Source organism: Acinetobacter sp. ANC_7654 (assembly GCF_056779855.1).
The window spans coordinates 1-115,343 of the sequence record NZ_JBWYIR010000006.1; the positions used below are offsets into that span (position 1 = coordinate 1).

94 protein-coding genes, 9 tRNA genes and 5 pseudogenes (1 of these 108 running past the window's edge) are annotated in these 115,343 nt (G+C 37.8%); 43 read left to right on the forward strand and 65 right to left on the reverse strand.

The window, feature by feature from the left end:
• The 4 genes from AC1M86_RS07945 to AC1M86_RS07960 form a co-directional block, all read right to left on the reverse strand.
• A partial coding sequence (locus AC1M86_RS07945; protein ID WP_481607700.1) for an Ig-like domain-containing protein occupies positions 1 to 2,080 on the reverse strand: 2,080 nt, incomplete at its 3' end.
• Positions 2,081 to 2,657: 577 nt separating this feature from the next.
• The gene (locus AC1M86_RS07950) at positions 2,658 to 4,157 is read right to left on the reverse strand and encodes a cation:proton antiporter (protein ID WP_179998547.1); all 1,500 of its coding nucleotides are present in this window, start codon (positions 4,155 to 4,157) and stop codon (positions 2,658 to 2,660) included.
• A gap of 204 nt (positions 4,158 to 4,361) precedes the next feature.
• The gene (gene ypfJ, locus AC1M86_RS07955; RefSeq protein WP_092767025.1) at positions 4,362 to 5,261 is read right to left on the reverse strand and encodes a KPN_02809 family neutral zinc metallopeptidase; all 900 of its coding nucleotides are present in this window, start codon (positions 5,259 to 5,261) and stop codon (positions 4,362 to 4,364) included.
• Between the two features lie 55 nt (positions 5,262 to 5,316).
• Positions 5,317 to 6,240, reverse strand: coding sequence for a DUF808 domain-containing protein (locus AC1M86_RS07960; protein ID WP_481607701.1), 924 nt, complete (start codon positions 6,238 to 6,240; stop codon positions 5,317 to 5,319).
• A 202-nt stretch (positions 6,241 to 6,442) separates the two neighbouring features.
• Here AC1M86_RS07960 and trpS point away from each other — a divergent pair, with 202 nt between their 5' ends.
• The 4 genes from trpS (at position 6,443) to AC1M86_RS07980 (ending at position 11,117) form a co-directional block, all read left to right on the forward strand.
• Complete coding sequence (gene trpS, locus AC1M86_RS07965; protein ID WP_092767023.1) at positions 6,443 to 7,456, forward strand: tryptophan--tRNA ligase; 1,014 nt, start codon at positions 6,443 to 6,445, stop codon at positions 7,454 to 7,456.
• A gap of 387 nt (positions 7,457 to 7,843) precedes the next feature.
• Positions 7,844 to 8,482 carry a YqiJ family protein gene (locus AC1M86_RS07970; protein ID WP_481607702.1) on the forward strand — a complete coding sequence of 213 codons (639 nt, stop codon included), beginning with the start codon at positions 7,844 to 7,846 and terminating at the stop codon, positions 8,480 to 8,482.
• 18 nt (positions 8,483 to 8,500) lie between these two features.
• Entirely contained in the window at positions 8,501 to 10,210 is a 1,710-nt protein-coding gene (locus tag AC1M86_RS07975) for a flotillin family protein (RefSeq protein WP_481607703.1), read from the forward strand.
• Positions 10,211 to 10,379: 169 nt separating this feature from the next.
• Positions 10,380 to 11,117, forward strand: a complete 738-nt coding sequence (locus AC1M86_RS07980; protein ID WP_481607704.1) for a sulfite exporter TauE/SafE family protein — start codon at positions 10,380 to 10,382, stop codon at positions 11,115 to 11,117.
• 31 nt (positions 11,118 to 11,148) lie between these two features.
• Here AC1M86_RS07980 and AC1M86_RS07985 read toward each other — a convergent pair whose 3' ends face one another.
• Entirely contained in the window at positions 11,149 to 11,736 is a 588-nt protein-coding gene (locus AC1M86_RS07985; protein WP_180028109.1) for a 1-acyl-sn-glycerol-3-phosphate acyltransferase, read from the reverse strand.
• 195 nt (positions 11,737 to 11,931) lie between these two features.
• Positions 11,932 to 13,533, reverse strand: coding sequence for an isocitrate lyase (locus AC1M86_RS07990; RefSeq protein ID WP_035267987.1), 1,602 nt, complete (start codon positions 13,531 to 13,533; stop codon positions 11,932 to 11,934).
• A gap of 681 nt (positions 13,534 to 14,214) precedes the next feature.
• Between AC1M86_RS07990 and AC1M86_RS07995 the strand changes: the two genes are divergently transcribed.
• The 3 genes from AC1M86_RS07995 (at position 14,215) to AC1M86_RS08005 (ending at position 18,345) form a co-directional block, all read left to right on the forward strand.
• The gene (locus AC1M86_RS07995; protein WP_035268043.1) at positions 14,215 to 15,207 is read left to right on the forward strand and encodes a LysR family transcriptional regulator; all 993 of its coding nucleotides are present in this window, start codon (positions 14,215 to 14,217) and stop codon (positions 15,205 to 15,207) included.
• A gap of 141 nt (positions 15,208 to 15,348) precedes the next feature.
• Complete coding sequence (gene paeA, locus AC1M86_RS08000; protein ID WP_035267989.1) at positions 15,349 to 16,671, forward strand: polyamine export protein PaeA; 1,323 nt, start codon at positions 15,349 to 15,351, stop codon at positions 16,669 to 16,671.
• Positions 16,672 to 17,007: 336 nt separating this feature from the next.
• Positions 17,008 to 18,345 carry a CitMHS family transporter gene (locus AC1M86_RS08005; RefSeq protein ID WP_092767019.1) on the forward strand — a complete coding sequence of 446 codons (1,338 nt, stop codon included), beginning with the start codon at positions 17,008 to 17,010 and terminating at the stop codon, positions 18,343 to 18,345.
• Between the two features lie 58 nt (positions 18,346 to 18,403).
• Here the strand turns inward: AC1M86_RS08005 and AC1M86_RS08010 are convergent, their stop codons facing one another.
• The 12 genes and pseudogenes from AC1M86_RS08010 to AC1M86_RS08065 all read right to left on the reverse strand — a co-directional run bounded on the left by AC1M86_RS08010 (position 18,404) and on the right by AC1M86_RS08065 (position 31,339).
• Positions 18,404 to 19,945 carry a TolC family protein gene (locus AC1M86_RS08010; protein WP_481607705.1) on the reverse strand — a complete coding sequence of 514 codons (1,542 nt, stop codon included), beginning with the start codon at positions 19,943 to 19,945 and terminating at the stop codon, positions 18,404 to 18,406.
• Positions 19,942 to 22,074, reverse strand: coding sequence for a peptidase domain-containing ABC transporter (locus AC1M86_RS08015; RefSeq protein ID WP_481607706.1), 2,133 nt, complete (start codon positions 22,072 to 22,074; stop codon positions 19,942 to 19,944). The genes AC1M86_RS08010 and AC1M86_RS08015 overlap by 4 nt, the downstream gene beginning before the upstream one ends.
• Positions 22,075 to 22,085: 11 nt before the next feature.
• Positions 22,086 to 23,354: an HlyD family secretion protein gene (locus tag AC1M86_RS08020; RefSeq protein WP_481607707.1), complete on the reverse strand. Its 1,269-nt coding sequence runs from the start codon at positions 23,352 to 23,354 to the stop codon at positions 22,086 to 22,088.
• A gap of 235 nt (positions 23,355 to 23,589) precedes the next feature.
• Positions 23,590 to 25,377 (reverse strand): cholesterol oxidase substrate-binding domain-containing protein, encoded by a 1,788-nt coding sequence (locus AC1M86_RS08025; RefSeq protein WP_481607708.1) that lies wholly within the window; start codon positions 25,375 to 25,377, stop codon positions 23,590 to 23,592.
• A 94-nt stretch (positions 25,378 to 25,471) separates the two neighbouring features.
• Positions 25,472 to 25,810 carry a hypothetical protein gene (locus AC1M86_RS08030; protein WP_035268003.1) on the reverse strand — a complete coding sequence of 113 codons (339 nt, stop codon included), beginning with the start codon at positions 25,808 to 25,810 and terminating at the stop codon, positions 25,472 to 25,474.
• Between the two features lie 137 nt (positions 25,811 to 25,947).
• Positions 25,948 to 26,694: a twin-arginine translocase subunit TatC gene (tatC, locus tag AC1M86_RS08035; protein ID WP_051586588.1), complete on the reverse strand. Its 747-nt coding sequence runs from the start codon at positions 26,692 to 26,694 to the stop codon at positions 25,948 to 25,950.
• The gene (gene tatB / locus AC1M86_RS08040) at positions 26,687 to 27,085 is read right to left on the reverse strand and encodes a Sec-independent protein translocase protein TatB (protein ID WP_051586589.1); all 399 of its coding nucleotides are present in this window, start codon (positions 27,083 to 27,085) and stop codon (positions 26,687 to 26,689) included. Before tatB ends, tatC begins: the two co-directional genes overlap by 8 nt.
• Positions 27,086 to 27,139: 54 nt before the next feature.
• Positions 27,140 to 27,289 (reverse strand): annotated as a pseudogene (tatA, locus tag AC1M86_RS08045) (twin-arginine translocase TatA/TatE family subunit); the annotation flags it as partial.
• A 246-nt stretch (positions 27,290 to 27,535) separates the two neighbouring features.
• Positions 27,536 to 28,048, reverse strand: coding sequence for a hypothetical protein (locus AC1M86_RS08050; protein WP_179998562.1), 513 nt, complete (start codon positions 28,046 to 28,048; stop codon positions 27,536 to 27,538).
• A gap of 125 nt (positions 28,049 to 28,173) precedes the next feature.
• Complete coding sequence (locus AC1M86_RS08055; RefSeq protein ID WP_481590505.1) at positions 28,174 to 29,082, reverse strand: AEC family transporter; 909 nt, start codon at positions 29,080 to 29,082, stop codon at positions 28,174 to 28,176.
• 140 nt (positions 29,083 to 29,222) lie between these two features.
• Positions 29,223 to 29,942, reverse strand: coding sequence for an HAD family hydrolase (locus AC1M86_RS08060; protein WP_481589115.1), 720 nt, complete (start codon positions 29,940 to 29,942; stop codon positions 29,223 to 29,225).
• Between the two features lie 110 nt (positions 29,943 to 30,052).
• Complete coding sequence (locus AC1M86_RS08065) at positions 30,053 to 31,339, reverse strand: MFS transporter (RefSeq protein ID WP_481607709.1); 1,287 nt, start codon at positions 31,337 to 31,339, stop codon at positions 30,053 to 30,055.
• Positions 31,340 to 31,476: 137 nt separating this feature from the next.
• Here AC1M86_RS08065 and AC1M86_RS08070 point away from each other — a divergent pair, with 137 nt between their 5' ends.
• The 5 genes from AC1M86_RS08070 to putP all read left to right on the forward strand — a co-directional run bounded on the left by AC1M86_RS08070 (position 31,477) and on the right by putP (position 36,196).
• Complete coding sequence (locus AC1M86_RS08070) at positions 31,477 to 32,094, forward strand: lysophospholipid acyltransferase family protein (RefSeq protein WP_481590503.1); 618 nt, start codon at positions 31,477 to 31,479, stop codon at positions 32,092 to 32,094.
• Between the two features lie 74 nt (positions 32,095 to 32,168).
• The gene (locus AC1M86_RS08075; protein ID WP_481595096.1) at positions 32,169 to 33,098 is read left to right on the forward strand and encodes a patatin-like phospholipase family protein; all 930 of its coding nucleotides are present in this window, start codon (positions 32,169 to 32,171) and stop codon (positions 33,096 to 33,098) included.
• An 86-nt stretch (positions 33,099 to 33,184) separates the two neighbouring features.
• Entirely contained in the window at positions 33,185 to 33,658 is a 474-nt protein-coding gene (locus AC1M86_RS08080; protein WP_481607710.1) for an NfeD family protein, read from the forward strand.
• A gap of 24 nt (positions 33,659 to 33,682) precedes the next feature.
• Complete coding sequence (locus tag AC1M86_RS08085; protein ID WP_035268029.1) at positions 33,683 to 34,537, forward strand: SPFH domain-containing protein; 855 nt, start codon at positions 33,683 to 33,685, stop codon at positions 34,535 to 34,537.
• A 168-nt stretch (positions 34,538 to 34,705) separates the two neighbouring features.
• Positions 34,706 to 36,196 (forward strand): sodium/proline symporter PutP, encoded by a 1,491-nt coding sequence (gene putP / locus AC1M86_RS08090; protein WP_481607711.1) that lies wholly within the window; start codon positions 34,706 to 34,708, stop codon positions 36,194 to 36,196.
• Positions 36,197 to 36,230: 34 nt separating this feature from the next.
• On the opposite strand, the gene AC1M86_RS08095 is transcribed toward putP, so the two are convergent.
• The 3 genes from AC1M86_RS08095 to prpF all read right to left on the reverse strand — a co-directional run bounded on the left by AC1M86_RS08095 (position 36,231) and on the right by prpF (position 39,662).
• The gene (locus tag AC1M86_RS08095; protein ID WP_481607712.1) at positions 36,231 to 37,142 is read right to left on the reverse strand and encodes a polyprenyl synthetase family protein; all 912 of its coding nucleotides are present in this window, start codon (positions 37,140 to 37,142) and stop codon (positions 36,231 to 36,233) included.
• 135 nt (positions 37,143 to 37,277) lie between these two features.
• A complete protein-coding gene (locus AC1M86_RS08100; RefSeq protein WP_481607713.1) occupies positions 37,278 to 38,240 on the reverse strand; it encodes a GGDEF domain-containing protein in 963 nt (320 codons plus the stop codon).
• A 234-nt stretch (positions 38,241 to 38,474) separates the two neighbouring features.
• Positions 38,475 to 39,662 (reverse strand): 2-methylaconitate cis-trans isomerase PrpF, encoded by a 1,188-nt coding sequence (gene prpF / locus AC1M86_RS08105; RefSeq protein ID WP_092767005.1) that lies wholly within the window; start codon positions 39,660 to 39,662, stop codon positions 38,475 to 38,477.
• Between the two features lie 324 nt (positions 39,663 to 39,986).
• Here prpF and AC1M86_RS08110 point away from each other — a divergent pair, with 324 nt between their 5' ends.
• The 5 genes from AC1M86_RS08110 (at position 39,987) to AC1M86_RS08130 (ending at position 46,114) form a co-directional block, all read left to right on the forward strand.
• A complete protein-coding gene (locus AC1M86_RS08110; protein WP_092767004.1) occupies positions 39,987 to 41,336 on the forward strand; it encodes an amino acid permease in 1,350 nt (449 codons plus the stop codon).
• 69 nt (positions 41,337 to 41,405) lie between these two features.
• A tRNA-Arg gene (locus tag AC1M86_RS08115) sits at positions 41,406 to 41,481 on the forward strand.
• 219 nt (positions 41,482 to 41,700) lie between these two features.
• A complete protein-coding gene (locus AC1M86_RS08120; protein ID WP_179998572.1) occupies positions 41,701 to 42,987 on the forward strand; it encodes an OmpP1/FadL family transporter in 1,287 nt (428 codons plus the stop codon).
• Between the two features lie 337 nt (positions 42,988 to 43,324).
• Positions 43,325 to 44,632, forward strand: a complete 1,308-nt coding sequence (locus tag AC1M86_RS08125; RefSeq protein WP_481596301.1) for an OmpP1/FadL family transporter — start codon at positions 43,325 to 43,327, stop codon at positions 44,630 to 44,632.
• Positions 44,633 to 44,926: 294 nt separating this feature from the next.
• On the forward strand, positions 44,927 to 46,114 hold the full coding sequence (locus AC1M86_RS08130) for an OmpP1/FadL family transporter (RefSeq protein WP_481607714.1): 1,188 nt from the start codon (positions 44,927 to 44,929) through the stop codon (positions 46,112 to 46,114).
• 51 nt (positions 46,115 to 46,165) lie between these two features.
• Here the strand turns inward: AC1M86_RS08130 and thrH are convergent, their stop codons facing one another.
• Positions 46,166 to 46,783 (reverse strand): bifunctional phosphoserine phosphatase/homoserine phosphotransferase ThrH, encoded by a 618-nt coding sequence (gene thrH / locus AC1M86_RS08135; RefSeq protein WP_035269809.1) that lies wholly within the window; start codon positions 46,781 to 46,783, stop codon positions 46,166 to 46,168.
• Positions 46,784 to 46,981: 198 nt separating this feature from the next.
• On the opposite strand from thrH, the gene AC1M86_RS08140 reads away from it, so the two are divergent.
• Both AC1M86_RS08140 and AC1M86_RS08145 read left to right on the forward strand, forming a co-directional pair.
• Positions 46,982 to 47,716 carry a phosphoadenylyl-sulfate reductase gene (locus AC1M86_RS08140; protein ID WP_035269807.1) on the forward strand — a complete coding sequence of 245 codons (735 nt, stop codon included), beginning with the start codon at positions 46,982 to 46,984 and terminating at the stop codon, positions 47,714 to 47,716.
• A gap of 166 nt (positions 47,717 to 47,882) precedes the next feature.
• Positions 47,883 to 49,337, forward strand: a complete 1,455-nt coding sequence (locus tag AC1M86_RS08145; RefSeq protein WP_481607715.1) for a WS/DGAT/MGAT family O-acyltransferase — start codon at positions 47,883 to 47,885, stop codon at positions 49,335 to 49,337.
• Positions 49,338 to 49,389: 52 nt separating this feature from the next.
• On the opposite strand, the gene AC1M86_RS08150 is transcribed toward AC1M86_RS08145, so the two are convergent.
• The 6 genes from AC1M86_RS08150 to AC1M86_RS08175 all read right to left on the reverse strand — a co-directional run bounded on the left by AC1M86_RS08150 (position 49,390) and on the right by AC1M86_RS08175 (position 54,169).
• Complete coding sequence (locus AC1M86_RS08150; protein WP_171076802.1) at positions 49,390 to 49,557, reverse strand: PA1571 family protein; 168 nt, start codon at positions 49,555 to 49,557, stop codon at positions 49,390 to 49,392.
• 136 nt (positions 49,558 to 49,693) lie between these two features.
• A complete protein-coding gene (gene rng, locus AC1M86_RS08155) occupies positions 49,694 to 51,148 on the reverse strand; it encodes a ribonuclease G (protein WP_035269804.1) in 1,455 nt (484 codons plus the stop codon).
• A 51-nt stretch (positions 51,149 to 51,199) separates the two neighbouring features.
• Positions 51,200 to 51,766: a Maf family nucleotide pyrophosphatase gene (locus tag AC1M86_RS08160; protein ID WP_481607716.1), complete on the reverse strand. Its 567-nt coding sequence runs from the start codon at positions 51,764 to 51,766 to the stop codon at positions 51,200 to 51,202.
• Complete coding sequence (gene mreD / locus AC1M86_RS08165) at positions 51,754 to 52,248, reverse strand: rod shape-determining protein MreD (protein WP_092766998.1); 495 nt, start codon at positions 52,246 to 52,248, stop codon at positions 51,754 to 51,756. The genes AC1M86_RS08160 and mreD overlap by 13 nt, the downstream gene beginning before the upstream one ends.
• Positions 52,235 to 53,092: a rod shape-determining protein MreC gene (gene mreC / locus AC1M86_RS08170; RefSeq protein ID WP_035269796.1), complete on the reverse strand. Its 858-nt coding sequence runs from the start codon at positions 53,090 to 53,092 to the stop codon at positions 52,235 to 52,237. The genes mreD and mreC overlap by 14 nt, the downstream gene beginning before the upstream one ends.
• A gap of 30 nt (positions 53,093 to 53,122) precedes the next feature.
• Positions 53,123 to 54,169 (reverse strand): rod shape-determining protein, encoded by a 1,047-nt coding sequence (locus AC1M86_RS08175; RefSeq protein ID WP_035269793.1) that lies wholly within the window; start codon positions 54,167 to 54,169, stop codon positions 53,123 to 53,125.
• Positions 54,170 to 54,302: 133 nt separating this feature from the next.
• Here AC1M86_RS08175 and gatC point away from each other — a divergent pair, with 133 nt between their 5' ends.
• The 3 genes from gatC to gatB are packed head-to-tail and all read left to right on the forward strand — an operon-like array spanning position 54,303 to position 57,616.
• Positions 54,303 to 54,617, forward strand: coding sequence for an Asp-tRNA(Asn)/Glu-tRNA(Gln) amidotransferase subunit GatC (gatC, locus tag AC1M86_RS08180; RefSeq protein WP_035269791.1), 315 nt, complete (start codon positions 54,303 to 54,305; stop codon positions 54,615 to 54,617).
• A gap of 45 nt (positions 54,618 to 54,662) precedes the next feature.
• On the forward strand, positions 54,663 to 56,141 hold the full coding sequence (gatA, locus tag AC1M86_RS08185) for an Asp-tRNA(Asn)/Glu-tRNA(Gln) amidotransferase subunit GatA (RefSeq protein WP_481587257.1): 1,479 nt from the start codon (positions 54,663 to 54,665) through the stop codon (positions 56,139 to 56,141).
• Positions 56,141 to 57,616, forward strand: coding sequence for an Asp-tRNA(Asn)/Glu-tRNA(Gln) amidotransferase subunit GatB (gatB, locus tag AC1M86_RS08190; protein ID WP_481607717.1), 1,476 nt, complete (start codon positions 56,141 to 56,143; stop codon positions 57,614 to 57,616). Before gatA ends, gatB begins: the two co-directional genes overlap by 1 nt.
• 48 nt (positions 57,617 to 57,664) lie before the next feature.
• Here the strand turns inward: gatB and AC1M86_RS08195 are convergent, their stop codons facing one another.
• Entirely contained in the window at positions 57,665 to 58,600 is a 936-nt protein-coding gene (locus AC1M86_RS08195) for an STM4504/CBY_0614 family protein (protein ID WP_481607718.1), read from the reverse strand.
• Between the two features lie 532 nt (positions 58,601 to 59,132).
• On the opposite strand from AC1M86_RS08195, the gene AC1M86_RS08200 reads away from it, so the two are divergent.
• Positions 59,133 to 60,032, forward strand: a complete 900-nt coding sequence (locus tag AC1M86_RS08200; protein WP_481607719.1) for an NADP-dependent oxidoreductase — start codon at positions 59,133 to 59,135, stop codon at positions 60,030 to 60,032.
• A 137-nt stretch (positions 60,033 to 60,169) separates the two neighbouring features.
• On the opposite strand, the gene AC1M86_RS08205 is transcribed toward AC1M86_RS08200, so the two are convergent.
• Positions 60,170 to 60,655, reverse strand: coding sequence for a hypothetical protein (locus AC1M86_RS08205; RefSeq protein ID WP_257227585.1), 486 nt, complete (start codon positions 60,653 to 60,655; stop codon positions 60,170 to 60,172).
• Between the two features lie 307 nt (positions 60,656 to 60,962).
• On the opposite strand from AC1M86_RS08205, the gene salA reads away from it, so the two are divergent.
• From salA to AC1M86_RS08220, 3 genes are all read left to right on the forward strand, one after another.
• A complete protein-coding gene (gene salA, locus AC1M86_RS08210) occupies positions 60,963 to 62,270 on the forward strand; it encodes a salicylate 1-monooxygenase (protein ID WP_481607720.1) in 1,308 nt (435 codons plus the stop codon).
• Positions 62,271 to 62,328: 58 nt separating this feature from the next.
• Positions 62,329 to 63,693, forward strand: a complete 1,365-nt coding sequence (locus tag AC1M86_RS08215; protein WP_051586596.1) for an MFS transporter — start codon at positions 62,329 to 62,331, stop codon at positions 63,691 to 63,693.
• A gap of 123 nt (positions 63,694 to 63,816) precedes the next feature.
• Positions 63,817 to 64,707 (forward strand): LysR family transcriptional regulator, encoded by an 891-nt coding sequence (locus AC1M86_RS08220; protein ID WP_228143106.1) that lies wholly within the window; start codon positions 63,817 to 63,819, stop codon positions 64,705 to 64,707.
• A gap of 71 nt (positions 64,708 to 64,778) precedes the next feature.
• Here the strand turns inward: AC1M86_RS08220 and AC1M86_RS08225 are convergent.
• Both AC1M86_RS08225 and AC1M86_RS08230 read right to left on the reverse strand, forming a co-directional pair.
• A pseudogene (locus tag AC1M86_RS08225) lies at positions 64,779 to 64,895 on the reverse strand (SbmA/BacA-like family transporter); the annotation flags it as partial.
• A gap of 95 nt (positions 64,896 to 64,990) precedes the next feature.
• Entirely contained in the window at positions 64,991 to 66,664 is a 1,674-nt protein-coding gene (locus tag AC1M86_RS08230; protein ID WP_481607721.1) for an ATP-binding cassette domain-containing protein, read from the reverse strand.
• Positions 66,665 to 67,060: 396 nt separating this feature from the next.
• Between AC1M86_RS08230 and AC1M86_RS08235 the strand changes: the two genes are divergently transcribed.
• From AC1M86_RS08235 to AC1M86_RS08245, 3 genes and pseudogenes are all read left to right on the forward strand, one after another.
• Positions 67,061 to 68,434 carry an asparagine synthase-related protein gene (locus tag AC1M86_RS08235; RefSeq protein ID WP_481607722.1) on the forward strand — a complete coding sequence of 458 codons (1,374 nt, stop codon included), beginning with the start codon at positions 67,061 to 67,063 and terminating at the stop codon, positions 68,432 to 68,434.
• Positions 68,431 to 69,099 carry a lasso peptide biosynthesis B2 protein gene (locus AC1M86_RS08240; protein ID WP_481607723.1) on the forward strand — a complete coding sequence of 223 codons (669 nt, stop codon included), beginning with the start codon at positions 68,431 to 68,433 and terminating at the stop codon, positions 69,097 to 69,099. The genes AC1M86_RS08235 and AC1M86_RS08240 overlap by 4 nt, the downstream gene beginning before the upstream one ends.
• 127 nt (positions 69,100 to 69,226) lie before the next feature.
• A pseudogene (locus AC1M86_RS08245) lies at positions 69,227 to 69,972 on the forward strand (transposase family protein).
• Positions 69,973 to 70,021: 49 nt separating this feature from the next.
• On the opposite strand, the gene sbmA reads toward AC1M86_RS08245, so the two are convergent.
• From sbmA to AC1M86_RS08265, 4 genes are all read right to left on the reverse strand, one after another.
• Positions 70,022 to 71,221: a peptide antibiotic transporter SbmA gene (gene sbmA / locus AC1M86_RS08250; protein ID WP_481607724.1), complete on the reverse strand. Its 1,200-nt coding sequence runs from the start codon at positions 71,219 to 71,221 to the stop codon at positions 70,022 to 70,024.
• A gap of 165 nt (positions 71,222 to 71,386) precedes the next feature.
• Positions 71,387 to 71,725, reverse strand: coding sequence for an FKBP-type peptidyl-prolyl cis-trans isomerase (locus tag AC1M86_RS08255; protein ID WP_481607725.1), 339 nt, complete (start codon positions 71,723 to 71,725; stop codon positions 71,387 to 71,389).
• A 38-nt stretch (positions 71,726 to 71,763) separates the two neighbouring features.
• Complete coding sequence (locus tag AC1M86_RS08260) at positions 71,764 to 72,294, reverse strand: YaeQ family protein (RefSeq protein WP_481607726.1); 531 nt, start codon at positions 72,292 to 72,294, stop codon at positions 71,764 to 71,766.
• A 102-nt stretch (positions 72,295 to 72,396) separates the two neighbouring features.
• Entirely contained in the window at positions 72,397 to 73,398 is a 1,002-nt protein-coding gene (locus AC1M86_RS08265; RefSeq protein ID WP_481607727.1) for a CobW family GTP-binding protein, read from the reverse strand.
• Positions 73,399 to 73,979: 581 nt separating this feature from the next.
• Here AC1M86_RS08265 and AC1M86_RS08270 point away from each other — a divergent pair.
• The gene (locus tag AC1M86_RS08270; protein WP_481607728.1) at positions 73,980 to 74,210 is read left to right on the forward strand and encodes a hypothetical protein; all 231 of its coding nucleotides are present in this window, start codon (positions 73,980 to 73,982) and stop codon (positions 74,208 to 74,210) included.
• 227 nt (positions 74,211 to 74,437) lie between these two features.
• Positions 74,438 to 74,788 carry a hypothetical protein gene (locus AC1M86_RS08275; RefSeq protein ID WP_228143104.1) on the forward strand — a complete coding sequence of 117 codons (351 nt, stop codon included), beginning with the start codon at positions 74,438 to 74,440 and terminating at the stop codon, positions 74,786 to 74,788.
• Between the two features lie 31 nt (positions 74,789 to 74,819).
• Here AC1M86_RS08275 and AC1M86_RS08280 read toward each other — a convergent pair whose 3' ends face one another.
• From AC1M86_RS08280 to AC1M86_RS08300, 5 genes are all read right to left on the reverse strand, one after another.
• A complete protein-coding gene (locus AC1M86_RS08280) occupies positions 74,820 to 75,335 on the reverse strand; it encodes an acyl-CoA thioesterase (protein WP_035268353.1) in 516 nt (171 codons plus the stop codon).
• A gap of 170 nt (positions 75,336 to 75,505) precedes the next feature.
• Positions 75,506 to 75,685 (reverse strand): hypothetical protein, encoded by a 180-nt coding sequence (locus AC1M86_RS08285; protein ID WP_035268348.1) that lies wholly within the window; start codon positions 75,683 to 75,685, stop codon positions 75,506 to 75,508.
• A gap of 153 nt (positions 75,686 to 75,838) precedes the next feature.
• Positions 75,839 to 76,834, reverse strand: a complete 996-nt coding sequence (locus AC1M86_RS08290) for a patatin-like phospholipase family protein (RefSeq protein ID WP_481596312.1) — start codon at positions 76,832 to 76,834, stop codon at positions 75,839 to 75,841.
• A gap of 131 nt (positions 76,835 to 76,965) precedes the next feature.
• The gene (gene gltS, locus AC1M86_RS08295) at positions 76,966 to 78,213 is read right to left on the reverse strand and encodes a sodium/glutamate symporter (RefSeq protein ID WP_481596313.1); all 1,248 of its coding nucleotides are present in this window, start codon (positions 78,211 to 78,213) and stop codon (positions 76,966 to 76,968) included.
• A gap of 510 nt (positions 78,214 to 78,723) precedes the next feature.
• Positions 78,724 to 79,977, reverse strand: a complete 1,254-nt coding sequence (locus tag AC1M86_RS08300; protein ID WP_481607729.1) for a DcaP family trimeric outer membrane transporter — start codon at positions 79,975 to 79,977, stop codon at positions 78,724 to 78,726.
• 376 nt (positions 79,978 to 80,353) lie between these two features.
• Here AC1M86_RS08300 and AC1M86_RS08305 point away from each other — a divergent pair, with 376 nt between their 5' ends.
• The 5 genes from AC1M86_RS08305 (at position 80,354) to AC1M86_RS08325 (ending at position 87,663) form a co-directional block, all read left to right on the forward strand.
• Positions 80,354 to 81,061 (forward strand): nitroreductase, encoded by a 708-nt coding sequence (locus AC1M86_RS08305; protein ID WP_481607730.1) that lies wholly within the window; start codon positions 80,354 to 80,356, stop codon positions 81,059 to 81,061.
• A gap of 147 nt (positions 81,062 to 81,208) precedes the next feature.
• Complete coding sequence (yccS, locus tag AC1M86_RS08310) at positions 81,209 to 83,383, forward strand: YccS family putative transporter (RefSeq protein ID WP_481607731.1); 2,175 nt, start codon at positions 81,209 to 81,211, stop codon at positions 83,381 to 83,383.
• 101 nt (positions 83,384 to 83,484) lie between these two features.
• Positions 83,485 to 84,045, forward strand: a complete 561-nt coding sequence (locus tag AC1M86_RS08315; protein WP_035268336.1) for a YcxB family protein — start codon at positions 83,485 to 83,487, stop codon at positions 84,043 to 84,045.
• Between the two features lie 155 nt (positions 84,046 to 84,200).
• Positions 84,201 to 86,780 carry a PepSY domain-containing protein gene (locus tag AC1M86_RS08320; RefSeq protein WP_481607732.1) on the forward strand — a complete coding sequence of 860 codons (2,580 nt, stop codon included), beginning with the start codon at positions 84,201 to 84,203 and terminating at the stop codon, positions 86,778 to 86,780.
• 142 nt (positions 86,781 to 86,922) lie between these two features.
• The gene (locus tag AC1M86_RS08325; RefSeq protein WP_481607733.1) at positions 86,923 to 87,663 is read left to right on the forward strand and encodes a YdcF family protein; all 741 of its coding nucleotides are present in this window, start codon (positions 86,923 to 86,925) and stop codon (positions 87,661 to 87,663) included.
• A 5-nt stretch (positions 87,664 to 87,668) separates the two neighbouring features.
• On the opposite strand, the gene AC1M86_RS08330 is transcribed toward AC1M86_RS08325, so the two are convergent.
• The 11 genes from AC1M86_RS08330 to AC1M86_RS08380 all read right to left on the reverse strand — a co-directional run bounded on the left by AC1M86_RS08330 (position 87,669) and on the right by AC1M86_RS08380 (position 90,244).
• Positions 87,669 to 88,139: a DUF2750 domain-containing protein gene (locus AC1M86_RS08330; protein WP_035268330.1), complete on the reverse strand. Its 471-nt coding sequence runs from the start codon at positions 88,137 to 88,139 to the stop codon at positions 87,669 to 87,671.
• 76 nt (positions 88,140 to 88,215) lie between these two features.
• A tRNA-Val gene (locus tag AC1M86_RS08335) sits at positions 88,216 to 88,291 on the reverse strand.
• 92 nt (positions 88,292 to 88,383) lie between these two features.
• Positions 88,384 to 88,460 (reverse strand) — tRNA-Asp (locus tag AC1M86_RS08340).
• 51 nt (positions 88,461 to 88,511) lie between these two features.
• Positions 88,512 to 88,587: transfer RNA gene (locus AC1M86_RS08345), tRNA-Val, on the reverse strand.
• Positions 88,588 to 88,610: 23 nt separating this feature from the next.
• A tRNA-Asp gene (locus AC1M86_RS08350) sits at positions 88,611 to 88,687 on the reverse strand.
• A 13-nt stretch (positions 88,688 to 88,700) separates the two neighbouring features.
• A tRNA-Val gene (locus AC1M86_RS08355) sits at positions 88,701 to 88,776 on the reverse strand.
• A 22-nt stretch (positions 88,777 to 88,798) separates the two neighbouring features.
• Positions 88,799 to 88,875, reverse strand: a tRNA-Asp gene (locus AC1M86_RS08360).
• A gap of 49 nt (positions 88,876 to 88,924) precedes the next feature.
• Positions 88,925 to 89,001, reverse strand: a tRNA-Asp gene (locus AC1M86_RS08365).
• 22 nt (positions 89,002 to 89,023) lie between these two features.
• A tRNA-Val gene (locus tag AC1M86_RS08370) sits at positions 89,024 to 89,099 on the reverse strand.
• 212 nt (positions 89,100 to 89,311) lie between these two features.
• Positions 89,312 to 89,839 carry a cell wall-recycling L,D-carboxypeptidase ElsL gene (elsL, locus tag AC1M86_RS08375; protein WP_035269058.1) on the reverse strand — a complete coding sequence of 176 codons (528 nt, stop codon included), beginning with the start codon at positions 89,837 to 89,839 and terminating at the stop codon, positions 89,312 to 89,314.
• A gap of 36 nt (positions 89,840 to 89,875) precedes the next feature.
• Positions 89,876 to 90,244, reverse strand: coding sequence for a YbaN family protein (locus AC1M86_RS08380; RefSeq protein ID WP_035269059.1), 369 nt, complete (start codon positions 90,242 to 90,244; stop codon positions 89,876 to 89,878).
• A gap of 99 nt (positions 90,245 to 90,343) precedes the next feature.
• Between AC1M86_RS08380 and AC1M86_RS08385 the strand changes: the two genes are divergently transcribed.
• From AC1M86_RS08385 to dapE, 3 genes are all read left to right on the forward strand, one after another.
• A complete protein-coding gene (locus tag AC1M86_RS08385) occupies positions 90,344 to 91,189 on the forward strand; it encodes a DUF1853 family protein (protein WP_092766977.1) in 846 nt (281 codons plus the stop codon).
• A gap of 126 nt (positions 91,190 to 91,315) precedes the next feature.
• Complete coding sequence (locus tag AC1M86_RS08390; protein ID WP_092766976.1) at positions 91,316 to 91,468, forward strand: entericidin A/B family lipoprotein; 153 nt, start codon at positions 91,316 to 91,318, stop codon at positions 91,466 to 91,468.
• Positions 91,469 to 91,606: 138 nt separating this feature from the next.
• Positions 91,607 to 92,740: a succinyl-diaminopimelate desuccinylase gene (gene dapE / locus AC1M86_RS08395; RefSeq protein ID WP_481607734.1), complete on the forward strand. Its 1,134-nt coding sequence runs from the start codon at positions 91,607 to 91,609 to the stop codon at positions 92,738 to 92,740.
• A 72-nt stretch (positions 92,741 to 92,812) separates the two neighbouring features.
• On the opposite strand, the gene AC1M86_RS08400 is transcribed toward dapE, so the two are convergent.
• The 5 genes and pseudogenes from AC1M86_RS08400 to pilG form a co-directional block, all read right to left on the reverse strand.
• On the reverse strand, positions 92,813 to 96,871 hold the full coding sequence (locus AC1M86_RS08400; protein WP_481607735.1) for a hybrid sensor histidine kinase/response regulator: 4,059 nt from the start codon (positions 96,869 to 96,871) through the stop codon (positions 92,813 to 92,815).
• Between the two features lie 7 nt (positions 96,872 to 96,878).
• A pseudogene (locus tag AC1M86_RS08405) lies at positions 96,879 to 98,003 on the reverse strand (methyl-accepting chemotaxis protein); the annotation flags it as partial.
• Between the two features lie 529 nt (positions 98,004 to 98,532).
• On the reverse strand, positions 98,533 to 99,087 hold the full coding sequence (locus AC1M86_RS08410; RefSeq protein ID WP_481607736.1) for a chemotaxis protein CheW: 555 nt from the start codon (positions 99,085 to 99,087) through the stop codon (positions 98,533 to 98,535).
• Entirely contained in the window at positions 99,084 to 99,458 is a 375-nt protein-coding gene (locus tag AC1M86_RS08415; RefSeq protein ID WP_035269071.1) for a response regulator, read from the reverse strand. Before AC1M86_RS08415 ends, AC1M86_RS08410 begins: the two co-directional genes overlap by 4 nt.
• An 18-nt stretch (positions 99,459 to 99,476) precedes the next feature.
• A complete protein-coding gene (gene pilG, locus AC1M86_RS08420) occupies positions 99,477 to 99,863 on the reverse strand; it encodes a twitching motility response regulator PilG (RefSeq protein WP_035269072.1) in 387 nt (128 codons plus the stop codon).
• A gap of 276 nt (positions 99,864 to 100,139) precedes the next feature.
• Here pilG and AC1M86_RS08425 point away from each other — a divergent pair, with 276 nt between their 5' ends.
• The 4 genes from AC1M86_RS08425 (at position 100,140) to AC1M86_RS08440 (ending at position 106,870) form a co-directional block, all read left to right on the forward strand.
• Positions 100,140 to 100,784 (forward strand): hypothetical protein, encoded by a 645-nt coding sequence (locus tag AC1M86_RS08425; protein WP_481607737.1) that lies wholly within the window; start codon positions 100,140 to 100,142, stop codon positions 100,782 to 100,784.
• 34 nt (positions 100,785 to 100,818) lie between these two features.
• On the forward strand, positions 100,819 to 101,940 hold the full coding sequence (locus tag AC1M86_RS08430) for an efflux RND transporter periplasmic adaptor subunit (protein WP_481607738.1): 1,122 nt from the start codon (positions 100,819 to 100,821) through the stop codon (positions 101,938 to 101,940).
• A gap of 15 nt (positions 101,941 to 101,955) precedes the next feature.
• Positions 101,956 to 105,060 carry an efflux RND transporter permease subunit gene (locus AC1M86_RS08435; RefSeq protein WP_481607739.1) on the forward strand — a complete coding sequence of 1,035 codons (3,105 nt, stop codon included), beginning with the start codon at positions 101,956 to 101,958 and terminating at the stop codon, positions 105,058 to 105,060.
• 94 nt (positions 105,061 to 105,154) lie between these two features.
• Entirely contained in the window at positions 105,155 to 106,870 is a 1,716-nt protein-coding gene (locus AC1M86_RS08440) for a proline--tRNA ligase (RefSeq protein WP_481607740.1), read from the forward strand.
• Positions 106,871 to 106,906: 36 nt separating this feature from the next.
• On the opposite strand, the gene AC1M86_RS08445 is transcribed toward AC1M86_RS08440, so the two are convergent.
• The 8 genes and pseudogenes from AC1M86_RS08445 to apbC form a co-directional block, all read right to left on the reverse strand.
• Complete coding sequence (locus tag AC1M86_RS08445) at positions 106,907 to 107,866, reverse strand: DUF6160 family protein (RefSeq protein ID WP_481607741.1); 960 nt, start codon at positions 107,864 to 107,866, stop codon at positions 106,907 to 106,909.
• A 32-nt stretch (positions 107,867 to 107,898) separates the two neighbouring features.
• Positions 107,899 to 110,367, reverse strand: a complete 2,469-nt coding sequence (locus tag AC1M86_RS08450) for a DUF6160 family protein (RefSeq protein ID WP_481607742.1) — start codon at positions 110,365 to 110,367, stop codon at positions 107,899 to 107,901.
• A gap of 25 nt (positions 110,368 to 110,392) precedes the next feature.
• Positions 110,393 to 111,082: a hypothetical protein gene (locus AC1M86_RS08455; protein ID WP_481607743.1), complete on the reverse strand. Its 690-nt coding sequence runs from the start codon at positions 111,080 to 111,082 to the stop codon at positions 110,393 to 110,395.
• A gap of 106 nt (positions 111,083 to 111,188) precedes the next feature.
• Positions 111,189 to 112,598: pseudogene (locus AC1M86_RS08460) on the reverse strand (hypothetical protein); the annotation flags it as partial.
• 218 nt (positions 112,599 to 112,816) lie between these two features.
• A complete protein-coding gene (dcd, locus tag AC1M86_RS08465; protein WP_004694514.1) occupies positions 112,817 to 113,386 on the reverse strand; it encodes a dCTP deaminase in 570 nt (189 codons plus the stop codon).
• Positions 113,387 to 113,500: 114 nt separating this feature from the next.
• Positions 113,501 to 114,094, reverse strand: a complete 594-nt coding sequence (locus tag AC1M86_RS08470; protein WP_180028060.1) for a LysE family translocator — start codon at positions 114,092 to 114,094, stop codon at positions 113,501 to 113,503.
• Positions 114,095 to 114,366: 272 nt separating this feature from the next.
• The gene (locus AC1M86_RS08475) at positions 114,367 to 114,522 is read right to left on the reverse strand and encodes a hypothetical protein (protein WP_155756999.1); all 156 of its coding nucleotides are present in this window, start codon (positions 114,520 to 114,522) and stop codon (positions 114,367 to 114,369) included.
• A gap of 143 nt (positions 114,523 to 114,665) precedes the next feature.
• Positions 114,666 to 115,343: the 3' portion of an iron-sulfur cluster carrier protein ApbC gene (gene apbC, locus AC1M86_RS08480; protein WP_481607744.1), read on the reverse strand. 606 nt of this gene lie beyond the right edge of the window; the window shows 678 of its 1,284 coding nt (coding positions 607-1,284); its start codon lies beyond the right edge, outside the window; the stop codon is at positions 114,666 to 114,668.

The window sequence follows — 115,343 nt, forward strand, 5'->3', positions numbered from 1 at the left end:
GTTCAGTTGTACCTGTGATTTCTGGTGTTGTATCGTTTGTATCCGCAATTGGATCAATCGTTACATCGGTATCAGATGGTGCAGTTGTATCAACTTTAAATGAGCCATTAGATGTCGCTTCACCAACGTTACCAGCTTTATCTTTCGCTTCAGCTTTAACTGTATATTCACCTTCTGGTAGTGCTTCAGTCGGTGTATACGACCAGTTACCTTCAGGATCTACAGTCGCATCACCTGTTGCTACAGGGTTGCCATCTTTGTCTAAGATTTCAACTTTTACTGTTGCGCCTGGTTCAGTCTTACCATTAATTTCAGGAGTTGTATCACTAGTATCTTCTAGAGGATCGATTGTAATTTCCGGATCGATTGTATCAACTTCAACCGTAGTTTTAGCAGGTTGACTTACATTTCCTACCGCATCACGAGCTGAAGCCTCGACACTATATGTACCATCTGGTAACGCTTTAGATGGCTTATATGTCCAGCTACCATCGGCTGCAACATTCACAACTGCAGATTGAACAACCTTGCCAGCCGCATCCTTGATTTCAACACGTACTTGTGTTGCACCATCTTCAGTTTTACCTTTAAAGGTAGGCGCATCAATGTTCGTAAGTGGTAACTCTTCAATCGTTACTTTAGGTGGAGTAATATCCACAGTAAAGCTTGAAGTAGCGACTTTACTATTACCAGCCGCGTCATATGCTGTTGCTTCTAGTTTATAGTCACCTTCAGCTAATGTTACAGGTGATTTAAACTGCCATTTACCGTTGGTCACTGTAGCAGGACCTTCTGCGATAATCTTACCTGAACTATCGCGAATCACTACTTTTACGCTCTCACTATCTTTAGTGGTTCCCGTAAATGTAGGAGTTTGATTTTTAGTTGTAGTCACTGGATTATTCTCCGATTCCGAAAGAGTATTTGCGATTGCAGCGATTGCAAAAGTTGATTGATTCGTTGCTGTATCCCAACCCTCAGGTTCAGGATCAGTAGGGATTGGATCGATGTCTATGTCTGGAGGAGTTAAGTCAACATTGAATTCCTGTTTTTCTTCTTCACCTTTATTTCCTGATTTATCAATAGGCGTTACGATAACTTCGTATTTACCTTCATCAAGGTTTTTCTCAGGTGTATATTCCCATTTGCCATCTTTATCAACAGGAACAGTTTCTTTATCAACCACGTTCCCATCTTTATCTTTAATTTCTATTTCAACATTAGATTCTGGCTCACCTTCACCTGATAATTTAGGTGTTTCTGAGTTTGTTTCACCCTTATTTCCAATTTCATCAATAGTGATGTCTGATGGTGGGACAGTATCAAGCGTGATTGTCTTAATCGGTGATTTATCACTTTCTTGACCACTTACAGTTTGTGTGACAGAAAGCTCATAGATACCATCTTTTAAATCTTGATCAGGTGTAAAACTCCAATCACCATTAGACAATGCAACCGTCTCACCAATTAGTTCATCGCCATTATAGATTTTGATGATTGCACCAGGTTGAGCTCCAGAACCTTTGATTTCTGGACGAGCATCATTTGTTACACCACCATCAGCAACTTCACCGATATGCTCTGGCACATCATCAATGACGATTGGTGCATTTAATAATGCACTTGGCTTTGGCTGAGGCGTAGGATTAGAGTCAGAACCATTATCTGCGACTGCTGCAATTGCACCAGCTGCACCAGCACCAATTAACCAAGGGAGAATACCACCGATAAAATCATCGGAATAAAGAAGAGGTTCGATTTCTTCGATTGGGTAATACAGAATTGTTTCTGCAATTGAGCCATCTTCATTGGTAAATTTAACCCAATAAAGTTGACCACTTTCATCTTGGAATACGAGGCTGTTATCAGCAAATGAAGGATTGAAATAGTTTTCAATCACAATCACTTCACCATTACGCAAATTGATTAGAGCATTATTATTATCACGAGTGATTGAAGCTACATCATCTTTAGATACTTGAACGACAACTACAGAGTTTTCGTTAAGCCCCACTTGACTAGAGTTGACATTCTCTAATACCTGATGACTCTCTTTAGATATTACGGAGATATTAGCCATGGTAAATTCTCACTTATAAATTTTATTTTTATCGATCTTTCTACATCTAAGATACAAAAAAGATAGACACTATTATCTATAAGTGAGATTTATATCACATTTTTAAGATTTAATGCGAATAGATTTTGCGTCTTTTATCAGCTTTTTGTAACCGCTCATCCACAATCAAAATATATCTTTTATTTACAAATACTTATGACATAAGAATTAATATTTTTACTTACTTTTAGGATATTTCAGGTCACCAAATTTCAAAGGCTTACTTATCATAATTTCTGCTATATTTAGCTTAACTACATACGGTAACTTGCTCACCTAACATTTTAATGTTAGTAAACTAGTATACTTTTCATTTTATATTGAAAATTAATACTTACTTTTTAGTAAGTTAAGAAATAAAATTTGCTTTAAATATGATGTAATTTTCACATTTTAATTTTATATTTCATCGATAAAATTCTGCGTAACTGAATAAAATATTTAAACAATATCACTGTTATCTTCTGCATTGATCATGCTTAATTCATAAAAAAAAGAGCAAGCACTATCATGCTTGCTTCAATTAAATATAATTTTTTTAGAAATTTTCTGGATTTTCTAACTTCTTCACCTCTTCAGCTTTAGCGGGATGATGGACGATTGCCACACCATCATCAGAAGTCCGATCTAATATCACTTCAGGATTATAAATCGTAATAATCTCATTACCTTTACTATCTTCACCAACAATATATTTAAATCCTTTACGATTAAGCTTATTACATAATCGCTGATATATTCCCTTTAAGCCCTCTTTTTCCTCATTAGGGTTGTAATAGAAAGCATTCATGACTGCTGGCAAACCTAAACCACATACTACGCCCGATAATAAAACAACAATAAAAGTATAACCAATCAAGATACTACTGTATTGCCTTAACTCTGGGACATTAGCAACCGCAAGAATTAGAGCCAATGAAATCCCCCCTCTTACTCCCCCCCATGATAAAATTGCTAGGCTACCGTTATAGCTTTTCTTACGAAACGATGGGAAGAATGCAAAAGCCAGAAAGTTCGCAGCAAAACGTGAAATATGTAAAATTACAAATGCGATAATACCGCCAAGTATCATGCTGGCATTAAGATCAAGAATAAACAGCTCTAAACCAATTAAAGTAAATAAAAAAGAATTAATGATACCTTCAACTGTATGCCAAAAGTGATTTACTTCTTGGATTTCACGATTTTGTAAAATTTCTTTCCATTTATTACCAACAATAAGTCCACCAATCACACATGCGATTGGTGCTGATGCATGAGCAAATAAAGCAACCAAATATGAACCACAAGCCAGTAAAGCTGTCGTTAGGATTAATGATTCCATTTCATGCTTCCCGCGAAGCAATCGTAAAATCCCCCAACCAAATACCAAACCAATAATTACAGCTACCACAATTTCATAAAGGAGTGTTTGTAGTGTCAGCAACAGACTAAAATGCTCGCCTTCAAGCACATTCAACAATGTCATAAATACAGCGATACACATTGCATCATTGAACAGTGATTCACCCTCCAATTTCACCATTAAATGATGTGGTGCACGTACAGAACTGAGTACCCCTTTGATTCCGATTGGATCTGTAGCCCCTAAAGCAGAACCGAGTAATAAAAGTACGAGTATTGGTACAGGGTTACCAATCAAATATTGAAATCCAAATAATAATCCACCAAACAATGCTGCACACAAAACCAGAGCAATAGTGGCAAGAATACTAATTGGCTTCCAATACACTTTTAGATCAGACACTTTAAATTTCAATGCCGACGATGTAAGAATGAAGCAAATAACACCATTTACGAGAAAATCATAAAAATCAATATGACGGACTGCTTCTTCAATATTTGCCAAATTAATGGTGATAAAACGATTATCCCCTAATAAATTGGCAGCCCATTGCAGAATAAAGACAAAAATTGCTGAAACAATTGGCACCCCTATCGCTTGGGGAAAACCTAGAATTCGTTTATTGAATATGGTTGTGGCAATTGAGAGGGCAAAAACCACTGTAAATACTTGGAGAAAAAAAAAGTTGCCCATTTTGCACTCTATGATATGTTTTATTTAAATGAGATCATTTAAATTTTAAATGAAAAAACTATAGCCATTTATTTATTTTATATAAAGAATGTTTACTCGCAATCCCTTTTTTTTAAAGATGTGTAGCCTTCCTAATAAATTATTCCATTAGCAGGCTACATGTATTAACTTTGCAAAAAAATCAATCGATTCTGCTTGGTAGATTTAGATTGAGGTATTGAATGTATCACATTGGTTCACATCACCTGTTTTCATGCCACGATCGAACCAATACATTCTTTGTTGGCTTGTGCCGTGGGTAAAGCTATCAGGAACCACATGTCCTCTAGCCTTTTTCTGAAGATAATCATCACCAATCTTATGCGCCGCATCCATTGCCTCTTCAACATCACCTTGCTCCAAGAATTGAGTTCGTTGATGTGTATCTTTTGCCCACACACCAGCTAGACAATCAGCTTGCAATTCCAAACGGACTGATAATTGGTTCCCTTGAGCTTCAGTAGCTCGTTGTCTAGCTTGTTGGACTTGAGTTGAAATACCTAAAAGATTTTGAATATGATGTCCGACTTCATGCGCAATCACATAAGCTTGTGCAAAGTCACCAGCAGCATTTTGTGTAGATAATTCTGATTGATTTCGTTCACCCGATATACCCATTTGCTGACGCATATCTTTAAAAAAATCAGTATCAATATAGATTTTTTGGTCTGCAGGACAATAAAATGGCCCCATCGCTGACTGGGCTGTACCACAGCCTGAATTGACTACACCACTAAACATCACTAGTTTCGGTGCTTGGTATTGCATTCCCTGTTTTTGAAAAACGGTGGTCCATGTATCTTCAGTATCAGCGAGTACCGTACCAACAAATGCCGCTGTTTCTTGTTGCTCGGGTGTTGGGTTTTCAATCCCTATCGCTTGTTGCTGATTGTTAGAAGTCACTTGTTTAGTTGCCTGATAGGCTTGTTGTGGATCAACCCCAAAAAATTTCCAAGCAACAAATGCAACAACTAAACCGAGAATACTAATTCCACCAGCTTTAGCCCCACCGCCTCCACGGCGATCTTCTAAATTACTACTTACTCTCCGGCCTTTCCAACGCATAATCTCAGCCCTTTTTAATCATATAACTTCATATAATACGTTATTTCATCAAACTCTAAACTTTTCTAGCGTTCCATAGTTTTTGTATTCCTGAAACAACGACCAAAACGATAAGTCCTGCAATAAAACCTATGACAAAGTTTAAGAGCGTCGGGGTTAAAGCACCGATGATACTGCCTATATTTGGAATATGTTCAATATAATCGACGGAATCTTCAGTAAAATGATGAAATAATGGGATGGTATGATTAATAATACCACCACCAACCAAGAACATCGCGATTGTTCCGACAATGGTTAGTGTCTTCATAAGTTTAGGCGCAAAAGCAAGTAAGCCCTGACCAATTCTCTGTTTCAATGTAGACGTTTGTTTGACGAGATAAAATCCCAAATCATCAATTTTAACAATCATAGCAACTAAACCATAAACACCAATCGTCATTAAAATTGCGATGACTGACAAGACTGCAACCTTTATTCCAAAAGTAGCTGCTGCAACTGTACCCAATGAAATCACGATAATTTCAGCAGATAAAATAAAGTCTGTTCGTATCGCGCCTTTGATTTTATCTTTCTCAAAAGTTGCTAGATCTACATTTAAGTTTTCGAGTTCTTTTTCGGCCTGTTCAGATGTTTTAGCTTTTTTATGGTGTAATGAGTGAATTACTTTTTCTACACCTTCATAACATAAAAATAATCCACCTAACATCAATAAAGGATTTATAAGCCAAGGTGCAATCACACTAATTAATAATGCTAATGGAACCAAAATTAATTTATTAACAAATGAGCCTTTTGCAACAGACCAAACGACAGGCAATTCACGGTCGGCTTTCACACCACTAACTTGTTGAGCATTGAGTGCCAAGTCATCACCCAATACACCGGCCGTTTTTTTTGCAGCCATTTTACTCATCAGCGCAACATCATCAAGAATGGTGGCTATATCATCTAATAGCACCAATAAACTATTTGCCATTATTGTTATCCTTCTTTGTTTTTTGGAATTTTATTCTTCTATTTCAATTTATTCTGTATCAACATTATTAATACTATCTCAAATAAGGCGTTTTTAATTCGATTCTTTCGATGCTTTATGCTGACATAAAAAAAAATAATGCCGTACAATATTGCGAAATTTTAAAAATTCAGCCCTAGTGTTGATGACTTTGGTATAGAAAATGAGTAATCAAGATAATCGCCCTGTTATTTTGACAGGTGACCGTCCAACTGGACAACTTCATTTAGGCCACTTTGTCGGTTCTTTACGTTCACGAGTAGGTTTGCAAGATTCCCATCACCAACATCTATTATTGGCTGATGCACAAGCTTTTACAGACAATGCTGATAACTTCGAAAAAGTTAGACGTAATATTATTGAAGTTGCAACTGACTATCTCGCTGTTGGGATCGACCCGACAAAAACAACAATTTGCGTTCAATCAAGCTTGCCAGCTTTGAATGAGCTGACCATGCTTTATTTAAACTTTGTCACAGTTTCAAGACTAGAACGAAATCCTACGATTAAGTCTGAAATACAAATGCGTGGGTTCGAGCGTGACATCCCAGCTGGATTCTTATGCTATCCAGTTGCTCAAGCAGCTGATATCACTGCTTTTAAAGCATCGATTGTGCCCGTAGGTGAAGACCAAATTCCAATGATTGAACAAACAAATGAAATTGTTCGTCGTTTAAATCGTCAGATTGGGCAAGAGCTTTTGCCTGAATGTAAAGCTTTGCTATCGAATGTTGGTCGATTACCAGGATTTGATGGTAAAGCTAAAATGTCTAAATCATTGGGCAATACAATTGTTTTAGATGCTTCTGATAAAGACATTAAAAAAGCTGTAAATGCTATGTATACAGATCCTAACCATCTTCGTATTGAAGATCCAGGTCAGGTGGAAGGTAATGTTGTATTTACTTATTTAGATGCTTTTGATCCAAATCCAGAAGAAGTAGCAGAGCTTAAAGATCACTATCGTCGTGGTGGTTTAGGTGATGGTACAGTCAAAAAACGCCTTGAAGGTGTTTTAAAAGAGTTGATCACGCCTATTCGTGAACGTCGTATGGAGCTTGCTAAGGATCCTGATTATATTATGGATATCTTAAAAACTGGTACAGACAAGTGTCGTGATATTACGCAAGCAACATTGGATGAAGTCAAAGCTGGATTAGGTGTTTTTAAATTTTAATCCCCAAAAAATAAGCACACTTAAAGCCGCATCACATTGCGGCTTTTTTTATGGCTATTTATTAACCTAATTAAAATTAACCTTCAATTAAACTTATTAACGTAATCTTACACGTTTTAACCCGACTACCAATGAGTTGCTAAATGAAATTGAATATCATTTAATTACTGTTATGAATACCCCCAAAATTCATAACATTTCTCCTTAACCGAAACTGTGTAAGCAGATTCGTTGTTCTGCGCAGTGATCACCCCAATCACTGCGTATTTTTTTATGTTGAATCCATTCAAAATGAAATCAATATTATATAATTGATAATTAGGTCACTTTATTTTATTATTTTGATTAAAATTTGTTAAAAATTCTAATATCTATAAGAGACTACCCATGTGGGACATGTTTATAAATCCGTCGAACCTATTCTTCAGTATTAGTATCTGCTTGATGTTTTTTATAGGCATTCTTGAAGTCTTTCTATTAATAACAGGTCTCAGTAGTCAAGGATTTTTAGAGCAATTTCTACCTAGTTCATTAGATTCTTCTCCTGAAATGATCGTTGACCATCAATCTAGTATTTGGATGCAATTTTTAGATTGGCTTTATCTTGGACGTATTCCTGTATTAATTTGGCTGATCATCTTTCTCACGACCTTTTCAATTGTTGGCTTCTTAGCCCAATCTATCATCCATCATGTATTTGGATCATTTTTAACAGTCTGGCTCATTACTCCACTGGTTCTTGTGGTCTGTATGCCATTCGTACGTCTATTCTCAAAATGGATAGCAAAGATCATCCCTAAAGATGAAACCACAGCAATTCATAGCGACGATTTAATTGGACTTCGAGCAGAAATCGTTTTAGGCACTGCTCGACTGCACTATCCTGCGCAAGCAAAACTCAAAGATCGCTTTGGTCAAACACATTACATTTTAGTCGAACCTGAAGCTGACGAAATATTCGTACAAGGTCAGCAAGTCTTACTTACACAACGTAGTCTCAAAGGCTTTCAAGCCATTTCACAATAAATCAACTTAGAGAAAAAAATGTTTAGTTCAAGTTTTTATCAAATTATTATAATTGCAGGACTTATTCTCATTGCGCTGGTTGTCATCGGAACCATTATTGCAAGACTATATAAACGCTCAAGCAAGGAAGTTTCATTTGTCAGAACTGGTTTTGGTGGGGAAAAAGTTATATTGGGAGGTGGTGCAATTGTACTTCCTGTTTTACATGAAGTCATTCCTGTCAATATGAATACCCTTCGCTTAGAAGTTAAACGTGCAGCTGATCAAGCCTTGATTACGCGTGATCGAATGCGTGTAGATGTGATGGCTGAGTTCTATGTTCGTGTTAAGCCAACAGCTGAATCGATTGCTACCGCGGCACAAACTTTGGGTCAAAAAACCATGTCACCAAATGAATTAAAAGATTTGGTTGAAGGTAAATTTGTAGATTCCCTGCGTGCAGTAGCAGCAGAAATGGCTATGGAAGAGTTACATGAAAAACGTGTCGACTTCGTTCAGAAAGTTCAACAAGTTGTTTCAGAAGATCTGTTCAAAAATGGTTTAGAACTCGAAACTGTATCTTTAACAGGTCTTGATCAGACCAGCTTTAAATTTTTTAATCCACAAAATGCATTTGATGCAGAAGGTTTAACAAAATTAACAGAAACTATTGAAGATCGTCGAAAAAAACGTAACGATATTGAACAAGATGCTGACTTAGCCATTAAAGCGAAAAATTTAGAAGCTGAACAAGCACGCCTTCAAATCCTGCGTGAAGAAGAATACGCAAAGATGCAACAAGAGCGTGAAATTTCGATTCGAAAAGCTGAACAACTTGCTGAAATTGCAACACAAGAAGCTGCCAAAAAGCGTGAGGCAGAAGAAGCCCAAATCGCTGCAGAACGTGAAATTGAATTAAAACGTATTTCAGCTGCACGTGATGTCGAAAATCAAAATATTCAAAAAGCACAAATTATTGAACAAGCGCAAGTAGAACAAAAGAAAACCATTGAACTTGCGGAACAAGATCGCGCAATCGCGATTGCCGAGAAATCTCGTGCTGAATCTGAAGCCAAAGCACTTGCTGACCAAGCCCGTGCGCAAGCAGTGAAAGCCGAGGAAGAAGTTGTGACTGTTCGTGAAACACAGCGAGCTGAGCGTATTAAAGCGGTTGAACTTGTTGCTGCAAAACAGGCTGCAGAAACTGATGCTATTTCAATTACTGTGGCTGCCGAGGCATCAAAACAAGCTGCTGTAGATGAGGCTGAAGCTGTGCGTACTGCGGCTGAAGCAGAAGCAGAAAAAGTTCGCCTAAAAGCTAAAGGTGAAGCTGATGCTAAAATTTTATTGGCTCAAGCTTTAGAAAAACAATACCAAGTCGATGCTGAAGGGACACGCGCAGTCAATGAAGCAAATAATATCTTGTCGAGTGAACAAGTTGAGATGCAAATTCGTTTGGCACTTTTGAAGTATTTGCCTGAAATCATCCGTGAAAGTGTTAAACCAATGGAAAATATTGATGATATCAAGATATTACAAGTGAATGGTCTTGCTGGCATTACTGGCGCCACAACTTCAGCTGATCAATCAGATCAATCACAATCCGTTGCACTTTCAGATCAAGTGGTGAATAGCGCACTCAGATATCGTTCGCAAGCCCCTCTTATTGACAGCTTAATGAGTGAACTCGGTATTCAGGGTGGAGACATCAACGGTCTAACACAAAACCTAAAACCTAAAACCAATTAATAATAAAAGCCCTGATTTTCAGGGCTTTTATTCGCTTTACTGCTAGCTATTGCTGTTCTTATTATTTTTAAGATAACAAATATTATTTTAGGATTGATCAGTTTTCCTTATCCGACGATCTCATGCATTTTTCTTTTACTCCTGCTTTAGCAATTGATGCAGTCACCTTATGACGTTATGTATCTTTATTCTAGGCGCAATTTTTGCTGGATTTATTCAAGGTCTCACAGGTTTTGCCTTCGCTCTTATTGCGATGTCTTTTTGGGTATGGATTCTACCGCCTCAGATCACCGCCCCCTTGGTCGTTTGTGCATCACTATGGTGTCATATCATTTCAATGTATAAAGAACCAAGAACCTTTATAAAGCCCTCTATCGTTTGGGTCTATATTATCGCTGGCTTAATTGGGGTACCTTTGGGTACTTTTTTGCTTCATTATATCAATGCAGACACGTTCAAATTACTACTTGGGATATTTTTATTAATTTGGTGTCCACTCATGTTTTTTAATCCGCAACTACATTGCTTAAAAGATACCGAACTCAGGATGGACGGCTTGATTGGTTTTTTGGGTGGAATTTTAGGTGGGCTCGGTGGATTCTGTGGTGCAATTCCCTCAGCTTGGGTGATGCTAAAACAACTTCCTAAACATGAGCAACGCAACATTCTTCGACATTTTAATTTCGCCATTCAACTGTTTACTTTGCTCATCTATTTATTTAACCAGACCATTAACGTAAATCACTTGTCCTATTTGTGGATTTTGATCTTCACGGTCAGCCTACCAGCGATCATTGGAGCAAAAATTTTTTATCAAATATCTGAGCAAAAATTTAAGTCGATTGTCTTAACTTTATTGTTTTTTTCAGGCTTTATTTTAACCTTAAACGCAATTTTCTTGTATTAAAAAAGGCAGATTGTTCTGCCTTCTCCATATATTAACTGTTGTGTGAATATCGTTGGTCAACACTAAATTTTTCGGGGAATTTAGCTGAAATCTTTGAATAAAATTCCATAATTTCTGCCATATCCACTTCTATATCTCCAGTAGGATAAATAATTTTACCTACACCGCATTTTTTTTGACTGTAATCCATATATGCTAAAGCGATTGGGACATTCGCTGTAATTGCCACATGGTAAAAACCCGTTTTCCATTTTTCTTGTTTTGACCTTGTTCCCTCGGGCGTCACCAACATGACCAATTTTGGATGATCTTTAAAAAGATCTGCCATTAATTGCACCATGCTTGGTCTTTCCTCTCCCTCTTTCTTTGGTCGGCGATTAATTCCGATCCCTCCCATAGCCCGGACAAAAGGACCAAATGGAAACTTCATATAGCTGTCTTTAATTGTAATTCTGACATTTACACCTAAAGCTTTGAGCGCTAATCGCGCGTATAAAGCATCCCAGTTACTGGTGTGTGGTGCAGCAATCATGACACATTGGTCTAAATCTAAGGGCCAATGGTTATCAATTTCCCAACCTAATGCATTTAAACTCTGTTCAGCAAATTTTTCAAACATATAAATATACAAATGTAAATTTTCGGGATTGTAACAGCTTTGGCATTACTTTTATTCAAAATATGTATTAGGTTTTACTACCGCTGTTTTTCTATCTATACATCAATTAAATTGGCTCATGTATTTAGTTAAATAATTTCATTAACAATAAAAAAACCCTGCTTACGCAGGGTTTTTTTGAATTAGTTCAGTGCCTTATGCAGAGAATTGGTTCATTGTATTTTTCGCATCGTCACCCGCTTTAAGCGCGTTGTCGCCAGCGAAGATTTCTTTATGGTCATCACCGATGTCTGAACCAGCCATTGCTTGATGTTTAACACAAGCGATACCACCACGGATTTCTTTACGTTGTACACCAGCAACATAAGCCAACATACCTTCAGAACCGAAGTAACCTTCTGCAAGCTCATGTGTAGAAAGCGCAGCAGTGTGGTAAGTCGGAAGTGTAATCAAGTGATGGAATACACCTGCTTCACGAGAAGCATCAGCTTGGAACGTACGGATCTTAGCATCAGCATCAGCAGCTAATTCAGTATTGTCATACTCAGCGCTCATTAACTTAGCACGGTCGTAAGCAGATACGTCTTTACCTTCAGCAACCCAACGGTCGTAAGCTTGTTGACGGAAGTTTAACGTCCAGTTGAATGATGGTGAGTTGTTATAAACAAGTTTTGCATTTGGCACAACTTCACGTACACGGTTCACCATGTGAGCGATTTCTTCAACGTTTGGCGTTGCAGTTTCGATCCAAAGAAGGTCAGCACCGTTCTGTAAACTTGTTACACAGTCAAGTACAACACGGTCAATTTGAGTACCTTCACGGAATTGATATAGACCAGAAGCTAAACGCTTAGGACGGTGTAATTTACCATCACGTTTGATTAGGATTTCGTCTTCTTGCGCTTCTGAAATATCAATTTCAGTAGTGTCTAAGTAGCTGATGTATTGAGAAGCGATATCGCCTGGCTCTTTAACCACTGGGATTTTTTGAGTCAAGTCAGCGCCTTCAGAGTCAGTACGTGCAACGATGATACCGTCGTCAAGACCCATTTCTAAGAATGCATAGCGAAGTGCATGGATTTTCGCAATGAAGTCTTCGTGTGGAACAGTTACTTTACCTGCTTGGTGACCACATTGTTTCGCGTCAGAAACTTGGTTTTCGATTTGAAGTGCACATGCACCCGCTTCGATCATTTTCTTTGCAAGTAAGTAAGTTGCTTCTTCGTTACCGAAACCAGCATCGATGTCGGCAATAATTGGCACAACGTGAGTTTGGAAGTTGTCGATTTGTGAAGTGATTTCAGCAGCTTTAGCAGTATCACCCGCTTCTTGCGCTTTTTTAAGTGCACGGAATAAGTCGTTTAATTCTTTTGCGTCTGCTTGACGTAAGAATGTGTAGATTTCTTCGATCAATGCAGGAACTGAAGTTTTTTCGTGCATAGATTGGTCAGGAAGTGGACCAAACTCAGAACGAAGTGCAGCAACCATCCAACCAGAAAGGTAGATGTAACGGCGTTCAGTAGTGCCGAAGTATTTTTTGTTCGCAATCATTTTTTGTTGTGCGATGAAACCATGCCAGCAACCCAAAGATTGAGTATATTTGCTAGAATCAGCATCATAAGCAGCCATATCACGACGCATAATCGCAGCTGTGTATTTCGCAATATCTAAACCAGTTTTGAAACGGTTTTGAAGTTGCATACGTGCAGCATCTTCAGGACTGATGTCTGCCCAAGTGTTGCCGAATTTTGCTTTTAATTCGCGGATTGCATCAATCGCTGTTTGGTATGTAGTCATGATATTTTACCCTGTATATAATTTTAGGATTTATCAATCGAAGGACTAAATCTACTCGGTATTAATTGTTCAGATTTAGAGCGCTTCGTTGCTATGGACTTAGCTTAGATTGACTCTAGAAATTAATCCAATATTTTCGTTTAATTCTCAGTATTTATTTAAAAAATATGTAGATTAAAGTCGTAATATAAATGAAATACCATTCAATAAATTATTGATTTTAATAAAATTTATAAAATAAGTATTTGTACACTTTTAACACAATTTGAGTAATTCTTATTCATTAGACTTAAGTATCAAGCTCACAATTACGTTTATTTTTTCTTCAAACATCTTTAGATTTTACCCTTCAATTGACTTTTTTGACAGAGCATCATTAATAAACTGTTAGTTTTAAATGAATATTTTTTAAACTGTGAACCATATTGATGGAATCAACAATAAAGCATTTAAATTGAGATAAACCTAAAAACAATTTAGAACATAGCATGGTAATTTCAAAAACAACTAAAGCCCTATTTCTTAAATAAATGTATAGGTACTGCCTTATGACAAAAATAACGTAAATTTGATGAATATATGTTAAATTCTGCTGAAAAAATCAGCATAAAAACACACAAACCTAAGCGCTTATGGCATAATTCTCCACGATTTCAAAAATTTATTTTCGGTATTTTTTTTATGAATCTTGAGCGGGTTGATCTCAATCTCTTAATTTACTTAGATGTTCTTTTGCGAGAGAAGAATGTTACACGTGCAGCAGAACAATTGGGTGTTACTCAGCCTGCAATGAGTAATATTTTACGTCGTCTTCGTAACTTATTTAATGATCCGCTTTTAATTCGCTCTTCTGAAGGAATGACTCCTACAGAAAGGGCTTTAGAACTACAGCCTCGTATTCGTGATGCCCTTTCTGATCTATCTATGATCTTAGAACCACGAACAGAATTTAGACCTTATACGTCAAATCGTGTTTTCCGCATCATGACTTCAGATTATGCTGAAGCGACACTTGTGCCTCGCTTAGTTAAGGCTCTGCGTTCAGAAGCACCAAATGTTGTTTTAGATTTTCTAACACCGAGTGATGTATCTTATCGTGATATGGAACAAGGTAAAGTTGATCTTGCCATCAACCGTTTCAACGAAATACCACAAAGTTTTCATCAGGTTCTGGTGTGGCGTGACAGCTTTTCATGCTTACTGAATAATAAGCATCCTGCCGTAAATAATTTGAATCTAAAAAGTTATCTAGATGCGCAACATATCTGGGTTTCTAAAACTGGGATGGGGGTAGGATTTGGTGTTAACCCAGAGAAACAAGCCGGTTTAGGTTGGATTGATCAAGCTTTAGAGCGTATTGGTCAAAAACGCAAAATTTCGGTATTTACACGTCATTATCAAATGCCAGGTTTATTAGCGTCTAATGTTGATCTCATTGCGACATTACCGACGAAAATCGCTCGCCTACAAGCTAAAAGTCAAAACTTGATGCTCAAAGACCCTCCATTTTACATTCCTGAATTTGAACTCAAAATGGCGTGGTGCCCTCTATTACATCATCATCCTGCTCATCGTTGGTTACGTCAGTTGATTTTATATGTTGCTCGTCAAATGACTGAGGAAGAAAATCGTGAATTTCTTTCAAATAACAATACCCACTTCTCACAATTTTGATTGAGTAGAGCTGATTTAAATCAATACTTTAAAATTTTTTACTCAATAACTATGATATTGAGGTAGTGTAAAAATTCACTACCTCTATGTTTTTTGTGATAAAACTTTCCTCATAAATAATTTAAAAACAAAGGTGTTCGTGTGAGCCTCTTTCAGAATTTCGTGATCATTATGATTTTGATTGCTGGAGCTGGATTCTTATCATTAAGTGAAATCGCACTTGCAGGATCACGTAAAGTGAAACTGAAAATTTTGGCTGAGTCTGGTGATGATCGTGCACAAAAGGTGCTTACGCTTCAAGAGAATTCAGCTGATTTCTTTGCTGCCTCGCAAATCGGCTTAAATGCTATTGCAATTTTGGGGGGGATTTTAGGTGAAGCTGCATTTAGACCTTATTTTGTGATTTTGGTCGATCGTTTCTATGATGGTCCTTGGTCACAATCAATTGGTTTTGCATTATCATTTACTTTAGTGACATCACTGTTTATTTTATTTGCTGATCTTATGCCTAAACGATTGGCAATGATTGCACCTGAAAAAATCGCTGTCTCTTTAATTAATCCTATTCAGGTATTCATTACTGTTTGTCGTCCATTAGCTTGGTTTATTAATGCAATTGCCAACCTCTTATTCCGTTTATTCAAAGTAAATACTACTCGTGATGATAATATTACTTTTGATGATATTTCCGCGGTAATGGATGCAGGGGCACAAGCAGGTGTCTTACAAAAACAAGAACATCACTTTATTGAAAATGTATTTGAACTTGAAGAACGAAATGTTCCTTCGAGCATGACTACACGTGAAAACGTAGTTTTCTTTACCATCAATGAATCAGAAGAAAGTATTCGTCAAAAACTGGCTGAATTTCCCTATTCAAAATATTTAGTCTGCAATGAAAATATTGATCAAGTGATTGGCTATGTTGATGCTAAAGATATCTTGATTCGTATTTTAAATAATCAAAAATTTAATCAGTTGAATGAATCCACTATCCGTAATGTATTAACGATTCCAGATACACTTACACTATCAGAATTACTTGATCGCTTCAGATCTAGTAAAGAAAAGTTTGCCGTAGTCATCAATGAATATGCCTTGGTGGTTGGTGTTATTACCCTATCTGATATTATGATTACCGTGATGGGTGACTGGGTTACGCCAACGGATGAAGATCTTCAAATTATCAAGCGGGATGATCATTCTTGGCTGATTGAAGGCAGTACACCTATTGAAGATGTCAAGCATGCATTAGAAATTGATGAAATGCCTGATGATGAAAACTATGAAACTTTAGCTGGGTTTATGATGTTTAAACTTCGTAAGATTCCACGTCCTGCTGATAGTGTAGTATTTAATGGTTATAAATTTGAGGTGGTCGATGTTGACCATTTTAAAATTGACCAACTACTCGTGACCAGATTACTTGATGAAAAAGCAGAATTAGAATCAACTGTTGAATAAGACACTATCCACCACTCAGGTGGATTTTTTATTCAGTTTATCTAATTAAACTTGAGATTTTTCGCCTTCAAAAATTATTAAAATTAGAATTTATACTCAATTTTTACTACAACTACCACACTTAAAAATCATTTTTAATGTCTCCAATCACAAAATATAAATTTTAAACTTATGAATTTTAACTACTATTTTTTATAAAAATTATGGTTATTTTAATATTTTCTAAACAATATTTAGTTTAATCATAAATTTCTCTAAGATGGTCGGCGTTTTCGAAGATAACAAATACTGTAATAGAAACAATATTGATTAAAACGCTAATCTAAGGATAGATCCATGTTGACCTTGCTTGGTTTGGGCATGATTTTGTGCTTTATGTACCTCATTATGTCTAGACGTATGACTCCCCTCGTCGCACTCACGCTTATTCCCGTTCTTTTTGCGCTAATTGCATATGGATTAGGTTTTTTTGTAGATAGTTTGAACCATATTCAACTTAATGAACTTGGTGAAATGATGTTAGATGGTGTTAAAAAGTTAGCACCTACCGGCGTCATGTTGCTATTTGCTATCTTGTATTTTGCCATCATGATTGATACAGGTTTATTCGATCCATCAGTGAAATTTATTCTCAGATTGGTAAAAGGTGATCCCCTCAAAGTAGTATTAGGTACGATTACCTTAACATTGATCGTGTCTTTAGATGGTGATGGCTCTACCACTTATATGATCTGTGTTGCTGCCATGTTACCGCTTTACAAGCGATTAGGCATGAGCCCTTTAATTATGGCCTGTCTCATGATGTTAGCCAGTGGAATCATGAATTTAACGCCATGGGGTGGACCTACTGCACGTGCGGCAAGTGCACTCCATGTAGATCCTAGCGATGTGTTTGTTCCTATGATTTTACCGATGCTGTTCGCCATTGGTTGGTTGTACTTTTTAGGAACCATGTATGGCCGAATGGAGCGAAAAAGATTAGGCATCATGGAATTGGATATTAGCCATGGCGACAATATTCAAATTTCATCAAACCCAGAGGCAAATCGAGCGCATTTGAGATGGTTCAATGGATTATTGACTCTTGCACTGATGGCCAGCCTAGTCATGGGTATTTTGCCTATGCCTATTTTATTTATGATTGCATTGTGTATTGCTTTAGTCGTGAACTATCGTGATATTGATATGCAAAAAAGCCTAGTCGCTCATCATGCTGGTAGTGCTTTAAATGTCGTTGGTATTATTTTTGCCGCTGGTATTTTTACAGGTTTACTCACTGGCACGGGTATGGTTGATGCCATGTCAAAAGAGTTAGTAGCGATTATTCCAGATAGTATGGGTCCATATTTGGCACCAATCACAGCCGTTTTAAGCATGCCTTTAACGTTCTTTATGTCAAATGATGCTTTTTACTATGGTGTTCTGCCCATCTTATCTGAAGCTGCAGCACATTATGGCATCTCTCCTGTGGAAATGGCACGTGCATCGATTGTTGGTCAACCCGTTCATCTGCTCTCACCCTTAGTTCCATCTACCTTTTTACTCTGCGGGCTTGCTGGGATTGAGTTTGGTCAACACCAAAAATTTACCATTAAATGGGCGATTATTACGTGCTTAGTGATGCTTGCAAGTGGATTAATATTTGGGATGTTCCCATTCTATTCTGCTATTTAATTGTATCTCGAGTTTCGGAGTGATTTTTTGATCACTCCATTCTCTTATTTATAAAAACTTATTGAGCTCGTGTCTCATTCCAAATATTCAAATTTCCCATGTTAGATAGAAGTTGATACCTCACCACTAAAAACTCTGTCAACAAGGTGGAATAATTCATTTTTGCTTCACTTAACACATTCTGAGCATTAAGCACTTCTAGTAAATTTCCTACACCCGCTTTATAACGTCCTTGAGCGACTTCATAGGCTTCTGAAGCACTTTGATTCAATATCGTTAGCGCCTTAATATTGTCATGAATTGCATTTAGCTCATTATAGTTTTTCCAGATTTCAGCATTAATTTCAAGCTTCAATCTCTCCTGCTCTAATAGCTTTAATTTTAAGTTTTCTTGAGCAATGACAATTTGATTTTTTCGATTATAACCATCAAACAATGGGAAATTGACTTGCACACCCGCTTGTAGAGATTGGCGATCACTTCCATAACTTTCACTCGTTTGTTTTTGCTGATCATAAATGCCATTAAAACTAATAGATGGATATCTAGACCGCTGTATTGCCTTAATTTTATTTTCAGCTCCGAGTGAATCATACTGTGCAGCTTTAAACTTTGGATGCATTTTTTCAGCATCCTGAATGAGGATTTCAATCGGTTTAAGATCTAGCTCTTTTGGAATTTTTAATTGATTATTAATTTTGAAATTTTGGTATGCAGGCTCACCCATTAATGATGCTAAAAGTCCTTTTGCTATTTTTAAATCACCTAAAAATTTAGTTTGATCTGACTTTGCTTTCGCCAAATTTGCGGACATTTGTAATGCATCTGATTTGATACCAACACCCGCACGATATCGAGCATTTGCAATTTCATAGTTTTTTTCTGCAAGTACAACCAACTCATTAATATTATTTAACTTTAACTCAGCCTGAATAATTTGATAATAAGTCGAAATCGTTTTGATGATCATATTTTGCAAAGCTACATCATGCTGTGCCAAAGACATCGCTAATAATTTTTCGGCTTCTTCTGCTTGATAAAATCGACTACCAAAATCATAAAGTAGCCAATTGGCTCTTATTCCAAGTCCGTAACGGCGTAAGTCAGTGTCATAACTCAAAACAGGACGATCTTTTACTTGATTATCATCACGTGACCAATCGTAATTCAAGGTGCTATTCACTTGAGGATAATAATTTGCTTTAGAGATTTTAAGCTGAGCAGCTTGAATACGCGTTTGTGCCCAAGTACTTTTTGTCTCAGGATTACGACAAACTGCACGTTCAATGGCATCAAGGAGCTCTATCTGCTGTTCATTCTTGAGACTATTTTGAGATAAACAATGTTGAGGTTGACTTAACATTTTCTGATTTTGAAGGTCAAGTGACACACTTTGATTGAGTTGTTGTTCTATTTGCTTACGTTTTGTCTCATTCTCACGGGCTTTATGCTGAGCCGTGAGCTCATCAAACCATAAAGTCTCGCGCTGTTTTTTTAGATTTGGAGTCAGTTTTGACAACCAACTCTCTGCATAAGCCAACGAACTATGTACGAATAGCGACTCAGCAACAACAATGAAAGCGATGTATGGAATTTTCATTTAGGTTGCAAATCCTTGGTCAACATATCACGGACAATCACGCCATCTTGTAAAGCGATAATCCGCTCAGCAGATGAAATCGTTTCTGGACGGTGTGCAATAATCAATTTGGTAATATTCAAATGCTTGAGATTTGCATTGACCTCTTGTTCTTTTAATACGTCTAAACTACTGGTCGCCTCATCCATAAATAAAATCTTTGGTTTTTTATAGATAGCACGAGCCAATAAAATTCGTTGTTTCTGTCCTCCTGACAACATATTACCAATATCCCCCACTAAGGTTTGATATCCCATTGGCATACGGCTAATGTCATCATGAATTGCGGCATATGCTGCACATTGTTGTACCCATTGCATATCTGGATTTGAATCAAAAAAGCAAATGTTTTCTGCGATTGAACCAGCAAATAGAATGTCATCTTGTAACACTGTCGCGACTTGATCTCGCACAGCGTTTAATCCTAATTGTTCAAAGTCACGCCCCATGATTTTGACTTCACCTTCATTCTGTTTAAATACGCCTAACAGAACATGTAGCAGTGTGGTCTTACCGCAACCTGTTGCCCCGACAATGGCGACAGATTGATTTTGGGGAATCTTAAAACTAATCCCCTTGAGTACATAAGGGTCATTTTCTGAATATTTAAAGTGCAGATTTTCGACTTCAATTGCATTCTCAACCTGATCTACATTTGTGATTTCAGCATCACCGTATAATTTTTCTTGTTCTGTTAACACAATATCGGATAAACGCTCTACATCAATTTGAAGCATTTTAACTTCGATAAACTTATCGATTAGTCCTGCAACCCGACTATCAAATTGGCCTTTATACGCCATAAATGCCATCAGCACACCAACTGTAAAATTACCCTCCAATACCAATGTGGCACCTAACCAAATAATTAGAATGTTCTGAATCCCAAATAAGACTCCATTCGCCAATGAGAATCCTAAACCTAACTTTTGGGTCGTTAATCCAGCATTGACTTGATTGACCATAAGGTTTAACCAAGTCGAACGGCGAACATCTTGTCGCTGGAACAGTTTTATGGTTTTAGCTCCACGCACAGTTTCCATAAAATGGCTGCTTTGCTTCGCTGCATGAATAATTTGCGCTTCAGTCGCTCGCTTCAAAGGTGCATACCAAATCCATCGGATTAAGGCGTATAAGCCCATGGTAAAAATTGCAATCCAAGCTAACTTCGGACTGTATACAAACATTAAAATCAACGTAAATACTGTCATTAATCCATCAAGAATCGCAGCTAAGAACGTTGTGGTGAGCGTGGTTTGAATGTTACCAATTGATCCAAATCGCGAAACAATGTCACCGAGTGATCGTCTTTCAAAATAAGAGACAGGAACATTAATCATGTGATTAAAGACGTTGGCTTGCCACTGCACACTTAAATGTGTGCTCATATACATCATGATCCAAGAACGAAGTAGCCCGATAAACTGCTGAAGCAACATCAACATGCCAAACCCAATAGCCAGTATCGTTAAGAGATCCCGATCTGCAGATACGATCACATGGTCGATCACCCATTGCATAAAAAATGGGCTAATTAATGAAAAAACTTCTAAGGCTAAGGCCAAGATTAAAATTTGCCCGAGAGATTTCCATAAACCACGAACATGACCGATTAGACCTTTAAGCTGAATCTGATTTTTATCTTCTTTTTTTTCAAATTCAGTATCTGGCCAAAGCTCTAATGCAACACCCGTAAAATGTTCAGACACCTCATTGAGTGTCAGTACACGTTTACCAAATGCTGGATCTAAAATCGTGACTTTATTGGCACTGACTTCTTGCAATACCACAAAGTGGTTGAAATCCCAATGTAAAATACACGGGGTTTTAAGCTGATCTAAATCTTCTAAATCCAGCTTTAATGGGCGTGTTACCATTTTCAACTGATTACTAATTTTGATCAGCTGATTGAGATTTGAACCCTTTTGAGAAACTGAAAAACGACGTCTTAACGTTAATAAATCAGACTCATAGCCATAATAATGCGCAATCATCGCAATACAGGCTAATCCACATTCTGTCGCTTCCGTCTGTAAAATGGTTGGAATTTTCCGTCCAAATCCAAGAGAAATTTTGTCTAATATCTGCATGTTATTTCTTCTTATATCTTGCCAGTGATGCTATATAACGGTTCGAGTACCCATTCATATAGTTTTCTTTTTTCTTGCATGATATCTGCATCAAAGGCCATGCCCACTTTAAGAGGCTTACTTTCACCATAGGCTTTTACAAACTGTTGTTCTAATTTGACTTTGACTAAATACACAGGTTCACTTTGGTTAAGTGTTACACCCTGACTTAACTCGCCTAAATTGGTCAGTTCTTGTGGGTTCATCGTCGTCGCTGAGATTGAATGAATCACACCTTCACCTTGACCAAATTTTTGGTAAGGATAGGCTTGAAAACGAAGTTTTACGGTTTGACCAGTCCTTATAAATCCAATTGCTGAACTGGGTACAAAAAGATGTGCTTCTAAATAAGAAGGCGTCGGAACAATATTCATAACAGGAATATTAGGAGAAATAAACTGACCAACCTCTGCATTAATCGATGCTATTTTTCCTGTCGCATTGGCTTGTAATAGCAAACTATCCCGCGCTTTATTTTCTAAAAATTCTTGCTGATTCGAAGCTAATTGACGATCGACCAAAGTCAGCTCACTTTCCAACTTCGATGCTAGTCCTTGCTGAGCCAATAATTTATTTTCTAATTCAGCTTGTTTAGTATTTTTTTCACGCTCATAACTCTGTAATGCAACTTTTAGGCTGATATAGTTATCTTGCTTCAGTTGATATTCTTCAATCGAAATATATTCTTTATCTTTTAAATCTCGATAACGATGTGCATTTTCTTGTGCAAGTGCTAGACGTTGGCGTTGCTCGGCAATTAAGCCATCTAATTTTATTAAATCTAAACGTATAGATTGAATTTCTGCATTTAATTGTTGAACATTATTTAAATGTAAGTCTTTTAGTTTATTTTTTTCAGTATCTAAACTTTGTTTTTTTAACTCAATTTGTTTTTGTACAGACTCATTATAGTTACCTGTACTATTATAACGCGTCATTTTTAATGTAATTAATGGTGTCCCTTTCTCCACTAATTGACCTTCTTTGACGAATTTTTCACTGACTGTACCCCCTTCAGCACTATAAACTCGGATTAAACCTGTATTAGGAATCAATAATCCTTTAACACTCGTCCTCTTCGTATAGCTTCCAAAAAAAATAAAACTCACTAATAAAACAGTAAAAATGGCGACAACAATCGTGAGTACCGTAAATGAAAATGGTCGAATCAAAATGACTTCACCAATCCACTTTGACTTTTGTGCATCAATCGCTTTGTCTCTAAACAGCTTATTTGTCATATATATTTGTAATTAATTTTTCAAGTACGGGTTTTTATATTGAATTTTCATCAAGTTGACTACATTTCAACAGCGTGCTTAAAAGAGACAAACACAAACCAAAAGTTTTCAATAAAATAGTCATGATCTGTGTTGTCTCCTGTTCTATCCCACACTTCGCTCAGCTAAATCTGCTTTGAATAAACTCAGTTGGATACTGATTTCAATAGATTAAAAACGAAGCGTTCATCTTGTTTTATTTCAAAACTCGATTGACTAAAGGTGCTGTGAACAAAGCATGAGGATCATATTGCTTTAAAATATGACTACTCGACTGAATGGTTAAATGATTAGATTGACCCTGAGCATGGACGCGTGGAATTTCGTAATCGATATAAGTTGAACTATCCCAAGCTTTTTGATTGGTATAGCCCCACCCTTTAGACCATTCTGGTCGCATCAAAGAATCACCTTGATAACGTTGTGACATCCACTCCTCAACTTCTGTGTAAAATTGCGCTGAGAATGGCGTACCTGGCAAGGTTAAAATATCAAACCAAACGGCACAGTCCCATTCAGGATGATCAGGACAAGGTTTAATGGCTGATAATGCTGCTGTTTGAGCGCCGTGAACAATTGAATCTTCTGGATGATCCAAGCCCGTAACTCGAATTTCAACAGGTCCATTCATTGGGAAACGACCCATTTTTTGATATTGCTTCATCTTAATGCCGTAATAATCACAAAAATCAGCAATAACCCGTTGAACGTTTGCACGACTGGTAATGACAGCATAGCCATTTGCCGTAACACGCAAAGTTGTTGGTTTGACATACAGTAAAACGTTTTTTGACGTTCCCCATAAATCATAAGTTTGAGTGGAAGCCAAACCACCAGTCAAAATCGTCGTGATTCCAGATAATGGCGTACCATTTAAACCTAGTTTAGAGATTTCATACTGAGTAAAACCGAAGGTTGGCGTGAGATAAGTACTTTTATTGACGATGATTTTATGAATCAAATCAGTAATAGGTTTGATCAAATTATCTGAGAACCAATAATTGAATGGTTTGACTGTCTGTCGAGCAGTCAAAGGACGATACGGAGTAACAGTCCAAACTTTTAACCAAGGATAATCGGTGAATGGAAACCAAATTGCTTCTGCACGACCAGATTTATCCAGAAAATGAGAGAAGGTACGTCCAGCATGCTTATCTTGAGCGAATAGCTCATTGATATGAATGTCGGTATAGCTTTCACAACGAATATATTGATTTTTTGACGTTTGTAATTGTGCAGATAAAATAAATGCACGACCTATATGAACTAAAAATGCACCAATTTCTGGATCATTTCGCAGGAAGGTTTTCGCAACATATCGACCTTCTCGTTGGTCGAAAACAGCAGCAGTGATCGATACCACTAAATTACTGATCGAACCATAAGTTTGACCTTCTTGTTTTATTTCCCCTACGGCAGGTACACCTGTGCCATGACCATCAATGGCCAACACACCACCCAAAGTTAAATCTCCAGGTGCGGGCACTGCTACAAATCCACGATTACGGTATTCCATTGCGGTTAACAATGCTTCCATTTGAATGCCTGCTTCGGCAGTCACAATACCTTTTGCATCAATACTGACTTTGTTGATATGCGTTGGCATATCAATCAATAAAATTTTAGTAATCTTGTCTTGATCATCCAACAATAAAGGTGACCAATTATGTGACATCCCTTTGGGTCTGACTTTATAGCCATTTTGATATGCCCAGTTAATGGCTTTTAAAACTTGTTCTTGATTTCTCGGTGATGCTGTCCATGCATTTTCATAACGAGATTCCCCAGACCAATTTTCATATTTCTGTTTAAAAATTGAGATTTCAGTTGGGAAATTTACTAATCTTTCTTGTAAAGGAAAAAACCAAGCTTCTGCCTTTTGTGTTGGAAGCCATGCTGAAACAGCACCAACAGCAGCTAAGCTACCCATTGTTTTTAGAAAGTTTCTTTTATCGTGATCTATTTGTTCTGATGAATTCTGCATTGTTATAGCCACCAAAAGTTTAGCTTTATTATTTCTGTTACTGAAAGCAGACCAGTACTCATGACCAGTCTGCCTTTAACACTTTATTTAAAACTTATGAAAGCCAAGCACGAACGCCATTTAAAGTCGGAAGAAGTTTATATTGACCTTCTGCCTTTTCTTTTTCGTAATGGTTTGGAGTTTCAGCTACATCGCCACCAAGTGCACGACCAAGACCAATTAATGTTTTTGATGCCACTAAACCAGTAGTATCAGCAGCTTGGTGTACTAGCCCTAAACCTACTGCACTAAATACAACACCAACTGATGAAATCAGTTTTGAATTAAGTGTTTGATTGAATAAGTTCACACCGTGGATGATTGAGTCACCAATCAATGTTCCAGCACCAGATACTTCATTGATTTCTTCTTGCTTTAATTCTACTAAGCTCATGATTAAAACCTCGTTATAAAGAATTTATGTTAGATACACCTAACTTTTGTTAAGCACTTTTTAATATACAGAATGAATTGTGTATCTATAATGAAAACTGTATGACACTATTTAATTATTTTGTGATTTATTTAACATTAATTTTGATAATTCGATTGACTCAATATTCTTGAAAATAACAGCCCAATTTCAAATAATAGATAGATCATTGTGCCCCCAATCGCCATTGATAATATGTCTGGCGGCGTTACAAACATGGCAATAAAAAAACAAAAGATAAAAATGTAAGGTCTATTTTTTTGGATGGTCTCAATGTCTACTAATCCAAAATACACCGTGATCATAATGACCAATGGCACTTGAAAAATCAGCCCTAAGACGAAGAAAAACTTAATACAAAACAATAAGTATTGTTGAATATCTGTCATAGGGGTCACACTATCTGGCGAAACTCCAATAAAGAATCCCAATACAGCGGGCAGAATAAAAAAGTATCCCAGTGCAATGCCCGAGTAAAACAACACAATACTTGAGGGAAAAAAGAAAAAGAAAATTTTACGTTCTTTCAGATAAAGCGCATGTTTTAAAAAAACATATAATTTATAAAAAATAAAAGGAAAAAGGATGATCAGCGTGACAAAAAATACCAACTTAATGGGTGCTACAAATGTACTGGTAATATCTGTCGCAATCATATGCGCATTTGCAGGTAATTTAGCTTGTAGAGGCAGTGCGATCGCGTTATAAATTTTGTTCGCGAATGGCACTAATCCAACAAAAATAACTAAAAAGCCGATAACGACATGAATTAAATTTCGCCTAAATTCTTCAAAATAATCAGAAAAATGACTCAGTGTTTTTTTGAGGTCGGAAGTTTCAGACATATCTCACTCCCATTACATGTATATCAACACACGACCAATGCGCTAAATGAGTCATTAGAAAATCTGTTTTATAAGGTGCTGGAACATAAAACTTTTGTATTGGGAAATATTGTTTTTGTTTCTGATCAATTTGATCATCTAGATGCGCGAAATATTCCTGCATTTGAGTTTCAAGCTGTTTAACATTCTGAATTTCGTCTTTTAATTCTTCACGAAGTTGATGAAGCTCAAGTTCTAGATCTACTTTCTGTTTAATATCGGATTTTATTTCACTTATTTTTTTCAAGCTTCGAAGCGCAAAACGAATCGCATCGGGTAAACGATCAGGACCCAAGACCACAATTACAATCAGTCCAAGAAAGAGTAGTTCTCCAAACCCAACATCAAACATAGGTTAAAACACCACAATATTGCTTTGAATATTGTTTAAAAAAGATTATTGATGAGTGTCTTTTTTATCTTCGCGAACAGCATCTTTAAAATCTTTTACAGCGCCGCCGACATCTTTGCCAAAATTCTTTAATTTAGCTGTACCGAAAATGACCAAAATAATTATGGCAAATAGTGCGATATGACCAATTGAAAGACCCATCATTATAGTTATCCTTATTTTTTAATATTGCTTAATAATAACAGACCAACAATGCATAGAACTCTTGAAATGTCTAACAATCTCAGCATACATATTTGAGTCTGTTAAGATTTTTTATTCTGCTTTCAAAATATAAGCTACTGATAAAAGTAAAAAAAACCGATTTAAGCCTTTGCTTAAATCGGTTTTCAGTCACTTGGTTCGCTAAACTACGTTTTCAATTCTTTGTTTAACTTGAATAATAAAGTATTAGCGACCATAGATTTCTAAAAGTTTATCTAAAGTTGCTTGATAATGAATATCGATATCTTCAGCTAAAATAGCATACGCATTATCTAACTGAACCATTGGCCAGCCTTCTTTCCAAAATGGAAAAATATTGTGTAGATCATGTGTTACGATTGCTTCTTCACGTGTAATCGCCTGTGCAACCTGCGATAAAACTTGTGCTGTTTCAGCACCATCAATCTCAAGATAATCAATACCACGCGCTTTAAGAATACGAATTCTGTCTTTTTTATATTTAATTTTTTTTGCTTGTGCTTCATTTAAGCCTAGCGCAAGTGTCACTGCTTCAACAAACTTTTCTTCAAAAGATTGATGTAATGCAACCAAGGCTTTTTTATGTGCTTCCTGACGCCCCTCTTTACCACCACTTCGAATCAGTTTATTCGCCTCAACATTAAGTTCGTCAGATTTCATTGACTGCAAAATATCTAAAATTTCGATATCACTTAAAGATTCAGCATTGTGGTGTGTCATGGGAGTACTTCAATTCAACTTAATCTTGCATTTTCTCATAATTCAACACAAATACATAATCTAATTCAAATTGAATCGATAAACTTTCAAATGATTCTAAATATTTGGAATTATACTTCTGAGTTTTAGTGCAATATTAAAGTCAAAACGATGGGTAGTGTGATTGCAGCACCGATAATTTGCAGACTAATTATGCCAGCCATTAATTGACTGTCACCACCCAATACTTTTGTCAGAATATAAGCAGCTGAAGCCGTTGGTAATGCAAAATATAAAATAAAGATTTGCGTCTCTAAAGCATTGAAGCCCAGCATTTTACAGACCAGCCAAGCCAAAATCGGCATTAAACATAAACGCGATAGCGTGTTGATCATTAGAGGTAATGATTCTTTTTTAAGAGCCACAAATTGCAATGCAGCACCGACACACATTAGTCCCATAGGTAAGCTACATATCGCAAGTTGGTAAATTAATGACTCTGCACCTTTCCATAATGGCAGCCCGGATACATTGTAGAGCACCCCAACCAGACAACCTAAAATTAAAGGATTTTTGAGTAACGATATAATCACTGCGCGAAAATTCATATTTTCATCATCGGTCAGTGCCAATACCGAGATGATATTCACAACAGGAATACTGATCGCCAACAGTAATGCAAAAATCGTCATGCCTTCTGCTGGAAAAAGCGAAGCAACAACTGCTAAACCAATATAGGTATTAAAACGTACATTACTTTGAACATAGACTCCAAATCTTCGTGTTGGGGTCTGAAAAATTCTTTTTAAAATATATAAAACCGCACAAGCAATTGGAAAGACCACGAGTAAAATGACTAAAATTTTACTCACCATCTCCATATGAATATCAGCTTGAGCCAAATTACCAAAAAGCATGGCAGGAAAAAACACAAAATAGTTAAGTTTCTCTGCACCCGCCCAAAACTCGTCTGTTAAATATGATTTCTGTTTAAGAAAATATCCAATTAATATGAGTCCTATCAGCGGCACTAAGGATAAAACAATGCTGTACATAAATGATGAGCCTAATCGAGTGCAGATCGCTCAGCCCTAATACGCTCAATCAACCACAGTAGTTTATTGCATGCATTTTGAACTGATCATTTTATATTACACTGCATCAAGCTGATCGTCTCAAAAATTCATCATTTACATCATGCATTGACTTGTTTTATATACGCTAAAATTTCAGGCAAAGTCTGAATTGTTTTATTTAAGGGCGGTTGATGTTCAGCCAAGGATTGGTGGAACCCCGCCAAATATAGTCCATCTAATCCAGCCTGAGTAGCAGCCCAATAATCATTCACTGGATGATCACCAACATAAAGACAATGGTCAGGTGCAATTCCTAATTGTTGACAAGTCATATGAAATATTTCTGCTTGAGGCTTTGACACACCTGCCTTCTCAGAACTCATGATTACATCAAAATAATGCGCGATTCCTAAACCTTCGATAATTTTGTGTCGAGTGAAATGTCCTCCATTCGAAATGATTGCCAACTTAAATCCCTCGCTTCTAAGCTGATCAAGCGTCTGAATAGCATTTGGCATCATGACTGCGTTTAGTCCAAATTGATTAAACCAATAGTCACTTAATTCATCTAATTCTGGTGCTTTTTTCCATTTCAACTGATTGAGTAATGCATGAGCGACGGAACCACCAATGGTAGGTGCAGTCATTCTTTCTCGGATGGGATAGCCACCATGATCAATATATCGAATCGTTTCGAGAATCTCAGCTTGCGCAGACGAGGCAGATTGATCGATTTGCTGTTTATAAGTATTAAATAATGCCCGACTAAAAGTTTGAACACTTAAATCTCGGTGTGTCAGTGTATTGTCCAAATCAAAAATAACAGCTTGAATTTTCATAGTGCTTAGAGGAGTGTATTCATTTGCCCATGCTATCAACTCTCCGCAATCTCGATTATTCCTTTTTATTTCATCCTAAGCATGAAAATGAATAAAAGATAGATTACAGACTAATTCCATGGATGTTTGTTTTGAACTGTATACCGACTCCATACTAAAATTGGTATGAACAAAAATAATCCTAATATACAGATCAAAATGAGATATGAGGTATAACCAAGCCAATCGCCTAATATGCCACTCAAGGTATACAGTGCTCCCGCAATAGAAGCCATCAATGCGACTTGGAAAGTAAAATCTGTTCCTGCAAATTCTTTCCGACTGTATTGCATCACCAAGGTTAGAATAATCACCAATAACATCGCAGCGAACATATCTTCTAAAGCATTGATGATATAGATCCACACGACGTTCAATTCAGAAGGTCGAGCCTCATAATGCGATAACCATGCAAATCCAATGAGACTCAATAATTTAAGCAGTGAAAAAGTAATTAAAGCACTTTGACGCGAATAAAACCTAAGTAGCCAACCTGCAATACCTGCTCCGATCAAAGCAGCAAATGCTCCAAGCATGGTCACATTGACACCAATTTGCGTCTTAGATAGTCCTAAATCGACCAACAATGGTTTAAGAATAGGTCCAGACAATCCATCCGTCACTTTAATGCTACACAATACAAAAAACCAAAGTCTGAGTTCTCGATTTTGAAAAAAATATTTTAAGTAATGACTTAAAGCTTTCACGAAACTTTGAGTTTTAGATGATGAATCATCATCTTGATGATTATTGATGCTTTGTGAAGTATGTTGAGGCTCACGATACAATAATACGGGTAGCGTATTAAATGCCACCAAAATAGCCAAGCATAAAAAAGTGGTTTGCCAAGTCAATGCATCTAATACCCACAATATCGCACCGCCTCCCACAATAAAGCCCAACCTTGAACCAATCACTTGGAACATATTGCCTAAATGCTGTTGTTCACCTTTTAGAATATTCACAGCTAAGCCATCGGTTGCTATATCTTGAGTCGCTCCGAAACTATTCATCATCAACAATGCCACGAAAAATCCAAAGAGATATTGAGGTTGATTCAGTGATTGAATGGGGATAAATGATAAGATAATCAATGTGATAATTGTGAGTAACTGAGTGGGTATAATCCAACTGCGGTAATGCCCTTGATTGAACAAATGAAGGCGATCAACCAATGGAGCCCATAAAACTTTGAGTGCCCACGGAGCCATCAGCAATCCAAATCCACCAATATGCGTTAAGGAAACACCTTCAGCACGCAGAATCACGGGCAAAGCATGTGTCATAAATCCTACTGGCAATCCTTGCGCCCAATAGAGTGAAAATAAAAGCACATACATTTTGGTATTTGGTGACATGAAAGAGGTATCCTGCAACTGATGTTTTCTTAATCAATCCGTATTGAGATGTCCTTGTCACTTGATTCTTATTCTGCCAATGTATCTCATACACAAGGTCTTTATAATAAGTTTAAAAAGCAATTATACAACGCACAATGAACAATAGATTTCCAAAATTACCATCACAAGTTCCTCAACGCGGTTCAAAGTTGAGTCGAGCAGCGTTCAAACAGCTTTATCTTCGACAAGGCTGGTCTTTTGAAGGAGAATTTCCAAATTTTCCCAAAGCTGTCGCAATTGTGTCCCCCCATACATCAAATTATGATGGACTGTATGCCTTTCTCGCGATGCTTGGCATTGGCATTGAAGTCACAATCTTTGGAAAAGATAGTCTGTTCAAATCTCCACTCAAACATTTACTCAAATGGATCGGGGTGATTCCGGTAAAACGCGATACCCCCCAAGGCTTGACTCAACAAATTGTTCAAGCTATTCATAAACGAGATAGAATTTGGGTGGCAATGGCACCTGAAGGTACACGAAAAAGTGCTAAAAACATTCGCAGCGGTTTTTATCACATTGCCTTAGGTGCAAATATACCAGTGGTAATGTTTGCATTTGATTATGATCATAAAATCATTCGATGTTTAGGAAGCCTCGAAATGACGGGAGACTATGAATCTGATCTGCACAAAATATTAGAATATTATCGTGGAAAAATTTCTCCTAAAAATATGAATCGTTTAGCATTACCCTTTAAAGAACTTTTGTAAAAATGCTAGAAAAATAGACAGCAATCTGTTGAGATATGCCTAAAATTTTGACACTTTTTAGCAGATTAATGTCTATGTCATTGCTCCTCAATCTTCCCAAAATCAGCTTCATTGGCCTGAGTTTATTGGCGCTATCAGGCTGTAACTCTACTGTAAAAAATCCTACACAATCCACTCAAATTCAAGCACGCGAGCCAGTGATCGCTATTGCTCTAGGCGGTGGTGGTGCAAAAGGTTTTGCGCATATTGGTGTATTAAAGGTTTTAGAATCTCATGGTATAAAACCCAAAATTGTTACGGGTACAAGTGCTGGAAGTTTTGTCGGTAGTATTTATGCTTCAGGCAAATCTCCCTATCAACTACAGCAAATTGCACTTCAACTGAAAGAGTCCGATATTCGTGATTTAACTTTAAATCGACAGGGTGTGGTCCTCGGTCAAAAGCTCCAAGATTATGTCAATCGACAGGTTGGGAACAAACCGATTGAACTATTCCCGATTCGATTTGCTGCAGTTGCCACACGTTTAGATAATGGTAAACGCGCTGATTTCGTCAAAGGTAATACAGGTCAAGCCGTAAGAGCGTCATGTAGTATCCCTAACGTCTTTGTTCCAACAACGATTGGCAAAACCAAATATGTTGATGGTGGACTCGTGAGTCCAATTCCAGTTCAAACTGCCAAAAATATGGGTGCAGATATTGTGATAGCAGTTGATATTTCTGCACGCCCTGCAGGCAATAAGCCGATGAGCATGTGGGGACTGTTGGATCAAACGATTAATATTATGGGTCAACAAAGTATCAATACTGAACTCAATGCAGCTACAGTCGTGATTCAGCCAAAAGTTGGCCATTTAGGAACTTTGGATTTGAAAGCCAGCAATGAGGCAATACTTGAAGGTGAGAAAGCAGCGCAACTGAAAATTAAATCAATAGATACCGCAATTGCCAATTTCAAAAAATCTCCTGCTGCTTTCAAACCTGCACCAACAGCTCGCTTTTAAGCATTTTTTATAGGCTTCTCTGCCCTAGTCTGTTATCTTGATATAGATGTTTTCGTCTATAACAAGATAACGATTAGAGTAGATGTATGGACTTATTGATTGAACCTTGGCATTGGTTTGTATTAGGTATTTTGCTCATCCTGTCTGAGCTCATTTTACCGGCCTTTGCTGCACTGTGGTTTGGTATAGCTGCAGTCATTATTAGCATACTCGTGTGGCTATTTCCTTCTATGGGGCTTCCAACTCAAATTATTTTATGGGTTGTCCTATCGATTTCATGTACGGTGATTTGGTTTAAATTTATTAAACCACTTTCCGTTGATAAGACTAAAGCGGGTCTCTCACGTGAAGCGACAATCGGACAAGTTGGGATGGTGATTCAAATTGGTCATGAACCTGAATTGGTCAAAGTTCGTTTTCAGCTTCCAGTTCTCGGCTCTGACGAATGGAATTGCAGAACACTGAGCCCTGTTCAGGTCGGTGATCGTGTCAGAGTTACAGATATTTTAGGTAATGAGCTGGTCGTTCAAGCGCACAATAACCTCAATTCACCGTTATAAACAATAATTCTTAAAGGAGTAGAAATGTCTGGTTCAATTATTGCCATCGCATTTTTGGCATTCGTCGGGATCACTATTTTTAAAGGGGTTCGTATCGTTCCTCAAGGCTATAAATGGATCGTACAACGTCTGGGTAAATACCATACGACCTTAAGTCCAGGTCTAAACTTTGTGATTCCTTATGTTGATGAAGTCGCATATAAAGTCACAACAAAAGATATCGTTCTTGATATTCCATCTCAGGAAGTAATTACAAGAGATAACGCAGTTCTTTTAATGAACGCTGTTGCCTATATCAACATTACTACACCAGAAAAAGCAGTCTACGGTATCGAAAACTATACTTGGGCGATCCAAAACCTTGTCCAAACTTCTTTACGTTCAATCGTCGGTGAAATGGACTTGGATGATGCTTTATCTTCACGTGATCATATTAAAGCGAAGCTGAAAGCAGCAATTTCTGATGATATTTCAGATTGGGGAATTACGCTTAAAACGGTTGAAATCCAAGATATTCAACCATCAGGTACGATGCAATCCGCAATGGAAGCACAAGCCGCAGCTGAACGTCAGCGTCGTGCGACAGTGACACGTGCTGATGGTGAGAAACAAGCTGCGATTCTGGAAGCTGAAGGTCGTCTTGAAGCATCACGTCGTGATGCTGAGGCTCAAGTTGTACTCGCTGAAGCTTCAGAAAAAGCCATTAACATGGTTACCAATGCTGTAGGCGACAAAGAAATTCCTGTCGCTTATCTACTTGGTGAACAATATGTAAAAGCAATGCAGGATATGGCTAAATCTAATAATGCTAAAACTGTGGTATTGCCTGCTGACATCATGAATACGATTCGTGGGGTAATGGGTCGTAATAATCCTTAAATCGCTCAAACACTCTTCAAAATTTAAAAAGGCAGCTTCGGCTGCCTTTGTTATTGATATGACTCAAGATTCAATTCTTCAGCATTTATTTTAAATTTATGGTTAAATTTCGCATCCTGAAAGATTGCATGAAAACAATCTATCGTCTAACTGCATCATGGAAATTGTATGAGCACCTTTGATCCCACCTTAATCACTTTCTTGTTCTATATTGTCGCCATGGTCGTGATTGGTTTAATCGCGTATCGAGCGACCACGAACTTTTCAGATTATATTTTGGGTGGACGACGCTTGGGAAGTTTTGTAACAGCCCTTTCAGCTGGTGCTTCTGACATGAGTGGCTGGTTACTTATGGGTTTGCCAGGTGCTATTTATCTTTCCGGTCTATCAGAAATGTGGATTGCAATTGGTTTAATTATTGGTGCATGGCTCAACTGGCTGTTAGTGGCAGGACGTCTCAGAGTTCATACTGAAGTTCAACACAATGCCCTTACACTCCCAGATTACTTTTCCAATCGTTTTAATGATCAGAAAAAAATTCTACGAATCGTTTCTGCATTTGTCATTTTAATCTTCTTTGCCATTTATTGTGCTTCAGGCATGGTGGCAGGCGCTCGATTATTTGAAAGTATGTTTGATCTTTCTTACAGCACTGCCCTTTGGATTAGTGCAATTGCAACGATCAGTTACGTTTTTATTGGTGGGTTCTTAGCTGTTTCTTGGACAGACACCATCCAAGCGGGATTAATGATTTTTGCCTTATTGCTTACCCCCATCGTGGCTTTACTGACTTTTTCCGATTTATCTCAAGTGAATCTAGCACTTGAAGCAGCGCGACCAGAAGCAAGCAGTTTAATGGGTAACTTAAGTACCGTCGCAATTATTTCATTACTGGCTTGGGGTTTAGGCTATTTCGGACAACCTCATATTCTCGTACGTTTTATGGCTGCTGATTCAGTTAAATCGATTCCTAATGCTCGTCGTATTGGTATGACTTGGATGATTCTGTGCCTTGGTGGTGCAGTGGCTGCTGGATATGTCGGTATTGCTTATTTTCAGCAAAATCCACAGTTCGCTAATATTGTGAATGCTAACCCTGAAACTGTATTTATGGAGTTAACGAAAGTTCTATTTAACCCATGGATCGCAGGCATCGTATTAGCTGCAATTCTAGCTGCGGTAATGAGTACATTGAGTTGTCAACTTCTTGTATGTTCAAGCACATTAACCGAAGATTTTTATAAATCTTTCATTCGTAAAACTGCTTCTCAAAAAGAACTGGTTTGGGTGGGTCGCTTGATGGTGCTACTGATAGCTTTACTTGCGATTGTTTTAGCGTCAAACCCTGAATCTAAAGTACTTGGTCTAGTTGCCTACGCTTGGGCAGGCTTTGGGGCAGCATTTGGCCCGCTCATTATTCTGTCTTTATTCTGGAAACGCATGACATTAAATGGCGCTTTGGCGGGGATGATCATTGGTGCAGTGACCGTTATTGTATGGAAAAATATTTGGGCTGATACTGGAATCTATGAAATCATTCCTGGCTTTATTTGCTCCCTCATCGTAATCATTGTTGTGAGTTTATTAGGTAAGCAACCGACCTCAGATGTTACTGACCGATTTGACGAAGCAGACCGATTATATAAAGCGACAAAATAACAAATGAAAAGAGGACTTTCAGTCCTCTTTTATTTTAACTTTTTCGAGCAAGTAAAAAAGCTGAAATCTGCTTAAGTTCAGATGCCGAATCACCAAAATAATCTAAAGCACTAATGGCTTGCTGATGAAGCTTATTTGCATATTCTTTTGCAGCATCTAAGCCCAATAAAGCTGGGTATGTTGATTTATCGACAAGTTCATCTTTTCCAGCGGTCTTTCCAAGCGTTTCAGTATCCGAAACTATATCTAAAATATCATCTTGTACTTGAAATGCTAAACCTAATGCCTGACCAAATTCACGCAATTTCGGTATTCCTGCATCTACACCGTCCATCACTGTCACTGCTGACATCATGATTGCGGCCTGAATCAGTGCACCAGTTTTATTACGATGAATATTTTCCAATGCTTCCTGATCAATTTTCTTGCCTTCCGCTTGCAAATCTAGGACTTGACCACAAACCATCTTAGAAGATGATGTCGCCAATATCTGCATTTGCTTCAACACAATAGAAGGATCTACAGTGACTTGTGTATCAAAAAGGCGACTTCCTAAAACCTCAAATGCCATCGACTGCAAGATATCTCCCGCAAGTAGTGCTGTATCTTCACCATATGCAACATGACAAGTTGGTTGACCACGACGCAACAAATCATTATCCATACATGGTAAGTCGTCATGAGCAAGTGAATAGCAATGAATTAACTCGACTGCAACTGCTGCACGTCGCACAGCAGCAAAATTTTTATGATCTTCACTTAATTCTGCTGTTGCATACGCTAAAGCTGGACGAACCCGTTTTCCACCTAACATGACTGCATGATTTACAGCACTTTTCAATGGCTCTGGAATGAAAAATGCATCTAGGGCAATTTTCAGATCCTGTTGGATTTGCTGTTGAGCACGTTGTAATACTTCACTATTCACAGAGATATGTACTGTCACTGCCGTCTTTGAACCTCAAGTTATACCGTTTCATGTCGGTATATATAAAATTGTCCTTATTCTACAACCAATTGTGATTGCTACAAAACACAATGCTGATTTGTTTTATTTAGTGATAGTTTAAATGAAGAGTGACTATTCATCTAACACATGAATCGAGTTTCGACCCAATACATGTGCAATGTCAACAGCACGATCTAAGGTTTCTAATATTTGCTTTTCTGAGTACATTTTCTGGCAATTAGGATGAAAAATCCCAATCGCACACGTGAGTACCTCATCCTCTTGAGGATCGAAATAAATTTTTTCACGGACCAATGTTTGTTTTAGGCGTTCAGCAATGGTGAGAATTTTCCAAGGAGTCGATTCTTGAATCACCAAGATAAAACTTGCAGAATTCAAACGATAGACTTCTGCTAAATCTTGATTCAACTCCTCTTTAATCAGAGATCCAATACGACTCAGAATTTCATCGCCAATGGTATAACTATTGAGCTGATTAAACTTTTTAAAATTTTCGACTTCAAACTTGATAAAAGAATAATTCTTCCGATCTTGAATAAGGAAGCGATCTTTTAAAAACTGTTCAAATGCCAGCTTATTGTTCATCCCAGTCACAGGGTCCAAATATAGCTCTTCAAACAACCTTTTATTATTTTGGATCAAGACACGTTCACGTCTTTTTAATTTTGTTATATCTGCACATACGATCAACACGCAATCCAAAGAGGATGATTTATCTCTTAAAGCACTAAAATAAATTTGAAAAAAATGCCCTTTTGAATAGAACTCATTTTCAATTTTGTATAAGCGTGAATCATGTCGAAACAATTGCAGCGCATCTTGAAATAATTGGTAAACCGTCGTTGATACGAAACCTAATTTCTTTCCGAGTAAATAGAGTGCATCACTCTCATAGATATCAGCAAATAATTGATTTGCACTAATAAATACACCATCATGCTGAACTAGCGCCACAGGCACAGGGATTTTGGCAATCACAGATACCAAATCTAATTTATTTGTAGCATGAATTTGGTTTAGAAACTCTTGATCAATCTTGGGCGTATCCTGCTCAAAATTATTATCCTTCTTCATTGGTCTTTCTCATTTTAATTATTCGTGGAGCGAAGGCTATTCAGCAACTTAATTCTATGAATTCGGTGAATATAATCACGTTGACTTATTTCCTTAATATAACATGTCAAAATTGTCATAGTCTCAATTATTTATGAGTGAATCGTACTGTTAGTAATGCTTTCCGGCTAATTTAGTATACTTATCACATATTTTAAGCGCGTAAAAAAACCACTCGAAAGTGGTTTTTTTATCTTAAAACGTATCGCCAGGAATTCGCACCCATCCTTCCATGAGTACTCGAGCACTGCGACTCATAATGGCCTTTTTTACAGTCCATTGGTCATTAATTTTCTCCGCTTCAGCGCCCACTCTGAGTGTTCCAGAAGGATGCCCAAATCTGACTGATTTTTTTTCACCACCACCTGAGGCTAAATTGACTAATGTTCCAGGAATTGCAGCGGCGGTTCCAATCGCTACAGCTGCGGTTCCCATCATGGCATGGTGTAGTTTACCCATAGATAAAGCACGAACCGTCAAGTCGATCTCATCAGCGTGTACTGCTTTTCCGCTAGATGAGATGTAATTTTTAGGCGCAGATACAAATGCAATTTTAGGTGTATGCTGACGTTGAACCGCTTCATCAATATGCTGAATAATACCCATCTTTACAGCACCATAAGCACGAATTTTTTCAAACTTGACCAAGGCCTCGACATCATTATTGATATGATCCTGAAGTTCAGTTCCTTCATACCCTAAGTCTGAAGCACACATAAAAATAGTTGGAATACCCGCATTAATCAGCGTCACCTGAAAGCGACCAATATCTGGGACTTCCAGCTCATCAACCACATTTCCTGTGGGAAACATGGCAGCCCCATCCTCTCCATCATCTGCGGGATCTAAAAATTCTATTTGCACCTCTGCAGCTGGAAATGTTACCCCATCAAGCTCGAAATCACCTGTTTCCTGAACCTGACCATTTGTGATTGGGACATGCGCAATAATCGTTTTCTGAATATTGACCTGCCAAATCTTTACCGTACAAATTCCATTCTCTGGGATCTTTTCTGCACTCACGAGACCATTTGAAATCGCAAATGAGCCTACAGCAGCCGTAAGATTGCCACAATTACCACTCCAATCGACGAATGGTCGATCAATTGCAACCTGTCCAAAAAGATAATCTACATCATGATCAGATTGAGCGCTTTTAGAGAGAATGACTGTCTTACTGGTACTAGATGAAGCACCACCCATTCCATCAATTTGTTTGCCATAAGGATCAGGGCTTCCTATCACACGTAATAAGATTTGATCTCTTGCTTTACCTGGAACTTGAGCTTCTTTGGGTAAATCATTTAAGTTAAAGAAAACACCTTTACTCGTTCCTCCACGCATATAAGTGGCTGGAATTTTAATTTGTGGTGTTGAACTCATAGCTCATTCCTTCTCTTTTTTAATATTTGTTATCAATCGTGATTTTTAGTTCAACACAGTATAAATGATTTTTTATGTGGACATGAGCACTTAACACTATGGTATGAATTTCCATCAATTACGATAGATTAAATTTAATTCACTCTAACAAAAATAAACTCTAATAAAATTAAATGATTGATTAAAAAATAATTAAATCATTTTTCTATAATAATTTTATTTTATTTAAATCATAAAAAACATTCATGAACGCTGACGTACTAGGCTAATGCAATTTGATCTATTACAATCTTGTAACTTATTTCAATCGTCGGGCTGAATACTTTGAATAACAAGTCTTCACAACTTCAGCGTGGCTTAAAGAATCGTCATATCCAATTAATCGCTATGGGTGGTGCAATTGGTACAGGCTTATTTTTAGGTTCCGCACACGTGATCCAATCTGCCGGCCCATCTATTATTTTGGGTTATGCAATTGGTGGTTTAATCGCTTTTTTAATTATGCGCCAATTAGGTGAAATGATTGTTCATGAACCTGTTGCAGGATCATTTAGTCATTTTGCAAATAAATATTGGGGTAAGTTTCCTGGATTCCTAGCAGGTTGGAACTATTGGATTCTTTATATTTTGGTCGCGATGACCGAATTAACAGCTGTTGCAAAATATATTAACTATTGGTGGCCTCACATTCCTGCTTGGTCATCAGTTCTTTTCTTCTTTATTATCATTACCTTAGTTAACCTCTGTAATGTTAAATTTTATGGAGAATCAGAGTTTTGGCTGTCTATTATTAAAGTAGCAGCTGTCGTGTCGATGATTATCTTCGGTTTATTCTTGTTGTTTACAGCAGGATCTGACTCTACTGCATCATTCAGTAATCTTTGGACTCACGGTGGTTTCTTCCCTCATGGATTCGAAGGTTTATTCTTCATGTTGGCATTCCTGATGTTCGCCTTTGGTGGTATTGAACTGATTGGTATGGCGGCAGCTGAGGCTGAAAATCCAGAGAAAACGATTCCTAAAGCAATTAATCAAGTTGTTTTCCGTATTCTGATTTTCTATGTTGGGTCGCTTACAATTCTTCTTTCTTTAGTTCCATGGAATCAACTGCAACTTGGTGGTCTAGATAAAAGCCCATTCGTAATGATCTTCAGTCAACTGGGTATTGATTGGGCTGCTCACCTGCTCAACTTTATTATTTTGACTGCTGCGCTATCGGTATATAACAGTGGAATGTACGCGAATAGCCGTATGCTTTTTGGTTTAGCAAAACAAGGTAATGCCCCTAAAATTTTTGAAAAAACCAATAAACAAGGTGTACCTGTTCCAGCGGTATTGTTGTCAGCGGTGTTAATTTTCGGATGTGTTTTATTAAACTATTTTGCACCTGAAGATGCTTTAAGTAATTTAATTTATATTGTTGTTGGTGCTCTAGTACTTAACTGGGCGATGATTGCGTTGACTCACTTGAAATTTAAACAAGCGATGAAACTATCAAATACCACTTCAAAATTTCCTGCTCTATGGTCACCAGCCAGTAACTATTTGGTTCTTGGGTTTATTATTGTCGTGCTTTACATCATGTGGACTCAGGGCTTAAGCGGTGCTGTGATCATGATTCCGATCTGGATTATCCTGATGTTGGTATTATTTAAATTACTTTACCGAAAATAGTAAGACGCATTAAAAAAGTTATTGCTAAGCAATAACTTTTTTTCAAAAATTTTTTGATCAGATTAGTATGCGTCCTTAGCTTAACTGGATAGAGCAGTTGCCTCCTAAGTGACCGGCGTGGGTTCGAGTCCCGCAGGGCGCACCATTTTCTTAGATTAATACACTTATCAACAAATTGACCCAAAATAAAAAAAATAATGTCATTTCAGTCAAATTTTTGTTGCATCTCATTACCTTTATGATATGTTGTTTGTAGAGCAAAAAATAAACATTTAAGCATAAATCGTTTATTTATCAGCTCTTAAGGAAATAACTAAAAAAATTCTATTAAATTAAAAATTCAAATTATCTAAGGATAGATAACATGAAATTAAAAACCATCAGTGCATCTGTATTATTTGCTTTATTACCGATTTCTGGGGCTTATGCAGCCGCTATGGATCGCTCAGGTCAATCGATAGGAGCATTTTTACAACCAAATAACTACTTTGAAGCAGGTATCTCCATTATTGACCCTGATGTATCTGGAAAAAATCAATTGGGTCCAATTAGTGATATGGGTGATGATTATTATTTTCCAAGCGCAGCTTTGAAATTACAACTTAACGAAAATTTCTCTTTCGGTATTCTATATGATCAGCCATTTGGGGCATCTGCAACTTATACAGATGGTATGATTCCTGATGATGGAGCCTTAGGTAATCGGCCACTTGCAGGCACTAATGTAAAAGTTAATTCAAATAATATTACTGCTCTTTTCGGCTTTCAACCTAATGAACAATGGAACTTTTATGCAGGCGGTGTATATCAAGATGTGAGAGGCAACTTAACACTGTCTAGTATTGGTTATAATTCAACTTTTAAACGTGATGAAGGCTACGGTTGGTTAGCAGGAGCAGCTTTTCAAATACCAGAAATTGCATTAAAAGTGTCTTTGACTTATAGATCTGAAATTGATCATGAGCTTGACACTACTGAAAATTCAAATTTAGTCGTTGGTGTAATTAACAATCAAGTTGCAACAATTGATGGACTTGTGGCATTAGCAAACGGGACACTTACATTTGAGCAAGTGGTAAGTTCTCTGCCTATTTCTGCAGAAGATAAAGCTCAAGCATTAGCAGCAAATAGTTTACGAAACAAGTTACTTAATTCTGATTCAGAAAAAACTAAAATCTCCACACCTCAATCCGTTAATTTAGATTTCCAAACTGGCATTATGGCCAATACAGTTGCTTTTGCAAATGTACGATGGGTCGAATGGGGTGGCTATGGTATAGATATTGATAAATTTGGAAGTATTACCCAATTATTATCAGGCCAACGACAAAATATTATCGATTATGATAAAGACCAATGGTCTGCCACAGTTGGTGTTGGGCGAAAAATTAATGAAAAATGGGGTGGTGCTATTTCTGCCGGTTGGGATTCAGGTGCTGGTAATCCTGTAACTGCACTTGGTCCAACTGAAGGTTATTGGAATGTCGGATTAAGTGCACAGTTTAGCCCTACTCCAGCAACTTTTATCGGTGGAGGCGTCAAATATTTTTGGTTAGGAGATGCTGAAGCTCGTTCTGTTGGCAAATATGTCGGTAATTTTGAAGATAACAATGCTTGGGCATATGGTTTAAAAATGGGTTATCGTTTCTAAATGCCATTTATTTTTCAAAAGAGCACTTTAGTGCTCTTTTTTTATTTAATCATGAATACCGTTGACTGACTGTATAGTTCATTTATAAATTAACGATAAGATAGTATGACTCAAAATTAAATAATTCATAAATTCAATAATTTATATAAAAATAAAATTCCTATTATTTTTATCAGAATTAAAATTCAATTATAAATTTATTTCCTTAGAGTATTTACTCTGATTCTTAATGTGTTATTTTGTGAATATATGATTTAGGATCAGTTTAAGATAACTAATCCTCAATTCAATTGGAAAATACAAAATAATTCATTGAAGAAGATCAGGGAAAATTCAAGTGAAATTAACAAAATTATCAGCTGCTGTATTATTTGGTTTAGCATCATCAGGTTCTTTTGCTGCTGCTTTAGATCGTTCTGGACAATCTATTTCATCATTCCTTCAACCAGGAAATTACTTTGAAGCAGGTATCTCAATTTTAGATCCATCAGTATCAGGTAAAGAAACTGTTGGATTAGAAAGAAATATTGATGATATGGCTGGCGATTATTATTTCCCTTCAGCTGCTTTAAAATTGCAATTAAATGACAATTTTTCATTTGGCTTAATCTACGATCAACCATTTGGAGCTGATGCAACCTATCATGGGGAAAACAATTTTGTTGCAGCACCAACTGATACTATTCTTACTGGTCTACCATTACAAACAGGTTTGTTAGGTGCTTCTGCCCCAACAGGAAGTACATCTGTAGAAGTAGATACACAAAACTTATCTATGATTTTTGGTTTTCAGCCAAATGAGAATATTAATTTATATGCTGGTCCTGCATACCAATCAATCAAGGGTAATGTAAGTCTTCGCGGTCAAGCTTATAGTGTATTTAATGGCTATGATGCAAATATTAGTGAAGATTATGCATGGGGTTGGTTAGCTGGTGCAGCATATCAAATTCCAGAGATTGCATTAAAAGCCTCAATCACTTATCGCTCTGAAATCGATCATAAATTTAAAGCTGACGAAAATATTGCTTTAGCAGCTGCTGCACCCTTATTAGCTGGTTCAGGTGCAGTACCCGCTCCTCTTTTACCAGCTTTAACAGGCTTCGCTGCGGCAAATAATGCTGAAGGAAGTACAAAAATTACTACTCCTCAGTCTGTTAACATTGATTTTCAATCAGGCATTATGGAAAACACTGTTGCATTTGCAAATTTACGTTGGGTTGATTGGTCTAGTTTCTCAATTCAACCCTACAAATTTGGTGTAGCTTCACAAGCTGTAGGTGGTCTAGTAAACCGTCCTAACGGTTTTAACTTAGTTGAATATGCTGATGACCAAATTTCTGCAACCGTAGGTGTTGGCAGAAAATTAAGTGAACAATGGGCAGGTAATGTCTCAGTTGGCTGGGATTCTGGTGCCGGAAATCCTGTATCAACACTTGGTCCTACCGAAGGTTATTGGAATGTGGGCTTAGGTCTTCAATATAGCCCTACCCCCGCTACGTTTATCGCAGGTGGTGTTAAATACTTCTGGTTAGGTGATGCTAAGGCTCAAACTGGGGCTCAAGCTGGTGGGAATGAATACGTTGCAGAATTTAAAGACAATGACGCTTTAGCTTACGGTCTTAAAATCGGCTATAAATTCTAATCATTCGTCAATAAAAAAGACCACATGATTGTGGTCTTTTTTTATTTTTATACAAGTATAAATTAATTGTTTGTTATATCATCATTTAAAATAAAAAAACGACACAAACTACAATTCCTTTTTTGCTCAATAATACTTTTTAAAAACATGGACATAATTATTTAATCTCATAACTTGATAATGAAGCAATATAAATTTGATTATATTTCAATCATTTCCGAGTATTTACTCTTTTTTTATTTATGTTATTTTTCATGCAATTTTTTCGCCATATGGCATTCATGGATGAACATCATGAAATTTAAAGTACTTTCATACTCAGTCTTATTATCTACACTCCCATTAACTTCAATTTACGCCGCAGGATTAGATCGTTCAGGTCAGTCGATTTCAGCATTTCTCCAATCAGGTAATTATGCAGAAGCTGGCATTTCTGTTTTAGATCCTACCGTTAAAGGTTCTTCCACAGTGATTAATAAAATCACTGGTCAGGATTTAACAGGCGAAAAAATTATCGATATGGGCAGTGATTATTATTTTGTAAACACTGCTCTTAAACTACAGATTACTGACCAAGTTTCTTTAGGATTAATTTACGATCAGCCTTTTGGTGCAGATGCATTATACGATGCTAAAAATCAATCATTTGGCAATAGTTTAAGTGGTACATCAGTTGAAGTTAAGACACAAAATTTAACTGCACTCATTGGCTATCAACCCACTGAAAATTGGAATTTTTATGCTGGTCCAGTATGGCAAACAGTTGAAGCTGATATCAATTTAAAAGGTAGTGCATACCAAGTCTTAAATGGCTATAACATCCATGTAGACCAAAAAGAAGCTTATGGCTGGATTGCAGGTACTGCATACCAAATTCCAAAAATTGCATTAAAAGCATCTATCACTTATCGCTCTGAGATTAAACACAAAGCTCAGTCGAATGAAACCTCGCTCCTTCCACTTTACGCCGATGCATTAAAAAAGCCTGAGTTTAATAGATTAGATAAGATCGCTGCAGTAACTGAAGCAGTTACTCCACAATCTGTAAATATTGATTTACAGTCTGGAATTGCAACAAACACTTTGGCGTTTGCTAACCTGCGTTGGGTTCATTGGGATCAATTTACGGTTACACCTAAATTACTTGGATTAGTTGGACAGGACCTCATTTCGTATTCCGATGATCAGTACTCTGCAACCTTAGGTGTTGCACATAAATTTAATGATCAATGGGCAGCAACCACAACTGTAGGCTATGACTCTGGAGCTGGAAACCCTGTAACCACTTTAGGTCCAACTGAAGGTTATTGGAGTGTAGGCTTAGGTGGTCAATTCAACCCATCACAGCAAAGCTTTATTCAAGCTGGTGTTAAATATTTCTGGTTAGGCGATGCAACTGCACAAACGGGTGGCATAAATGTTGGAGAATTCAGCAACAATTATGCATTAGGTTATGGCATGAAAATCGGGTATCGATTCTAACAATTGTTATAAGAAAAGGACGCTAAAGCGTCCTTTTTTCAAAGTAATAATTTAAGCTGGAATATCACGAACAGAAGCGTTGCGAATCGCTTCTTTCAATGCAGCATAACCATTAATCGCAGGAAATTGTGGGAATTCTGCAATTACATTATCTGGCGCATCAAATAAGAAACCTTGATCTGCTTCACCGAGCATCGTGGTATCGTTATACGAGTCGCCTGCAGCAATTACACGGAAATTTAAACCGTGTAAAGCTTGCACTGCTTTACGTTTTTGATCAGGTTGACGTAGTTTATAATTTGTAATCATACCATTTTCGTCAGTTTCTAATTTGTGACAGAAAATCGTAGGCCAACCTAACTGCTTCATCAATGGATGAGCAAATTCATAGAATGTGTCAGATAAAATGATGAGTTGGAAATGAGTACGTACCCACTCGACAAACTCCTTAGCGCCTTCAAACGGTCCCATATCTGCAATAACAGCTTGAATGTCATTTAAACCTAAACCATGTTGTTTAAGAATATTTAAACGCTGAGTCATGAGCACATCGTAGTCTGGAATATCTCGAGTTGTTGCTTCAAGCTCTTTAATTCCTGTTTTTTTTGCAAAATTAATCCAAATTTCAGGAACCAAAACGCCTTCAAGATCTAGACAAACGATTTCCATGATACTGCCCTCAGCATTAATAAAATTTGCAATATCATAGCCGAAGATTGTTGAATATCGATGTAATTTTTTAAATCTATTTTATTCATAAGTATTTATTTTTATTTCATAAGATAAATCTCTTAATTCAACTAAAATATACATCAAATATTTTAATATAGGACTTGTTGTTTCCAAGCCTATATCGCCAGGATTCTCATGACTACCATTCCAAGCATAGATTTAATTGATGCACTTGCATCAGAGTATGAAGATAAATCCCCTTCGGAAATTATAGCCTTAGCTTTAAATCAAACAGGTGAAATTGCCATTTCATTTTCAGGTGCTGAAGATGTTGTATTGATTGATATGGCTGCAAATTTAGGTAAACCTTTTCGCGTGTTTAGTCTTGATACAGGTCGCTTGCATTCAGAAACTTATCAATTTATTGAGACTGTTCGTAAGCACTATAATATCAACATTGAAATATGTTTCCCAGAAGCTGAAGCTGTTCAGAATCTGGTCAACGAAAAAGGACTGTTTAGCTTTTATCAAGATGATCATAAAGAGTGTTGTGGTATCCGTAAGGTTCAACCTCTTCGTAAAAAGTTAGCAACACTTGATGGTTGGATCACGGGTCAACGTAAAGATCAAAGTCCGGGTACACGTACTGAAATTCCAGTGATTCAAGCTGATCTAGGTTTTTCAGGTGAAGGTAAACAACTCATTAAATACAACCCTTTGGCGAATTGGACGAGTGCTGACGTTTGGAATTATATTCGCATGATGGAAATTCCATATAATCCATTGCATGAAAAAGGTTTTATTTCAATTGGATGTGAACCATGCACGCGTCCAGTACTTCCAAATCAGCACGAGCGTGAAGGTCGTTGGTGGTGGGAAGAAGCAACGCATAAAGAATGTGGTTTACATTCAGGTAATTTAAAAAAGTAAAAACTGTCTCACAAAGTTTTAAGCCACTGATTTAAAGTGGCTTTTTTGTACTGACCATTCATTAAAAAAATTTATGCCCCCTCCAACAAATACGTCTATACTGATCTCTTGGATTGATAATTCTAAAAAACAATTTTAGAAATTTGCAGTGAGGCAAACCTAGACTATGCGTCCATTACACCCGCTTGATTTTATTTTCTTATCTTTGGAAAAAAGACAACAGCCCATGCATGTTGGCGGATTATTTTTATTTGAAATTCCAGAAGATGCGCCACCAACCTTTATTCAAGATTTAGTGGCAGATATTCGCAACTCAAAATCTATTCCAATTCCACCGTTTAATAATAAATTAAACGGACTGTTTTGGGACACAGACACTGAATTCGATCTTGATCATCACTTCAGACATATTGCTCTACCACATCCTGGTCGTATTCGTGAGCTACTCACCTACATTTCCCAAGAGCACAGTTCATTAATTGATCGAGCTAAGCCATTATGGATGTGTCATATCATTGAAGGCATTGAAGGCAATCGTTTCGCCATGTATTTCAAAATACATCATGGGATGGTCGATGGTATTGCAGGCATGCGTTTAATTGAAAAATCACTCTCTCATGATCCAAATGCAAGAAGTATCGTTCCGCCATGGTGTGTTGAAGGTCCGCGTGCTAAGCGACTTAAAACACCTAAAGTAAGCCGTGCAAAACAAATCTTGTCTAATTTGAAAGGTCAAGTGCAGTCTACACCGGGTGTATTCAAAGTGCTGTCTGAAACTGTCTTTAAAGATATGGGACGTAATCCGGACTATGTATCTAGTTTTCAAGCCCCAAGTAGTATTCTGAATCAAAAAGTCAGCTCATCACGTCGTTTCGCTGCTCAGTCATATGAGTTTAAGCGTCTCAACCATATTTCAAAATCACTGGGTGTGACCATTAACGATATTGTGCTTGCGATTTGTTCCGGTGCTTTACGTGAATATTTAATCAGTCAAAGTGCTTTACCAGAAAAACCATTAATCGCTATGGTTCCTGTCTCCGTTCGTACGGATGATTCAGACATGTCAAATCGTATTACGATGATTCTGGCGAACTTAGCGACACATAAAGCCGATCCATTAGAACGACTCGATCTTATTCGTCGTAGCGTAATGAATGCGAAACAAAAATTCAAACGCATGACTTCAGATCAGATTCTCAACTATAGTGCCTTCGTATATGGTCCTGCAGGTTTAAATATCATCTCTGGTTTAGCACCTAAACGTCAGGCCTTTAACCTCGTTATTTCTAATGTTCCAGGGCCTAAAGAGCCGCTATATTGGAATGGTGCACGTTTGGACGCACTCTACCCTGCTTCTATCGTACTTGATGGTCAAGCATTGAATATTACAATGACCAGTTATATGGATAAATTAGAAGTCGGTTTAACCGCATGTCGAAATGCTTTGCCTAAGATGCAAAATTTATTGACCCATTTAGAAGATGAGATTCAACGATTTGAAAAAATTGTGGGTCTACCTGAAGATGAAAAACCGCAGATTATAAAAAAGGCTACTAAGCGTAGTACAGCAAAGCAACAAGTCGTAGCGGATATAGAAATTGCAAATGAAAAACCAGCTTAAGGCTGTATATTTCGATATTTACAAAAAAATTAAGGGGCTTTAAAAAGGCCCCTTAATTTTTAATATTACGACACTGCTTGATTAATTGCTGACAGAGAGAAACGACCATCGCTTGTGTAACTCGAACTTCTTGACCTTGATCGTTGAGCATCAAGCAAGCGCTTTTGTTTGAATCCACAATTTGACGATGGCTACCCGCTAATTGTTCCGTTAAATTCATACCCACTTTGACCTCACTTTGCTAAGACAACATCGCTGTCTTTGGCTATTCGATTTGATTTCTTAAGTATTGAGAAATCGAGATCGAATGTAAAATCTCAGTTGTAACAAGTGTTTAACGATATTCTGTTACAATTTCAATTCAAAATGATATCGTATTGCTCTTGCGTGTATAAATTTTCGACTTGGAACTTAATGACACGTTTCACAAAATGCTCTAAATCAGAGACGGCGGCAGCTTCTACGGTTAATAATCGATCCACAACCGATGGATGCGCAACGACAGTAAAGTCAGTCTGAGACTCAAAATCTCGAGCATATCTTAATATCTCTCGAAAGATTTCGTAACAAACAGTCTCGGCACTTTTCACATAACCACGTCCCTGACACGTTGGACAAGACTCACATAACAAATGTTCAAGTGATTCACGCGTCCGTTTACGCGTCATTTCTACTAAGCCAAGCTCAGACACTTGGGTGATTTTAGTTTTTGCATGGTCACGTTCTAAGACTTTTTCAAATTGCTTAAGCACTTCATCACGGTGTGAGGCCTCTTGCATATCAATAAAGTCAATAATGATAATTCCACCTAAGTTGCGCAGTCTGAGTTGACGCACAATGACTTGTGTCGCTTCCATGTTGGTCTTAAAGACGGTGTCCTCAAGAGAGCGTCCACCTACATATGAGCCTGTATTGACGTCAATAGTGGTCATGGCTTCTGTCTGATCAATCATGAGATAACCACCAGACTTTAAAGCAACACGTGTTTGCAGTGCTTTTTGAATATCTGTTTCAACATTGTATAAGTCGAATATCGGACACTCACCAGGATAATGTTTCAGACGATCAACCATATTTGGTACAAACTCAGCCACGAACTCTTGTAGCTTGCCAAACACTTCTCTTGAATCGACTTGAATTTTTACCGTATCTTCATTTGCCAGATCACGGATGATACGTTGAGGAAGTGGTAGCTCTTCAAAGATAAGTGATGGCACCACGACACTTTTTTGTTTACGCTGAATAAATTCCCAAAGTTTTGCCAAATACGCCATATCTTGCGCAATAGCGGCTTCTTCGATCCCCTCTGCTGCAGTTCGTACAATGACAGAACCGGGTAACTTATGTTCAGCTTGAATACGCTCAATGATCGAACGTAAACGATCACGCTCTTCTTCTGATTCGATTCGCTGAGACACGCCAGTATGATGTCCATAAGGCATCATCACCAAATAGCGAGAAGGAATGGAAAGATCAGTACTTAGACGCGCACCTTTTGTGCCTAACATATCTTTCATCACCTGCACTGTCAGAATCTGACCCGGTTGCAGAAGATCAAATACATTTGGCGTCGGTTGATTACGAGGCCAAATCATGTCATTGATATGTAAAAAAGCAGTACGAGATAAGCCAATGTCTACAAATGCCGCTTGCATACCAGGCAATACACGTACAACTTTGGCTTTATAAATATTCCCGACTAAACCACGTTTAGCGTTGCGTTCAACAAATAGTTCGTTGACCGTCCCATTTTCAACTAACGCCACCCGACACTCCATTGGGGTGACGTTAATCAACAACTCGTCAGACATAAAAAACACTCAAAACATTATAAAAATTTTTTAAAAGGTTAATTTAGTGCCTTAACCATTTTTCAATATTTGATTCAGTAACTGTGATGTTTCATGTAAAGGCAAACCCACCACATTGGTGTAGCTACCTTCAATACGAGGAACGAACTTTGCGGCGATTCCTTGTATTGCGTAAGCCCCTGCTTTTCCTACAGGTTCCCCAGTTGACCAATATTCTTCCATATCATGATGACTGAGTGATTGAAAATCAACCTTTGTGCTCACTACCGTACTTATTGTTTTATGTTGTGAAGCCACACAAAGGCCACTGAGAACTTCATGCTGACGCCCTGACAAGGATTGCCAAATTTCAAACGCATGTTGCTTCGAGTCAGGTTTGCCAATAATTTGCCCATCTAAATTGAGGCTTGTATCTGCGGCAATGACCACCGCATCTGGAAATTGTGCTAAAACAACCTGAGCTTTTTGTTCTGCCAAACGTCGAACATAATCATGTGCTTGCTCACCATCATGTACAGACTCATCGATTTCTGGACTAAAAATATCAAATTTAAGTCCAAGCTGTGCAAGCAGTTCTTTACGCCGAGGCGAGCTCGACGCCAGGATTAAATTCGCCATTTTCTAAGCAAATAATACAAGATGGGCCAAGTTAAAATACTGCTCATTAGTGGCTGCCAATGACGAGTAATCGAAAATTGCATATCGGAAATAATTTGTGCAAACAGGACATAAATCAGATGTGCCAATATAGCAACACTAGCGATTGCCCAAGTATTTCCAAACGTCATTAAACGGCGTTCACGCACAAACCAACGGATGGTAAATGTTAGTAAAACGAAGCTTAAGGCATGTAATCCAAGGGGTGCATCAAGCAGTAAATCGGTAAATAATCCGACTGCAAAAGCAAACCAAACGCCACACCATGTCGGTTGAAGCAAGATCCAATACACCGTAATCATCAACATGATCAGCGGTCGCCATCCTGCTAATGTATAAGACAGAGGATACACCACCAACACCGAACCAATAATGATTGAAAGCACGATGATCCATAGAGGATCACGTGTTTTAACTGATGATATTTTTTTAGCGCTGAGCATGAGGTTGCTCCATGGCTAATGAGTCTGAGAACAGTACCACTACATGGTGTCCACCTGCCAACTGAGCTGCAGGTTTCACGTCTATCTGCGCAAACTCACCGGTATTTTCACGCTTAACTTTGGACACTGTTCCGACCAAATAACCCGCAGGAAAATGTTGTCCTAAACCTGAACTATACACCTTGTCCCCGACTTTGACGTTAGCGCTGGTCGGTACATATTCCATTTTCAGACGACCTAAATCACCAGTGCCTGACACAATGGCACGCATGCCAGAGTTTTCAAGACGTACTGATAGGGAGTGTTCTTTATCAGACAATAACATGACACGGCTACTGTGCGGATAAACATTGATGATCTGCCCCATGATACCGTTATCATCCAACACCGTTTGCCCGACACGCAGTTGGCTCGCAGCACCGCGGTTAATGATAATGATATGACGTAATGGATCAGCATCTGTGCCGATCACCTCAGAGATTTCCATACGACCGTCAATGATCAAAGGCGTATCCAATAATCCACGTAAGCGCGTATTTTCAGCGGAGAGTTCTGAGAGTTTTTGAAGGCGAACCTGAGCCTGAAGCAGCTCTGCCTGCATCGCAGTATTCTCACGACGCAATTGCGCTTCAGACTTGGTTTGTTGACTGAGCCATTCTTTCGATAAAACGGGATAACTTGCAATGGCATAAATGGGATTGTATGCCGCGTACAAGACATCTCTTGCTGGTTGAATCAAGTGTGGAGCACGCCAATTAAACATTAACACGAACAAACACACGATGACTGCAATGATGAAAGAGCGAAAAGATGGCGGTTGTCTTGAAAACAGATTCGGTTGCACCGCCTCGTCCTTAAATTAAATTACAGAAAATTAACCAACAAACAGCATGTCATGGTTCGGGTTGTCAAAGAGTTCTAAGACTTTACCACCACCACGTGTTACGCAAGAAAGTGGATCTTCAGCAACTACTACTGGCAAACCTGTTTCTTGTGACAATAACTTGTCTAAGTTACGTAATAACGCACCACCACCAGTCAATACAATACCGCGCTCCGCGATATCTGATGACAACTCAGGAGGTGTTTGTTCAAGCGCAGATTTCACTGCAGAGACAATGCTTTGCAATGGATCAGTGATTGCTTGAGTAATTTCATCAGAAGTCACCGTAATTGCGCGCGGAACACCTTCCGCCAAGTTACGACCACGAACTTCGATTTCTAGCACTTTGCCATCTTCATCCGGAAGCGCCATACCCACTTCTTTCTTAATGGTTTCAGCCGTTGTTTCACCAATGACGCAACCGTGTGCTTTACGAACATAATGAATAATTTGTTCGTCAAATACATCACCACCAATGCGTAATGAGTCTGCATAGACACAACCTTGCAATGAAATGATTGCAATTTCAGTTGTACCACCACCCACGTCTACGACCATCGAACCACACGCTTGCTCAACTGGCATGCCTGCACCAATCGCTGCTGCCATTGGTTCTTCGATTAAACGAACATCACGTGCACCTGCATTGAATACAGCCTCACGAATCGCACGACGCTCAACCAAAGTTGATTTACATGGCACACACACCACAACACGCGGCGCTGGTGGGAAAAGACGCTTTTCATGCACTTTACCAATAAATTGGTTTAACATGGTCTCAGTGACTTCGAAATCCGCAATCACGCCATCTTTCATTGGACGAATTGCAGAAATATTCGCAGGGGTACGACCAAGCATTTGCTTAGCATCCAAGCCAACAGCGGCAACTATTTTTTGTGAACCACTGTGACGAATTGCCACAACAGTCGGTTCATTTAATATAATGCCCCGTCCTGGCGCATAAATTAGTGTATTAGCGGTGCCTAAATCTATGGCTAGATCTGGCGAAAACAAGCCAATTAGTCGTTTTAGAATCACGGGTCGTTCTCAGTTCAACGTTATATAGACGTAAGATGGCAACTTTAACTAAATGTGATGCTTTGGACAAGTCAATCGCTTATTATAACGCATGATATTTTGAATATTTTTATTACTGATTAGGTGAGACAGCATGTCAGCATCAGATGCTCAGCAATCTGCAGATTTAAATGCACAAACCGTTTCAAGCATTGCACACTTAGCACGCTTGTCTTTGGATGACACTCAATCTGCTGAATATGCTCAAAGTTTGAATAAAATTTTAGGAATGATGGAAACCTTGAAAGGCATTGATACCGAAGGTGTTGAGCCATTAAAGAGCCCATTTGACCATCCGCAGCCATTACGTGAAGACGCTGTGTCTGAACAAAACCATCGTGATGACTATCAAGCCGTTGCACCAGCTGTGCAAGACGGTTTGTATCTTGTTCCACGTGTAATTGAATAATTGTTCAGTTTTGCCCTATTTAAATTTTAGTTAAGAATTTTTCTCATGACAGATTTACATCGCTTATCGGTTCGTGAACTTATCGATGGTTTAGCAACCGCTAAATTCTCTTCACGTGAATTGACGCAACATTATTTAAACCGTATTGAAAAAATTGATGCGCAAGTCAAATCTTATGTAACTGTGACTGCTGAACAAGCATTGGCTCAAGCAGACGCAGCTGATGCAGCGATCAAAGCAGGTACAGCGACCGCTTTGACGGGTTTGCCTATTGCGCATAAAGATATTTTCTGTACGCAAGGCATTAAAACCACGGCTGGTTCTAAAATGCTAGACAACTTTATCTCTCCGTACGACGCAACCGTTGTAGCGAAAGGTAAAGCTGCGGGCCTAGTGACTTTAGGTAAAGTGAACATGGACGAATTTGCCATGGGTTCTACATCAGAATCATCTTACTTCGGTGCAACGGCGAACCCTTGGGCTTTAGATCGTGTCCCAGGCGGGTCATCAGGTGGTTCTGCTGCGGCTGTAGCAGCTGACCTTGCACCGTTTGCGACTGGTACAGATACAGGTGGTTCAATCCGTCAACCTGCATCGTTCTGTGGCCTTACAGGCTTAAAACCAACCTATGGTCGTGTATCACGTTTCGGTATGATTGCCTATGCATCATCACTTGACCAAGGTGGCCCAATGGCGCGTTCAGCAGAAGACTGTGCGTACCTTATGAACGTGATGGCAGGACATGATGCAAAAGATTCAACCTCTGTACAAAAAGATGCTGATGACTACGTTGCAAACTTGAACTGCACGTCTGTAAAAGGATTACGCATTGGTATTCCAAAACAGTATTTTAATGTTGAAGGTTTAGCTGCTGACGTTAAAGCACGTGTTGAAGAATCTCTAAAAAAATTGGAAGAGATGGGCGCAACGCTTGTTGAAATTGACCTCAACATGACTGAGGCATATGTTCCAACCTATTACCTGATTGCCCCTGCTGAAGCATCGTCTAACTTGTCACGTTTTGACGGCGTACGTTATGGCTACCGCTGTGAAGATCCAAAAGACATCATGGACTTGTACAAACGTTCTCGTTCTGAAGGTTTTGGTGCTGAAGTTCAACGCCGTATCTTGATTGGTACTTATGCGCTTTCCGCAGGTTATTACGATGCCTACTATGTGAAAGCTCAAAAAGTACGTCGTTTAATCCAACAAGATTTCTTAAAAGCATTCGAGTCTGTTGACGTGATTGCTGCGCCTTCTGCGCCGACAACGGCGTATAAGATTGGTGCAAACCTTTCTCCAGTTGAAATGTACTTGGGCGATATCTATACCATCGCGGTCAACCTTGCAGGTCTTCCTGCGATTAACGCGCCTGTTGGTTTTGATCAAAATAATTTACCTGTTGGCTTACAGTTGATTGGTAACTACTGGTCAGAATCTCAATTGTTGTCTGTGGTGCACCAATACCAACAAGCAACTGATTGGCACACCAAACGCGCTGCAATTGCTGAGGAGAATGCATAATGGCGAAGAACAATGCAAAACCTAAATCAAATTTGATTGATGGTTGGGAAGTCGTTATTGGTATTGAGATTCACACTCAACTTGCGACTAAATCTAAAATCTTCTCAGGTTCTTCAACTGAATTTGGTCAAGACCCAAACACTCAAGCGAGCCTTGTTGATTTGGCAATGCCGGGCGTACTGCCTGTATTGAATAAAGAAGTGGTTGATCTTGCGATTCGCTTTGGTTTGGGTATCGATGCGTATATCGACCAAGCGTCTGTATTTGCACGTAAAAACTACTTCTACCCTGATTCGCCAAAAGGCTACCAAATCAGCCAAATGGACAACCCGATTGTGGGCTTGGGTCATATCGACATCCAACTTGAAGATGGTACAGTTAAACGCATTGGCGTGACACGTGCGCACCTTGAGGAAGATGCAGGTAAATCGATCCATGACCAATTTGAAGGCATGTCAGGTATCGACTTAAACCGTGCAGGGACACCACTTCTTGAGATTGTATCTGAACCAGATATGCGTTCGATTGAAGAAGCTGTTGCCTACATTAAAGCGATTCACACCCTTGTGCGTTGGTTAGGCATCTCTGACGGTAACATGGCGGAAGGTTCTTTCCGTGCCGACTGTAACGTGTCTTTACGTCGTCCGGGTCAGCCGTTTGGTACACGTTGTGAGCTTAAAAACCTCAACTCATTCCGTTTCATTGAACAAGCGATCAATGTTGAAATTGAACGTCAAATGGAAATCTTGGAATGGGACGGCACGATCGACCAAGAAACACGTTTGTTCGACCCTGTGAAGATGGAAACGCGTTCAATGCGTTCTAAAGAAGAAGCGAACGATTACCGCTACTTCCCTGACCCTGACTTGTTGCCTGTGATCATTGCAGATGAGCAAATCGAAGCGATTAAAGCGACGATGCCTGAGCTTCCTGCTGCACGTCGTGCGCGTTTTGTGGCGGACTTTGGTGTGACTGAATACGATGCGCACGTTCTTACGCTTACGCGTGAAATGTCAGAGTTTTATGAAGAAGTTGTTAAGGCTGCGGGCGGTGCTGCACAAGGTAAAATTGCAGCGAACTGGGTGATGGGTGAATTCTCAGGTGCTTTAAACAAAGCGGGCTTAGAATTGGCGGACTCTCCTGTATCTGCAGAAAAACTTGGCGGTATGATTGCGCGTATTGTGGACAACACAATTAACGGTAAGATTGCCAAGCAAGTATTCGGCTTTATGTGGGAAGAAGGCAAAACTGCGGACGAGATTATTGCGGAAAAAGGCTTAAAACAGGAAACTGATACAGGCGCAATTGAAGCAATTATTAAGGACGTGCTTGCTGCCAACGAGAAGATGGTTGAAGAGTATAAATCTGGTAAAGAGAAAGCCTTTAACGGTCTTGTGGGTCAAGTGATGAAAGCAGCGAAAGGTAAAGCCAACCCTGCACAAGTGAATGAATTGATGAAGAAATTGATTGGTTAAGGCTGATTAGTTTTGGAACAAAAAACCCGCTTTAGAGCGGGTTTTTTACTATAAACTCTCTTCAGCCTGTACTAAAAATAATATTGTCGAAGCAGTCATATTTATCGCATATTCGACAATATATCGTGGTATTTCTTTTTCTTCACTACCTGAGCCATGCCCACTCAATTTATTTCTAGCAGTTGGTACACCACTTTCTAATAAAGTTTTTAAAGAAGTAAATTTACTTTCCCAAAATGCAGGAATCAATTGATTTTCAAAACAAACCTTTATTAAGGTACTAGCTGTTGCTGTACTTTTGACAGTCCATTTATGCTTATCACAAATAATACGCATTATACTTTCAAAAGCTTTAAGACATTCATTTAAAGCTTCATGATTATTTCCATTCCGGTAATGTTCATGTGCTTTTAAAAACTCAACATTAGCACCTTTGAATTCATTTCTAGATAATAGCTCCAATGATGGTTTGACAATTTCAGAATGCGTAAATGTATTATCTCTTCGAATAATTTTTCCTCCGACGAATTGATAACCCAGAGCATGTTCATCAAACCTTTGATTTAATTCATTAATAGCGTCATTTTTTTCTTGTACTAAATTTGAATATTTATCTTTTTCTTCATCTAACCCTATATTAATTATTTTATTTAGCATTCGAAATGCTAACTCTATATAATCTAAGACCTTTTCCGCTTCTTTCTCAATCATAAAACCTTGAATAAATTCATCCCCCGAATTATTAACACTTCGAGACACAACAGGACTCAACTGAAATACTCCAAATTCTCGCTTTAAGATCTGGGTCATCATTTTATAAATATCTTCATTACCCAGAACTGAAGAAACAGCACCTGATTTTCCAAAAAGATCCATAAATATATAAACAACCTGCGTACGAAATTCCTTAGAAAATTTTTGATATTCATACACATCATTTTCATTTTTTTGCTTATTTCTTTTAGAATATAAATCTATTAGCATTTAGAATCCTGATTACTTTATATGGCTAAAGTGTTACAACAAATAGTAATTTTCTCAAATAGTTAAGATTTAAAGTTTAGAGTAAATTCCTTCTAATTTATTTTACACTATCAAATTTATACTATTGACTCTAAAAATCAAAATGAAACCACTGCAACAGTCGTTCACCATATTTCCAATGCAAAAGAGCAAAATCAAACAGAATACAAAAAGCAAGAAAGTCTTAATCTTAATTTTCACAAAAAACGAATCACAAAAAGTGCAATCAGGAGCACCGCAACTAGTGCAATCATCAACTTAAACATTCACTTACCTTTAGCTTAATATTTTAACTTCAATCATGGTCTACAAGATTCAATTTATCTTCATCATTTGGATTCGTTATTTTCGACTTCATTCTAAAAAATATGAATAATATCACCCAATACACAAGAACAATTAATTAAGAAAACACTGTTCTATTTTTCGATCTTCATTTGCCTGCTTTCACTCTTCTATACTGATTTCATCATCAAGAAGAATGAAACAAATCATGAAATCAACAGTACTCAACGCCCAAAGCTACGGACAACCCGAAGTCCTCGAATTTACAGACTACACACTCCCACCATTAAACCCTGACACGGCACGCATCCAAGTCAAAGCCGCAGGGATTAACCCCATTGATGCACGTCGCATGACAGGTGAGTTCAAACATGCACAACTCCCACAAACTTTCGGAACTGAGTTTGCAGGTGTAATCATAGAAGTAGCTGAAAACAGTGCATGGAAAGTCGGTGACGAAGTGCTGGGTTCTGGTGGAGCATTTACCCATGCCACAGTGATTGATGTGCCTATCGCAAATTTAGTTAAAAAACCGAAAAATCTAGAATGGTCGATTGCAGGCTCGATTGCAGGAGCAGCTCAAACTGCCATGACCATTTTAGATGAAATTGGTCCAATGCAAAGCTTATTGGTACACGGTGGATCAGGTGGTGTGGGTTCGATCACTATCCAATTGGCAGTGAGTCGTGGCATTACGGTCGTAGCAACGGCATCAGCAAAAAATCAAGACTATATTCGCAGTTTAGGTGCGATTCCTGTCATGTACGGCGAAGGTTTGATTGAGCGTCTGAAACAAGTCCACCCTGATCAATTCGATGCTTCAATTGATATGGCAGGCAACGAAGATGCCACTCAGGCCTCATTGGCTACAGTGAAAAATGGCGGATTTATGGGTACGATTGCAGGACGCAAACTGTCATCCGCTAAAATTCAAGCAGTATGGGTTAAACGTAATGTTTCCAATTTAAAACACGTGGTTGAAGGCGTTGCAAATAGCACCTTCAATTGGACAGTTAGTCGTGAATATCTTTTTACAGAAGCACAGCAAGCCTATCGAGACATTTTAGAGGGTCATACGCAAGGTAAAAGTGTGCTGCTATTCAAATAATTTCTGTGCGTACAATGTGAAAAGGCAGGATATCATCCTGCCTTTTCTCTAGTTTGAATTATGATGTTGAGTAACGCCACCCTACATTCATCAATCGATAACTTATTTATTTAATTACCATTTATTAAAATAAGAGATTAACGAGTGATCCCAAGCTTGTTCCAAATATCAGGGGTAAGGAATGTTGTCACCAATTTATTTAAATCAATATAACGCACCACCCCTTTCAGCTGATTATTCACTTCAGGATTTTTAATGATTTCTTCGCCTGCACTACGACCCAATGCTTGGAAACTTTCACCAACAGCTTGAATACCCTCAGCTTGAATCACCGCTTTAGTCTGTGTTGAACATTGCTCTACGATCACACGTTGCAAGACTTGCGCTAACTTTTGATCCAATGCCGTACGTTGCTCAGCACTGACATTACTAAAGCCTTTTAAATCAGGATGAGTAGATAATGCTGAATATGTCCACTGTAGTACTGTCGTTTTATCAGCAGCGGTCGTCGACTTAACCAAACAATCACTCAATTGATCTACAGCTGGTCCCGCATTCGAAAATGTCGATACGCCCATGATCAAAGCCGATGCACACAGTGTACGTAAAGCAGTTTTATTCATTTTTAATGTCATCACTTAAACTCAATTTTCATCGTTGTCATTATGTTTTTGTTGTATCACATCCTGAACGCATTTCCCTACAGATTCACTGTAAAACAAGTAAGCACATGAAAATTTAGGTAGTAAATTTGCTAAATCATACACATGAATGATCATATATTGACAATAAAGCTTCAAAACCAGTAGGAATAGACGTCAAATTCAAACTATCAATTTTTTAAATAGTTTTCACCAAAATATATAAATTGGATAAGTACTTAAAAATCAGTAATGATCTTATCCAGGGCAAAAAACTCGGAATTGAATCATGGAAAGAAGAATTAAGATTGCGCTCATTGGTGGTGGTATTGCTGGATTAGCTTTAATGACCAACATAGTAAAAAATAAAAAATTTGATGTGCATTTATATGAGTCAGCAGCACAATTTTCAGAAATTGGTGCAGGCATTTCATTTGGTGCCAATGCTGTTAAAGCAATTGAACTTCTAGGCTTGGGTGAAGAATATCACGCCATTGCGGATACAGTTGCTGCGCCTTATCAAGATATTTGGTTCCAATGGCGTAATGGCTATACCGATGAATACCTATCGGCTTCGATCGCACCTCAAGTCGGTCAATCTTCAGTGCATCGTGCTGATTTTTTAGATGCACTTATTCCATTCGTTCCTTCACAAAATGCACATTTCAATAAACGTGTGCAATCTGTTGAAGCTTCGAGCGCTGGAGTACGTTTAACCTTTCAAGATGGTGAAGTGGTTGAAGCAGATTACGTGATTGGTTGTGATGGTATCCATTCTGTTGTGCGTGATCATGTATTGGCATCACATCAACTTCCAAAAGTCGATCCTCAATTTTCAGGAACATGGGCTTATCGCGGCATTATCAAATATTTAGATTTTAAACAGGTCATTGCAGAACTTGGACACGATCCTGAACTTGCAGATGTCCCACAAATGTTATTGGGTAAAGACAAACACATCTTAACTTTCCCTATTCGTAAAGGTGAAGAAATCAATATTGTTGCCTTTAAGTCAGATCGCAAGAATACAACTCTGCCAGAAGGTACCCCTTGGACACGACCAACAACCAAAACTGAAATGCTAGCTGATTTTGCGGATTGGAGTGAGAGCTGTCGCGCATTACTGAACTTAATTGAAAAACCTACCATCTGGGCGCTTCATGAGATTGAGCCACTTAAGACCTATCAGAACAGCGAACACAATGTCATTTTGATTGGTGATGCAGCACATGCCATGTTGCCACATCAAGGAGCTGGTGCTGGTCAAGGTCTTGAAGATGCTTTAATTCTCTCTGCATTATTCAAACATCTGGAACAACACCCTGCGCAAATTTGCACTGAAGATCTTGCACAACTCTCTCATGTCTATGAGCAACTGCGTAAAGAGCGTGCCATTCGTGTACAAAATACGTCGCGCGAATCTGGTGAGATTTACGAATTATATTCGCCGCTATATCCAGATTTTGACAGTGTAGGTCAACATTTGGCACACCGTTTTGATTGGTTATGGCAACACGATTTAGAGAAAGACGTTGAACTTGCACAACAACGCTTAGGCCAAGCAATAGAGAAACATCTCGTGGCTGAAGCCATATAAATAAGCAAAAACATTAACAGGACTGTTATCAACCGATTCACTGACCAGGGAGGTCTCCATGAATACGTTAAATGCAAATGAAATTATTGATCATGCCAAACTCAAAGCCATTCACTGGCGAGTCATCTTACTCAGCGCATTGATTATTATTTTTGATGGCTATGACTTAGTCATCTACGGTGTGGCATTGCCTAAACTCATGCAAGAATGGGCAATCGATCCAATGACGGCGGGCTTCTTAGGAAGTCTTGCCCTCTTTGGCATGATGTTTGGAGCCATCATTTTTGGCAGTATGAGTGACAAACTTGAAAAATATGGCTTTAGCCGTAAAAAACTGATTGCAGTTTGTATTGTCATTTTTAGTGGTTTTACCGTGATGTGTGGACTAGCGAGCAATCCTCAAGAGTTCGGGATCTATCGCTTTATTGCTGGCTTAGGTCTTGGTGGCGTGATGCCGAACGTTATTACACTAATGACAGAGTATGCGCCTAAGCGTTTACGCTCCACCTTAGTGTCATTGATGTTTAGTGGTTACGCTGTAGGCGGAATGTGTTCTGCCATTTTAGGCATGTGGCTAGTACCGCAATTTGGCTGGAAAATCATGTTTATGATTGCAGGTATTCCACTCATTCTATTGCCAATCATTTGGAAGTTATTGCCTGAATCCATCGATTATTTGGTTCGTCAAAACAAGCATAAAGAAGCTGCTCATATCTTAGAACAAATTGACACAAATCTAAGAATCCCTGCTGATATGCGCATTAGTCTGCATCAAGAAAACCAAGAGTCGTCTAAATCACCAGTGAAAGACTTATTTACTGAAAGTCGTGGAGTAACCACTGTTCTATTCTGGGCAAGCGTATTTATGGCATTGGTATTGGTATATGCACTTGGTAACTGGTTACCTAAACTGATGATGGAAGCTGGCTACAACCTATCAACCAGTTTAGTGTTCCTATTTGCGCTCAATATTGGTGGTATGCTGGGTGCAATCTTTGGTGGTTTTTTTGCTGATAAATTCAGTTTACCTAAAGTTCTTTGCACCTTGTTTGTGAGCGGCGCAATTTCCCTATTCTTGTTAAGCTATAACTTGCCAACCATGGTGCTTTACTTCTGTGTAGCAGTCGCAGGTGCAGCATCGATTGGCGGACAAATTTTATTGTTGGCTTATATGTCACAGTATTATTCATCTAACATACGTGCGACAGGTCTAGGTATGGCACTTGGCGTAGGTCGTTTAGGCGCAATTTTGGGTCCAATCTTATGTGGATGGTTACTTAGCCTTAATTTGCCAGTGCAATATAATTTCATTGCCTTATCTATCCCTTGTATGATTGCAGTGATCAGTGTGACTGCGATCCATCTCCGCAATAAAAAAATTGCAGGCGCAGCAAACGGCGTTAAAAACGTGGCTTATGAGTAAATGATTCATCAACAACATGTAAGTCATTAAAAATAAAAGAGAGAGTTAACTCTCTCTTTTTTTGTTACAGTGGTTATTCGATATAGCGACTGTCTCTAAATATTTACAAGGAATGTAAAGTTGATCGATTTAAGTCTGATTAAAGTTTTTATTATTATTTATCAAACTCAAAATATCAGTCACGCCGCAGAGCGCTTGAATCTCAGCCAACCTTCTGTCACCTATAATTTAAATCGACTGCGGAAAATGCTGAATGATCAGCTTTTTGTACGTGACAAGTTTGGTGTTAAACCCACAAAGCTTGCACAAAGTCTTTATCCAAGTTTCTACGAAGCAATTGTTAAAATTGATATGGCGATTGATTCTGCCAAGCATTTCGACCCGCTAACCTCTTCAAAAGTATTTCGTTTAGGCATTTCTGATTTAGGAGAAATTTGTTTACTTCCCTCGCTGATTGAATATTTAGAACAACATGCGCCCAATATCAAACTTGAAATTGAGGAAATTCACTCAGAAAAAGTAGAGGAATGGCTGGTTGAAGGCTTTTTGGATGTGGCTGTTTTTAATAGCAGTCACACCATTATGCCCAAAATTGAATCTCGAAATTTGTTTGAGGAACGTTATGTCTGTATCGCTAAAAAAGAGCATCCGCGCATACAGCAAAAGCTCAGCATGGAAGCGTATTTATCGGAAAAACATGTTGCGATCAAATCGAGTACTGGTCATATTGAAATTGATCAGCGTTTAAAAGAACTTGGTCATTCTCGTCAGATCATGCTTGAAGTCCCCCACTTCAGTGTTTTGCAGAACGTGGTAAAACACTCAGAACTTCTGGTTACTCTGCCTTCGAGAGCCGCGAAGGTTTATCAGCAGCATACGGATATTCAAATTTTTGAACTCCCTTTTGAGGTTCGTCCATTCAATGTCAGTGTTAACTGGTATAACCATAAGGATGACTTAGACGCACGTAAGTGGTTTTGTAAGATTCTAAAAAATATTTTCAGCACGCTCTAAGTTCCCACTCAGACATAAAAAAGGCTCGTCTATACGAGCCTTTTTTTAATAATTTAAATCCATGATGGGCACTACTTTTCCAAAATAGATTCAAATGCTTTTAGACGTTTACGGATAGAAAGTAGTTCAATAATCGTTTTCTACGGACTCACCAAATATTGGAATGACTCACAAACAAGATTGAATACAAATAAAATTTAGTAAAATGTTGGCTACAAATTTATCAAAGTCAAAAATAAGTAAGCCTTAAAAGTATAATAAATATTAATTTAAAGCAAAAAAGTTAAGTATCCCCAAACGGAAGGTTTATTATAATATTCGAATCCTCATTAAAATCAGAAGAGTGGGAAACCATAATTACAGTTTTAGCATACTCCCTAATAATACCAATTACCTTTTTTGACATTCTTATATCCAACCCTGAAGTAGGCTCATCGAGAATCAATATTTTTGGTTTTTTCAATAAAGCTCTTAATATATTAAATCTCTGAAACTCACCACCAGAAAAAAATCTAAAAAGATCATCTATAGGTGAATCTAGATCGATCTTATTATTTAACAAAATTTTATAAAGATTAAAATCAATTAGAAAATCAATAATTTCATTATCTTCATAAATAATATCATTATTATACAAAATATTTTCTCTAATACTACCAGAAAAAATAAAACTCTTTTGAGGTACATAAGCCACTTCTTTAAAAATTTCATTAGAAAATTTATTTGAGATATCAATATCACCAAAAAAAAGTTGACCGTTATCAATATGATTAATACCTAGCAACAAGTTTACAAAAGATGATTTACCCGAACCTGTTTCACCCTTAATTATTATAAAATCACCTTCGTATACCGTAAAATTAAATTTTTTTAATATAATAATATTATTTTTTTTAAAATCAACATTCTTAAACTTATAATAAAATCCGTTGGTTTTAAATTCACTATTATCGAAATCATCTTTAGGTTCAAAAAAATATTTTTTTAATTTCTTTATAGAAACAAAATGTCCATTCGTTTGCATTAAACTTTGGGCTATTAAAACCAATGGCGCACTTAATTCAATTATATAAGAGCTAATAAGAACAAAATCACCTGAAGACATTTGATTGTTATTAAACATATATACAGAGAATATCATTGAAGCTACCAAAAGCATACCTACTGATAATACCTGATATATCATCAAAACACCTATTTTCAAATTACCTCTAAAAACATTAGCAATATAATTGTTACAAAGATTTCGATATTTTCTTTGTTCGAAGTTGAAAGAACCCTGAGTTTTAATATTATAAAAAGAGTTTACTTTCTCTAAAAAAAATTGAGATTGTTGATTATCAGCCTCATATATACTATCAAATATATGCCCACTTTTTGAAATCAAAATATAGGTTATAAAGAAAATAAAAATTATTGATACCAAAAAAAATAATGAAAAATAAAAGCTAAAGCTAAATGCAAAAATACTTACGATAATTAAAAATTGAACAATTACAGGCAAAACAACTAAAAAAATAGTATGAATAATCTGTCCAAAAGCAACCGCACCTCTTTTAACATCCGCATTTAGTACACCCGTGTCAATTTTATTGGCGTACTCATATTTTGAGTTAATAAAACTACAAAAAGAATGATGTAAAATCTCAGCTTCAACATTAGCCATAAACAAAGAAGAAACAATATTATTAAACCAAAAAAGTATTTTCAAAGAACCCCATACTACTGCGAAACTTATAGCCAAGAGCATTAATAAATTTGGCAGATCCGTAAACTCAACTGTAAAATTTAAGTTCGATGAATCTACAATCAATTTCATCAAATAAGGTAATAAAGCAGTTAATCCAGATATTATTATATTTAATGTAATCAATAATAAAGAATGCAAGTAAATTTTTCTATATTTTTTTTTTATAAAATCCCAATAGAAAAGGAATAAATTAACTTTCTTTATCATATGCCTACCAGCTTAACTTAAAATACTCAATTCATTTCTTAATAACTCAACATAGAAAATATTTCAATGACGCATACAAAAAAAAACAATTTTAATGATTCTAAAAGACAATGATACACAAAAAATACAAATAAAGGTTAAAAAAAGTTCTAATCCATGCTTTTATTGAGACTCAAACAACCAAATGGAGTAATAACATGAAAATTACCTCACTTTTTATCAAGAAAAAAAAATCACCAAGTCTAACAATTTCTGCATCTAAAAATATTAATGGGACTGGAGGCGGATCTATAATTGAATTACAGTATTCAGTATATAAATTTAAATAGTTTATGGTTGAAAGGTTGCTTATTTTAAGCAACCTTTCAATTTAAAAATAATAAGAGTGCGATACTTATGCTTCACAAAATCGACTACACAAACATAAATAAAATAATAAACTTATATAATAATAATTTACATATTAGTATTATTAATGAGTTTGAAATTACTATTATTAATGATTATAATAGCAATTCAACCTTCTATATAGACTTCTATTCCGATCATTTTGAGGTTACTGATGATTTTACTGAACTCACCTCTTTCCTTAAAAAAAAATTAAATTATAAAAATATTAACGACTTAATTCATAATAATTCTAATATTTATAATTTTTTTTTAGATGATACAAAAATAATTCACCATGGATATAAATTATTAAAGAAAAATAACTCCATCATAATTGAAGATTTAGCTATAATATCACACAGTTTAAATCCTGTTGATAGTTTGAATCTAGCATTAAATAAAGTATCTAACGAAGATAATCTAGCCATTAGCTTCTCTGGAGGTTTAGATTCAACAGCTATTATATTCACTATAAAAAATAAGTTTCCTGATAAAAATATTGTTGCCTTTACATGGATAAATCACGGCTCTTCTAATGAGGATTTAAAACATGCTAAAAGTGTATGTAAAATTTTATCTATTCCATTATTAATTTTTGAAATTAAACCAGAACAGCTTATTCAAGATTTAGATAAAGAAAGACATATTATTCCACCTTACCCCGCTACATATTTAGCAGCTATTGCATTTATTGAATATTATATCAAAGAGCTGAATCATTTTTTCTCAGGAACAAATTTTACAATCATAAATGGGCATGGAGGGGATCATCTTTTTTTTGAAACTATACCATTGAGTGTTTTAAATTTAAAAATGTTAAGAAAACCGCATAAAATTAAAGATTACTCAACATTATATTCTATTAATTATTTTAAAATTTTTAAACATATTATATTTAATTCTTTTTTTAAAAAAAATAAAGAAAAATCATTCAATGATTTAAAAAATAAATTAATCAATGAAGCCAAAATTGAAACTTCAACTAATTTTATAAAGTTACCATCTAATATTAAATTTTTTTTTCCATACTGCACACCTGAAATGATTTCATGTGCAAAAAATTATTCACTATACGATGTTTTTGATGGTAAATTTACTAGAAGTCATTTTAGAAATACCTTTTATAAGACTTTCAAATCTGATGCTTTTTATAGAATTAACAAAGGTCACATGACTGGTGCATATCAAAAAAGCATCAAATTAAATTTAACCAAATTTGAAGAGTTATTAAATACATCTATTACTCTTAATATAGATGAAACAAAAAAAGAGGAAGTTTTGAACAATTTAAAATTTTCATCACTTGGTATAAATGGTGTCCCCCCCCTAATATTAAAAATAATTATAAATGAAATGATCTTAAAGGAAATTAAAAAATGAATTATAGAAAACTTAAAAAAAACTATCATGCTGTCTTAACTGACAGCGAAATTACTATTTTTGATACAAAATCAAATCAGTTTTATTTTTTTGATGAAATACAATCAAACAACATTTTAGAAATAATTAATGGAAAAAAAGATTTTTTTCAAAATAATTGTGAGATGAATTTATTCGAAAAATCTTATGAAAAATATCAAATACCCATTTTTAACAATATTGAAGGAATTGATAACTATTCATGGGCTAATGCTAGACATTTTCTAGTCCATGAAGACACTTTTATCAGTTTATCCGATAAATTTCAAATCATTATTATTTATTTTTTTATACTTATCGGAAAAGATTTTTTTATTCACGAGAAATTAAATTTGATAAAAAAATTAAAAAAAAATAAGAAAAACTTATCACTCAATCTTGCTTATTCTAGATCTGCTGGAAATTTTATACATAAAATTTCTAATAAATTACCTTTCAATTTAAAATGCTTCGAATATTCATTAATTTTATCTATATTTTTGCTTCTGAATAATTATGACTGTAAATTTAAGATAGGTATTCAAAAATATGATTTTTTATCTCACGCATGGATTGAAGTATCTAATCAACCTATAGCTGATATGCCTGACCTATCGAAACGTCTAGCAATAATTTTTGAAATTTAATAAAAAATTAATAGATATATATTGAGCATCATTTTCATTCGTACTTATTAAGGTCTATCGACATATACATTGTAAATAAATAATGAGAAAGTAGAATTTAGTTACCAAACTAAATCTACTCATCCCTATTTCTCGTACAATTTTGTCTGATCAATACTAGTATAAATTCGAAACTTTCTTCTTTAATTTTCATATTAATCTCAAACAAAAGTTCCCAAGTTATTTAAACTATTCTTTCTAGAATTCTTATAGGCTTCCCATGGCGGGATTCACCCTTCACCTTCGGCAAACCAAACTCTATATTCAAAAAATGTTCTCGGTAGTCAGAAGATAATAATTGATTAAAAATATTTAAATTAGTTTCTTCTGATGCTTATTTAAAATGGGGATTTATTTAAGCTTGCCATATTAGATCTTATCAGCATGTTATCAAAATCAAAGATCAGGGTATTTCAAAAAAGTATCGGTTGAAATGATTCTAAAATTCATTTAGTAGTTTACTCTCATGGGAATCTAGTTCAGTATTTTGTTAGAGGATGGCACGCCGCATGTTGTCAAAAAAGTAGTATTGAATTCAATTCATAACCTAGACCTGAAAAAATAGAAACTCTATGTAATGATAAGGGCTATGACTCTAATTTTCTGAGAGAATAGATAGAAAAATAGCGGACATAAGCTGAAATTCCCAAGAATTCAATACACTTTCAGAAAATGATCATATTGATTGATATTTATATAATATCTAGCATTTAGTGAAAAATGCCTTTACTCGATTTAAGTACTGTAGATGAATTTTTAAACATCATTACAAACTAAGAAAGCTATGAAAGTTCTGTTACTTTCTCTTGCATCTGTATTAGGCTAGTATTATGAAATATCAACACAGCCTAGCCTAATCAAATATATCTACTGAGTTTTTTATTTATTCGTTCAGTATCGATTCAAATGCTTTTAAACGCTTACGAATAGAGAGCAGTTCAATAATTGTTTTCCATGAACCTACTAAATATTGGAATGACTCTCGAACACGATTAAACACACCTGTAATTTGTTGGATCAATCCCAGTGTCAACAAGCCTGCTGCAATCGCTGGTAACAACACAAATAACATATACAGATTATCCAGTTGTCCATACCAACGTGCAAACAAATTGAAATAGGCATAATGGAAATACAATTTAAAATAGTTAGCACGAATATTCTTAAAAAGTTGTTTTAAGGTTGCAGGTTGCGCACGATTTTCATGGTCTTCGCCGTATACCAACTCTTTACGATATGCCGCTTCCACTTTTTGATTATTAAATTCTAATCCTGGCAGTTTCATACCCACCACCATTAATAAGACAGTTCCAAATACCGCCCATCCAATCGCTGCCCATACTAAAGAATATTGCAACTCACCAATAAACGGTAAAACAGGCACTTTCGCAGACAATGCAAATAATAAAGGAAGAAAGGCAATTAACATCAGTACTGCACGGACTAACTCAACCCCTAAATCCTCAACGATCGTTGCAAAACGCATGGTGTCTTCCTGTACACGTTGCGAAGCACCTTCGATATGACGCAATTTCTCCCAATGCTGAACATAGTATTCGTTCATTGCTGTACGCCATCTAAAAATATAGTGACTGGTAAAGAAAGCGCTGATGACGCCTGATGTCACTGAAATACTGGCCAAGCTGATAAAGGTCCATGATTCCGCATAGAGTTTATCCACCTCACCACCACCAGAATTTAAAATCTGTTGAATAGAATCCCAAAATGGTACATACCATGCATTCACTGCAACGCTGACTTGTACCGTTAACCAAATATTAAATAGGATAAATGCAGATCCCCATACTGACCAACGCTGCCACGGATTGTCTGATTTTATTTTCCAAAACAGTGCAAATAAGGCGGTCGCCACCAAGAACCACAGATAGAACCACAAAAATTGTGGTGACCAAAAACGACTGATATTAATCGCAAGTTCAGCTTCTGCATAACCTTGAGGAAAACCTAAATATTCGCCCCATTGTTTTCCATCCGCAAAAAACCATAAAGCGAGATTAATAAAAAACCATAAGACGACAGAGAGAAAAAACCACTTTGGGTTCGGAAAAAATGACTTAAACATTCAGCGCTTATATCCCTAATTTTGTTTGAATGAATTTTCTGAATAGTAATCCTAATTCTGCTGAGTCGGTGCGTTTTTTAGAAATTTTTTGTTATATCTATTGCACGCTCAGCATTGTTGTAACATAAAAAAGCCCCGCAATGCAGGGCTTTTCATCGACTTTAATTAATCACGAGTTTTTACATCGTACAATTCAATTTCAAAGATTAGATTAGAATTGGCTGGGATAATATTCCCCATTTTACGATCACCATAAGCCAAATGTGCAGGCACAATCAGTTTACGCTTACCCCCAACTTTCATTCCAATAATACCTTGATCCCAACCTTTAATGACACGACCTGTACCAATCACAGTCTCAAAGTAATTACCACGGTCTAATGATGAATCAAACTTCGTACCATCTTCCAACCAACCAGTATAATGAGTGGTAATTAAAGCACCTTTTACAGCCTCTTTACCTTCACCTACCATCAAGTCAATAATTTCTAATTCAGCCGTCATGTGCTTACTCCAAATTTAATCTTTAAAATCTTAGTGGCTTACTGTAATTTAGTCCACTCAATCTCAGCTTGACCTTGATCTGAAATCAATGTCCACTCGCCATCCATCACATTTAATTGCAGTTGCATTGTACGTTCGCACAATGCTTGGATTTGTGCCGTTGTTTTTTCACTGAGTTGCCAGATTTTCACATTTTTCAATGTTTTCAATTTACTGTTGCGCTTATACCATTCATCCACTGATGATCCATAAGTGACCACCGCAACTTCCTTACAACGCGCACTCGCTTTTTTTACTTTATCTTCGTCTGGACTACCCACTTCAATCCATTTTTCTAACTGACCTGTTAAATCTTTCTGCCAAAGTGCCGGCTCATCAGTTTCAAATAAATCTTTAGTAAATTCTAAATGCTCATCTGCAAAACGAGCATATGCCAATACTCGAACCATCAAACGCTCAATCGTTTCCGACGGATGTAGAGCCATCGTTAACTGATAGTCGCCATATTGATGAACATCCATATTGGCTATGTTTAAATCTGCTTTATAAATCGTCGCTTTTAACGCCATAAGGGGTATCCTCAAATTTGGTGCTAAGCATACCCGATTCAGCGCACATTGAGAAAATGCATTTCAATTCATCTGCATTCTTAGTTGAATGATCTAACGTATTTATTGATCATCGATTCGTGCCTTAAGAATTGATTGCTCTAAATGCTCCCAATCTTGATTCTGCTGGGTTATCACTTCAATCCGATTATCAATATTCTCTTCACCTGATTTGTAATTGAATTGATCAGGATTAAAATTGAATGTCATCCAACCTTTGTTGGTATTGAAGATGCCTTTAATACGTACCCAGTGTTTTAGCTCACAAAGGATGTCTAATAATTCATAAAAATCAAACTGCCAACGTTTTGGAAGCTTCCATCCTGCCACAATATACCCTTGAGCCTGTTCGACGTAATGATATGGAAGTTGCTTTACAGCTGGCATTTCCTCATCAGCTTTGAACTGTCGCTGAACCTTGAATAAGGGTTGCATTGAACGCTGAATTCCCACATAAGGATAATCAATTTGTTCTAAGCGAATATTGCCTTGATCAGCTTCAAGCCAATGTGGAATATAAGCTAAATATTGTTGTTTTAAATCAGCCAATTCTTTTCGATCCATGTCATTCATGTCCGAAGCATGAGACACAACCACAACTTGAGCCGCTTTTAACTGATCTTGATATAAACTCTGCCTCATCCAATCAGAGTCATGTAAACGAGATCCATCAATCACGGTCACTACAGAACGCATGGCAACTAGATGTTGCCAATGTGGTTCAGTCAGTTGTTCAACCAACTGTGCAGGATGACCCAACCCTGTCGGCTCTATAAATAGCCGATCTGGGTGAGATTCTTGTAATAACCGAGACAATGCAATTTGCATTGGCAATTGACTTGTACAACACAGACATCCACCCAATAGCTCTTTGATTTCATAGCCATCATTATTTGGCAATAACTGTTGATCAACGCCAATTTGACCAAACTCATTCATCAATACAGCCCATCGCTCATTTTTAGGTTTAAATTTGAGAAGTTGTTGTAAAAGCGTGGTTTTCCCTGCACCTAAAAAACCTGTAATGATATGTGTAGGCACTGACTGAGTTGCAAGTACTTTCAAAATGGATCTCTGAATTTGAAGAGGTGTACGGATTCTTGTCGGAATTTATCTAAAAAACAAGTCTAGGATAATTTTCCTCATAATTTATATGAATGCATGAATTCAAAAGACTAAATGATTGGAATTAAATAGGATAAGTGAACTGTTGAATCAAAATTGAAAATATGTAAATCTATTTCACAGATCATTACTCTGAATTTAATTCAAAACTTCAATTTTGATTTTCTAATTTAACCTTTTCAAATGTAAAACTAAGTAAAAAAATTGCTGTTTTTTTCTTCACCATGACATATTTTTTGACAACTTTATGAGGCATATTGACTCTCATTGAGACAAAAAAACTACATTACACCTTGGTTTGTTAGTCGTGCGTTAACTATCGTGTTTCACTTTGTTGCATTGATTGCCCAATTGAGCTTCTGGACTTAGGATGAATTTCGTTGACTCGCTAACCGTATTAGATGCGATTCAGCTTTTAACATTTTACGCGATGATCTAGATTTAATTTCATATTCGCTTCTCTCCTCGGAAAGCTTATGAGATTAAATTCTAATTTATTTTATTGAATAAGGATGCCACTCATGAATTTAGTTAAAACTTTATTAGCAACTACACTTGCCTTCACAGCTTTCTCAACATTTGCTGCAACAGAAGCAAAAGATGAAAAAAAACAGGAAGTGTTGATTTCTTCTCAAGAACAACCAGTGAATGCTGAAACTACTGCTGCTGGTCAACCAACAGCTGCTCAACCGGGTACAGAGGTTGCAGCTGAAGAAGGTACTGAAGCTCCTATAGCTCAACCTGCTCAGTAATTAATCAAAAATAAATTGACTGAATTTTAGACCAAGTCTTCCCCCGATGGCTTGATCTGATTAAAAGTAGAGCTTTGCTACAGCTCTACTTTTTTATGCCTGTTTTTTTTTGAATAATTCTCTATAAATTACGATAAACACATATACATAATTATTATCAAACGATATAAATGAAAAATAAATCACATATTTTAACCAAAAAGCCAATTTAATTCTAAGCACGTGACATGAAAATGAAGAAATTTCTTGGGATAGCTATACTCAGCCTATGGCTGGTTGCATGTTCCAAACCTTTACCAGAGGATAAACTGGATTATGTAGGACATTGGATTAGCGCGGACAGTCGTGTTCAATTGAATATTACTGCTAATGGTCGTATAGAATATAGTAACAATCAGCTCAGTAAAAAAACCGCCGTTTCAGCTCCAATTAAACAGTTTTCAGATACTGGATTTGAAACAGGTTTAGGTCCTATCAACACGAAATTTATTGTCACTCGTCACCCCTACAAGGATGCACAAGGGAATTGGTACATGATTGTCGATGGACATACCCTCGCCAAGCTACAAAATCCATAAAAAAAGACTTCACCATGTGAAGTCTTTTTTCTTAAACCGATTTCTTATATATGCTGCAAGAAGGATGATGATTTTCATTCAAACGAGCAATTTTACGATGCTCAGCAGCTTCAAAACGACAGCGTTTCCAGTCATTATCTAGGTTTAGCGGTGGAATTTGTTTTGGTTTCCCATGTTCATCCACAGCGACCATTGTGAAATAACAACTATTGGTATGTCGTACCGTACGTTTTTGAATATTTTGTGCTTCAACGCGGATCCCAATTTCCATTGAGGTACGCCCCACATGATTCACACTGGCTAAAAAAGTCACCAACTCACCCACGTGGATTGGTTCTTTAAAGTTCACTTTATCAACAGATAAAGTTACCACATAAGAACCTGAATATCGACTTGCACACGCATAAGCAACTTGGTCAAGCAGCTTTAAAATTGTTCCACCATGTACATTACCTGAGAAATTCGCCATATCCGGCGTCATTAATACAGACATCGTTAATTCAGACTGATCATCTGCAAGCGGTAACGCTTGGTTAAATTCGGACATAAATATTAGAACTCAATCATGACAGGAGATTTAATACACTATTATAACTTTTTTCTTGATTATAAAATGTTTAAATCAGAAACAAACTCCAATAATTTCAAGACTTGATAGCTTAAAAGTATCAGAGGAAATCATTCACTCTCAGAAACTATGATAAATTTGCTTAAAATTTATTCATCTTTGACTAAACGAAGCATCTCAGCAGAAATATTATCGTATTTTAACTTTAACGATGCTTGATTCTTGACTTGGATTTCATAGGTTTCATCATAGTTAATTCGTATTATTTCGAATGTAATATCTGAATTTGACGCTAAATAAACAATTTGACCAACTTGAAAAACTGACACACTACACCTTAATTTATATTTCATCTTTTTAAGGGTTAGATAAAGTACTAACCCTCATTTTTATGACCCCAATATAACAATCATTCAATTTATAACAATGATTTTACTTATTTTTTATATATATTTTACGAGACAATTAAGATCTGATTCAATTTAGCAATTTAAACAAACAGCTCTTTTACTATCATCATGGGCAGGATACTGATGAGCATCATATTGTCCTATCGTCCGATGACGTATCTGATCTAATAAACTAACTTTGTTCAATGCTGCAGTCATACCTGCTTGAATCGTATTTTCACGACCCTTAACATCAAAGATATGTGCTTTTTCTCTTAGATCTGGCTGTATCACAATATCTGCATTTTTTAGCTCGTTATACGCGATCTTATTTTGCATAATATTTATATTTTGATTAAACATCCCCCACACATTCGAGGTTTCCGTGTGCTCTGGCTGGGCCAAAATATCAACAGCAATGACAATATCTGCCCCTAATTCTCTCGCCACATTGACTGGTACAGGACTCACTAAACCGCCATCAACATAATCCTTATCAGCAATTTTTACGGGAATAAACATACTTGGAATAGAGATAGAAGCTCTCACTGCTTGCCCAGTATTACCATAGTTAAATACTGTTAAATTTCCATTTTTTAACTCTGTTGCCACCACATACATTGGAATAGGAAGCTGTTCTAAGGGCATAAAGTCCACTTGTTTATTGACATAGTTCTCAACCTTAGCGCCATCAAAAAATCCTTGAATACCAATGTTAAAATCACGTACATCATTGACTTGCATATTTAATGCAACTTCACGTAACGATTTTGCTGATTTTCCACTGGCATATATTGACCCGACTATACTCCCTGCGCTGGTACCAACAATAAAATCAGGCTTGATTCCACGTTGCTCTAAAACTTCAATGACACCAATATGCGCATAGCCTCGCGCTCCCCCACTCCCAAGCACCAATGCAATACTTGGAGCATCAGTTTTCTTATGCTTATTTTTAATGATATGAGATGAAGCATCCACCAAAGGTGTAGACACAGATTTTGAAAGCTGAGCTTTGGCTACAACCTGTTGACAGGCTTGTAAGCCAATCAAAGGTAAGAGGGAAATCAGGAGTACAAACTTCTTCATTGCATCAGAAATTAAAAATCAAAACTGAATGAAAGCATATCATTGACAAGTCGTCTGTATGAATTTTTTATGACAAAAAGCCCCAGATGCGGGGCTTTTTGTACATGACATTTTATTAAGAAGATTTTATGTTAAGCAAAGAATTTTAAAATCATCTGAATTACAGTTGCATTAATTAAGTCAACAAAAAATGCGCCACATAAAGGTACAATGAGGAATGCTTTATGTGAAGGACCATACATATTTGTAATCGCCTGCATGTTTGCAACAGCTGTTGGTGTTGCTCCCATACCGAAACCACAGTGACCTGCTGCAAGAACTGCTGCATCGTAGTTTTTACCCATCACACGGAAAGTGATAAATGCTGCGTACAAAGCCATAGTTAAGGTTTGAGCTGTTAAGATTACAACCAATGGGCCTGCAAGATCAGCCAATTGCCACAACTTAAGTGAAAGAAGTGCCATTGCTAGGTATAACGATAAAGAGGCATTACCAAATACATCAATTGCACGATCGAAGATTTCCACTTTCATGAGACCTTCGAGGATGTTACGCAGGATAACACCACCACCTAATGCCCAAACGAAAGTTGGAAGCTCAAACCAAGTGCCTTTACTATAACCTGTCATAAATTCAGCAAATGCCAAACACGCAGCAAATAACCCTAATGTGGTAATCGCATTGTCCGCAGTGATTAAACGAACTTGATTACGGTTTTCAAAAGGCACAAACTCGCCTTGATCATTCGGATTTGCAATTGCATTCGCATCACGTGTGTCTTTTTCAACCGAATTCGTCACTGGTGATGAAAGCTGGTGCTTATTAATCAATAATTTCGCTAATGGACCACCAATCAAACCACCAATAATCAAACCAAATGTCGCACTTGCCATACCCAGTGCTAAAGCACCTTGAATACCATGCTCGACTTCTAAAATCTCACCCCATGCACCAGCAGTACCATGACCACCCGTTAAGGTAATAGAACCTGCAATTAAACCTATAAGTGGATCAATACCAAGTAACGTTGCAAGGCTCATACCGACAAAGTTTTGTACGATAATAAATGATGCGACACAGATCAGGAAGATCACCAGTCCCATACCACCTTCTTTGAGTTTGGCGAAGTTTGCACTCAAACCAATCGAGGCAAAAAACACCAACATGAAACTGGTTTGCAATTCACTACTCGTGGTAATGCTGTAACCCCACAAATTGTGAACAATTAACGAAACTATGGCAGCAACCAAACCACCAGCTACAGGCTCTGGGATATTGTATTTTTTTAAGAAGTCGATTTTGTTGACAAGAAAACGGCCAAGCAATAAAACTATTACTGCAGCAATTAACGTGTAAAAAGCGTTAAAAGTAAATTCCATCATTAATTCTCAGCAAATACAGATGACTGTTAATTCATATTATGCTTGTTTTTTAATCAATAAGATTTATTTCGAATCTCACATCCAAAAATAAACATATCCTTATTCAATATTGATTATCTAAAAGAATAGATAAAATTTTTAATTGAGTAACAATATATTAATTCCTCGATTTCATTGGATTCAATCTTGTTAATAAAAAACATACACTTTTCAAAATAAATCAGTTGCTCAAAACGCACTCTATTCTTAGACATACGTTTGGCTAGATACAATTGATTTATGGCTCAAACAAACACTTAAATATGTTTTAGTGAACTTAAAATGATTAAGAAATTCCTGATGATCAGGACTGCTCACTGTTTAAGCCGAACATTATGCACTTTTTTTTATAATTCGCATTACTTTTGTTTATTCAATCAGCAAAATTCAGACATTCTTTAGTCTGAACTGATGAATGACAAGTGAATAAAAAAACCGAGACTATGCTCGGTTTTTTATAACTCATGCTTAGAAGCTGTATTTCGCCATTAAGCCTACACGGTCATCATTATAGCTTTGACCTGCGAAAGTTTCACGCTTACCATTGATATATTCAACACCTAAATCAACAGGTTTCACAGGTGTATAGATAAAGTTAATCCATGCTTGTTGAACAGTTTCATTTGCACTTGTGTTCGCTTTAGCATATCCCGTGCTGTCATCAGCATAGTGTGCGCCATAAGCCAGTGTTGAGCGTAACTGAGGTGAGAACTTATATGTAGCACCAAGTTGGGTTGCAATAAACTCATTTTGTTCAATATTGTTATTTGCATCGACAACATAAGCACTATTTGAGCCATATAAATAGTTGCTGTTTCCTTTTACATAAGACACGTCAGCAGATACTTTGAGTGGTTCGCTAATTTGGTAATTTGTACCGATCGCTACACCAAAACCAGTCTTATCATCATCAGCGGTATCAGATTTATAATTTTCGATTAAGGCACGAGCTGAAGCATTACCTTTACCCTCTGCATAAGCTTGCGTGACTTTTGCAGTTAAAGTTGGAAGGCGGTATTTAATACCATCTCCAGTAGAATTACCCTCTTCAGCTGAAATAAATAATTGAGTTGTTGGTGCTAATTTGTGAGACCAACGCACTTGCGGTAAACGGTTTGTTCCGCCACCAATGTTGGTACCAAAATCGATCATTTCTGGAGCATGATTTGACAAGAAGTTTGAAGTAGTTTGACCGAATAACCAATTATTCAGTGTTAAATATGCATGACGAATACGTAGTGCTTCATTTGAGCCTGCAAAGTCCACTTCTACTTTACCACCAACATCAGCCCCTTCTACTTTAGATTTGAAATCTAAACCAAGACGTGTTGTTTTAGCCGTTGCACGTAATTTATCTTCAACTAACGGATTATTACTCGTTCCAACGCTGTTTACAGCATTAAAGTCATTATCAGCACCTTCAATGATATAGTTCGCATCCCCACGTACAAAACCATACAGATTCACTTCAGCACCCGCTTTAGTTTTCAAATTTGTAGGCGCTGCTGCTACTGGTTGAGCTTTAACTTCAGCCAATTGCACTTGTTGCTGTTGTTGTACTTGATGTTGCTGTTGAATTAAAGCTTTTAATGCTTCAACTTCTTGGCGTAATTTTTGAATTTCATCTTTTTCAGTCGCTGCTTGTGCAGTAGAAACTGCAAAAGTTGCAACTGCGATTGCTAAGCTTTTCTTTAAAAATGTTTGATGTTTTGATTGACTCATTAAAAATCTCCAATTATTTCATCTTGCATCCGTGCATATATGCTTGGTCAACCTGCTGAATCCCAATCACAACGTTTGATTAATTCAAAATAATCAACGATGCACTAAACTGCTTTTTTTAAAATTTGATGAATTGATTAAAATAAATACGTAACATAATGTGTATTCGTTGTAACTTAATCTAGCAACTTATGTTTCATAATTAAATGTTTTTTATTGTCAAAACCAATTTTCTCAATCACAATTTCTGATGATGAATTGAAAAAAGTTTATATCTGTATAATTTATAAAATCTTTATTTAAAAGCATATTCAAAATTATACCTTAGTCGTAGAGACATCATGGATCATCCATAATTATTCAAATAGGAGTTGCAATGTCCACAGAACATACTCAAGCCGTTGATGAAGTGATCACTGGCCGCCAATCTATACGTGCCTTTTTAGATCACCCCGTAGACACAAAACTTATCCAAGAAATCTTAGAAGTCGCATCAAGAGCACCTTCTGGCACAAATACTCAACCCTGGAAAGTCTATGTGGTGACAGGCGCACGTCGTCAACGGTTAATTGATCAAGTTTGTCATGCACAAATGCAACTTTATCAAAACCCTGAACTTACTCAACAATACACAGAGACTTTTGCTTATTATCCAGAAACATGGATTTCCCCGTATATCGATCGTCGTCGTGAAAATGGTTGGGGACTTTATGGATTGCTGGGCATTCAAAAAGGTGAAAAGGATAAGATGGCTGCACAACATCTCAGAAACTATCAATTGTTTGATGCACCTGTTGGCATTTTCTTTACCGTGGATAAAGCCATGGGCATTGGGTCTAAAATGGATATTTCCATGATGATTCAAAATGTTATGCTTGCAGCAAAAGCACGTGGTTTAGATACATGCCCTCAAGCGGCATGGAATCATTTTCATCAAATCGTCACTGATGTTCTGGATGCTCCTGCCAACGAAGAACTCGTTTGTGGGATGGCTTTAGGCTATGCCGACCCAGATGCGCTTGTGAATACTTTCAGAACACCTCGAGTTCCAGTTGAAGAGTTTGCTGTTTTCTTGGAAGACTGATTTTTTTAAGGATCAAAACGCTCATTCAGTTAGGGTGGTTTTATAAAGACAAACAGTTAATTTCAAGCATATAATCCCTATTTAAATTAGATGAATATTCAACTTATATTCATCTCCCCCTATCCTCTATTCATAAAGGATTCTGGTTTGAACAAATGGCTGATTCAGCTTAAAAAAGCGACCTATAATACTTCATTTATGTATAACCTGCGGATGATCGTCGCTTTCGCAGGTACCGCGTTTATTCCCTATCTGTTAGATCAGCAATTAATGACGATCCCATTAACATTAGGGGTTGTTGCTGCTGGGCTGAGCGACATCGATGATCGCTTCTCAGTACGTATCATGAATCTGATTTATACCTATATTGGTTTCTTTATTGCGGCAGCTTCTGTTCAACTGTTATTCCCATATCCTGTACTTTTTGCTTCAGGCCTGATCATCTCTTGTATTGGTCTCATTTTACTGGGCTCATTAGGCAGACGTTATGCCACCATCTCATATGGTTGCTTAGTAATTTCTGTCTATGCCATGCTAGGTGTTGATATTTTTGACGAATGGTACATGCAACCCAGTCTTTTGGTGATTGGTGCCATTTGGTATGGGATTTTGTCTACGCTTAGTTTCTTAATTTTTCCAGCTCGACAAGTTCAAGATCAGCTCTCGAAAAGCTATTCTTCACTCGGTGATTTCCTTTTTGCTAAATCTAATCTCTTTGATGTAGATATGACAGCAAATAGCTACCAAAAAAGTATGATCAGCTTGTCGCTGGAAAATGGGAAATTAGTAGGTATTTTCAATGATATGAAAACCACACTCCTTACCCGATTAAAAGGAGATCGTGGTCAAAGTGATACCCGTCGCAGCTTACAATATTATTTTATTGCACAGGACATTCACGAGCGAGCTGACTCGGCACATATTGATTATCAACAATTAACCAAAGCCTTTGAACATAGTGATATTTTATTTCGCTTCCAACGCATTTTGACACTGCAAGCAAAAGCCTGTAAAGATTTAAGTGAAAGCATCTTAAATCGCACAACTTACCAGCATAATCCACGTTTTGAACATGCATTTAGTAATCTCAGAAAGTCATTAGAAAAAATCCGTGATGAACAAAAACATGATCTTATCTGGGTCAATGCTCTTTTTGCCTTACTCCAGAACTTAAAAGCCATCGATGCTCAATTACGAAATCTTGAAACTGAACGGCATATTAAATTTGATCGCACTAAACATTTAGAAAACCAACTTAAAGATGACGATCTAAAAGGTTGGGAAGATATCGTTTCTCGTATCAAACAGAATTTAACACCTGAATCCGTTCTCTTTCGACATGCGATTCGTGTTTCCATCGTACTTTTCATCGGATATGTTTTTGTTCAAGTCACCAATATCGAATACGGTTATTGGGTACTGTTAACAGCCCTATTTGTTAGTCAACCAAACTTCAACGCCACAAAACGTCGACTCAGACTCAGGATCATGGGAACACTCGGTGGCATTATTCTTGGTTTTGCAATTCTGTATTTCGTTCCTTCTGTCGAAGGTCAACTCTTATTATTAATTGTGAGTGGCGTCCTATTTTTTGAATTACGCAGTAAGCAATATGCGCAAGCCACTGCCTTTATTACGATCTTAGCCTTAATTAATTTCAATTTGGACGGTTTAGGTTTCCAAGCAGCATTTCCTAGAATGTTAGATACTTTAATTGGCTGTGCATTGGCATGGTTTGGGGTGAGCTTTATTTTTCCAGATTGGAAATTCAGACGACTCCCCCATTCAATCAGACGTTCACTTGAAGCTCAATGCCAGTATCTTACTGAAGTCGTCCAACAGTACCATCATGGACGTAATAACAGTTTGAACTACCGCGTAGTCCGCCGCACTGCACATAATCGTGATGCTGATGTTGCATCACTCATATCGACATTAGCAACAGAACCTGATTTTGATCCAACACAAAAAGCTTTAGCATTTGAGTTCCTCTGTCTCAATCATACATTTATCAGCTATATTGCTGCGCTAGGTGCACACCGTGAAAAAATTCAAGATCAGTCAACATTAGAGCTACTTCAGCAAGCGTTAAATGATATCCAAGGTGCTTTTTTGCGAGATGAATTCCCTGAGCTAAATCTGACAAATTTGGAGTCCGCGATTCGTGAACGTTTGAATAAAGATGATCAGGATTCACATAAATCATTGATTGTTTTACAGCAACTTTCTTTAATGCTTGGTGTATTAAGACGATTGAGTACCTTAAAACAAAGTTTAAGTCATGAACATGATACTCAATCCAGCGCATTGGCATCACTGTAAATGTTGAATTTTCAAGGCAGTAAATTAGTACAATATACTCCCTGATTGTATTAATTTAATGCTAAACTCTGCTCAGATATACACATTTTGTTAACGAAACTATGACTGCAAAAAACTTATACGCCTACACTTTACAACCCGTTCCTTACGAGGTTACTGAAGCTGAACAACGCCATGCGCAACTCGCAATCTGGCGCAGCACAAATAAAATTGGAACTAAAGCTTGGGCTATTATGGGTGCAATTACTGCGCTTGCAATTTTGGGTCTAATTTTTATTAAAAATTACTCTACTGTATTTTGCTGGGTGGCTTTAGTCTGTGTGCTGACATACTTTTTAGTGCGAAAGTTTGGACTAGAATGGTACGCTAAACGTAAAATGAATGAGTTTCCAGTACAAGAAATTACTGGAATTAAATTAGGTGTTCAGCCTCATGGTATCGTGATGCGTCAAAAAATGGGACTACAAGAAGGTGTAGGTTCAATTGGTTGGAAAGATATCTATGAGTGGTATAACACGCCAGATTTCATTTTGGTGAACTTTAAAGTTAAAGGTCAGCAAGGCGCTTATATCTTGCCAAAACGAATGAACAGCAAAAATTTCTCTTTCGAGACCATCCGTAAACATCTCAAAGAAAGCGTTGGTGAGCCAAAATCACTGTAAATACGGCTTTATATTAAAACCTCCAACTTTGGAGGTTTTTTTATCACAATTTTTTATATGAGAATGAGAATAAATATTATCTTCAAATACATTCCACTTTTTTTGAGTTAGGTTATAATCGCACCATTCAAAAATTCCAATTCACTCAGACCCTTATGTTCAAGAAAATATTTTTCCAGTTACACTGGTTTTTCGGAATAACAGCAGGCCTTATTTTGGCACTTATGGGTGTCACTGGGGCGATATATTCTTATGAGCAGCAAATTATCAAGCTGATCAATCAGGAAAGTTTTACAGTTGTTGCTGAACAACGCCCAAAATTAACACCAGCTGAAATTTATCAACATTTCCAGCAGGAGCATCCTGATCTTAAAATCAATAGCATTACAATTGCTGCTCAACCTACTGACTCATCGAGTATCAATGTTGCGAAAGAAGGCGAACGTCGTGGTTTGACCATGATGATCAATCCCTACAGTGCTGAATTACTACCTGAAATTAAAGGTCGAAAATTCTTCGCATTCGTACAACAACTACATCGTAACTTGACAGTCGGACCAGTTGGAAAACAAATTACCGGTGCATGTACACTGATTCTTATTTTCTTTGTCCTCAGTGGCTTATATCTACGTTGGCCGAAAAAACACAGTTTCAAACAATGGTTTTCAGTTAAACCCAAATTAAAAGGTCGAAACTTTATTTGGGATTTACACGCAGTCGTTGGAACATGGGTGGCCATTTTCTATCTCATGTTGGCTTGCACAGGTTTATATTGGTCATATGACTGGTGGCGCAACGGCATGTTTAAAGTGCTTGGTGTTGAGCGCCCGCAACCCCAAATGCAAGCGGGAGGTCCTGGTTCAAATGCTGGACCAAATGCTCAACGTGAAGGACGTGAAGGACGTGAAGAGCGTAAATCACTCCAAACAGAACAGATTCACTTTGCGCTCAACCAATCTTGGTCTACTTTTAATCAACAGTTTAAAAATCAATTTTCTTCCGTAACCTTCACCATTCCTAAACGTGCAAACGGTGAATTAGAACTGAGTTTCGTTGATCCTGTTCCGCAACATGAACGTGCTCGTAACAAAGCGACTGTCGACTTAAATACGAATCAATTGAAAGATGTTGAATTGTACGAAGACAAAAAGCTCAATGAAAAAATCATGAGCAGCATGTTACCTGTACACCGTGGCAGCTTCTTTGGTCCTATTTACCAGTTCTTCGCGATGTTAGCTGCACTCGCTATGCCGTTATTCTTTGTGACGGGTTGGATGCTCTACCTCAAACGCCGCAAGCAAAAACAATTGACCCGTGAAGCGAAGCAAAATTTAGCAGTGGTTGATGTTGATCCAAATGCCAAACCTTGGCTCATCGCTTATGCAAGTCAAACTGGTGTATCCGAGCAATTGGCTTGGCGTACAGCTTCAATTCTGCAAGCAGCACGCCAACCCGTCACTGTTAAATCAGTGCAAAGCCTGACCACTAATGAGCTACAAACAGCATCTCAAATTCTAGTGGTCGCGAGTACTTACGGTACAGGTGAAGCTCCAGACTTAGCTGCAAGCTTTGAAAAGAAATTGATGTCTCATCCACTGAATCTAAGTCATGCTCAATTCGCAGTTATGGCACTTGGTTCACGTGAATATCCTGACACTTATTGTAGTTTTGGTCATCGTATTTATGACTGGTTCAATGCATCTGGTGCAACTCCCCTCTTTAATGTGATTGAAGTGGACAATGCCAATAACCAAGATATTCAAAATTGGACAGATGCACTCGCACAAGCTGCTCAATTGGAATTAGCAACACTATCTATTGATAAAGTCTTTGATCAATGGAAACTTCAAAAACGTACACTGCTTAATCCAAACAGTTTGGGTCAACCAGCTTATAATTTAGAGCTTGAGTCTGATCACGACGCGATCTGGCAAGCTGGAGATATTGCGGAAATTCAACCCGGCAATAGCATTGAACGTATTCAAGCATTTTTACAACAGCATAACTTAGATGAGGCTTTAGTTCTCGCAACTACAGGTCAAACCTTAGTTGAAAGCCTGTGGAATAAAAATTTAAATAGCGAGATTCAGCCATTTGCTACAGCTGAGGAACTCGTTGAGCAGCTTGAAAATTTACCTACTCGTGAATATTCGATCGCAAGTATTCCAACTCAAGGCATGATGCGCTTGGTGGTACGTCAACAACGTGATGAACAGCAGCAACTCGGCTTAGGCTCAGGCTGGTTAACACATCATGTTGCGGTTGGTAGTCAGGTACAACTTCGTATTCGAACCAATGAATCATTCCATTTAATTGATGATAATCGACCGATTATTTGTATCGGTAACGGGACAGGAATCGCAGGTCTAATGAGCCTAATTTCAGCTCGCGTACGTTTGGACTACACTGACAACTGGCTCATCTTCGGTGAACGCCAACGCGAACATGATTTCTTTTATAAAGAAACAATCGAAGCTTGGCAAAATACAGCGATGTTAAAGCGTATTGATCTCGCGTTCTCTCGAGACCAACCAGAAAAAGTCTATGTACACCATATTCTGCGTCAAAATGCGGATGAAGTCGTTAAATGGATTCATCAAGGTGCTGTCATCTATGTGTGCGGCAGTATCAATGGTATGGCAAGCGATGTTGATCTAGCCTTAATTGAAATCTTAGGTGACACTACTGTAGATGAATTAAGACAAGCTGGTCGCTACCGTAGAGACGTTTACTAACACGGTTATTATGATCAAAACCGAGCACGATTTTTATTTAATCTGCTCGGTTTTTTTATGCGCTATACTTTTTCGCATTTCCCACTAGTGATGACATCGAATGTATATAAGGATTTTAAAATTTTTCGCTTGGTTAATAGCATTGATACTATTAATCGATGGAATCATTTTAATCAGTCAAAATAAAATTCATTTAGGTACTGTACTTCCAGCATTTATTGGCATAATGATTATTGTATGTCTGTTTTTTAATAAGAAAATCCAACACTACCGTTTGAATCATTCTAACTTTAACTTGTTTTGGAAAATGGGATGGACAATTTTTTCCATCTGGTTAATCAGCTTGGCTATTTTTTTTAATTTTTTAGCTAAATCAAATCATTCCCCCATCATGAATACACCACCTGATGCGATTATTATTTTGGGTAGTGGTTTAATCAATAACCAACCCTCCCCAACGCTTCAGGCTCGATTAGACCAAGGTGCAACGATCGCCGCTCAATATTCCAGTAGTTCTATTATTGTAACTGGCGGTTTAGGTTTTGATCAGAAAATTACTGAAGCTGCAGTGATGAAAGCATATTTGATCGACAAGTATCGTATTCACCCACAGCGTATATTTGAAGAAAGTCAAAGCGCCAGCACCGAACTCAATTTAAAAAACAGTGTTCCGCTGCTAAACAAAATAGACTTAAACCAAGATAGTCATATTGTGGTTGTCACCAGTGATTTTCATACCCCACGTGCTGCAGCCATTGCCCGATTTCAAGGTTATACCCAAATCACATCAGTCAGTGCTGAAACTCCTTTAACCACACGATATAACGCATGGCTTAGAGAATATTTTGCTTATATTAGTGGCTGGATCTTAAAAGAATACTAAATTTTTTATTTATCATGTATTCGGATTTTTCGAGGAGAAGGAACCCCTTCTCTATTTAATTTTTCAGGTTGATCGATCGATAACTGGTATAGATAAGCTTTTAGGTCAATTAGAAATTGTCGCCCCGATACCAAAACATTTTGACCTTCTGGCATCAAGTTCAGTGACAAGTGAGTATTATGTTGTCGAATATAAGGAACAACTTGTTCAATAAATGGTATCAGTTGGATTTCCTCCACATGATATTTTTCCCACTTATCACGAACCAATAATTGTGCCATTCCTTTACTTTGCCAAACAGCAAGCGTGCGCTGACCAGATGGAGTGGAGCACAATGCCCAACCATCATTATATAAACTATAAACTTTAGCCTGAGCTACAATTGTTTCCATAAATTGTTGGTATTGTTCTTTTGGAGAGACAACTGTAGAGGCAATAGAGGTACTTGAAGGCTTACGCTGGTATGGATTTCTCATAATTCTATTATAAACATGAATTCATCATATTTTATATAAATTATAGAAACTTAAAAGACTTTTTATAGAAAGAATATGGTGGGCGCTGACGGGATCGAACCGCCGACATTCTGCTTGTAAGGCAGACGCTCTACCAACTGAGCTAAGCGCCCTTGAGGAATAAAAATAGCACCGCTATTTTTAAGATGCAAGAAAGAAATCTTGCTGATTTAAACCATTATATCTAGACAAGGGATCTAGAAAATGGCGCAGCGGACGGGACTCGAACCCGCGACCCTCGGCGTGACAGGCCGATATTCTAACCAACTGAACTACCGCTGCAACGGCAACTGCTTACGCAATTAGGGTCATATAAGCTTTTCAGCTTGAATATGGTGGGCGCTGACGGGATCGAACCGCCGACATTCTGCTTGTAAGGCAGACGCTCTACCAACTGAGCTAAGCGCCCTTATTAGGCTTTGATTTTTAGGATGGCGCAGCGGACGGGACTCGAACCCGCGACCCTCGGCGTGACAGGCCGATATTCTAACCAACTGAACTACCGCTGCATCACAAAAAATCTGGTGGGCGCTGACGGGATCGAACCGCCGACATTCTGCTTGTAAGGCAGACGCTCTACCAACTGAGCTAAGCGCCCTTAATAAGGTCATTACATAAAATGGCGCAGCGGACGGGACTCGAACCCGCGACCCTCGGCGTGACAGGCCGATATTCTAACCAACTGAACTACCGCTGCACTTATGTAATATCTCTATTAAAGTACAAACAATCTATTAAGTTTAAAGTGGCGCAGCGGACGGGACTCGAACCCGCGACCCTCGGCGTGACAGGCCGATATTCTAACCAACTGAACTACCGCTGCACTAAAACTTAACGTAAAGGCTTGGTGGGCGCTGACGGGATCGAACCGCCGACATTCTGCTTGTAAGGCAGACGCTCTACCAACTGAGCTAAGCGCCCTTTACGACTTCATCGTTTGTGTGGTGCATTATAGAGAATCCTCAGATACTGTCAAACGCTTTTCTACAGGTTTCTCAGTTTTTCAGTTTGAATGATTAAAAAATAGATCATTTCTCTTGAAAAATCGCTTTTTTGTCTATTATTTGCCTGATTAGAGATATGTTTTTATTTTTATTCAAAGTTTTTATCACAACACATTTTACGATTCTGATTTAAATTTGATCCAATTCGATCTCTTGTTCTGAAATATAGACTAAAGCGCCTTCGTCCAATATATCAAATAGCTCAATGACATCTGCACTGTGCATTCGAATACATCCATGTGATTTAGGAATACCTAAAGGTTCTGACTCTGGCGTACCATGAATATAGATATATCGATTATAGGTATCACAACCCTCCCCTTGATTAAAACCAGGTTCTAAACCTGCTAACCAAAGAATTCGAGTTAGAATCCAGTCACGTTCTGGAAATTGCTCACCAAGTTCCACATCATAGATCTCCCCAGTCCAAATACGTGCTTTAAAAACAGCATTGATTGGGTGGTCATCGCCAATTTTTTGTTCAATGCGATGCCATCCTCTTGGTGTTTTACCTGAATTTTCCTGTTCACCTATACCGTTCAATCCAGTAGACACCAAATAGCTTTTTTTCATACGTGGTACATATAGAACTTGTTTCGCCATATCAATCAGGATATCCGCCTGACTTAGGGTATAACTTTCAAGATTTGGGTTCATACAAAACTCAGGGTTAAATTATTTTTAATCATTTATTTAAACAATATTTTTTGATTCAGGTCTTAACCACAACCAAATCGCGACAATTAGCATGGTGAGATTCGTAAAAATTTTTACTAAATCAGGAGCATTGGTATAAAGCATAAGAATACCGCTGATCAACATCATCATCGAGGCGAGCCATTTTGCTTTGCGTGGAACCGTGCCATGCTCACGCCAATTTCGCAGTGTTGGTCCATATTTAGGATGATTGAGTAGCCAATCATCAACCTGTGGCCAACCTTTTGAAGCAGCCCATGCGGCAAGAATTAAAAAGACTGTGGTTGGCAATCCTGGCAATAGCGCACCAATAAAACCTAGAGTCACAAAAATAATGACCAAGCTCCGCCAAAACACGATTTTCATACCGCAACTCATTCAGTTGAATCTCACTAGTATATATGCTTTTGTGGTAGTGTCTGATTGTAAATTTATTTTCAGTTTTGAATTCTAGTTGGAGAAACGGTGCAATCTGATTTTTATGAGCCATGGCAGAACTTTCATCATACAATTGTACGTCAACTGGCTTTTGTCATCGCAAGTCCTAATATTATTCGTTTTGCGCCTAAAGAATTAACGATCGTTCATCCTTTTGAATTGCACCATGAACAATTTTGGCAAACTCAGTACGAAAAATATATCTCCAGACTGCATGATCTAGATCAAAACCCACAAGAGCTGATTGATTTTATTCAGCAACTTAAAAGTACGCGTCTAGGTTTGCGCTTTGAATTTTTAATGTGGTTCTGGCTGCAAGATGATCAACGCGATCAAGCTGATTTTTCGCTGTTAGATCACAGTGTTCAAATCATTGACGGCCGCCATACTTTGGGTGAAATTGACTTTGTGATATTAAATCATCACACCCAAGAAATTGAACAATGGGAAGTTGCACTGAAATTTTATTTAGCAGAACAAGACTTTCAACTTCAACATTGGTACGGATTAAATCGAAGCGACACTCTATTTAGAAAGCTCAATCATTTTACGCAAAAGCAATTTCAATTTACTCAAGCCAATACTTATAAAATTGATCGAAAAATTGCGGTGATGAAAGGTCAACTCTACTTTCCGTATCATACCGAACTTCAAACCTTACCTAACTGGGTCAGCCCACATCGTCGTATAGGCACATGGGGACATCAATTACGATCATCTTTTTATCGACTGGAAAGACAGGAATGGATTTGTCCGAATGCAAGTCAGACTTCAAATGAAGCACATTGGTGGAGCAATGGGCTTTATCACAATGTACAAACAAATCAGTTTTATATGTACCGTCAACCAGCTTTAAAGCTCCCTTACGTGTAGTTCGTGTAATAAAAAAATGTATCGAATACAATTAATAACATTCTGATAATAAAACTCTCATATTCTTCTAAATGATTAATTTTTATTCTGATTAAGCATCAAAATAATTTACAATCATTGGAGATAATGATGAAAAAAGTATTAGCCGCTTCATTCGTAGTTGCATTTGTATTAACTGGTTGTAATACATTCAAAGGTTTTGGACAAGACGTTTCAAAAGCTGGGGAAACTGTAACAAATACTGCTGAAAAAACTTCAAACGAAATTCGTAACAACTAATTCGAAGTTGAAGCTAAAAGCCCTATTTTTTAATAGGGCTTTTTTTATTTAAATTTGATTTCCTTGAATGATTAATATTTTGCATCAAATTCAACATACTTTATGATAGATCAACTTTGACCAATTCGATTTCTCTCCATGACCCAGTCTGCAACACTCGATTTAAGCTTACAATTACTTCGCCAACCTTCAGTGACCCCTGTCGATCATAACTGTCAAAATATTATGGCTGATCGATTATCAAAGATTGGTTTTAACATTGAAAATATGCGTTTTGAAGATGTAGATAACTTATGGGCTCGTCGCGGGACTGAATCACCTGTGTTTTGTTTTGCGGGTCATACTGATGTTGTTCCTACAGGCAATCTAGAAGCGTGGAACTCCGATCCATTCGCCCCAGAAATTAGAGATGGAAAGTTATACGGGCGTGGCAGTGCAGATATGAAAACGGCGTTGGCAGCCATGGTAATTGCCTCTGAACGTTTCGTTGCTAAGCATCCAGACCACAAAGGTTCGATTGCTTTTTTGATCACTTCAGATGAAGAAGGTCCATCTATCAATGGAACAGTGAAAGTTGTAGAAACTTTAGAAGCACGCCAAGAAAAAATGACATGGTGTTTGGTCGGTGAACCGTCAAGTACGAATACTTTAGGTGACATTGTTAAAAATGGCCGTCGTGGGTCTCTCAATGCCAATTTAACAGTGAAAGGTAAGCAAGGGCATGTGGCCTATCCACATTTGGCAATTAACCCAATTCATAAAGCCTCAAAAGCAATTGCTGAATTATGTGAGACAGAATGGGATCAAGGCAATGAGTATTTCCCTGCAACGTCTTTCCAAATCTCCAATATTTCTGCTGGAACGGGTGCAACCAATGTTGTGCCTGGCACGATGAACTTATTATTTAACTTCCGTTATTCTACAGAAGTTACTGCTGATGAATTAAAAGCACGTACACATGAAATTTTAGATCGCCACGGCGTTGAGTATGATATCGAGTGGACACTATCAGGTTTACCATTCCTTACCCCTGTTGGAGAGCTCGTCAATGCTGCCAAAAAAGCGATTTTGGATGTGACTGGTACGACAACAGAATTATCAACCAGTGGTGGTACATCAGATGGCCGCTTTATCGCACCAACTGGAGCTCAGGTACTCGAACTGGGCGTACTTAATGCCACAATCCATCAAATTAATGAACATGTTGAAATCGCACATTTGGAACCTTTAGCTGAAATTTATGAAAAAATCTTAATTGAGTTATTGGCATAACGCTAAAATTTAAGAGCAACGAAATATAAAAAAGGATGCGAATGCATCCTTTTTTAATTCGCTTAAAATACTTCAATCCTGTTTTAAAAGCTGATTGATCTGCTCAATCAACACTGCTTCTTGGAAAGGTTTACCCATATAAGCCGATACACCAAGCTCAAGAGCATGTTGTTTATGCTTATCCCCCACTCGTGAAGTGATCATAACCACAGGTAAGTTCTGCAAATGTGGTTGATTTCTCAGCCATTGCATCACTTCAAAACCATCCATTCTTGGCATTTCAACATCAATTAACATTAAGGCAGGTGTTGAATGCTGTAAATATTCAAGTGCTTCAATGCCATCTGTAGCTGTGACAATCTGGTAAGCATAACGCTCCAGTAGCTTAGATGTCACTTTTCGAACTGTGACCGAATCATCAACCACTAAAATCGTAGGTGCCTCATTGTCATGTTTTAAATTTGAGAGCTTCGACTCTGGATGTACAGGCCAATCCTGCTGAGTGAGATATTGAACCACACGATTTACATTTAAAATTGGGCAAATTTCTCCACTGCCCATAATGGTTACACCGCTGAGATAATCAATTTGATGGATCAGCCCTCCAGTCTGTTTCACAATAATTTGTGAATTAGTTCCTAAGACCTCATCAACGAATAAAGCCACAGGTTGAGACTGGTGCATATTTACCAAAATCACTGGAACTTTTGGGGTTTCTGAATATGGTGAGTTTCTTTTTATATGTTGATTTAACAATACGAAGTCAGCCAAATCATTTAATTGATAACTTGCTTCATGCACTCTCAACAACTGACCCTGTTGTTTCGCATGATTTAAATCATGTCTATCGATCATTTCAACACGTTGTATTTGATGTAACGGTAAGGCAAAGAATTGGTCCGCAACTTTTACCATTAATGCTTCAGTAATAATTGAAGATTTAGGAATTCTGATTTCAAAACAAGTTACTTGTCCTCTTTCCGAAGAAACATGAACATGCCCACCCAATGCCTGTATTTCACTTTTTACGACATCTAAACCGACACCACGTCCTGAAACCGTTGTTAATTTTGCAGCAGTGGTAAAGCCTGGTCTAAAAATCAATTGTAATAGTTCAGTTTCAGAATATTCCCGTTCAGCATTGAGCCAACCAAATTCAACAGCTTTTTGCTTAATCTCTTGTGAATCAATTCCTCGACCATCATCCTTGATCAAAATACTCAGCTCATTGTGATGATTCACCAGTGTCAGTTGCATGACTGCTTGTTCAGGTTTATTTAATTTCAACCGCTGTTCTGCTGACTCAATTCCGTGATCAATCGCATTACGCAGAATATGCTCAAGTGAGGTGATCAACTTTTCAAGAATACTACGATCTAACTCGATGTCTGCATGTTCAATCTGTAACTGAACAGATTTATTCAGATTCATCGAAAGTTGCTTGCATAAGCGTTCAAGACGCATTTGTATCGTCTTGAATGGTACGACACGAGTACGCATCAACGAGTGTTGGATGTTGTTTTGTATTCTTGCCTGCTGAATCAATATACTTTCCGCAGATTGAAGCTTTTCATGCAGAGAGTTTCTGATATCTAACAAGTCTGATGTTGACTCTGATATTGATTTTGAGAGTTGATTAAGTGATGAATATTGATCCATTTCTAAGGGATCAAATCCATGCTCGGCGGAATTATGTGATCTACGTTGTAATAAAATTTGGGATTCTAATTCCCCTTCCATCCGTCTCAATTGTGAAGTAAGGCGCTGAATGGTTTGATCCATTTCTACCAAATTTGACCGATATGATTTTAATTCTACTTCGACTTGCGAACGTTGAATCAAATCCTCCCCAATCAAATTAAGGGTTGCTTCAATTACAGCAGTAGAGACTGAAAGTGTCTCGTTCGCTACGGCAGATTGCACAAACTTTTGCAAATTACTACTCATTGGAGGCGGTAAAACACTCTCCTTAGCGTTAGATGGTTCAATCTGATGTGAGTTTTGCTGAATGGAAGAAGAGTCAAACTTTGATGAATTATTATGCGTAGTGACTAAATCACTTAAATTGGTTTCAAGGTCCGCTGATAAAGTTGAATGAATACTAAAATCTGAAGACATGTGGTGAGTGATATCATTTTGCATCGAATGTACTAAGTTCAGCTTCGAGTCACCACCCTTAAGATTTAAATGTCCAAGCTCAATTAAACCCTGAATAATCCTTGATGCCTGCTCTATCGGATAATCGACAGACTCAATTTTAATGATATTGACACGCCGTACCAAATCCTGCTGTAAGGCTTTAATCAAAATAATGAAACTTTTTATATCAATGTGTTGCTCTGAAATGAGTTGAAGATATACAGATTCAAGCTCATGGATTAGATTTGCAAAGTAATCTGCTTGCAACATGTATGCACCACCTTTCAACGTGTGCAGTTGCCGCATAATTTTTTGGATACACGTAGCATCTTCTTGATACTCTAACCATGTATTGAACAAGTCTTCGATTTGAGACAAAATTTCTTCCGCTTCCTCGACAAAAAAAACACTTACTTCGCGATCTAAGCCCTGTTTTGCTTTCGCTGAATCTTTGAGTGCGTAATCTATATTGAGTAATGTCAGAATTGTTTCATCTAAGGATCGAGCAGATACTTCGCTCTCCTGCTCTATAGTACCACTACAATTCGATTGATTGGAAAAACTGAAGTATTCATGATTAAGTTGTTTTAAATCATCTAATAGTTGCTGAGAAGCCTCATTATTTTGAGCCAATTGACCTATAGCAAGTTCATCAAATATTTCTAAGAGTTTTTCATGCCCTTGTTGTAAAACTCGGTGGACATTTGAGTAGGCAATTGAATTCGGTTCTCTTGCAATGTTGGAGTGAATTGAACTCAAAATTTCTGAAATTTTTCGAAGGAGATCAAAATCAACTTTAATGGCAAATTTAGCAATTGAACTGAGTTGTTGACTCAGTAAGCTCGAACGTTTAGTAGTACGTGTAGAGCTAACGAGGTTAGAAATACCATCTTGTACAAAGGTATCGATAAGGAAAACATCTTCTACACCCAAATCTACAATTTTCTTGAGTAAATCATGCGGATCAAGATTTGGATCGTTCTGTGTAATCTGTTCTGAGAAGTCTCTCAATGCGATTAAAAAAGTATGCTCTAATGCCTGAAACTGTTGTTGTCTCGTTACGTTGTCACCTGTTGTTTGCAAGCTTTCTAAGTAATACTGGATTAAATCAATATACTGCGTTGTGAGCGCTTGCAATTCTTTATTGTTGGTATCAAGAAATGGATTACGTTGTATTATTTTTTCGAATGACTGACTCAATACTTCAATTTTCTCAAGTCCAACAATTGCAGAACTCCCCCTGAGAGAATGGACAACACGTGCAAGCGTATCCACCTGAAATTGTTGATTGGATTTATCCAACATATCTTGCAGGGATTTCAATTGTTCTGAAGCTTCAGCATAAAAACTTTGCAGAACCTCGTTATCCCATATTTGAGTATTCTCCATTGTGGCTGCTGCTGAGAGTGAATTTGAGTCATTCAAACAATGACATTCAATCCTGAAATCTAGATCTAGCTGTGTGAGATGAGCGTTGACCGCCAACAAAGGATGCAATGATTGATCTATGATATTTGAATGTTCTAATTGCCGACCTAAAAGCAATAGAGGTTTAACATCTAATTGAATCGCTTGTTTCACTGTTAAACTAGGCACAATGATGTAGCGATATATACGAGAGATCAGCTCAACATACTCAAGGACCAGTTGACTCCATGAACGTTGCTGATCCAGCCTAATATTCAGTATTGTCTCAACGGTCCATGCAAGCTCAGAAACTGAGTTGAATCCAAGCATTCGACCTGAACCCTTTAAGGTATGAAAATTACGGCGCAATGCTTGCCAAATATTTACCTGTTCTAAATCATTCGATAAGACTTGAAGATTTTCTGATATTTCTAGAAGTAATTCCTTAAGCTCTTCAGCAAAGGTGGTAATAAGCTCCTCATCTTCAAAATTTGATTCATCCTGAGGAAGCTGCATATCTATATATGCACGATGGAGTGCTTCTGAAAGATATAATTGTATTTTATTAGGATTATTATTTTTCATGGCTCAATCACTCAGGTAATTTGAAGTTTGCAACTGATTTCCTTAAAGAATCAGCCATTTGAGTGAGTTCTGCTATCGATTGAGCAGTATCTAAGGTTGAAGCATGATTTTCTCGTGTGACATCTTGCACAAGCGACATTGTCTTCGCAATTTGACCCGCAGCAGCTGACTGAACTTTTGAGGATGCTGAAATATTCGCAATCAGTTGAGCCAACTGTTTTGAAATCAACTGAATATCTGCAAGTGCTGCTCCTGCATCTTGAGCAAGTCCAGTCCCCTTAACCACCTCAGAAGTTGTTTGCTCCATAGACCGAACGGCCTCATGCGTATCTAATTGAATATTTTTTACCAATATCTCAATATGTTTGGTCGCAGCAGTTGAACGTTCAGCTAAACGCTGCACCTCATCAGCAACACTCGCGAAACCTCGTCCAGCATCGCCTGCCATTGCGGCTTGAATGGCTGCATTCAAAGCCAACAGATGCGTTTGCCCTGCAATGTCTTCAATGGTTGCAACAAAGTTACCAATCTCTTGAGTAGATTCACCCAGCCTTTTAATTTTTTTAGATGTTTCTTGAATCTGCCCTCGTATTTGATCCATTCCATCTATTGATCGTTCAACCACTTCCCCACCCTTCGCTGCGATAAGTACAGCGCGCTGAGCAACTTTTGCAGATTGCGCTGCATTTTCATAAACGTGATCAATTGAGTCCGCCATGTCATGAATGGCGAGCGATGTATTTTGGATTTCACGAGCTTGCAGCTCTGAAGATTGCGCCAATTGTGAACTCATGTGCTGAGTTTGATGAATATATTGGGTAACTTGTTGAGAAGCCTGATTAATTCTCATCACCAAATCACGCAAATGATCTATCGCTACATTAATTGAATCCGCGATTGTCCCCGTAAAATCTGCAGAAACCGCAGCATATTTGGTCAAATCGCCTTCAGCTAAATCCCCAATTTCATCTAAAAGCCGATAAATCGCCGTTTGATTCTTCTTATCTTTATCCACTAGCTCCATCAAACGCAGACGATCTTCTTGGCTTCTCAAAATAAAAAGTTTAATCACTGCAAAGGTGAAGCTCGATAAACTAATCAACAATAAGAGTGACAGTAAAATCAGTAACCACGTAGAACCTGTGCGAATTTCATTGAGGGCTACTTGAATTTTTTGTAACTGAGACTCCGTGATATTGCTTTGAGACTCTAACCATAGTCGATCTACTTCATTTAAAGCCGGACTATAAAAATAAACTGATTTTACATTTTCAAGTTGTGAACTAAAAATAAGCTGAGAGTTTTTGAGAATCTGTAATGTGTAATCTGTAGGATTATCCTCAAACTGTTGAGTCTGAATAATCATCATTTGATTGAGATATTTCAGTTCCCCCACCCCACGACTTTGCTCTACCGTGCGTGGGAGATTAAACATAAGAAACAATAAAATCAGAAAAGCACAAACGAGGCTAATAATAGCCATGATTAAATAAGACTTCGTTTGGGCAGATTGCCCAAACAGCTCTGAAAACTGTTCAAGTTTTAACTTAAGTGAAGCTTTCCATCCCTGTGTGTTGGAATCTGAATCATTCACATTCCGACTGGTCTTTTTTAACCGTAAACTCACTCAGCTCCCCCAAAAAACTATTGCTGACTACACATTAAATTGAATTTGATGTGAACATGTGCTTTAGACGATCATGCTCATATAGCAGACTCATCATCAGCACAGCTACAGGTGTTGAATGATCGAGAAAATAACCTTGGCAAAACGATCTATATGGTTCTGCGATCAAATCCGAACTGGTGCTATAGGTATTATTCTTATAATGTTTTACACCAAGGACTTCATCCACAAGCAATCCAACACAGTCTTGCCCCACGTTAAAACATAAAATTTTCACATTAGCGTGTAATTGTGTTGATTTACTCAAAGCAAATTGCTTTAGATCTAATACGGACAGTACTCGACCTCGCAAATTCGCCAAACCTAAATACCACGGCGGCGTAAGTGGTAATGAGGTAATGCTCAGTAAAGGGCTAACCTCCGCAATATCACCAAGTGGGGTAATAAATTGCTGCTGCTCAACTTTAAAACATACACCAGACCAGAGGTCCTGATTTTGCACATCACGGTACTCATTTGCTTGAGCCGACTTAGCATTACTGGCTTGCGTTAACCAGTGTTGTTGATCACTTTCATCTTGAGTGATCATGCTGTGCCTGTATTTAAATATTGCTGAATGACATCAAGTAATCTTGATTCATCTACAGGTTTGATCAGGTAGTCGACAGCGCCTTGTCTTTTGCCCCAAATTCGATCCGTATCCTGATCTTTGGTACTGACAATGACAACTGGAATATGCTTCGTTACATCAGCTCTTGCAATTTGCCGAGTTGCTTGAAATCCATTCACACCAGGCATCACCACATCCATAAGTACAAGATCTGGTTGCTCTGCTTGCGCTAAGGTAACACCATCTGCACCATTGGTTGCTTCTAGCACTTCATAGCCATTTTTGGACAGAATTTCTTTAAATCTAAACATTTCTGTTGGAGAGTCATCTACCACTAAGATACGTGTCATATTTTATTTTCCCAGTACTTAACGTGAAGCGACAAGTTTACGAATCGCATTCAATAGCTCATCTTTACTGAATGGTTTCGTGAGGTATTCATCAGATCCAACAACTCGTCCTTTTGCCTGATCAAACATACCATCTTTACTGGATAACATGACCACTGGAATATGTTGGAAATTTTGTGAGTTTTTTAACAATGCGCACGTTTGATACCCATCTAAACGCGGCATCATAATATCTACAAAAATAATATCAGGTCGAGTTTCAGCAATTTTAGATAATGCTTCAAATCCATCTACTGCAGTTACAACGTCATATCCTTCACGCTGTAATAAAGTTTCTGCGGTCCGACGAATCGTTTTTGAATCATCAATGACCATCACTTTAATATTTTGCAGATTATCATCCATTGAATGATCCTTCCTGAGATGAGATTTAAAGAAAAATGAAACGCTTAATTTAGAGAATAACCATTATTTTCTAACATAACATTACATTGATTTTCAATGCAGTTGAGTACTCGCGGAGAGATTGTGTCACAAAGCTTCATAGAATTTAAGGGTGAATCAGATTAAGCGTAAATTATTTAACGGTTTATATTTATAAATTTACCAAAACCTCATAAAATGCTTGTTATTAAAAGCAAAAATTAAAAAATTGAATTGATATCACGGGGGCCAATTCCAATGTTTAATCTTTCGCACAAATCAAGAATTGGGTTAAAGCATCTTCATCATAAAACATTCTTAGTGATCATGATGACATTTGGTTTATGTATCAGTGAAGCAATTGCTAATACCACAGTGACCAAACCGTCTTGGTATCGTTATTATGATAAAAATGGCGTAGCTAATATTAGTAGCTCGGTAACACCCGAGCATATTCGTCACGGTTATGAAGCACTTGACCGTAATATGCAAGTGATTAAAAAAAATCGACCTTATGATGCCGATAAAGAACAGCAACAAAGTGCTGTACGTACGCAACAAGCCAAACAACATGAACAAGATCTACGCTTAAAACGTGCTTATGGTTCTAGTAAAGTGGCTGCGAACAAACGTGATGATATGTTGAAAAACATCAACAAACAAATCACCTTTCAAAAACAACAGTACCAACAACTGGAGCAAGATCGAATATTGTTTAAAAAGCAGGAACAGACCTATATCAAAAAAGGGAATCCTGTCCCTAAAAACTTACAAGATCGAATCACTTATAATGCGCAGAATATGAGTAATATCCAAAAAAATATTGAATCTTTACAAACAAACTATCGAAATACTCAGTCACAATACGACAGTATTATCAAGCGCTTAAAAACTCTTGAATAAAGAAGAGTTTGTCTGAATGGAAAGGAATTATCACATGCCGAATGCGACTCGACACAGCAGTCAGTTTAAGAAATATCTCGTATTAGGAACGCTGTGTACGAGTTGTCTTTTAGCCGCTTGTCAAAAAAATGACGAAATTGTACAGCCAACCTCATCTACCCCTCAAAAAATTGAATTAATACAACAGGACTTAGTCAAAGTTGAAAATGGGGTCTCAAATCTGAAATTTGCTTTCACAGGCACCATACGCGCTGTGAATCAAAGTACAATTCAAGCGCAAGTGACTGCCACTGCTAGTCAAGTCTCTGTACAAGTCGGTGAAAGGGTGAGTAAAGGACAAGTCTTGGTACGTTTAAATAATCAAGATAATGCAGCCCGACTCGCACAAGCTCGCGCTAATCTTGCTTCTGCACAAGCGCAGGCACAACAAGCTGCAAATATGGTCACTCGAAAAAAACGACTTTATGATCAAGGATTTGTTTCTAAGGTTGAATATGAACAAAGTCAAGTTGAGCATAAAGCTCAACTCGAAACTGTACGAGCTCAGCAAGCAAATGTGGATATCGCACTGAAAGCCGATGCTGATGGATTAATTCGTAGCCCCATTTCTGGCGTGATTACCAAACGTCAAGTTGAACCTGGTCAAACCGTTTCAATGGGTCAAACACTATTTGAAATCGTAGATCCACAAAAATTAGAGATTCAAGCAAAACTCCCTGTCGAATCTCAACATGCGCTCAACATTGGAAACAATATTGAATATAAAATTCAAGGGACTACCCAAAATTATGCTGCCAAGTTAACACGCATTTCCCCAATGGCCGATCAAATCAGTCGTCAGGTTGAGTTTTTTGCTCAACCGAATGAATCAATCAATTCACTGAGTATTGGTGCTTTTGTCGAAGGTTTCATTTTAGATGACAAACAAATTCAGGGGCAAAAAGTTCCGCTTGATACTATTCAAGATGCAGATGGCAAACCTTATCTGTGGATCATCCGTGATCAGAAAATTCAGAAAGCCAATATTCGAATTCTAGATCGACAACCCAACGAGAATATTGCAATGATCAGTGGTCTTCAGCCAACGGATTACATCAGTAGAATTAAGTTTAATAATGATGACTTAAATAAAACAGTCTCAATTGCTTCAAAGTAAGACAGGATCTGAACTATGTGGTTAACTCGAATCAGTGTGAAATATCCTGTCTTTACGATCATGATGATGCTATGCCTGATGGTATTGGGCTTATCATCATGGCAACGAATGGGAGTTGAAGAATTCCCTGATGTCGATTTCCCATTTGTGGTCGTGTATACCACTTACCCAGGTGCTTCTCCTGAAACTGTTGAATCTGAAATTACCAAAAAGATGGAAGATCAGATCAATACAATTTCAGGTGTTAAACAAGTGATATCGCAGTCGAGTGAAGGACTCTCTACAATTATCACTGAGTTTAATTTGGATGTTCCTTCAACCGTTGCAGCTCAAGATATTCGAGACAAAATTGCGCCAGTGACAGCTGAATTTCGTGATGAAATTACTGATCCTATTGTTGAGCGCTATGACCCTTCAGCAGGTGCCATCATGTCGGTGGTATTTGAGTCTGAGAATATGTCACTCCGAGAGCTCAGCTCTTATTTAGATCAAAAAATTGTTCCTCAATTGAGAACTGTTCGTGGGGTAGGTACAGTTAACCTGCTAGGTGACTCGCAGCGTCAAATTCGTATTGAAGTTAATCCACAAAAATTACAAAGTCTTGGTGTTGGCGTTGATCAAGTCATTAACACACTAAAAGGCGAAAACATTGAAGTCCCTGGGGGCACACTCAAACAGTCAAATTCAGAGCTGGTCGTTGAAATTAAATCAAGAGTAATTCATCCCCAATCCTTTGGGGATCTCATCGTCGCGAGTAAAAATGGCACGCCAATCTACTTAAAACAAGTAGCTGAAATTTACGACAGCCAAGCTGAACTCGAGTCGAGTGCCTTCATTAACGGTCAAAATGCTGTCGCGTTGGATATTCTCAGAAGCTCTGATTCAAATGTAATTGATGTTGTAGATGCGGCTTATAAAACACTAAACCGTATAGAACAACAACTCCCGAAAGGGACAACATTGAAAGTAGTTGTCGATACATCTCGAGGCATACGAGCAAGTATTGGTGATGTTGCCCGTACAATTATTGAAGGTGGTGTACTTGCGGTTATCATCGTTCTACTGTTTTTAGGTTCATTTAGATCGACGATTATTACAGGCCTTACCCTGCCAATCGCCTTACTTGGTACATTAACGTTCATTTGGGCTTTTGGTTTTACCATCAATATGATGACTCTTCTTGCCCTGTCTTTAAGTATTGGTCTTCTTATTGATGATGCAATTGTGGTACGTGAAAATATTGTCCGCCATGCTGATATGGGGAAAGATCATGTGACTGCTGCTTTAGATGGAACCAAAGAAATTGGGCTGGCAGTTCTCGCAACCACTTTGACTATTGTTGCGGTGTTCTTACCAGTTGCATTCATGGGCGGTATTATCGGTCGTTTCTTCTACCAATTTGGCGTGACAGTGAGTACCGCCGTACTGATCTCAATGTTTGTCAGTTTTACGCTCGATCCAATGCTCTCAGCTCACTGGGCTGAACGTCATCATCCAAATAAAAAACCGAGCGCATTGAAACGCTTCTTCAATGGGATCTCAAATAAACTTGATTCATTAAATGAAGTGTACGAGAAGCTGCTAAAACTGGCTCTAAGATTCCGCTTTATAACAATTGTCGTTGCTGTTGCTTCACTGTTTGGCGCGCTCGCGCTATCAAAAATGGTGGGAACAGAGTTTGTACCAGTTCCAGATAAAGGTGAAATTCGGATCAAATTTGAAACGCCCGTAGATGCTTCACTCGAATACTCTCAGGCAAAGTTAAAACAAGTTGAATCTATTATTCGACAGCATCCAGAGGTTAAAGGAACGTACGGCGTTATTAATGGGGTGACTGATCGCGGGAAAAACCACGTAAGCATCCGAGTCAGTTTAAGTCCTCGCCAAGAGCGCTCTCAGACACTGACTGATTTAACCAATGAGTTTCGTGATCGACTACAAACCGTGGCGGGTATTACCCTCACCTCTATAGCTTCAGCGGATGAAACTGTGTCTGGTGGTCAAAAGCCTGTCATGATTTCCATCAAAGGGCCTGAGCTAGATGAATTACAAAAAATTTCTGATCGCTTCATGGTGGAAATGGCAAAAATTGATGGTGTCGTCGATTTAGAAAGCTCGCTCAAAGAGCCTAAACCTACCCTTGAAGTGCATGTAAATCGTGTACTTGCAAACGATTTAGGATTATCAGTCAGCCAAATTGCCAATGTGATCCGCCCTCTCCTTGCTGGTGATGATGTAACGACGTGGAAAGACGAAAAAGGTGAAACCTATGATGTCAATTTGCGCCTCTCTGAAGATCAACGTACGCTTCCAAGTGACATCAATAATTTATATTTAAAATCGCAAAAAGTGGATGCGAATAATCAACCGATCTTGGTTCCGCTCTCAAGCGTAACAAGCACACAAGAAAGTTATGGTGCATCTCAAATCAACCGTCGTGATTTAGCACGTGAAGTCATGGTTGAAGCCAATACTTCAGGTCGACCTGCAGGTGATATTGGTCGAGATATTAAAGCATTACAAGATAACTTCGAGATGCCTGCCGGCTATGGTTTTGAAACACAAGGTGCAAACGCAGATATGGAAGAATCGATTGGGTACGCTGTTACAGCTGTTACACTTTCTATTGTATTTATCTATATTGTTTTAGGCTCTCAATTCAATAGTTTTATTCATCCTGCGGCGATCATGGCCTCATTACCATTGTCATTGGTCGGGGTATTCCTTGCATTATTCTTATTTAACTCAACAATGAATTTATTTTCCATTATTGGCATCATCATGTTAATGGGATTAGTAACCAAGAATGCGATTCTCCTCATTGACTTTATTAAGAAAGCTATTGATCGCGGTCAGACACGTTTTGATGCCATTATTGCTGCAGGTAAAACACGACTTAGACCCATTTTGATGACCACGAGTGCGATGGTCATGGGTATGGTGCCATTGGCATTAGGCTTGGGTGAAGGAGGTGAACAAAGTGCTCCGATGGCGCATGCTGTCATTGGGGGCGTCATTACCTCTACCCTGCTGACCTTAGTTGTCGTTCCCGTTATCTTTACTTACTTAGATGACTTTAAGAATTTTATGGTACGTCAAACACGAAAATTCATGTCATAATGTAGAGAATTGTCATGAGGTGTCATTCAAAATGCTCACCTCATTTTTTATCGTATAATCTTATGCTTTAACGCTCATTATTAGGACAAATTCCATGCGCGCGAGTCGCTTTTTATTTGCAACGTTAAGAGAAACCCCAAGTGATGCTGAAGTAATCTCTCATCAGCTGATGCTTCGTGCGGGTATGATTCGTAAATTGGCTTCAGGATTATATTCTTGGTTGCCAATGGGCGTACGTGTGTTAAATAAAGTCGAAGCGATTGTTCGCGAAGAAATGGACCGTGCTGGTTCACTACAAGTATTGATGCCTGTGACCCAACCAGCAAGTTTATGGGAAGAATCTGGTCGCTATGTGCAATATGGTCCAGAACTTTTACGCTTTAATGACCGTCACAACAACCCGTTTGTTCTCGGTCCTACACATGAAGAAGTCATTACTGATTTAGCACGTAACGAACTCAAAAGTTATAAACAATTACCCGCTAATTTCTACCAAGTTCAAACTAAATTCCGTGATGAAGTGCGTCCTCGTTTTGGCGTTATGCGCTCTCGTGAATTCGTGATGAAAGATGCCTACTCATTCCATGCAGATCAAGCCTCATTACAAGAAACTTACGACACGATGTACGATGCCTATTGCCGTATTTTTACTCGTTTAGGTTTAGACTTCCGTCCAGTTCAGGCGGATACAGGTTCAATTGGCGGTTCAGGTTCGCATGAATTCCATGTATTGGCATCTAGCGGTGAAGATGATATTGCATTCTCAACTGAATCAGATTATGCAGCCAATATTGAAATGGCTGAAGCGATTCTTGTAGGTGAGCGTGCTGCACCAACTCAAGAATTAAAAATTGTTGAAACACCAAATCAAAAAACTATAGCCGATGTATCCGCTTTCTTAGGTACTGATGCAAAACAGTCTGTCAAAGCTTTGTTGGTACAAGGAGTCGCTGAAGAAGGTAAAACTGCGCCTGTCGTGGCACTGTTCCTTCGTGGTGACCATGAGCTAAACGAAATCAAAGCTGAGAAACATCCGCTGATTGCATCACCACTTGCATTTGCAACTGAAGAACAACTGAGTGCTTTAGGCTTAACCGCTGGTTTTGTTGGTCCTCAAGGTTTAGTCGAAAAAGGGATTAATGTCATCGTTGACCGAGCAGCATCAGTTTTGTCTGATTTTGTTGCAGGTGCAAACGAAGCAAACAAACATGCGACGGGTGTGAACTGGGAGCGTGATGCTCAATTCACTGAAGTTTATGATCTTCGCAATGTTGTTGAGGGTGATCCATCTCCAGATGGTAAAGGTGTACTTCAAATTAAACGTGGTATTGAAGTTGGTCATATTTTCCAATTAGGTCAAAAATACTCTGAAGCTCTGGGCTGCAAAGTATTAGGTAAGGATGGTAAACCATTCACTGTAACAATGGGTTGTTATGGAATTGGGGTGACTCGCGTAGTCGCGGCTGCCATTGAACAAAATTACGATGAAAAAGGAATTATTTGGCCTGCTGCTATTGCACCTTTCCATGTCGCAATCGTTCCGATGAATGCTCATAAATCACCTCGTACTGTAGAGGCTGCTGAAGCACTTTATACAGAACTTCAAGCTGCTGGTTATGACGTGCTTTTAGATGACCGTGATGAACGACCAGGCGTTAAATTCTCCGATATCGAAATTACAGGTATTCCGCACCGTATTGTTATCGGTGAAAAAGGTTTAGATGCTGGTACTTTTGAGTACAAAGGTCGTTCTGATACTGAATCAAGCAACCTGAGTAAAGAAGAAATACTCGCTAAAATCGCCCAATAATTTGAGCATAAAAAATCCCGCTATTCGCGGGATTTTTTATAGACCGTTGATATTCACTTTCAAATCTTTCACAGATGTACCAATAGCCCCAAAGCTCCCCATTGAGCCATTCGCTAAACCATTAAAGACCGTCGGACTACTCGCCCCCTCACGTCCCAAGATCACATTGTTGAGACCAACATTCATTTTACTAGATTGTCCTGTATTTCCGATGTAAATACCTAAAGGTGCAACACCTGCATGGAAACCAGATAATGAAAAGCCATTGTTTTGATCAGTAGCTTTAGCCTGAAAATCGAATTTTGCAGAAGAATTACCAGATACGAATGCAATAGGACAGCCTGAGCCTGTGCCACAGATTGATTGTATTGCGCCTCCAAACTGGACCATGTAGCCTTGTGGCACATTGCCTAATTGAACATTGATCTGAGGACGTTGGGATTGATTTAATGTAATTTCAAAGTTTCTATCAGCACTGCCTATTTCTAAAATTTTAGCGACACCAGGCACCAATTGCTTCAGATCATTATAAATCGATTTAGTTTGTGTAGCACTAGACACCTGATTACTGCTGGCGATATAAAGTGCGAATGGACTCAATTTAAACCCTGTAATTTGCTCCGCAAAAGTGATACCTATATTGGCAAATGGCGTGCCATTGCCTCCGTCTGTATCAATTTTTGCATTGATTGTAGACGAACCAGGGGTATGACCTAAAAATTGAACCTGAATTGGATTACCAGTTGGACCTGCGACCACTAAGCCAGCAGCTTGTGAATAATTTTTTCCTAATATTGGATCTTTAATTCCGTCTTGATCAATGATCGCCGCCTGTGTGAACTCGATCTTATCCATTCCAATACCAATGCTGATCCCATCTTGACCAGTAGTAGATGAAAGAGACTGATCATCTAATGGTTGCATAGCAAAACACGGGAATCCCACCGCAGTGGTCAAAATAAGCAAACTGAATCGTTTTGTTTTTAACATATTCATGAGTCTATCCCTCAACTTTCCATATTTACTTATTAATTTCGAGGTGTAATGCGCAATTCACTATTCAAGCGACCGCCAGTAATAGCCAATTCGCCTAAACGAGCGCCAGCACCTACAGTTGGAGGATAGAAGTTGATGTCTCTTGCTCTAAAAACACCCGAAGTTGTCTTTTGAGGATTGAACATCAAGGCAGCATTCACACCAAATTGTCCCGCACCATTTTGATCTTTACTAACAACCAATGCATTATTAAATGCAATTTTACCTGTCAAACGGTCTAAACCAAGTGTTGAACCATTATGAGGATCGGTAATTTGGAAGGTGTTATTGTCACCTTTCAATTCTAATTCACCTACAAAAGTTAAGTTCTGACCATCTTCAGCAGCATTATTCGGAATTAAAGAAAAATTAACATCACCACCAAGACGTGATTTAACGACAAACATCACATCATCAGCTAAAGCAAAATTGTTGTCTGGAGATGAACTTCGCGTAGCACATCCTGCTGCTCCACTATTTAATTTACAGGTTTTATAAATGGTACCTGGCAGATATCCCGCAGCAACTTCTGTTGATAGAACAATCAACATATCGCGCAAGCTGACATTTACACTACCATTTTCTACGCCCATATTTCCTGTACCCTTCGCGTACAGATCAATATTACGTAAACCCATATAGTAATCTGTTGATGTTGCCGTATCTCCACTGCCTACCTTACCTCCATCAACCACTAAAATTGACGTGGTTTTGTTACCTAGCGCTTGACCATTAGCTCGGTCTACCCCAGAGGTACTCATTGCAAAAGACAAACCAATTCTTGAGGTATTACCCGTTGTAGCAATCATGTTTTTAACAACATCGGAGCCTGCTAAAGTGTAATAAAAAGCTTGATCTGCACGAACTGATGTTCCATATAGAGCAAGATTGGCATTTAGATTATAAAAAGGCAGTGCCAAACCCCACTCATTTTTAACATTTGTATTTGCAAACAAGTTAGCTGCTGGTGTTCCTGCACTATTGGTAAAACGTCCACGGCGGGAAATAGACTGAAATTCAGCACCACGAATCGCAGCAATCAAGCTGTATGGATTATCACCTGTTACTGCATTATGAATTTGGTGCTGATAATCAGTTGCTAAGGTTAAATAACTTCCGTTACCAAAACGACTTTTTTGGAACACTTCGTTTTCAGGTAAGCGCAGTGTTTTTGTATCGGCTAAATTGAGATACACATTACCACTGTCAAAAGATGCTCGAGTATTTGGTCTTAACCCTGTTAAGTTACTAAACTCAAAACCGTATGCATTTAGACCTGCCCCACCAATTTCTAAAGTCGTTGCTTGTCCATCACTTCCGAGCATTGAATCATTGTCTTTGGTAAAGTCAGCTTTCATACGGAATCCGATTCCAGAATCACCAATTACACTATTACTAGATGAAGCCGTTGGACTATTGGCATTTCCTAGAACACTTTCATTGCCTTTTGTACCACGAAATTGCAACGATGAATTGACCATTCGCCCGCTGGCACCTACACGTATGAGACCTTTAGCTCCTTGAGGATTATTCGTATTGCTATTTAAAGCATATGGGTCATTTGAACTCACGTTCTTATTCAACATTACTTCAATATTTAGACCTGAGTTTGTTGTTTCACCCTCAGCACCTGACTTACCATTGCCATAGGTTCCTGTGTTAATAAATCCTGCTTTTTTTGAAGCCGAATTTGCAACACGGTTTAAATCCACATAACCCAAATTATCATTAGGCGTACTACTCATACCGGCAACATTATCTGTCGGCCCTGTACGTGTATTCGACTGCATTCTCAATCCCTCAACTTCATCCACAAACATGGCACCACGTGCTTTGAAGTTGAAATTGAAGTTGTTTAAAACAAGTTGGTTGAGTTGGTTTCGTGCGTCAGTCTGCCCTAAATAGATATTGGCATTTTTAATCCCTAGTGCGATTTCGCTAAGATTCTCTTTGCTGAATAATCCGTGAATCGTTCTAAGTGATAAATCAGTATTCGAAGTAGTTTGTAAAGCCAATTGACCCATTGAAAAACTACAACTGCTTGAACTCTCATTATCACAAATTCTGAGATTATTCATGGTCACTAAAGCAGGTGTCACACTGGCATTGAAGTCTAACCCTGCTTGGTTCGCATTGCTTCCAGCATTAATTTTAATATCTGCCCCTAATGTTTGATTAGAGACATTACTTTTTCGAATAGAGACATTATCTGCTGTTGCCTGCAATGTATTATTGGTTGCTCCACTACTGCCACGACCAGCTTGATCTTGCCAATAGACCTGATCCATGTTGGCTTCAGTCAATGTTGTCGAGATATGCACACCATCTTGACCATTTACGCTTCGCAAAGCTTCGTCATGCATCACTTCTAAAGCCATGGCATGACCACTTGCAAGCAAGATACTCAGGCTTAATGCATTCATAACCAGCAATGAGCTGTGATTGTATTTTTTATTGTTCATCACATTTCCTTATGCATGTTTAATTTCAACAACGCTGGTGACTGCCGTCACAACCAAACATCATGACTTTACCCTGAACAGCTAAATTACCATTCATTTTTAAACCCATAAAACCAGTTTCTCGCCCATGGTCATATGCAGAACGAGGAGCATTAGATGAATCATAACGTGTCACTTGCAAGTAACCATAGTCAGCAGGACTTGTTCCTACACCCTCAGCGGTGGCATTACTGGTAAATTTATCCTGACCAAAAGCCAAAGCATCAAAACCAAAATTACGAATTTGAATTGGTTTAGATGCATCAAAGCTCAGTTGCATCGCTGCTTTAAGCTGATCAGTACCAGAATCATTTTTATAGCTGAGATCCACACCATCCAAGCCAATCTTTTGAATATTTAGAGTGCCCTGAATCCCTTTAAAAACAAGCCATAATTTAAAACCATCTGTACTACTTGCTTGACCATCTTTGATATAGCGATTATTGACAGCAAGCGCGAGACGACAATATTCCACATCCTTACACAATGCATCATCAAACACATAACGTTGAACATTATTCTCAGTCACTAACTTTTGGTTTAAAGAAAGTTTTAATGAGAGATCAGCTCCAGCTTGTCCTTCAACATTTTTTAAAGCTTCATCTGACATGGGCTCAAGTGCATAAGTCATTGATGCTATAACACTGAATAGGACAGCGACTATTGAATTTTTCATGAATGCTCTCCTATAATCCTTTTGTGGTGATTTTCATATGCTGAATAAGAACACCATCAATGACCGCAGAACCCATATTTTTAAAATTTGATGCTGGCAATGCGGCATTAGGCGTTTGGGGAATTGGATTGACTGCACCAAAACTTATACCTACTGCATCTGATCCTTTATAAGCACTTAAAGTATTATTCGCAGCGTTATAAGAAGTACTTCCAATAGTGATACTGCTATGTGTTGCATTCGTCCCTTGATAGCCATTCAAACCATTGTTACCACATTTATAAAAGTTACAGGTTGAGCCCGCATATTCTGTCGAGTTTGGATTGCTATAATCTGTGTATATTTTTTTATAAATTTCAGGTTTATTTGGAATACGCGTGAGTTCCAAACTAAAGTTTTTACCATCAGAGCCTAGAATCAAAGGCTGATAGAGTGAACCCAATACGATATTGGCATTCAAATTATGAATAAAGATACCCTCATTGGCATCAAATACTGGTGCCAGAGTATTGTTGATGGCAGGGGATTGTAAATTAGGAGTGTCTGATGTTTCACGCGTACTCAGTCTAAGAATATTGGCTGTTTTATTCCCCGTCGTCAGATTTTGACCATCACCTGAGTTCAAACGCACAAGTCCAGCAACACCCAAGGTGTTGTTATAAAATGCACTCATGCCTGCTTGGTTACTTGCACCATTTAAAGTTTGAAAGATTTTTATATTACTTCCATTAATGGAAAAATTATTCCAAATGGCCTGTAAACGTAGTCGATTAGCACGATCCGCATTACTCGTTCCTGCTTTTTCACCCAATTGGTAAAGTAGTGGATCCCCTTCTTTACGAGAAGGATCAAGCACAAAAGCATCCGCCCACATGGCCATCTTCAATTTGTAAGCATCAAGACCATTGGCTGCATCCGTAGGACGAACTGTGTCCATTAATGGAGCTTCAAGCGTCAAGAATGGAACCTGACAGCTAGGATCATTACTTATACATGTTTTATTTAAATCAAAATTTGGAACCTGAGTTTCAGTACCGACTCGAAGTAGCCATGGATTGGTTGCTGTTCCCCATGATCCTATACGTGCATCTTTATCTGTCGCAGCTAAGCGCGTATTGTGATTATTATCAGATTTAGATAATGCGAGACCATACACGAACAAATCAGCCTTACCCACGGAATGATCTTCTGACCCTACTGTTCCATTTTTATTGGTATCCAATGCCGCATCCGTTAAAGGCCCCACTGGAATGAGATGAATATATCCGGTATCTTTTTGGCGATTCATTAAATCTGCCGCAGTTGAATTTTCCCCTTGAAAAACAAAATAAGCATCTTGAGGAATCATGGCGACACCCTCACCAGTCGTCGCGCTTAAATTTTCATCCGAAAGAGGCTGCAATGCATAGACCGAAACCGTAGTAAGCGTCATTAAACTTGCAAGTAAAGTCTGATTAAATATGTTCGTATAATTAAGTGCCATCTCGACCTTCCCGTATACGATGCCTTGCACCATATTTATATTTTTAATTGTTCAGAGAAGAATTCCATGCTTCTCTTTTAATATTAAGATTACATCACAGTTTATAGTATATAAATGAAGTAGAATTTGCAAAAAATTGAGATTGGGTTGGCATTTTTTCCGATAAATGAATAAATTCAATTTTTCAAATACTTATAAAAAAAGCAAACTCATTGAGTTTGCTTTTTGCATGAAGTCTTACAATTCAATACTTAGGTTTTAGGTAAAGTTACACCTGTTTGACCTTGATATTTTCCACCACGATCTTTATAAGATGTTTCGCACACTTCATCAGACTCAAAGAACAGCATTTGAGCAACACCTTCACCAGCATAAATACGTGCAGGTAAATTGGTTGTATTTGAAAATTCCAAGGTCACATGACCTTCCCACTCAGGCTCAAGTGGCGTCACGTTTACAATAATACCGCAACGCGCATAGGTTGATTTACCTAAACACACCGTCAAGACATTACGTGGGATACGGAAGTATTCTACTGTACGAGCAAGCGCAAATGAGTTAGGTGGAATAATACACACGTCAGCTTCGATATCGATAAAACTTTTATCATCGAAATTTTTTGGGTCAACAATAGCAGAGTGAACGTTTGTGAACACTTTGAACTCACGCGCACAACGAACATCATAACCATAGCTTGAAACGCCATATGAAATGAGTTTTTGACCATTTTCATCTAAACGAACTTGGTTTTCTGCATACGGTTCAATCATGCCGTGTTTTTCGCTCATTTCGCGAATCCAACGATCAGACTTAATAGCCATTTATTTATTCCCAGAATACATATTCAATTACTGCGCTGTACTTTAACTGAAAACCCCGTCAATGGAAATAACCCACGATTTGTATTCCTGTTCAGTCTGCTGCGGTGAATCATCTTAAAGACTTAACAATGCAGAATAACTCATTGGAATTGAGAAACTCATCAGGACTAAGGATGCTGTTTTTTGCATATTGGACTGGTTTACCCACTTAATTTTATTATTGGCTAACAGCGACCCAATGAGTGTCCAAATAAAAGCGATGGGTAGGATCAATAAAATAAACATCAACATGTGCGCAATATAATAATCTACACTCACCCAAACAATTGCAGGGAAAATAGCCGAGGCAAAAAGCAAAGCTTTAGGATTGAGTAAAGTTGCACAGAATAATTCAGAAGCTTTGATGGTGGGCTGATTCAACTGATGTTCTACGTTGGCAGTGCGCCATAATTTGATGGCCAGATAGATAATATAGAATGAACTAAATAATTTTAATATCACTGGCAAAATTGGCAAATGAGTGGTGACACGACCAATTAAAAATCCCCATGCAGTGATGGCAATAAGATAGCCTAATGCTTCCGCGGGTATTAAGCGAAATGACTTTTTAATACCTACCTGTATGCCTGAAGATGCAAGTAAAGTATTGGTTGGTCCGGGTGTGAATAAAATCGTGGTAACCAACGCAATAAAGAGCCATGAAATCATAGGATGACCTCGCTGATAATGCGCTCAGATTAATCAGGATTATTTCAATTGGCAAAATATTATTTGTGTGAAAATTTCTCAAGAATGAAACACAATTTTTTTTGTAATATTTTTCATCAGGTTAGTTTGTCATTTAAATTATAACTCTGAAGTCACACAATGTAATCGAAACGAAAAACATGATGCACTCTTGCAAAAATGCTTATAGCACGTTCTTCATCGATGAAATTCAGCATCACAGTCCATTCACGCTGTGATGCTAAGTTCAAGTATTAATTTGACTGTTGTTCAGCTTCTTGAACCTGAATATTTAAAGATTTCTTTTGGAATTCTTTAGGATAATCAACATAAGGAATAATAGCAGCAGAAGCTGTCGTTGACAGAATGAGAGAAATCATAACCATCTTCATTGCAGTGATTGAACGCATTTCTATACCCATATAACGTGAAATTTCACAAAATATTTTAGGTAGAAAAATTAGAGTAAATAATCCTAAAACGACGAACGGTCAACAAAAAAACCTGCCTAAGTAAGACTTAGACAGGTTTAACATTGAGTCTTTTCAAATAGTTAGAAAATCCGACTTTGATCTCTTTCAGCTTTAGGCAATGCAGCTGCAATCTTCTGTGCAATTTCAATATAACTATCTGCTGCATCATCACCAATCAATACAGATGGTTTACCTTCATCGGCATGCTCTCGGATTTTCGCATTCAATGGTAAACGTCCAAGTAATGGAATATCGTATTGTTCCGATAACTTATCGCCACCACCAGTACCAAAGATTTGCTCTTCATGGCCACAGTTTGAACAAATATGTGTCGACATATTTTCCACCACGCCCATCACAGGAATTTGAACACGGTTAAACAATTCAATACCTTTGGTCGCATCCATCAATGCGACATTTTGTGGTGTCGTCACGATCACTGCACCGGTCACTGGAATACGTTGTGCCAGAGTTAATTGAATATCCCCTGTTCCTGGTGGCATGTCGATCATTAATACATCAAGATCAGGCCAAAGGGTTTGGTTGAACAGTTGCATCAATGCGCCTGTTGCTTTTGGACCACGCCAAGCCACAGGAGTATTGTGATCTCCTGTCAGATGACCAATCGACAACACCGCCATACCAAAAGCATCCAACGGTACAAAATGTTCTGCCTCGATCATTGGGGTTTTACCGGCATTGCCAAGCATCGTTGGGATACTTGGACCATAGATATCTGCATCCAACACACCTACTTT

Coding starts and splice junctions, on each gene's coding strand:
- AC1M86_RS07950 (WP_179998547.1), bottom strand. CDS start 4,157: ATGGGCAACTTTTTTTTTCTCCAAGTATTTACAGTGGTTTTTGCCCTC.
- ypfJ (WP_092767025.1), bottom strand. CDS start 5,261: ATGCGTTGGAAAGGCCGGAGAGTAAGTAGTAATTTAGAAGATCGCCGT.
- AC1M86_RS07960 (WP_481607701.1), bottom strand. CDS start 6,240: ATGGCAAATAGTTTATTGGTGCTATTAGATGATATAGCCACCATTCTT.
- trpS (WP_092767023.1), top strand. CDS start 6,443: ATGAGTAATCAAGATAATCGCCCTGTTATTTTGACAGGTGACCGTCCA.
- AC1M86_RS07970 (WP_481607702.1), top strand. CDS start 7,844: ATGTGGGACATGTTTATAAATCCGTCGAACCTATTCTTCAGTATTAGT.
- AC1M86_RS07975 (WP_481607703.1), top strand. CDS start 8,501: ATGTTTAGTTCAAGTTTTTATCAAATTATTATAATTGCAGGACTTATT.
- AC1M86_RS07980 (WP_481607704.1), top strand. CDS start 10,380: ATGACGTTATGTATCTTTATTCTAGGCGCAATTTTTGCTGGATTTATT.
- AC1M86_RS07985 (WP_180028109.1), bottom strand. CDS start 11,736: ATGTTTGAAAAATTTGCTGAACAGAGTTTAAATGCATTAGGTTGGGAA.
- AC1M86_RS07990 (WP_035267987.1), bottom strand. CDS start 13,533: ATGACTACATACCAAACAGCGATTGATGCAATCCGCGAATTAAAAGCA.
- AC1M86_RS07995 (WP_035268043.1), top strand. CDS start 14,215: ATGAATCTTGAGCGGGTTGATCTCAATCTCTTAATTTACTTAGATGTT.
- AC1M86_RS08005 (WP_092767019.1), top strand. CDS start 17,008: ATGTTGACCTTGCTTGGTTTGGGCATGATTTTGTGCTTTATGTACCTC.
- AC1M86_RS08010 (WP_481607705.1), bottom strand. CDS start 19,945: ATGAAAATTCCATACATCGCTTTCATTGTTGTTGCTGAGTCGCTATTC.
- AC1M86_RS08015 (WP_481607706.1), bottom strand. CDS start 22,074: ATGCAGATATTAGACAAAATTTCTCTTGGATTTGGACGGAAAATTCCA.
- AC1M86_RS08020 (WP_481607707.1), bottom strand. CDS start 23,354: ATGACAAATAAGCTGTTTAGAGACAAAGCGATTGATGCACAAAAGTCA.
- AC1M86_RS08025 (WP_481607708.1), bottom strand. CDS start 25,377: ATGCAGAATTCATCAGAACAAATAGATCACGATAAAAGAAACTTTCTA.
- AC1M86_RS08030 (WP_035268003.1), bottom strand. CDS start 25,810: ATGAGCTTAGTAGAATTAAAGCAAGAAGAAATCAATGAAGTATCTGGT.
- tatC (WP_051586588.1), bottom strand. CDS start 26,694: ATGTCTGAAACTTCCGACCTCAAAAAAACACTGAGTCATTTTTCTGAT.
- tatB (WP_051586589.1), bottom strand. CDS start 27,085: ATGTTTGATGTTGGGTTTGGAGAACTACTCTTTCTTGGACTGATTGTA.
- AC1M86_RS08050 (WP_179998562.1), bottom strand. CDS start 28,048: ATGACACACCACAATGCTGAATCTTTAAGTGATATCGAAATTTTAGAT.
- AC1M86_RS08055 (WP_481590505.1), bottom strand. CDS start 29,082: ATGTACAGCATTGTTTTATCCTTAGTGCCGCTGATAGGACTCATATTA.
- AC1M86_RS08060 (WP_481589115.1), bottom strand. CDS start 29,942: ATGAAAATTCAAGCTGTTATTTTTGATTTGGACAATACACTGACACAC.
- AC1M86_RS08065 (WP_481607709.1), bottom strand. CDS start 31,339: ATGTCACCAAATACCAAAATGTATGTGCTTTTATTTTCACTCTATTGG.
- AC1M86_RS08070 (WP_481590503.1), top strand. CDS start 31,477: ATGAACAATAGATTTCCAAAATTACCATCACAAGTTCCTCAACGCGGT.
- AC1M86_RS08075 (WP_481595096.1), top strand. CDS start 32,169: ATGTCATTGCTCCTCAATCTTCCCAAAATCAGCTTCATTGGCCTGAGT.
- AC1M86_RS08080 (WP_481607710.1), top strand. CDS start 33,185: ATGGACTTATTGATTGAACCTTGGCATTGGTTTGTATTAGGTATTTTG.
- AC1M86_RS08085 (WP_035268029.1), top strand. CDS start 33,683: ATGTCTGGTTCAATTATTGCCATCGCATTTTTGGCATTCGTCGGGATC.
- putP (WP_481607711.1), top strand. CDS start 34,706: ATGAGCACCTTTGATCCCACCTTAATCACTTTCTTGTTCTATATTGTC.
- AC1M86_RS08100 (WP_481607713.1), bottom strand. CDS start 38,240: ATGAAGAAGGATAATAATTTTGAGCAGGATACGCCCAAGATTGATCAA.
- prpF (WP_092767005.1), bottom strand. CDS start 39,662: ATGAGTTCAACACCACAAATTAAAATTCCAGCCACTTATATGCGTGGA.
- AC1M86_RS08120 (WP_179998572.1), top strand. CDS start 41,701: ATGAAATTAAAAACCATCAGTGCATCTGTATTATTTGCTTTATTACCG.
- AC1M86_RS08130 (WP_481607714.1), top strand. CDS start 44,927: ATGAAATTTAAAGTACTTTCATACTCAGTCTTATTATCTACACTCCCA.
- thrH (WP_035269809.1), bottom strand. CDS start 46,783: ATGGAAATCGTTTGTCTAGATCTTGAAGGCGTTTTGGTTCCTGAAATT.
- AC1M86_RS08140 (WP_035269807.1), top strand. CDS start 46,982: ATGACTACCATTCCAAGCATAGATTTAATTGATGCACTTGCATCAGAG.
- AC1M86_RS08145 (WP_481607715.1), top strand. CDS start 47,883: ATGCGTCCATTACACCCGCTTGATTTTATTTTCTTATCTTTGGAAAAA.
- AC1M86_RS08150 (WP_171076802.1), bottom strand. CDS start 49,557: ATGAATTTAACGGAACAATTAGCGGGTAGCCATCGTCAAATTGTGGAT.
- rng (WP_035269804.1), bottom strand. CDS start 51,148: ATGTCTGACGAGTTGTTGATTAACGTCACCCCAATGGAGTGTCGGGTG.
- AC1M86_RS08160 (WP_481607716.1), bottom strand. CDS start 51,766: ATGGCGAATTTAATCCTGGCGTCGAGCTCGCCTCGGCGTAAAGAACTG.
- mreD (WP_092766998.1), bottom strand. CDS start 52,248: ATGCTCAGCGCTAAAAAAATATCATCAGTTAAAACACGTGATCCTCTA.
- gatC (WP_035269791.1), top strand. CDS start 54,303: ATGTCAGCATCAGATGCTCAGCAATCTGCAGATTTAAATGCACAAACC.
- gatA (WP_481587257.1), top strand. CDS start 54,663: ATGACAGATTTACATCGCTTATCGGTTCGTGAACTTATCGATGGTTTA.
- gatB (WP_481607717.1), top strand. CDS start 56,141: ATGGCGAAGAACAATGCAAAACCTAAATCAAATTTGATTGATGGTTGG.
- AC1M86_RS08195 (WP_481607718.1), bottom strand. CDS start 58,600: ATGCTAATAGATTTATATTCTAAAAGAAATAAGCAAAAAAATGAAAAT.
- AC1M86_RS08200 (WP_481607719.1), top strand. CDS start 59,133: ATGAAATCAACAGTACTCAACGCCCAAAGCTACGGACAACCCGAAGTC.
- AC1M86_RS08205 (WP_257227585.1), bottom strand. CDS start 60,655: ATGAATAAAACTGCTTTACGTACACTGTGTGCATCGGCTTTGATCATG.
- salA (WP_481607720.1), top strand. CDS start 60,963: ATGGAAAGAAGAATTAAGATTGCGCTCATTGGTGGTGGTATTGCTGGA.
- AC1M86_RS08215 (WP_051586596.1), top strand. CDS start 62,329: ATGAATACGTTAAATGCAAATGAAATTATTGATCATGCCAAACTCAAA.
- AC1M86_RS08230 (WP_481607721.1), bottom strand. CDS start 66,664: ATGATAAAGAAAGTTAATTTATTCCTTTTCTATTGGGATTTTATAAAA.
- AC1M86_RS08235 (WP_481607722.1), top strand. CDS start 67,061: ATGCTTCACAAAATCGACTACACAAACATAAATAAAATAATAAACTTA.
- AC1M86_RS08240 (WP_481607723.1), top strand. CDS start 68,431: ATGAATTATAGAAAACTTAAAAAAAACTATCATGCTGTCTTAACTGAC.
- sbmA (WP_481607724.1), bottom strand. CDS start 71,221: ATGTTTAAGTCATTTTTTCCGAACCCAAAGTGGTTTTTTCTCTCTGTC.
- AC1M86_RS08255 (WP_481607725.1), bottom strand. CDS start 71,725: ATGACGGCTGAATTAGAAATTATTGACTTGATGGTAGGTGAAGGTAAA.
- AC1M86_RS08260 (WP_481607726.1), bottom strand. CDS start 72,294: ATGGCGTTAAAAGCGACGATTTATAAAGCAGATTTAAACATAGCCAAT.
- AC1M86_RS08270 (WP_481607728.1), top strand. CDS start 73,980: ATGAATTTAGTTAAAACTTTATTAGCAACTACACTTGCCTTCACAGCT.
- AC1M86_RS08275 (WP_228143104.1), top strand. CDS start 74,438: ATGAAAATGAAGAAATTTCTTGGGATAGCTATACTCAGCCTATGGCTG.
- AC1M86_RS08280 (WP_035268353.1), bottom strand. CDS start 75,335: ATGTCCGAATTTAACCAAGCGTTACCGCTTGCAGATGATCAGTCTGAA.
- AC1M86_RS08290 (WP_481596312.1), bottom strand. CDS start 76,834: ATGAAGAAGTTTGTACTCCTGATTTCCCTCTTACCTTTGATTGGCTTA.
- gltS (WP_481596313.1), bottom strand. CDS start 78,213: ATGGAATTTACTTTTAACGCTTTTTACACGTTAATTGCTGCAGTAATA.
- AC1M86_RS08300 (WP_481607729.1), bottom strand. CDS start 79,977: ATGAGTCAATCAAAACATCAAACATTTTTAAAGAAAAGCTTAGCAATC.
- AC1M86_RS08305 (WP_481607730.1), top strand. CDS start 80,354: ATGTCCACAGAACATACTCAAGCCGTTGATGAAGTGATCACTGGCCGC.
- AC1M86_RS08315 (WP_035268336.1), top strand. CDS start 83,485: ATGACTGCAAAAAACTTATACGCCTACACTTTACAACCCGTTCCTTAC.
- AC1M86_RS08320 (WP_481607732.1), top strand. CDS start 84,201: ATGTTCAAGAAAATATTTTTCCAGTTACACTGGTTTTTCGGAATAACA.
- AC1M86_RS08330 (WP_035268330.1), bottom strand. CDS start 88,139: ATGAGAAATCCATACCAGCGTAAGCCTTCAAGTACCTCTATTGCCTCT.
- elsL (WP_035269058.1), bottom strand. CDS start 89,839: ATGAACCCAAATCTTGAAAGTTATACCCTAAGTCAGGCGGATATCCTG.
- AC1M86_RS08380 (WP_035269059.1), bottom strand. CDS start 90,244: ATGAAAATCGTGTTTTGGCGGAGCTTGGTCATTATTTTTGTGACTCTA.
- AC1M86_RS08390 (WP_092766976.1), top strand. CDS start 91,316: ATGATGAAAAAAGTATTAGCCGCTTCATTCGTAGTTGCATTTGTATTA.
- dapE (WP_481607734.1), top strand. CDS start 91,607: ATGACCCAGTCTGCAACACTCGATTTAAGCTTACAATTACTTCGCCAA.
- AC1M86_RS08400 (WP_481607735.1), bottom strand. CDS start 96,871: ATGAAAAATAATAATCCTAATAAAATACAATTATATCTTTCAGAAGCA.
- AC1M86_RS08410 (WP_481607736.1), bottom strand. CDS start 99,087: ATGATCACTCAAGATGAAAGTGATCAACAACACTGGTTAACGCAAGCC.
- AC1M86_RS08415 (WP_035269071.1), bottom strand. CDS start 99,458: ATGACACGTATCTTAGTGGTAGATGACTCTCCAACAGAAATGTTTAGA.
- pilG (WP_035269072.1), bottom strand. CDS start 99,863: ATGGATGATAATCTGCAAAATATTAAAGTGATGGTCATTGATGATTCA.
- AC1M86_RS08425 (WP_481607737.1), top strand. CDS start 100,140: ATGTTTAATCTTTCGCACAAATCAAGAATTGGGTTAAAGCATCTTCAT.
- AC1M86_RS08430 (WP_481607738.1), top strand. CDS start 100,819: ATGCCGAATGCGACTCGACACAGCAGTCAGTTTAAGAAATATCTCGTA.
- AC1M86_RS08435 (WP_481607739.1), top strand. CDS start 101,956: ATGTGGTTAACTCGAATCAGTGTGAAATATCCTGTCTTTACGATCATG.
- AC1M86_RS08440 (WP_481607740.1), top strand. CDS start 105,155: ATGCGCGCGAGTCGCTTTTTATTTGCAACGTTAAGAGAAACCCCAAGT.
- AC1M86_RS08445 (WP_481607741.1), bottom strand. CDS start 107,866: ATGAATATGTTAAAAACAAAACGATTCAGTTTGCTTATTTTGACCACT.
- AC1M86_RS08450 (WP_481607742.1), bottom strand. CDS start 110,367: ATGAACAATAAAAAATACAATCACAGCTCATTGCTGGTTATGAATGCA.
- AC1M86_RS08455 (WP_481607743.1), bottom strand. CDS start 111,082: ATGAAAAATTCAATAGTCGCTGTCCTATTCAGTGTTATAGCATCAATG.
- dcd (WP_004694514.1), bottom strand. CDS start 113,386: ATGGCTATTAAGTCTGATCGTTGGATTCGCGAAATGAGCGAAAAACAC.
- AC1M86_RS08470 (WP_180028060.1), bottom strand. CDS start 114,094: ATGATTTCATGGCTCTTTATTGCGTTGGTTACCACGATTTTATTCACA.
- AC1M86_RS08475 (WP_155756999.1), bottom strand. CDS start 114,522: ATGCGTTCAATCACTGCAATGAAGATGGTTATGATTTCTCTCATTCTG.